Origin of the sequence: Cryobacterium psychrophilum (assembly GCF_004365915.1) — a bacterium.
GTDB classification, from domain to species: domain Bacteria; phylum Actinomycetota; class Actinomycetes; order Actinomycetales; family Microbacteriaceae; genus Cryobacterium; species Cryobacterium psychrophilum.
Genome location: NZ_SODI01000001.1, coordinates 3257344 through 3372686 on the forward strand (window position 1 = coordinate 3257344; position 115343 = coordinate 3372686).

The 115343-nt window shown below is 64.2% G+C and carries 108 protein-coding genes, 5 tRNA genes and 2 pseudogenes (2 of these 115 only partly in view); 74 read left to right on the forward strand and 41 right to left on the reverse strand.

Annotation, left to right across the window (positions count from 1 at the left end; genetic code table 11):
• The 15 genes from proB to EDD25_RS15390 all read left to right on the forward strand — a co-directional run.
• A protein-coding gene (gene proB / locus EDD25_RS15320; RefSeq protein ID WP_422386778.1) for a glutamate 5-kinase crosses the window boundary here: on the forward strand, nt 1–247 show its 3' end. Its footprint begins 599 nt before the window's first position; only the last 247 of its 846 coding nucleotides appear in the window; the start codon falls outside the window, past its left edge; its stop codon occupies nt 245–247.
• A gap of 4 nt (nt 248–251) precedes the next feature.
• Nucleotides 252–1520, forward strand: coding sequence for a glutamate-5-semialdehyde dehydrogenase (locus EDD25_RS15325; RefSeq protein ID WP_134174498.1), 1269 nt, complete (start codon nt 252–254; stop codon nt 1518–1520).
• 60 nt (nt 1521–1580) lie between these two features.
• Nucleotides 1581–1829: a hypothetical protein gene (locus tag EDD25_RS15330; RefSeq protein ID WP_134174500.1), complete on the forward strand. Its 249-nt coding sequence runs from the start codon at nt 1581–1583 to the stop codon at nt 1827–1829.
• 15 nt (nt 1830–1844) lie between these two features.
• Nucleotides 1845–2450, forward strand: coding sequence for a nicotinate-nucleotide adenylyltransferase (nadD, locus tag EDD25_RS15335; protein ID WP_134174502.1), 606 nt, complete (start codon nt 1845–1847; stop codon nt 2448–2450).
• Complete coding sequence (locus tag EDD25_RS17640; protein WP_166671322.1) at nt 2447–3748, forward strand: hypothetical protein; 1302 nt, start codon at nt 2447–2449, stop codon at nt 3746–3748. The genes nadD and EDD25_RS17640 overlap by 4 nt, the downstream gene beginning before the upstream one ends.
• Before the next feature lie 61 nt (nt 3749–3809).
• Nucleotides 3810–4244, forward strand: a complete 435-nt coding sequence (gene rsfS / locus EDD25_RS15345; RefSeq protein WP_134174504.1) for a ribosome silencing factor — start codon at nt 3810–3812, stop codon at nt 4242–4244.
• A gap of 72 nt (nt 4245–4316) precedes the next feature.
• Nucleotides 4317–4393: transfer RNA gene (locus EDD25_RS15350), tRNA-Ala, on the forward strand.
• A gap of 89 nt (nt 4394–4482) precedes the next feature.
• The gene (locus EDD25_RS15355) at nt 4483–4878 is read left to right on the forward strand and encodes a YchJ family protein (RefSeq protein WP_134174506.1); all 396 of its coding nucleotides are present in this window, start codon (nt 4483–4485) and stop codon (nt 4876–4878) included.
• A 50-nt stretch (nt 4879–4928) separates the two neighbouring features.
• On the forward strand, nt 4929–5282 hold the full coding sequence (locus EDD25_RS15360) for a TIGR02611 family protein (protein ID WP_134174508.1): 354 nt from the start codon (nt 4929–4931) through the stop codon (nt 5280–5282).
• A gap of 172 nt (nt 5283–5454) precedes the next feature.
• Nucleotides 5455–7674, forward strand: coding sequence for a glycogen debranching protein GlgX (gene glgX / locus EDD25_RS15365; RefSeq protein ID WP_134174510.1), 2220 nt, complete (start codon nt 5455–5457; stop codon nt 7672–7674).
• Nucleotides 7674–9983: a malto-oligosyltrehalose synthase gene (treY, locus tag EDD25_RS15370; RefSeq protein ID WP_134174512.1), complete on the forward strand. Its 2310-nt coding sequence runs from the start codon at nt 7674–7676 to the stop codon at nt 9981–9983. The genes glgX and treY overlap by 1 nt, the downstream gene beginning before the upstream one ends.
• Nucleotides 9980–11746 carry a malto-oligosyltrehalose trehalohydrolase gene (gene treZ, locus EDD25_RS15375; RefSeq protein ID WP_134174514.1) on the forward strand — a complete coding sequence of 589 codons (1767 nt, stop codon included), beginning with the start codon at nt 9980–9982 and terminating at the stop codon, nt 11744–11746. The genes treY and treZ overlap by 4 nt, the downstream gene beginning before the upstream one ends.
• Nucleotides 11747–11885: 139 nt before the next feature.
• A complete protein-coding gene (locus EDD25_RS15380; protein ID WP_198418864.1) occupies nt 11886–12530 on the forward strand; it encodes a winged helix-turn-helix domain-containing protein in 645 nt (214 codons plus the stop codon).
• On the forward strand, nt 12527–13510 hold the full coding sequence (locus tag EDD25_RS15385; protein ID WP_134174516.1) for a HAMP domain-containing protein: 984 nt from the start codon (nt 12527–12529) through the stop codon (nt 13508–13510). The genes EDD25_RS15380 and EDD25_RS15385 overlap by 4 nt, the downstream gene beginning before the upstream one ends.
• A 2-nt stretch (nt 13511–13512) precedes the next feature.
• Nucleotides 13513–13881 (forward strand): sensor histidine kinase, encoded by a 369-nt coding sequence (locus EDD25_RS15390; RefSeq protein ID WP_166671323.1) that lies wholly within the window; start codon nt 13513–13515, stop codon nt 13879–13881.
• On the opposite strand, the gene EDD25_RS15395 is transcribed toward EDD25_RS15390, so the two are convergent.
• The 5 genes from EDD25_RS15395 to EDD25_RS15415 all read right to left on the reverse strand — a co-directional run bounded on the left by EDD25_RS15395 (nt 13878) and on the right by EDD25_RS15415 (nt 21338).
• Nucleotides 13878–14420, reverse strand: coding sequence for a nitroreductase family deazaflavin-dependent oxidoreductase (locus EDD25_RS15395; RefSeq protein ID WP_134174520.1), 543 nt, complete (start codon nt 14418–14420; stop codon nt 13878–13880). The genes EDD25_RS15390 and EDD25_RS15395 overlap by 4 nt on opposite strands.
• 35 nt (nt 14421–14455) lie before the next feature.
• Nucleotides 14456–15097 carry a LysE family translocator gene (locus EDD25_RS15400; protein ID WP_134174522.1) on the reverse strand — a complete coding sequence of 214 codons (642 nt, stop codon included), beginning with the start codon at nt 15095–15097 and terminating at the stop codon, nt 14456–14458.
• A 102-nt stretch (nt 15098–15199) separates the two neighbouring features.
• Nucleotides 15200–16678, reverse strand: a complete 1479-nt coding sequence (locus tag EDD25_RS15405; protein ID WP_134174524.1) for an HNH endonuclease signature motif containing protein — start codon at nt 16676–16678, stop codon at nt 15200–15202.
• A gap of 65 nt (nt 16679–16743) precedes the next feature.
• On the reverse strand, nt 16744–19611 hold the full coding sequence (locus EDD25_RS15410) for an FAD-binding and (Fe-S)-binding domain-containing protein (protein WP_134174526.1): 2868 nt from the start codon (nt 19609–19611) through the stop codon (nt 16744–16746).
• A complete protein-coding gene (locus EDD25_RS15415; RefSeq protein ID WP_134175588.1) occupies nt 19596–21338 on the reverse strand; it encodes an L-lactate permease in 1743 nt (580 codons plus the stop codon). Before EDD25_RS15415 ends, EDD25_RS15410 begins: the two co-directional genes overlap by 16 nt.
• 173 nt (nt 21339–21511) lie before the next feature.
• On the opposite strand from EDD25_RS15415, the gene EDD25_RS15420 reads away from it, so the two are divergent.
• The 6 genes from EDD25_RS15420 (at nt 21512) to EDD25_RS15445 (ending at nt 27149) form a co-directional block, all read left to right on the forward strand.
• Nucleotides 21512–22225 (forward strand): GntR family transcriptional regulator, encoded by a 714-nt coding sequence (locus tag EDD25_RS15420; RefSeq protein ID WP_134174528.1) that lies wholly within the window; start codon nt 21512–21514, stop codon nt 22223–22225.
• Entirely contained in the window at nt 22212–22700 is a 489-nt protein-coding gene (locus tag EDD25_RS15425) for a hypothetical protein (RefSeq protein WP_134174530.1), read from the forward strand. The genes EDD25_RS15420 and EDD25_RS15425 overlap by 14 nt, the downstream gene beginning before the upstream one ends.
• Nucleotides 22701–22760: 60 nt before the next feature.
• Nucleotides 22761–23408 (forward strand): hypothetical protein, encoded by a 648-nt coding sequence (locus tag EDD25_RS15430; protein WP_134174532.1) that lies wholly within the window; start codon nt 22761–22763, stop codon nt 23406–23408.
• A gap of 16 nt (nt 23409–23424) precedes the next feature.
• The gene (locus EDD25_RS15435) at nt 23425–24195 is read left to right on the forward strand and encodes an enoyl-CoA hydratase/isomerase family protein (RefSeq protein WP_134175590.1); all 771 of its coding nucleotides are present in this window, start codon (nt 23425–23427) and stop codon (nt 24193–24195) included.
• A 345-nt stretch (nt 24196–24540) separates the two neighbouring features.
• Nucleotides 24541–26346, forward strand: coding sequence for a GAF domain-containing sensor histidine kinase (locus tag EDD25_RS15440; protein WP_134174534.1), 1806 nt, complete (start codon nt 24541–24543; stop codon nt 26344–26346).
• Nucleotides 26347–26441: 95 nt separating this feature from the next.
• Entirely contained in the window at nt 26442–27149 is a 708-nt protein-coding gene (locus tag EDD25_RS15445) for a M50 family metallopeptidase (RefSeq protein WP_134174536.1), read from the forward strand.
• Between the two features lie 10 nt (nt 27150–27159).
• On the opposite strand, the gene EDD25_RS15450 is transcribed toward EDD25_RS15445, so the two are convergent.
• The 5 genes from EDD25_RS15450 to EDD25_RS15470 all read right to left on the reverse strand — a co-directional run bounded on the left by EDD25_RS15450 (nt 27160) and on the right by EDD25_RS15470 (nt 32203).
• A complete protein-coding gene (locus tag EDD25_RS15450; protein ID WP_134174538.1) occupies nt 27160–28605 on the reverse strand; it encodes a dihydrolipoamide acetyltransferase family protein in 1446 nt (481 codons plus the stop codon).
• Nucleotides 28605–29615 carry an alpha-ketoacid dehydrogenase subunit beta gene (locus tag EDD25_RS15455; protein WP_134174540.1) on the reverse strand — a complete coding sequence of 337 codons (1011 nt, stop codon included), beginning with the start codon at nt 29613–29615 and terminating at the stop codon, nt 28605–28607. The genes EDD25_RS15450 and EDD25_RS15455 overlap by 1 nt, the downstream gene beginning before the upstream one ends.
• Nucleotides 29612–30766: a pyruvate dehydrogenase (acetyl-transferring) E1 component subunit alpha gene (pdhA, locus tag EDD25_RS15460; RefSeq protein WP_134174542.1), complete on the reverse strand. Its 1155-nt coding sequence runs from the start codon at nt 30764–30766 to the stop codon at nt 29612–29614. Before pdhA ends, EDD25_RS15455 begins: the two co-directional genes overlap by 4 nt.
• A 111-nt stretch (nt 30767–30877) precedes the next feature.
• Nucleotides 30878–31372: an Lrp/AsnC family transcriptional regulator gene (locus tag EDD25_RS15465; RefSeq protein WP_134174544.1), complete on the reverse strand. Its 495-nt coding sequence runs from the start codon at nt 31370–31372 to the stop codon at nt 30878–30880.
• 30 nt (nt 31373–31402) lie between these two features.
• Nucleotides 31403–32203, reverse strand: a complete 801-nt coding sequence (locus EDD25_RS15470) for an oxygenase MpaB family protein (protein WP_134174546.1) — start codon at nt 32201–32203, stop codon at nt 31403–31405.
• Between the two features lie 142 nt (nt 32204–32345).
• Between EDD25_RS15470 and EDD25_RS15475 the strand changes: the two genes are divergently transcribed.
• The 3 genes and pseudogenes from EDD25_RS15475 to EDD25_RS15485 form a co-directional block, all read left to right on the forward strand.
• Entirely contained in the window at nt 32346–32906 is a 561-nt protein-coding gene (locus tag EDD25_RS15475; protein ID WP_166671324.1) for a YceI family protein, read from the forward strand.
• A gap of 313 nt (nt 32907–33219) precedes the next feature.
• Nucleotides 33220–33927, forward strand: a pseudogene (locus EDD25_RS15480) (transporter substrate-binding domain-containing protein).
• A 92-nt stretch (nt 33928–34019) separates the two neighbouring features.
• A pseudogene (locus EDD25_RS15485) lies at nt 34020–34259 on the forward strand (peptide ABC transporter ATP-binding protein); the annotation flags it as partial.
• A 90-nt stretch (nt 34260–34349) separates the two neighbouring features.
• On the opposite strand, the gene EDD25_RS15490 reads toward EDD25_RS15485, so the two are convergent.
• From EDD25_RS15490 to sepH, 5 genes are all read right to left on the reverse strand, one after another.
• Nucleotides 34350–34676 carry a DUF7882 family protein gene (locus EDD25_RS15490; protein ID WP_134174548.1) on the reverse strand — a complete coding sequence of 109 codons (327 nt, stop codon included), beginning with the start codon at nt 34674–34676 and terminating at the stop codon, nt 34350–34352.
• 2 nt (nt 34677–34678) lie between these two features.
• Nucleotides 34679–35035 carry a hypothetical protein gene (locus EDD25_RS15495; RefSeq protein WP_134174550.1) on the reverse strand — a complete coding sequence of 119 codons (357 nt, stop codon included), beginning with the start codon at nt 35033–35035 and terminating at the stop codon, nt 34679–34681.
• 147 nt (nt 35036–35182) lie between these two features.
• On the reverse strand, nt 35183–36220 hold the full coding sequence (locus EDD25_RS15500; protein WP_134174552.1) for an FUSC family protein: 1038 nt from the start codon (nt 36218–36220) through the stop codon (nt 35183–35185).
• Between the two features lie 151 nt (nt 36221–36371).
• Complete coding sequence (locus EDD25_RS15505) at nt 36372–36680, reverse strand: hypothetical protein (RefSeq protein WP_134174553.1); 309 nt, start codon at nt 36678–36680, stop codon at nt 36372–36374.
• Nucleotides 36681–36776: 96 nt separating this feature from the next.
• The gene (sepH, locus tag EDD25_RS15510; protein ID WP_134174555.1) at nt 36777–37958 is read right to left on the reverse strand and encodes a septation protein SepH; all 1182 of its coding nucleotides are present in this window, start codon (nt 37956–37958) and stop codon (nt 36777–36779) included.
• A 196-nt stretch (nt 37959–38154) separates the two neighbouring features.
• Here sepH and EDD25_RS15515 point away from each other — a divergent pair, with 196 nt between their 5' ends.
• The gene (locus EDD25_RS15515) at nt 38155–38448 is read left to right on the forward strand and encodes a DUF4193 domain-containing protein (protein WP_134174557.1); all 294 of its coding nucleotides are present in this window, start codon (nt 38155–38157) and stop codon (nt 38446–38448) included.
• Here EDD25_RS15515 and EDD25_RS15520 read toward each other — a convergent pair.
• Nucleotides 38445–38900: a DUF3093 domain-containing protein gene (locus EDD25_RS15520; RefSeq protein ID WP_134174559.1), complete on the reverse strand. Its 456-nt coding sequence runs from the start codon at nt 38898–38900 to the stop codon at nt 38445–38447. The genes EDD25_RS15515 and EDD25_RS15520 overlap by 4 nt on opposite strands.
• 38 nt (nt 38901–38938) lie before the next feature.
• On the opposite strand from EDD25_RS15520, the gene dut reads away from it, so the two are divergent.
• The 5 genes from dut to dxs all read left to right on the forward strand — a co-directional run bounded on the left by dut (nt 38939) and on the right by dxs (nt 45983).
• Nucleotides 38939–39418: a dUTP diphosphatase gene (dut, locus tag EDD25_RS15525; RefSeq protein WP_134174561.1), complete on the forward strand. Its 480-nt coding sequence runs from the start codon at nt 38939–38941 to the stop codon at nt 39416–39418.
• Complete coding sequence (locus EDD25_RS15530; protein WP_134174563.1) at nt 39415–40059, forward strand: DUF3710 domain-containing protein; 645 nt, start codon at nt 39415–39417, stop codon at nt 40057–40059. Before dut ends, EDD25_RS15530 begins: the two co-directional genes overlap by 4 nt.
• A gap of 16 nt (nt 40060–40075) precedes the next feature.
• On the forward strand, nt 40076–40882 hold the full coding sequence (locus EDD25_RS15535; protein ID WP_134174565.1) for a DUF3159 domain-containing protein: 807 nt from the start codon (nt 40076–40078) through the stop codon (nt 40880–40882).
• 180 nt (nt 40883–41062) lie between these two features.
• The gene (locus tag EDD25_RS15540) at nt 41063–43909 is read left to right on the forward strand and encodes an aconitate hydratase (protein ID WP_134174567.1); all 2847 of its coding nucleotides are present in this window, start codon (nt 41063–41065) and stop codon (nt 43907–43909) included.
• 121 nt (nt 43910–44030) lie between these two features.
• On the forward strand, nt 44031–45983 hold the full coding sequence (gene dxs, locus EDD25_RS15545) for a 1-deoxy-D-xylulose-5-phosphate synthase (RefSeq protein WP_134174569.1): 1953 nt from the start codon (nt 44031–44033) through the stop codon (nt 45981–45983).
• Nucleotides 45984–46068: 85 nt separating this feature from the next.
• On the opposite strand, the gene EDD25_RS15550 is transcribed toward dxs, so the two are convergent.
• The 4 genes from EDD25_RS15550 to EDD25_RS15565 form a co-directional block, all read right to left on the reverse strand.
• Nucleotides 46069–48249, reverse strand: coding sequence for a 3-hydroxyacyl-CoA dehydrogenase NAD-binding domain-containing protein (locus tag EDD25_RS15550; protein WP_134174571.1), 2181 nt, complete (start codon nt 48247–48249; stop codon nt 46069–46071).
• The gene (locus EDD25_RS15555; protein WP_134174573.1) at nt 48246–49451 is read right to left on the reverse strand and encodes a thiolase family protein; all 1206 of its coding nucleotides are present in this window, start codon (nt 49449–49451) and stop codon (nt 48246–48248) included. The genes EDD25_RS15550 and EDD25_RS15555 overlap by 4 nt, the downstream gene beginning before the upstream one ends.
• A 76-nt stretch (nt 49452–49527) precedes the next feature.
• Nucleotides 49528–50727 carry a ribonuclease D gene (locus EDD25_RS15560; protein ID WP_134174575.1) on the reverse strand — a complete coding sequence of 400 codons (1200 nt, stop codon included), beginning with the start codon at nt 50725–50727 and terminating at the stop codon, nt 49528–49530.
• A gap of 75 nt (nt 50728–50802) precedes the next feature.
• Entirely contained in the window at nt 50803–51399 is a 597-nt protein-coding gene (locus EDD25_RS15565; protein ID WP_134174577.1) for a DUF3000 domain-containing protein, read from the reverse strand.
• Between the two features lie 65 nt (nt 51400–51464).
• Between EDD25_RS15565 and EDD25_RS15570 the strand changes: the two genes are divergently transcribed.
• The gene (locus EDD25_RS15570; protein WP_241986389.1) at nt 51465–52676 is read left to right on the forward strand and encodes an alpha/beta hydrolase family protein; all 1212 of its coding nucleotides are present in this window, start codon (nt 51465–51467) and stop codon (nt 52674–52676) included.
• Here EDD25_RS15570 and EDD25_RS15575 read toward each other — a convergent pair.
• Both EDD25_RS15575 and EDD25_RS15580 read right to left on the reverse strand, forming a co-directional pair.
• Nucleotides 52673–53113 carry a SufE family protein gene (locus EDD25_RS15575; protein WP_134174579.1) on the reverse strand — a complete coding sequence of 147 codons (441 nt, stop codon included), beginning with the start codon at nt 53111–53113 and terminating at the stop codon, nt 52673–52675. The genes EDD25_RS15570 and EDD25_RS15575 overlap by 4 nt on opposite strands.
• Nucleotides 53110–54015, reverse strand: coding sequence for a sulfurtransferase (locus tag EDD25_RS15580; RefSeq protein ID WP_134174581.1), 906 nt, complete (start codon nt 54013–54015; stop codon nt 53110–53112). The genes EDD25_RS15575 and EDD25_RS15580 overlap by 4 nt, the downstream gene beginning before the upstream one ends.
• Nucleotides 54016–54177: 162 nt before the next feature.
• Between EDD25_RS15580 and zapE the strand changes: the two genes are divergently transcribed.
• Both zapE and EDD25_RS15590 read left to right on the forward strand, forming a co-directional pair.
• Nucleotides 54178–55254 carry a cell division protein ZapE gene (gene zapE / locus EDD25_RS15585; protein ID WP_134174583.1) on the forward strand — a complete coding sequence of 359 codons (1077 nt, stop codon included), beginning with the start codon at nt 54178–54180 and terminating at the stop codon, nt 55252–55254.
• A 199-nt stretch (nt 55255–55453) separates the two neighbouring features.
• Nucleotides 55454–56677: an ammonium transporter gene (locus tag EDD25_RS15590; protein ID WP_134174585.1), complete on the forward strand. Its 1224-nt coding sequence runs from the start codon at nt 55454–55456 to the stop codon at nt 56675–56677.
• A gap of 176 nt (nt 56678–56853) precedes the next feature.
• Here EDD25_RS15590 and EDD25_RS15595 read toward each other — a convergent pair whose 3' ends face one another.
• The 4 genes from EDD25_RS15595 to EDD25_RS15605 form a co-directional block, all read right to left on the reverse strand.
• Nucleotides 56854–58035: a MarP family serine protease gene (locus EDD25_RS15595; RefSeq protein ID WP_134174587.1), complete on the reverse strand. Its 1182-nt coding sequence runs from the start codon at nt 58033–58035 to the stop codon at nt 56854–56856.
• Nucleotides 58036–58314: 279 nt separating this feature from the next.
• A complete protein-coding gene (locus EDD25_RS17645) occupies nt 58315–58482 on the reverse strand; it encodes a hypothetical protein (protein WP_166671325.1) in 168 nt (55 codons plus the stop codon).
• A 172-nt stretch (nt 58483–58654) separates the two neighbouring features.
• On the reverse strand, nt 58655–59308 hold the full coding sequence (locus tag EDD25_RS15600) for an SDR family oxidoreductase (RefSeq protein WP_134174589.1): 654 nt from the start codon (nt 59306–59308) through the stop codon (nt 58655–58657).
• A gap of 172 nt (nt 59309–59480) precedes the next feature.
• Nucleotides 59481–59553 (reverse strand) — tRNA-Val (locus EDD25_RS15605).
• Between the two features lie 198 nt (nt 59554–59751).
• Here EDD25_RS15605 and EDD25_RS15610 point away from each other — a divergent pair.
• The 9 genes from EDD25_RS15610 to EDD25_RS15655 all read left to right on the forward strand — a co-directional run bounded on the left by EDD25_RS15610 (nt 59752) and on the right by EDD25_RS15655 (nt 65477).
• Nucleotides 59752–59823, forward strand: a tRNA-Gly gene (locus EDD25_RS15610).
• Between the two features lie 59 nt (nt 59824–59882).
• Nucleotides 59883–59956 (forward strand) — tRNA-Cys (locus EDD25_RS15615).
• 26 nt (nt 59957–59982) lie between these two features.
• Nucleotides 59983–60054 (forward strand) — tRNA-Val (locus tag EDD25_RS15620).
• Nucleotides 60055–60347: 293 nt separating this feature from the next.
• Entirely contained in the window at nt 60348–60563 is a 216-nt protein-coding gene (locus EDD25_RS15625) for a helix-turn-helix domain-containing protein (RefSeq protein WP_198418861.1), read from the forward strand.
• A gap of 82 nt (nt 60564–60645) precedes the next feature.
• On the forward strand, nt 60646–61290 hold the full coding sequence (locus tag EDD25_RS15630; protein WP_134174593.1) for a Rep family protein: 645 nt from the start codon (nt 60646–60648) through the stop codon (nt 61288–61290).
• A 65-nt stretch (nt 61291–61355) separates the two neighbouring features.
• Nucleotides 61356–61673 carry a hypothetical protein gene (locus tag EDD25_RS15635; protein WP_134174595.1) on the forward strand — a complete coding sequence of 106 codons (318 nt, stop codon included), beginning with the start codon at nt 61356–61358 and terminating at the stop codon, nt 61671–61673.
• Between the two features lie 247 nt (nt 61674–61920).
• Entirely contained in the window at nt 61921–62301 is a 381-nt protein-coding gene (locus EDD25_RS15640; protein WP_134174597.1) for a hypothetical protein, read from the forward strand.
• Nucleotides 62298–63818, forward strand: a complete 1521-nt coding sequence (locus EDD25_RS15645; RefSeq protein WP_134174599.1) for a relaxase/mobilization nuclease domain-containing protein — start codon at nt 62298–62300, stop codon at nt 63816–63818. Before EDD25_RS15640 ends, EDD25_RS15645 begins: the two co-directional genes overlap by 4 nt.
• A gap of 690 nt (nt 63819–64508) precedes the next feature.
• Nucleotides 64509–65477: a PDDEXK family nuclease gene (locus EDD25_RS15655; RefSeq protein ID WP_134174603.1), complete on the forward strand. Its 969-nt coding sequence runs from the start codon at nt 64509–64511 to the stop codon at nt 65475–65477.
• A 105-nt stretch (nt 65478–65582) separates the two neighbouring features.
• On the opposite strand, the gene EDD25_RS15660 is transcribed toward EDD25_RS15655, so the two are convergent.
• Nucleotides 65583–66104 carry a uracil-DNA glycosylase family protein gene (locus EDD25_RS15660; RefSeq protein ID WP_134174605.1) on the reverse strand — a complete coding sequence of 174 codons (522 nt, stop codon included), beginning with the start codon at nt 66102–66104 and terminating at the stop codon, nt 65583–65585.
• A 402-nt stretch (nt 66105–66506) separates the two neighbouring features.
• Here EDD25_RS15660 and EDD25_RS15665 point away from each other — a divergent pair, with 402 nt between their 5' ends.
• Entirely contained in the window at nt 66507–67136 is a 630-nt protein-coding gene (locus EDD25_RS15665; protein ID WP_134174607.1) for a hypothetical protein, read from the forward strand.
• Between the two features lie 79 nt (nt 67137–67215).
• Here EDD25_RS15665 and EDD25_RS15670 read toward each other — a convergent pair whose 3' ends face one another.
• Nucleotides 67216–67944 (reverse strand): hypothetical protein, encoded by a 729-nt coding sequence (locus EDD25_RS15670; RefSeq protein ID WP_134174609.1) that lies wholly within the window; start codon nt 67942–67944, stop codon nt 67216–67218.
• Entirely contained in the window at nt 67941–68603 is a 663-nt protein-coding gene (locus EDD25_RS15675; protein ID WP_134174611.1) for a helix-turn-helix domain-containing protein, read from the reverse strand. The genes EDD25_RS15670 and EDD25_RS15675 overlap by 4 nt, the downstream gene beginning before the upstream one ends.
• A gap of 493 nt (nt 68604–69096) precedes the next feature.
• On the opposite strand from EDD25_RS15675, the gene EDD25_RS15680 reads away from it, so the two are divergent.
• Nucleotides 69097–70053 carry a hypothetical protein gene (locus EDD25_RS15680; RefSeq protein ID WP_134174613.1) on the forward strand — a complete coding sequence of 319 codons (957 nt, stop codon included), beginning with the start codon at nt 69097–69099 and terminating at the stop codon, nt 70051–70053.
• 525 nt (nt 70054–70578) lie between these two features.
• Here the strand turns inward: EDD25_RS15680 and EDD25_RS15685 are convergent.
• From EDD25_RS15685 to EDD25_RS15695, 3 genes are all read right to left on the reverse strand, one after another.
• Nucleotides 70579–71205 (reverse strand): nucleotidyltransferase family protein, encoded by a 627-nt coding sequence (locus EDD25_RS15685; RefSeq protein ID WP_166671326.1) that lies wholly within the window; start codon nt 71203–71205, stop codon nt 70579–70581.
• A 221-nt stretch (nt 71206–71426) separates the two neighbouring features.
• Complete coding sequence (locus EDD25_RS15690; RefSeq protein WP_134174617.1) at nt 71427–71831, reverse strand: PIN domain-containing protein; 405 nt, start codon at nt 71829–71831, stop codon at nt 71427–71429.
• Nucleotides 71828–72049 (reverse strand): type II toxin-antitoxin system VapB family antitoxin, encoded by a 222-nt coding sequence (locus EDD25_RS15695; RefSeq protein ID WP_134174619.1) that lies wholly within the window; start codon nt 72047–72049, stop codon nt 71828–71830. Before EDD25_RS15695 ends, EDD25_RS15690 begins: the two co-directional genes overlap by 4 nt.
• A 711-nt stretch (nt 72050–72760) precedes the next feature.
• Between EDD25_RS15695 and EDD25_RS15700 the strand changes: the two genes are divergently transcribed.
• The gene (locus EDD25_RS15700) at nt 72761–73075 is read left to right on the forward strand and encodes a hypothetical protein (RefSeq protein ID WP_134174621.1); all 315 of its coding nucleotides are present in this window, start codon (nt 72761–72763) and stop codon (nt 73073–73075) included.
• A gap of 84 nt (nt 73076–73159) precedes the next feature.
• On the opposite strand, the gene EDD25_RS18070 is transcribed toward EDD25_RS15700, so the two are convergent.
• Entirely contained in the window at nt 73160–73327 is a 168-nt protein-coding gene (locus tag EDD25_RS18070) for a hypothetical protein (RefSeq protein ID WP_241986390.1), read from the reverse strand.
• 599 nt (nt 73328–73926) lie between these two features.
• Nucleotides 73927–74229 carry a helix-turn-helix domain-containing protein gene (locus EDD25_RS15710; RefSeq protein WP_166671327.1) on the reverse strand — a complete coding sequence of 101 codons (303 nt, stop codon included), beginning with the start codon at nt 74227–74229 and terminating at the stop codon, nt 73927–73929.
• 361 nt (nt 74230–74590) lie between these two features.
• On the opposite strand from EDD25_RS15710, the gene EDD25_RS15715 reads away from it, so the two are divergent.
• The 3 genes from EDD25_RS15715 to EDD25_RS15725 all read left to right on the forward strand — a co-directional run bounded on the left by EDD25_RS15715 (nt 74591) and on the right by EDD25_RS15725 (nt 80453).
• The gene (locus EDD25_RS15715; protein ID WP_134174625.1) at nt 74591–77287 is read left to right on the forward strand and encodes a DNA methyltransferase; all 2697 of its coding nucleotides are present in this window, start codon (nt 74591–74593) and stop codon (nt 77285–77287) included.
• A 71-nt stretch (nt 77288–77358) separates the two neighbouring features.
• Entirely contained in the window at nt 77359–79254 is a 1896-nt protein-coding gene (locus EDD25_RS15720) for a DEAD/DEAH box helicase (RefSeq protein ID WP_243834560.1), read from the forward strand.
• Nucleotides 79251–80453 (forward strand): GIY-YIG nuclease family protein, encoded by a 1203-nt coding sequence (locus tag EDD25_RS15725; RefSeq protein ID WP_134174629.1) that lies wholly within the window; start codon nt 79251–79253, stop codon nt 80451–80453. The genes EDD25_RS15720 and EDD25_RS15725 overlap by 4 nt, the downstream gene beginning before the upstream one ends.
• Nucleotides 80454–81055: 602 nt before the next feature.
• Here EDD25_RS15725 and EDD25_RS15730 read toward each other — a convergent pair.
• Both EDD25_RS15730 and EDD25_RS15735 read right to left on the reverse strand, forming a co-directional pair.
• Entirely contained in the window at nt 81056–82225 is a 1170-nt protein-coding gene (locus EDD25_RS15730) for a tyrosine-type recombinase/integrase (protein WP_134174631.1), read from the reverse strand.
• A gap of 276 nt (nt 82226–82501) precedes the next feature.
• Complete coding sequence (locus EDD25_RS15735; protein ID WP_134174633.1) at nt 82502–82999, reverse strand: hypothetical protein; 498 nt, start codon at nt 82997–82999, stop codon at nt 82502–82504.
• 11 nt (nt 83000–83010) lie between these two features.
• Between EDD25_RS15735 and EDD25_RS15740 the strand changes: the two genes are divergently transcribed.
• The 14 genes from EDD25_RS15740 (at nt 83011) to EDD25_RS15805 (ending at nt 97436) form a co-directional block, all read left to right on the forward strand.
• Nucleotides 83011–83451, forward strand: coding sequence for a DUF2269 family protein (locus EDD25_RS15740; RefSeq protein WP_134174635.1), 441 nt, complete (start codon nt 83011–83013; stop codon nt 83449–83451).
• A gap of 296 nt (nt 83452–83747) precedes the next feature.
• A complete protein-coding gene (gene thrS, locus EDD25_RS15745) occupies nt 83748–85754 on the forward strand; it encodes a threonine--tRNA ligase (protein WP_134174637.1) in 2007 nt (668 codons plus the stop codon).
• A 19-nt stretch (nt 85755–85773) separates the two neighbouring features.
• Complete coding sequence (locus tag EDD25_RS15750; protein ID WP_422386777.1) at nt 85774–86328, forward strand: HIT family protein; 555 nt, start codon at nt 85774–85776, stop codon at nt 86326–86328.
• A 60-nt stretch (nt 86329–86388) separates the two neighbouring features.
• Nucleotides 86389–87291 carry a pyridoxal 5'-phosphate synthase lyase subunit PdxS gene (pdxS, locus tag EDD25_RS15755; RefSeq protein WP_134174641.1) on the forward strand — a complete coding sequence of 301 codons (903 nt, stop codon included), beginning with the start codon at nt 86389–86391 and terminating at the stop codon, nt 87289–87291.
• An 11-nt stretch (nt 87292–87302) separates the two neighbouring features.
• Complete coding sequence (pdxT, locus tag EDD25_RS15760; protein ID WP_134174643.1) at nt 87303–87908, forward strand: pyridoxal 5'-phosphate synthase glutaminase subunit PdxT; 606 nt, start codon at nt 87303–87305, stop codon at nt 87906–87908.
• Nucleotides 87909–87975: 67 nt separating this feature from the next.
• Complete coding sequence (locus EDD25_RS15765) at nt 87976–88566, forward strand: DUF1697 domain-containing protein (protein WP_134174645.1); 591 nt, start codon at nt 87976–87978, stop codon at nt 88564–88566.
• A gap of 165 nt (nt 88567–88731) precedes the next feature.
• The gene (locus tag EDD25_RS15770; protein ID WP_134174647.1) at nt 88732–89496 is read left to right on the forward strand and encodes a YebC/PmpR family DNA-binding transcriptional regulator; all 765 of its coding nucleotides are present in this window, start codon (nt 88732–88734) and stop codon (nt 89494–89496) included.
• A gap of 5 nt (nt 89497–89501) precedes the next feature.
• Complete coding sequence (gene ruvC / locus EDD25_RS15775) at nt 89502–90116, forward strand: crossover junction endodeoxyribonuclease RuvC (protein WP_134174649.1); 615 nt, start codon at nt 89502–89504, stop codon at nt 90114–90116.
• Nucleotides 90113–90745, forward strand: coding sequence for a Holliday junction branch migration protein RuvA (gene ruvA / locus EDD25_RS15780; RefSeq protein WP_134174651.1), 633 nt, complete (start codon nt 90113–90115; stop codon nt 90743–90745). The genes ruvC and ruvA overlap by 4 nt, the downstream gene beginning before the upstream one ends.
• Entirely contained in the window at nt 90742–91776 is a 1035-nt protein-coding gene (gene ruvB / locus EDD25_RS15785; protein ID WP_134174653.1) for a Holliday junction branch migration DNA helicase RuvB, read from the forward strand. The genes ruvA and ruvB overlap by 4 nt, the downstream gene beginning before the upstream one ends.
• Before the next feature lie 74 nt (nt 91777–91850).
• Nucleotides 91851–92249: a preprotein translocase subunit YajC gene (gene yajC, locus EDD25_RS15790; RefSeq protein ID WP_134174655.1), complete on the forward strand. Its 399-nt coding sequence runs from the start codon at nt 91851–91853 to the stop codon at nt 92247–92249.
• Nucleotides 92250–92311: 62 nt separating this feature from the next.
• The gene (secD, locus tag EDD25_RS15795) at nt 92312–94027 is read left to right on the forward strand and encodes a protein translocase subunit SecD (RefSeq protein WP_134174657.1); all 1716 of its coding nucleotides are present in this window, start codon (nt 92312–92314) and stop codon (nt 94025–94027) included.
• The gene (secF, locus tag EDD25_RS15800) at nt 94027–95049 is read left to right on the forward strand and encodes a protein translocase subunit SecF (protein ID WP_134174659.1); all 1023 of its coding nucleotides are present in this window, start codon (nt 94027–94029) and stop codon (nt 95047–95049) included. Before secD ends, secF begins: the two co-directional genes overlap by 1 nt.
• Nucleotides 95050–95183: 134 nt before the next feature.
• Nucleotides 95184–97436 (forward strand): RelA/SpoT family protein, encoded by a 2253-nt coding sequence (locus EDD25_RS15805; RefSeq protein ID WP_134174661.1) that lies wholly within the window; start codon nt 95184–95186, stop codon nt 97434–97436.
• Here the strand turns inward: EDD25_RS15805 and EDD25_RS15810 are convergent.
• The 3 genes from EDD25_RS15810 to EDD25_RS15820 form a co-directional block, all read right to left on the reverse strand.
• Nucleotides 97433–98014: a hypothetical protein gene (locus EDD25_RS15810; protein ID WP_134174663.1), complete on the reverse strand. Its 582-nt coding sequence runs from the start codon at nt 98012–98014 to the stop codon at nt 97433–97435. The genes EDD25_RS15805 and EDD25_RS15810 overlap by 4 nt on opposite strands.
• Nucleotides 98015–98114: 100 nt before the next feature.
• A complete protein-coding gene (locus EDD25_RS15815; protein WP_134174665.1) occupies nt 98115–99347 on the reverse strand; it encodes a DUF349 domain-containing protein in 1233 nt (410 codons plus the stop codon).
• A 94-nt stretch (nt 99348–99441) separates the two neighbouring features.
• The gene (locus EDD25_RS15820) at nt 99442–100242 is read right to left on the reverse strand and encodes a peptidylprolyl isomerase (protein ID WP_134174667.1); all 801 of its coding nucleotides are present in this window, start codon (nt 100240–100242) and stop codon (nt 99442–99444) included.
• A gap of 86 nt (nt 100243–100328) precedes the next feature.
• On the opposite strand from EDD25_RS15820, the gene EDD25_RS15825 reads away from it, so the two are divergent.
• The 11 genes from EDD25_RS15825 (at nt 100329) to aroB (ending at nt 111703) form a co-directional block, all read left to right on the forward strand.
• On the forward strand, nt 100329–101669 hold the full coding sequence (locus EDD25_RS15825; RefSeq protein WP_134174669.1) for a replication-associated recombination protein A: 1341 nt from the start codon (nt 100329–100331) through the stop codon (nt 101667–101669).
• Nucleotides 101670–101899: 230 nt separating this feature from the next.
• Complete coding sequence (gene rpsD, locus EDD25_RS15830; protein ID WP_134174671.1) at nt 101900–102529, forward strand: 30S ribosomal protein S4; 630 nt, start codon at nt 101900–101902, stop codon at nt 102527–102529.
• A 105-nt stretch (nt 102530–102634) separates the two neighbouring features.
• Entirely contained in the window at nt 102635–103009 is a 375-nt protein-coding gene (locus EDD25_RS15835; protein ID WP_134175596.1) for a DUF948 domain-containing protein, read from the forward strand.
• A gap of 65 nt (nt 103010–103074) precedes the next feature.
• Entirely contained in the window at nt 103075–103284 is a 210-nt protein-coding gene (locus EDD25_RS15840) for a hypothetical protein (protein WP_134174673.1), read from the forward strand.
• Nucleotides 103285–103338: 54 nt separating this feature from the next.
• Entirely contained in the window at nt 103339–105993 is a 2655-nt protein-coding gene (gene alaS / locus EDD25_RS15845; protein WP_134174675.1) for an alanine--tRNA ligase, read from the forward strand.
• Nucleotides 105994–105996: 3 nt separating this feature from the next.
• Nucleotides 105997–106467: a Holliday junction resolvase RuvX gene (ruvX, locus tag EDD25_RS15850; protein ID WP_175183000.1), complete on the forward strand. Its 471-nt coding sequence runs from the start codon at nt 105997–105999 to the stop codon at nt 106465–106467.
• A 2-nt stretch (nt 106468–106469) separates the two neighbouring features.
• A complete protein-coding gene (mltG, locus tag EDD25_RS15855) occupies nt 106470–107948 on the forward strand; it encodes an endolytic transglycosylase MltG (protein WP_241986392.1) in 1479 nt (492 codons plus the stop codon).
• A complete protein-coding gene (locus EDD25_RS15860; protein WP_134174677.1) occupies nt 107945–108823 on the forward strand; it encodes a shikimate dehydrogenase in 879 nt (292 codons plus the stop codon). The genes mltG and EDD25_RS15860 overlap by 4 nt, the downstream gene beginning before the upstream one ends.
• A 5-nt stretch (nt 108824–108828) precedes the next feature.
• Complete coding sequence (gene aroC / locus EDD25_RS15865) at nt 108829–110052, forward strand: chorismate synthase (RefSeq protein WP_134174679.1); 1224 nt, start codon at nt 108829–108831, stop codon at nt 110050–110052.
• Nucleotides 110052–110588, forward strand: a complete 537-nt coding sequence (locus EDD25_RS15870) for a shikimate kinase (protein WP_241986393.1) — start codon at nt 110052–110054, stop codon at nt 110586–110588. The genes aroC and EDD25_RS15870 overlap by 1 nt, the downstream gene beginning before the upstream one ends.
• Nucleotides 110585–111703, forward strand: coding sequence for a 3-dehydroquinate synthase (gene aroB, locus EDD25_RS15875; RefSeq protein WP_134174681.1), 1119 nt, complete (start codon nt 110585–110587; stop codon nt 111701–111703). Before EDD25_RS15870 ends, aroB begins: the two co-directional genes overlap by 4 nt.
• A gap of 17 nt (nt 111704–111720) precedes the next feature.
• Here aroB and EDD25_RS15880 read toward each other — a convergent pair whose 3' ends face one another.
• Together EDD25_RS15880 and exaC are read right to left on the reverse strand one after the other, a co-directional pair.
• A complete protein-coding gene (locus EDD25_RS15880; protein WP_241986394.1) occupies nt 111721–112122 on the reverse strand; it encodes a DUF779 domain-containing protein in 402 nt (133 codons plus the stop codon).
• Nucleotides 112123–112283: 161 nt separating this feature from the next.
• Complete coding sequence (exaC, locus tag EDD25_RS15885) at nt 112284–113807, reverse strand: acetaldehyde dehydrogenase ExaC (protein WP_134174685.1); 1524 nt, start codon at nt 113805–113807, stop codon at nt 112284–112286.
• Nucleotides 113808–113949: 142 nt separating this feature from the next.
• Here exaC and EDD25_RS15890 point away from each other — a divergent pair, with 142 nt between their 5' ends.
• Nucleotides 113950–115343, forward strand: partial view of a DUF222 domain-containing protein gene (locus EDD25_RS15890; protein ID WP_166671328.1) — the 5' portion only. The gene runs 112 nt beyond the window's last position; 1394 of the gene's 1506 nt are visible here — the first part of the coding sequence; the start codon lies at nt 113950–113952; the stop codon falls past the right edge of the window.

Sequence of the window (115343 nt, forward strand, 5' to 3'; positions counted from 1 at the left end):
CGAGCCCATCTCGTTCGTGGCACACGGTGATCTGTTGCCCGGCATGGAATTCGGCTCAACGTCCGTCAACAGCGTGGGTACCGGGGGAGCGAGCACCAAGGTGATGGCGGCTCGCCTTGCGGCGGCGGGCGGAACGGGCGTGCTCGTCACAGCCACGACGCTGGCCGCGGAAGCCCTGCGTGGAGATCGTGTCGGCACGTGGTTCGAACCCCGCGGCACCGCCGGATCGCCGTCTTTGGTAAACTAGGGGAATGTTGCAGCCTGTACTTCCCGATGTCCAGCTCACGCCCACTCTCGAAGACGCCCGTAGGGCGTCCATTGACCTCGCCTCGGCCCCGACCGCGCTGAAGAACGCCGCGCTTGGCGCGATTGCGGATCGGCTCCGGGGGAGCGTCGACACCATCCTCACCGCGAACCGTGCCGACCTGGCCGCCGGCGAGAAGAACGGCCTCACCGTCGGACTGCTTGACCGCCTCGCTCTCGACGAGGCCCGCGTGGCCGCCCTCGCTGACGCCGTTATGCAGATCGCCCTCCTGACCGACCCGGTCGGAGAGGTGGTGCGCGGCAGCACCATGCCCAACGCCATCAAGCTCAGCCAGGTGCGTGTGCCCTTCGGCGTGATCGGCGTCATCTATGAGGCCCGCCCCAATGTGACGGTCGACCTCGCGGCACTCGCGCTGAAGAGCGGCAACGCCGTCGTGCTTCGCGGTGGCTCTGCCGCCGAGAACACCAACCGCGTTCTCGTGGCCCTGGTGCAGGACGCCATCGAATCCGTCGGACTGCCCAGAGCAGCAGTGCAGACCATCGACCCGTTTGGTCGCGCCGGTGCCACCGAGCTCATGAAGGCCCGCGGCCACGTGGACGTGCTCATTCCCCGCGGAAGCGCCAGCCTCATTCGCACCGTCGTCACCGAAGCCAACGTGCCCGTAATCGAGACCGGTTCGGGCGTCGTGCACATCTTCCTCGACGAGAGCGCCAACGAGCAGTGGGCGATCGACATCGTGCACAACTCCAAGGTGCAACGCCCGAGCGTGTGCAACGCCCTGGAGACACTGCTCGTGCACCGTTCAGCGGCCGCTCGAGTGCTTCCCGGCGTGCTCGACAAGCTCACCGAAGCGGGCGTCACCATTCACGCCGACGCTCGCGTGCGAGCCCTCTACCCGACGGCCATCGCGGCCACCGATGAGGACTGGAGCACCGAGTACATGAGCCTCGATGTGTCGGTTGCCATCGTTGATTCCCTCGACGAGGCGATCACGCACATTCGCCAGTACTCCACCGGACACACCGAATCCATCATCACGAACGACCTGGGCAATGCCGAAAGGTTCCTCAACGAGGTGGATTCGGCATCCGTTGTGGTGAACGCGTCGACGCGGTTCACCGATGGCGCCGAATTCGGTTTTGGCGCCGAGGTGGGAATTTCCACGCAGAAACTCCACGCGCGCGGGCCCATGGGCCTCCCCGAGCTCACAAGTACCAAGTGGATCCTGCGCGGATCAGGACAGGTGCGCGCCTAGCCCGCACTAGACTAATCCCGGTGGCGCAAGCCCTACTTTTGTGTGTGAAATGGAGAACCCATGTCGTTTGTGACCGCTGTGCTTACTAATCCCCTTCTGCTGACCGCCGTGGCGGCCGAAGCCGAGGTTGAGCACGCTGCCGTGCCCCTGCCCCTGCCCCTCTGGGCGTACCCGACCGTGGCCTTCGTGCTCCTCCTGGCCCTGGGCATTGTGCTCTGGAGCTTCCGCGACGTGGCCAACCGGCACAGCGCGAAGGCTGCTGCCTTCGCGGCCGCACATGGCGGCGACACCGGGCACAGCGGTCATTAGCCGAATCGGCACCGCGTGAGTAGTCCCGGGACCGAACGTCGTCCGCGTATTGGCGTTATGGGCGGCACCTTCGATCCGATTCATCACGGGCACCTTGTGGCCGCGAGCGAAGTGGCACGGAGTTTCGACCTCGACGAGGTCATCTTTGTGCCCACCGGCGAGCCGTGGCAGAAATCCGGTGTGACCCCAAGCGAGCATCGGTACCTCATGACCGTGATCGCCACGGCGTCGAACCCTCAATTCACGGTGAGTCGGGTCGACATCAACCGTGACGGTCCCACCTACACCATCGACACCCTGCGTGACCTGCATGACGAACGGCCCGACGCCGAGCTGTTCTTCATCACCGGGGCGGACGCCATCAGCCAGATCCTCGGTTGGAAAGACGTGCGGGAATTGTGGGAACTGGCGCACTTCGTGGCTGTGAGTCGTCCGGGACATGAGTTGAGTGTTTCGGGTTTGCCGAACCAGGACGTAAGCTTGTTGGAGGTTCCGGCTCTGGCCATTTCGTCCACTGACTGCCGGGCACGGGTGAATCGGGGCTTCCCGGTCTGGTATCTCGTCCCCGATGGGGTCGTCCAGTACATCTCAAAGCACCATCTGTATCGGAGTGTGGTATGACGTTGGGCAACAGCCAACCGCCACTGACCCGACGGCAAGCCCGCGAAGCGGCCTCGGCCCTTGAGCAGCAGTCCGGTGCCGAACAACCCGGTGCCGAACAACCCGGTGCCGAACAACCCGGTGCCGAACAACCCGACGCCGAACAACCCGACGCCGAACAGTCGCCCACGGATTCAGAAGACCTGCACGTCGAGTCCGCCCAGGCCGAGTCCGCCCAGGCCGAGTCCGCCCAGGTCGATGCGACCACCGCGCCAGAGACAACGACCGGCCGTAAACCGCGCCCCGGCCAGAAACGCCGCGGGAGTGCCGCGAAGTCAGCCCAGGGCGCAACCGCGGTCGCTGACGACACCGTCCCTGACGCGACGACTCCCAACGCCCCCGTGACTCCGGATTCCCCTCGGCCTGCTGCCATTCGGCCGGACGTCGACCCTCCCATGACCTCGTTCGCGCCGCGTTCGAGCGGATCGGGGGCGGGATCCGCTGCACCGAAGCTGTCACCGGACACCACAGGACGCACGCTCACCCGCCGCGAATTGCGGGCGCTCAACGCCGCAGAGGCAGCGGACGCGCTCGAGTTTGAGTCAGAGGCGGCCGAGGACAAAATCGTTCCGGCGGAGCCGGCGTCCAAGCCCACCAAGCCTGCGTCCACCAAGCCTGCGCCCACCAAGCCCGCGGCCGACTCGTCCAGGCAGGTCTCGTCCAACCCGGTCTCGTCCAACCCGGGCGCTGCCGGAGCTGCCGCGCCTGACGCCATCGACGAGAGTCCCGACGCGGATGATGCGGCGGACACGAACGCTCTGCACCCCCCGGTCGGTCACTGGTCCATCGACAAGGGTGACGACGAGGCCCCCGAATCGCAGCGCCCGCAGTCCCTCGATGACCTCATGTCCCTCGGACTCGGTGCTGGTGGAATCCCCACGACGACCAATGCGCTGATCCTGCCGTCGACTCCCAACCATGGCACGACCTCCGGGCCGCTCTCCAATACGGGTGAGATCCTCATCACGGGCTCCTTCGATCTGCCGAGGAGCCTCGGTGAAACCGGCCAGCACCCGAATCACTTCGACTCGGCCGATGTCGACCACATGAACGACCAACTCGACGACGTGGGCCAGGCCGACAACGCTCCGGTCAGTGCCAGCCGGGCCGTCAGTACGCATGCGTCCACGCGAAACGTGATGACACCGCCCAAGAAGAGTGGCGTGACACTGCCCGTAGTTCTCGTTGTCTCGACGACCGCCCTCGCCGTGAGCGTGTCCGCCCTCTTGTTTGTCGGCCACCTCCTCCAAATTTTCTAGCCCACTTCTGTTCACATCGATTTCTGTACATCAAGACGTCTCAAATTCAAGGATTTATTCAATGACCGCAACTGCCCACTCTCGCGAACTCCTCAAGGTGGCCGTCGCCGCTGCCGAGTCGAAGGCCGGTGAAAACCTGATTGCGCTGGACGTTTCCAACCCGCTTCCGCTTGCCGACATCTTCCTGATCGTCACGGGGCGTTCAGAGCGCAACGTGATCGCCATCGCGGGTGAGATCGAAGACCAGCTGATCGAAGCCGGACACAAGCCGCTTCGCCGCGAAGGCCGCGCCGCCGGACGATGGGTGCTCGTTGACTTCGGCGACCTCGTCGTGCACGTCTTCCACGATGAGGAGCGCGAGTACTACGGACTCGAACGCCTGTGGAAGGACTGCCCGGTCATTCCTCTCGAGCTCGTCTCTGCTGCCGCTGCCGTCCCCGCTGCCGAGTCTGCCGAGTCGACCGAGATTTCCGAGTCTGCCGAGGCATCCGAGTAGCCCGGTTTCGCATCTGCTGTTTTATGCAGTAGTCTAAACAAGTTGTTTCGGGGCAATCCGAAACAACAGAACGGGTCCGTGGCGCAGCCTGGTAGCGCACCTGCATGGCATGCAGGGGGTCAGGGGTTCGAATCCCCTCGGATCCACCAAAACAAAGAAAACCCCGACCTGGTCGGGGTTTTCTTTTTTTAATCCCTGTGCGTTTCCGCGTATTTCTTCCGGGATGGATACTCGAGTTGTGACCTCTTCCTTCTTGCCAACCGACCGGTGTCCGTGCTTCAGCGGACAGGGCTATCCGGAGTGCTGCAACCGGTACCACCGTGGCGACGCGCTCGCCCCCACGGCCGAACAACTCATGCGTTCGCGTTACTCGGCCTTCGCTGTAGGTGACGCGGCGTACCTCCTCGCGACCTGGCATCCGCTCACCAGGCCCGCATCCCTCGAACTGGACGCCAGTCTGGTCTGGACACGCCTCGTCATTGATCGCACGAGCGGCGGGGGCCCCTTCGACCGAGAGGGGCTGGTGGAATTCACGGCTCACTATCGCAGCGACGAGGAACGCGGCACGCAGCACGAGACGAGCCGGTTCGAACGGGTCGACCGCGTCTGGTACTACGTCGATGGTGTCGAATAGTTTCGCGCGCTATTAGCCAACTTCCCAGCCGCAGGTCGTACCTTGTGAACATGACAGACACGCTGACCCGCGATATCGAGACGGGAAGCGATCCCAGCCATCCGGTGCGAGTCTTCCTGCGCCGCTGCCGCGCGTGGGTGGAACGCCACCCACGGGTGCGCTGGACCTATCGTTTCGTCGTGGGCCTGCTGGGAACGGTCATCGTAGGTGTCGGAGTGCTGTTGATTCCCCTGCCCGGCCCCGGCTGGCTGATTGTGTTCTTCGGTATTGGAATACTCGGAACGGAGTTCCCCTCCGCGCGTCGGATGGCGGCCTTCCTCAAGCGTGTTCTCTCACGGGTATTGGCGTGGTGGAGGGCTCGCCGTACGGCGAGCGACCAAACCAACAGCCAGGGCGCACAGTAGCCTCGCTCACGCGGCATTAGCGTCCATCTGGGCGACGTGGCCGGGCGACGTGGCCGGGCGACGTGGCCGGGCGACTTCGCCTGGCCGCGGCGATAAGTACGTCAAATCATGAGCTACCGTGATCAAGGGGCACCCGTGTGCCCCGTGTTCGATCTCCATTTCGAGGAGTCTCATGGAAACCTGGCCCGGAACCGCCTATCCGCTCGGTGCAACTTTTGACGGCAGCGGCACAAACTTCGCAGTGTTCAGCGAGGCAGCCACACGCGTTGAACTGTGCCTCTTTGACGACGACGGCGTAGAAACCCGAGTCGAGACGCGCGTTGAGATTCTCGAGTCGTCCGCCTTCATCTGGCACTGCTATCTTCCCCTGGTGCAGCCGGGCCAGCTCTACGGATATCGGGTGTACGGCGACGGAGACTCCACCGCGGGTAATCGCGCCAATCCCAACAAGCTCCTGCTCGACCCCTACGCCAAGGCGACGTACGGCGCCATCGACTGGGACGAGTCGCTGTTCTCGTACCACTTCGGCGAGCCCGATTCGCGTAACGACGCCGATTCGGCGCCGCACATGATGCTCGGTGTGGTCGTGAACCCGTTCTTCGACTGGGCGGGGGACCGTCCGCTGCGCACGCCCTACAGCGAGACGCTCATCTATGAAGCGCACGTGAAGGGCCTCACTCAGTTGCAGGAGGCCGTGCCGGAGTCCCAGCGGGGCACCTACGCGGGCCTTGCGCATCCGTCAGTCATCGACCACCTGCAGAAGCTGGGTGTCACCGCCGTCGAGCTCATGCCGGTGCACCAGTTCGTGAACGACAGCACCCTGATGGAGAAGGGCCTCAACAACTACTGGGGCTACAACACCATCGGCTTCTTCGCCCCGCACAACACGTATTCCTCCACCGGCGATCTCGGGCAGCAGGTGCAGGAGTTCAAGGGCATGGTGCGCAGCCTGCACGCCGCCGGCATCGAGGTCATTCTCGACGTGGTCTACAACCACACCGCAGAGGGAAACCACCTCGGGCCGACGCTCTCGTTCAAGGGCATCGACAATGAGGCCTACTACCGGCTCATGGATGACGACAAGCGTTACTACATGGACTACACCGGCACCGGCAACACGCTCAACGTGCGCCACCCGCACGTGCTGCAGCTCATCATGGACTCGCTGCGCTACTGGGCGATTGAAATGCACGTCGACGGCTTTCGCTTCGACCTCGCCTCGGCTCTGGCGCGTGACCTGTACGACGTCGACAAACTGTCGACCTTCTTCGAACTGGTACAGCAGGATCCGATCGTGTCGCAGGTGAAGCTCATCGCTGAACCGTGGGACGTGGGTCCCGGCGGGTACCAGGTGGGAAATTTCCCGTCGCAGTGGTCGGAGTGGAACGGCAAATATCGCGATACCGTGCGGGACTTCTGGCGCGGCGAGCCGTCGACCCTCGGCGACTTTGGGAGCCGCATCGCCGGCTCGTCCGACCTGTACGAACACTCCGGGCGCCGCCCCGTCGCGTCGGTGAACTTCGTCACCGCCCACGACGGCTTCACACTTTCCGACCTCGTCTCCTATAACGAAAAGCACAACGAGGCCAACGGCGAAGACAACAAAGACGGCGAATCCCACAACCGCTCGTGGAACTCCGGGGAGGAGGGGCCAACGAGCGATCCCGCCATTCGCGCGTTGCGAGCCAGGCAACACCGCAACTACCTCGCCACGCTTCTGCTCTCACAGGGCGTGCCGATGCTGCTGCACGGAGACGAGCTCGGACGCACGCAGAACGGCAACAACAACACCTACGCCCAGGACTCAGAGATCTCCTGGCTGCACTGGGACGATGCCGACCAACCGCTGATCGAATTCACGGCCGCCATCTCGCGCCTGCGCCGAGACCACCCCACGTTTCGGCGCAGTCGCTTCTTCGACAGCAGTTCCGGAAAACGCGCGGAGGGCGAACCCCTGCCCGACATCGTGTGGCTAGCCGCCGACGGCGAGGAGATGGAGTCGGCGGACTGGGACGCGACGGACACGCGTTTCGTCGCCAAATTCCTCAACGGAGACGGGATCCGAGAACGCGACTCTCGCGGGGTCGAAATCACCGACGTGAACTTCATCCTCTGCTTCAACGCCGGTGCCGAAGACGTGGACTTCACCCTCCCCGACGAGGAATACGGGGCCGAGTGGGAGATCGTCGTTGACACGGCGGGTGAGGGCGCCGATCGGCTTCCGCGGTCGGCAGGGGCGATCCAGACGATCGTGTCCCGGTCCATGGTGGTGTTGCGGGCCTACGCTGCGCCTCTCGCTGCTCCCGATCACTCCGTGGCGGCGTCCCTGGCCGGACTCACCGGCACGATCACACTCCCTGGACCGGCCTCGCGCCTACACAGGGCTGTCTGATGCGGGTGCCGGTCTCCACCTATCGCTTGCAGATTCGTGAAGCATTCGACCTGGATGCTGCGGTGGGGGTTCTCGACTATGTCTCCCGCCTCGGCGCAGACTGGTTGTACCTGTCTCCGCTGCTTGCGGCCGAGGCCGGCTCCGATCACGGTTACGACGTGATCGATCATTCTCGAATCGACCCGGTGCGCGGGGGAGCGGCCGGCCTCGACCGGCTCGCCGCCGCGAGCGCAGCAGCCGGTCGCGGCCTGCTCGTGGACATCGTGCCCAACCACATGGGCGTGGCCACCCCGGCCCAGAACCTGTGGTGGTGGGACCTGCTGCGAAACGGCGAGGCTTCACGCTATGCCGAGGCCTTCGACGTGGACTGGGAGATCGGCAACGGCAAGATCCGGATCCCGGTGCTCGGCGATGCGCCCGATGAGCTGGACCAGCTCCGGATTGTCGGGGACGAGCTGCACTACTGGGACAACCGTTTGCCCCTTGCCCCTGGCAGCGCCGAGGACGGCGCATCCGTTGCCACCATCTACGGCCGGCAGCACTACGAACTCATGAACTGGCGGCGGGCCGATTCCGAGCTGAACTATCGGCGCTTCTTCGCGGTGAACACCCTCGCCGGGTTGCGCGTTGAGGTTCCGTGGGTGTTTGACGAGTCGCACGCAGAAGTTGTGCGCTGGGTGCGTGAGGGACTCGTGCAGGGTCTGCGGGTTGACCACCCCGACGGCCTCGCCGACCCGGGCGGATACCTCGACCGGCTGCGAGAGGCGACGGACGACGCGTACGTGCTCGTTGAGAAGATTCTCGAGGGGCCGGAACAGCTTCCGACAAACTGGTCCACCGCCGGAACCTCGGGCTACGACGCCCTGGCCGACTTCGACCGTGTGCTCGTCGACCCCCACGGAGAGGCACCGTTCGACACGCTGGAAGCCCGGCTGCACGGCCACGCGGTCTCGTGGACCGACCTCGTGCTCGCCAACAAGCGGGTGATCGCCGACGGGATGCTGCACTCCGAGGTGCTGCGGCTGACCCGGCTGGCCACCGTTTCGGAGGTCGCCGCCGAGGTGAGCGCTGATGCGATCGCCGAACTGCTCACCTGCTTCCCGGTCTACCGTTCCTACGTGCCCATCGGTGCCGCGTATGTGCGCGCGGCGGCGCAGGTAGCCGCCGACCGGCGCCCTGAACTTCGCAGCGAGTTCGACCGGCTGGTGCCGCTTCTGCTCGACCCCGAGCATCCGTTTGCCGTGCGGTTTCAGCAGACGTCCGGCATGGTGATGGCCAAGGGCGTGGAAGACACGTCGTACTACCGATTCAGCCGCTTGACCTCGCTCAACGAGGTCGGCGCCGACCCGGGGGAGTTCGCCATTACCCGGGATGAATTCCATGCTCGGCAGCAGCTGCGCCAGGCGGCCCTTCCGGCGTCGATGACGACACTGTCCACCCACGACACGAAACGCGGCGAAGATGTTCGCGCGCGCATCAACGTGCTCGCCGAGGTCCCGAGCGAATGGGAACACGCCCTCGGCGAGTTCACGGCCGCTGCGCCCCTCGGCGACGCTCCCTTCGAGAACCTGCTCTGGCAGGCCATCGTCGGAGCCTGGCCGCTGTCGCCCGAGCGCCTCGGCGCGTATGCCGAGAAGGCGGCGCGGGAGGCCGGCACCTCCACGACCTGGACCGCACCCAACGAGGCCTTCGAGACGGCCCTGTCGCGTCTCGTCACGGCGACCAACGAAGACGATGCGCTGCGCACCCTGATTGCGGCGTTCACCCTGCGGGTGCGCGCGCCCGGGTGGAGCAACTCACTCTCCGCGAAGCTGCTGCAGCTCACGGCACCGGGGGTTCCCGACGTGTACCAGGGCAGCGAGCTGTGGGAGACCTCGCTCGTCGACCCGGACAACCGCCGGGTGGTCGACTTTGACCTGCGCCGCGACTACCTCGCGCGCGTCGACAGCGGATGGCTCCCGCCCGTTGACGAGACCGGTGCCGCCAAACTGCTGGTCACGACGAGGGCCCTGCGCCTGCGCCGTGACCGACGGGAGCTGTTCACCCGCTACGCACCCGTCACGTCCCTGGGGGCCGGAGCGCACCACGTGGTCGCCTTCGATCGTGGTGGCGCGGTCACGGTCGCCACGCGGCTTCCCGTGGCCCTGGAGGCCGCGGGCGGCTGGGGTGAGACGACGATCGTGCTCGGCACGCGACCGTACGTGAACGTACTCACCGGAGAACGCGTCGCGGGAGGGGTGCTTCGTGTGGCCGATCTGCTCGCCCACTACCCGGTCGCTCTGCTCGTGGCCGAAGGGACTCACTCATGATGGATGACCGTTTTGCCGTATGGGCTCCGGCCGCTGCGACCGTGCATCTTGTGCTGGGCGACGCTGCTGGCCAGACCGAGCACGAAATGCGGCGCGGCGACGATGCTTGGTGGCGTCCGGCGGTCGGGCTCAGCGCGAGCGCCTCTGCCACTGTCGATTACGGCTTTCGTGTCGACGGGCGCGGTCCCTTCGCGGACCCACGGTCCCGCCGTCAACCAGACGGGGTGCACGGGCTCTCGCAGCTGTTCGACACCGACCAGCACGTGTGGGCGGACGGCGCGTGGACCGGTCGGCAGCTCGCCGGGAGCATGATCTACGAAATGCACGTGGGCACCTTCACCCCGGAGGGAACTCTCGACGCGGCCATCGCCAGGCTGCCGCACCTCACGTCGATCGGCGTTGACTTCGTGGAGGTTCTCCCGGTCAACGCCTTCAACGGAACGCACAACTGGGGCTACGACGGCGTGCTCTGGTATGCCGTGCACGAGGGCTACGGCGGCCCGGCCGCCTACCAGCGTTTCGTCGACGCCTGCCATCTCGTCAATATCGGGGTGATCCAGGACGTCGTGTACAACCACCTCGGCCCGAGCGGAAACTACCTGCCGCAGTACGGTCCGTACCTGAGCGACGCCGCGGGCAACACCTGGGGTGACTCGCTCAACCTCGACGGGCACAATTCCGAGCCCGTGCGCCGATACATCATCGACAACGCGCTCATGTGGCTCGGGGACTACCACGTTGACGGTCTTCGGATCGATGCCGTGCATGCTCTGCGTGACGACCGAGCCATTCACCTGCTCGAGGAACTCGCGGTGGAGGTCGCCGTGTTGAGTGCAGCAGAGGGCCGACCGCTCACCCTGATCGCCGAGTCCGACCTCAACGACCCACGCCTCATCACGCCTCGCGAGGCGAACGGCTATGGCCTCGATGCCCAGTGGAGCGACGACTTCCACCACGCCGTGCACGTGGCACTGACCCGTGAGACCACGGGCTACTACGCTGATTTCGAACCCCTCAGCGCCCTCGCGAAGGTGCTCACCCAAGGGTTCATGCACGACGGCACCTTCTCAAGCTTTCGTGATCGCAACCACGGTCGCCGCATCGACACCGAGCACATGCCCACATCGCGGCTCGTCGTCGCGTCCCAGAATCATGACCAGATCGGCAATCGCGCCATAGGTGACCGCCTCACGGCGCAACTCGATGCCGGTCAGCTTGCCATTGCCGCCGCGCTCACCCTGCTCGGCCCGTACACGCCGATGCTCTTCATGGGCGAAGAATGGGGCGCGAGCACGCCGTGGCAGTTCTTTACGTCCCACCCCGAACCCGAGCTGGGCGAGGCGACAGCGAAGGGCCGGATCGCGGAATTCGCCCGCATGGGCTGGGACCCTGCGGTTGTTCCAGACCCACAGGACCCGGCCACCTTCGAGCGGTCCAAGCTCGACTGGGCCGAGATTGACCAGCCGCAGCATGCGCGCATGCTCACGTTCTATGAGGATCTCGCGGCCCTTCGTCGGTCGAACGCCGACGTGACCGACCCGCGTTTTGCGAGCACCACCGTCGAATATGACGAGACGGATGCCTGGCTTCGACTTCGTCGCGGTCAGACCCAGATCGTGGTCAACTTCGCGTCCCACGCGCAGTCCCTCCCGGCGGCGCCCGGCTCGGTGCTGCTCGCCTTCTCCACCGACGGTCATCCGGTGGTGCGGAGCAACGCCGATTCGATTGTGCTCGCACCCCACGCCGTGGCCGTACTGGGCTGACCTTGCCGGCTGTGTGTGAGGTTTCGCGGTTGAGCCCATGCCGCGGGTGTCGGCCCGGCCTCAACTCGTCAGCCAGGCGCGTGCCCGCCTCAGAATCCAGCTTCGGCCCGGTGGCGTCGATGCCGCCGACCCATAGATCGTGGATACCTGGCCTCGGGGGTTCCAGATCGCGACGGCCGGTGTGTCAGCCGCCGAACGCGACGAGGTGGCGCTGGGAAGCGTCCAGAAGGTGCTCGTAGACCGCGAGAACATCGGGGGCGGTGACTCCGAATGTAGCGGCGGTGAGATCCATGGGAGGGGGAACCTCCCGGTCATCGTTCTCACCGCGCGCAGCACCACGGAAGACCGCATTCAAGGCCTCGAGCTCGGCGCCGACGACTACGTGACCAAACCTTTCAGCCCCGCCGAGGTCGTGCTGCGTGTGCAGGCCGTGCTCCACCGTTACAGCGGACTGCCCGCCGCGACCGGCCCCGTGAACTACGGCAACAAGAGACTCCGCATTGACGAGAACGCACACAAGGCGTGGCTGGACGGCACGCTGCTCGACCTGACCCCCACCGAGTGGGGCCTCCTGGCCGCCGTGGCAGCAGCCCCGGGTCGGGTGTACTCGCGCTACGAACTGGTGAACCGGGTTCGCGGCTACGAGTACGCCGGCTACGAGCGCACGATCGGCTCCCATATCAAGAACCTCAGGCGCAAGCTCGGCGCCGACGGGGCGGATGTGGTGGAGACCGTGCTCGGAGTCGGCTACCGGCTGGGGCTGCGTCAGGATGATGAGCGATGAAATCTATCGGTCCCGGCTTGGGGCCCCTTGGACGACGCCTCCTGCTTGCCTTCGTGCTGGTCGCAATCTCGTCGGTCGTCGTTCTCTCGGGGGCAGCATTGATCGGTGTGGACCGTGGCGTGCAGGTTGCACAGCAGGACGACCGTGAACGGATCGCGGGCGCTGCTGCTGCTGCCGCCGCCGACGCCAATCAAAACGCAGGCGGCTGGGAGCAGGCCGACCTGAGCCCGGCTATCGCGATCAGCGATGCGGCATCAGCCCGTATCACCGTTCTGGACGCCAGCGGCACGACGCTCCAGTCCAGTGGTGACGGCAGGGGAAACCCGAACGGGCAGGGCGCGGGGCCGGCTGCCGGCACGAGCCAGAACGTTGTCACCACGCCCATCGTCGTCGACGGAACGTCGATCGGAACGGTCCGGATGAATTTCGGCGCTACCTCCGGAACCAGGGTGCTCGACATCGCATGGTCCTGGATCGCCGTGGCCGCTGCCGCCGCACTCCTTGTGGCGCTCGCCGCGAGTTGGCTGGTGACACGGCTTCTCGTACGGCCGATCCGCGCGATGACGGATGTGGCACGAGCATTCACGGCCGGTGAACGGCAGACCCGTGTCAGAGGGCGGGGCCCCGGGGAGCTCGGCGAACTGGCCGTCGCCTTCAACGGTATGGCAGATGCGGTGGTCCGGTCCGATCAGGATCGCCGCAATCTGACGGCTGACGTGGCCCATGAACTGCGCACGCCACTGGCAGCGCTGCAGGCCGGGTTGGAGGAGCTACGCGACGCACTGGTGCCACCCACGCCCGAAGGCCTCCCCGCCTGCATGACCAGTCGCTTCGGCTGGGGCGAGTGGTGGCAGACCTGTCCGAACTATCGGCGGCGGAGACCTCGGGGTTGTCCCTGCAACTGGAATCCGTCGACGTGGCGCAGATCTTGCGCGACGAATCGTCACTACGTGAACCTCAGCTCCGGGCGGCGGACGTGAACGTGACCGTTCACACGGGTGGGCCTGCTTACGTGCGGGCGGATGCCGACCGGTTGCACCAGGCCGTGGGAAACCTGCTGGCCAACGCCGCACGGTACTGCCAGCCGGGGGACAGCGTCACACTCACCGTCTCAGTCGATGACGACCAGGCGGTGCTCAGGGTCGCCGATAACGGTCCGGGCATCCCACCCGACGAGCTCCCACACATCTTTGACCGGCTGTGGCGGGGGCGTGCAGCTGAGCAGGTCGCCGGTTCCGGGATTGGCCTGGCCCTGGTTCGTGAAACCGTCAGCAGCCACGGTGGAACCATCGAGGCGACTTCTGTTCCAGGAGAAGGAACCACGATTACGATCCGGTTGCCCAGCGCCTAGGCGTCGAGGTCGAATCGCACCATGGGAAGGTCGCTGCCACTGTCATCCAAGGCAGTGCCGAGGGTAGCGGTGAGCACCGGCTTCAGCGCGGACCAGGCCTTCGGGTGCGCCACTCGATATGCGGTCATCGCAGTTTGTGTTTCGGCCGGGGTGAGCACGTGGGCCGTCGCAGGGGCTGGCCTCCGGCTTGCGATGAACAGACGGACGTGGGGGTTCGCCTGGACGTTGATGAACCACTGGGAATGTGAACCCAACCCGGACGCGACGATGTAACTGCCGGGGGCTGCACGGGAAACGACCTCCAGAACCACGTAACGGGCCAGACCGGATTTGCGGCCCGTGTGTTCGAGCATGAGAAGCCGTCGCCCGAACAGGCCCCCCAACCGTGCCCGATAAACACCGATCGGTGCTCGCATCAACCAGCGCACGCGCAGCAGGCCGGCGACCCATGATGCGATCTTCCCTGACGTCCCTGACGTCCCTGACGTCCCTGACGTCCCTGCCGTCCCTGACGGTGACACGTTCGCATCGTCGATCATCCTTCTGACTGTACTCCGCGCCCGGCTCAGGACTGCTAGCTGCTGGCGCCCGAAGCAATGACACCCACGCCGAGCACGGCCATGATTGCGCTGCTTGCGTGTTCCACGGTGGCGTTGACTTTGGGCCTGCGCAGCCATTTCATCGCTTTGGCCGCGATCACGGCGACGACCGCCAGGTAGGCGAAGGCAATAACGGATTCCACCACGCCCAGGATCAGGGCCGTACCCATGGTGTCCCCGCCATGCGGAATGAACTGCGGCACGATAGCGAGATAGAACAGTCCCACCTTGGGGTTGAGCATCGTGGACAGCGCCCCGGCACTCAGCCCGGCAAGCCGCGTGTAGAAAAGCGGTGAGGCCTCTCCGGTGCTCGCGAGGGCCTGTTTGGTGGATCTGCGGCTCTTCACGAACGAGGAGATACCCAGGTACAACAGGTACAGGCCGCCGGCGATCTTCAGCCACCGAAAGACCTCCGCGGACTGTTCCATGATGGCGGCCAGTCCGAGGCCCACCAACGCCGCCCACACCAAGGACGCTCCGGCCGAGCCCGCGGCGGCCGCGATGCCGGCGCTTGCGCGGTTCAGGGCGACGCGCAGCACCAGGAAGGTGTCCGGTCCAGGCGTCACCGAGAGCAGGAGGCACAGCCCTGCGAAAGCGGCGAGCGAGGCGATGGTCATATACACGAGTATCCCGCATCGCGTACCCGCCACACCAGCAGTTCACCGGCTCGCTCGCGTGAGTGTGCACGCTATCGGCTCGTGTTCTCTGTTCCCCGGTTCTTAGAAGGGGGTGTCGGTGGCGTAGGTGAGGGGTTGGGCCCAGTGGTCGATTCGGGGTTTTTTGACCGGGGGTGGGGTGAGGTCTGGGGGTAGGAGTGGTGGCCGGATTCTGCTGGCGGGGTGGGTGGCGTAGTGTTTGCCGGCGGGGCTGGTCCAGGTGAGGGTTCCCTGGTCGTTTTGGCTCACGTCCCAGCCGGTTTCGTGCTTGAGTTTGTGCGATCGGCCGCAGAGCGCGGCGAGGTTGCTGAAGGTGGTTTCACCGCCGTATTGCCATGCCGTGGTGTGGTCCATGTCGCAGTGCCGGGCGCTTCTGTTGCAGCCGACGAAACGGCAGGTCTCGTCGCGCACCTCCAGGTAGCGACGGAGGGCTTTGGGCACCCGGTAGGTGTCGCGGCCGAAGGAGAGCATCGCGCCGGTCTCGGGGTGGATGAGGATGCGGTGAAACCCGGTGGCAGTGCCGGCGAGTCGGCGTGCGGTCTCGGGGTCGATCGGCCCGAATCCTTCGAGCATGGCGGGTTCGTCGCCTTTGCCCATCAGGGTGAGGATGGGGATGGTGACGTACACGTTGCCGACGACGCCGGCGCCGAGCCCGGTTTCGGTGACGCCCTTCAGCAGCAGGTCGACGGCCACGTCGCAGCGCAGCTGCGGCAGGGTGCGCTCCTCACCGGTGACGCGGAGGCTGCGCGCCATCGCTTCGACCCGGTCGTTGATGGCGCTGGCATCATCGTTGGTCAGGGTCATTTCGAGGTACGCCATGCCGTCACGGGCCGGATGCACCCCGAAACAGCGGTCTTTGACGGCGGTGGTGTGCCGGGCCCGGCTTGTCTCCGGGTGGGAGAGTTCCCGCAGGGTGATGGCCTTCTTCTTCAGTTGCGGCACCGTGAGGGTCTCGGCGTCGGTGAGCACCTCCGTCTCGTAAGTGTCCATCGCTGAGTCGGGCAACGCTAGGGCGTTGTCGATGATGACCTGCGCGTGCCGGTAACTGATGTCCCCGTCCAGCAGCGCCCGGTGTGTGCGCGGCAGGTTGTACTGGAGCAGCTCACTCTCGGTGAGCAGGTTCCGCGCGGATCCCTCGGGAAGCTTCAGCAGTGCGGCGAGCTCGGCGATGAATCCTTCGTGTGCGGCCGTCGCATCGGACCACTGAAACTCGGTGAGGTCGTGCGACCCGTTGGGCCGCCCGGACTGCGCGGTGCTCGTTGTCCACCGGTGCGCGTCCGCGATGACGACCGCGCGGGCGGCGTGAGCCATGTTGATCAGCCGGTCGAACGCGGTAATACTGTCGAGTAGTACGGCCTGGGCGTTGTCGATCACCCGGCGAATGCGCGCAACGTCAGACGGACGAACGTCACCGTTCGTAATGGCCAGCATTGGCTTCACCGGGGTCGTCAGGGGTGTCGGGTCGGGTGCAGTTGCGGGTGTGTCGGGCGGGACGGGGCCCGCGGCATCCTCTTCTGGAGGCACTTCTTCGTTGTTCTCCATAACCCAATTCAAGCAGACACCACCGACATTCCTGATTCCTGCTCAGGTTCGGGAGGACGGCCAGATCAGGAGGGGCGGGTGAGATCGGCGAGAAGCTCGAGTACGTGGCTGTAGGGCTGCTCGGTGGCGCGGGTCATCCCAAGCTCGCACGTGCGGTTGCAGGAGGCATGCGCCGCGGAACCGAACTCCACAACCTCCGCGGCCTGCACCCGCGTGGCCGAGGCGGTCAGCTCGGGATGCAGCATGCCCCGGTCCCCGGCGAAGCCGCAGCATCCCCAGTTCTCCGGCACATCCACGCGCTCGGCGACTCCGTCCGCGAGCGCACGCAGCGAATCGTTGATGCCCAGCCGCGTCGATGAACACGTGGGGTGCAGGGCCAGCGACTCGAGCTTTTCGTACGGGGGCAGATGCGGCAGGATGCTGGTGGCTGCGAACTCCACCGCGTCCATCACGCGCAGGGACGGTTCGCTCTCATCGCTTTCGATGGTGGCCCGCAGGCCCTCGGTGCACGAGGAGGCGTCGCAGATGATCGGCAGGGCGCCATCACGCGTTGCGCGGCGCAGCGCAGCGAGGGTGTTCGCGCGCATGGTGGCCTGGCCGGCGACGAGGCCCTTCGATGCCCAGGGCGTGCCACAGCACAGACCGTCAATCTCCGGTGGTACCGCCAGGGTGACACCGACACGAGCGCAGAGCTGCTCGAAGCTCACCTGTACGCCGGCGGAGTCGGCATCCGCTGGACCGAACATGGTACTCACGCACGCCGGAAAATAGACGGCCTCGACGACTGCCGCGGCGGGTGGGACGGGGCGCTGCCGGGTGGGACCGCCGGCAGGGAGCTCGGGGGAGTACAGCGGAACGGTGTCCGTGCCGAGCAGCGTGCGCGCAAGCCGGTTGGGCCCCAGCACGAGCGGCACGGGAACGCGAGCCACCGCCGAGAGGGCCAGGCCCGCTCCACGGGTGACCGTTCCCCAGTTCTTCGCCGCGGTGTTCCAGACCGCGTCCTGCACGGGCTTCGGCTGCGCCAGGCGCAAGCGTTTCACGAGGCTCCCCGTGTCAATGTTCACCGGGCAGGCCGTCTGGCACATGCCGTCGACGGCGCAGGTCTCGACGGCGCTGTAGGTGTAGTCCTGTTCAAGCTGGGCGGCCAGGTCGGTGTCGCCATCGAGCTTCGCCTGTTCGATGGCCCGCAGTGTGACAATCCGCTGTCGGGGAGTGAGCGTCAGCTCCCGGCTCGGACACACGGGTTCGCAATACCCGCAGGAGACGCAGCGATCCACCTCTTCTGCCACGGGCGGGGTGCTCTTGATATCGCGCAGGTGCACGTCGGGGTCGTCGTTCATGATCACCCCCGGGTTCAGCATGCCCGTCGGGTCGAAGAGCGTCTTGAGGGAGCGCATCACGTCATACAGTTCGTCACCGTATTGGCGGCGCACGTAGGGGGCCATGACACGGCCAGTGCCGTGCTCGGCCTTGAGCGATCCGCCCTCGCCGAGCACCAGGTCCACCATGTCCTCGGTAAACGCCCGGTAGCGTTCGAGCGATTCCGTACCGGTGAACCCGTCGGTGAGCATGAAGTGGATGTTGCCGTCCTTGGCGTGCCCGAAGATCACGCTGTCCTCATACCCGTACTGGTCGAACAGCTCGATCAAGTCGATACAGGTGCGGCCGAGTGCGGGAACGGGAACCACCACATCCTCGAGCAGCGCGGTCGTGCCGGTCGGGCGAGCGCCGGCGACGGCCGCGTACAGGCCCTTGCGCAGATGCCAGAGCTCGGCGCGGGCGGAGGTGTCGGTGCTGAATCGCGCCGGAGAGCTGAGTCCCAGGGTGGGCAACAGGTCGAGCCCGGCGGCGCTGGTCTCCATCAGTCGTTCGGCGCTGTCGGACTGGAATTCCACCAGAAGCGCCGCGTGGTCTTTCAGTGGGAGGTCGCGAATGATGGCGGGAGTGTCCGGCAGCCCCTGGCCCACCCGCAACGAGCGGGCGTCCATGAGCTCGAGCGTGGCGGCACCCGCATCCACGAGAGCCGGCAGAGCCGCATTGGAGGCCTCGAGGTCGGGAAACACCAGCAGGCCCGTTGTCACGTGGGACTGCACGGGAATGGTGCGGAAGACCGCCTCCGCCACAAATCCGAGAGTCCCCTCGCTGCCCACGATGAGGTGAGCGAGCATATCGACGGGGCGCTCGAAGTCGAGGAAGGAATTGACCCCGTAGCCCATGGTGTTCTTCATCGAAAACTGGTGCCGAATCGTGGCAACGGATGCCGGATTTGACCGCACTCGTCGGGCGAGGCGTACCAGTCCCTCGTGGAGCTCCGGTTCGAGGGCGCGGAGGCGCGCGTCGGCATCCGCTTCCCCCGTGTCGATGACCGTACCGCTCGGCAACACCACGGTGAGGGACTCGAGCGTCTGATACGTGTTGTCGACCGTTCCGCAGGCCATGCCGGAGGAATTGTTGGCGACAACACCGCCAATGGTGCACGCCGACTCGCTTGCCGGGTCCGGCCCAAATTTGCGACCATACCGGGACAAGCGGGCATTCAGTGCTCGCACGGTCACGCCGGGCTGCACCCGCACCCGAGCGCCGGAATCGAGAACATCGATGCGCTTGAAGTTGCGGCGCACGTCCACGAGCACTCCGCCGGTCAGTGCCTGGCCGCTCAGGCTCGTGCCGCCGGAGCGGAACGTGAGCGGTACGCCCTGCGCGGCGCTGGCCTGCAACAACCGGCCCACCTCTGCGGCGTCGGCGGCCACCACCACGGCCTGCGGAATGAGCAGAAAATGCGAGGCATCGTGGGCGTTGGCATGCCGGTCAATCGCACGGGTCAGCACCCGGGTCGAGTCCTCAACGGCGCCACGCAGGGCATCGAGAGTGGCCGGGGCGGCGGCGACATCAGGGGCAAGAGCAGTGGAGCGAGAAATTAGGGCACCATCCATCCGAGTACGGGGGTCGACTGCAGCAGGATCAGGACCGTCATGAGCGCGAGAAGTCCGAGGCTCCAACCAATGAGCTTGCGGAACAGCACACTCTCCGACCCGGACATGCCCACGGCCGCGGCGGCCACGGCGAGGTTCTGCAGGGAGAGCATCTTTCCGAGCACACCGGCGGAGGAGTTCGCGGCCGCCATGAGTAGCGGGGAGAGTCCCGTCTGGGTCGCCGCGGTGACCTGCAGCTGCCCGAAGAGCGAGTTCGAGGAGGTGTCAGAGCCGGTGAGGGCGACGCCGATCCAGCCGATGAACGGTGACAGCACCGCGAAGAATCCGCCGGTGGTCGCGAGAGCCACGCCGAGGGTGTTGGTCTGGCCGGAGAGGTTCATCACGAAGGCCAGCGCGAGAACGGCGGTGACGGTCACGATCGTCCAGCGCAACTGCACGAGCGTGTCCCAGTAGATGCGCAGCCCGCGGGGCGCGGAGACCCGATACAGCGCCATCGTCAGCAGGCCGGAGAAGAACAGGAGCGTTCCGGTGGCCTTGAGGTGGTCGAGTTTGAACGTCTGAGCGGGAACGGGATTGCCGGCCGTGTCGCTGACATTGAGACCGGGCCACTGGAATGTCACGCTGCCGACGACGCTCAGCCACGCCTTGACGGCGGGAATCTGGGCCACGGAGAAGATCGCCATGATGATCAGGTACGGGGCAACCGAGAGCAGCACCTGCCGGGCACTCGGGCGGGGCACGCGGGCGACACTCGGCATCGCGCCGGTCGCCGTTCCAACGGATGCCGCGGGCAGGGTGGCCTGGGTGCCCGCCGTTGTTGCGGTGCTCCCGCCCTGGACCGAGTGGGAGTCCACGAGTACGGCGGACTCGTCCGGGGCCAGGCCGATCGTCTCGGCCGGCTGCCAGAAACGCAGCATCACGAGCACGGCGGCGACGGTTGCCACGGCGGCGACGACATCGGTGAGCTCTACGGCGAAGAAATTGGACGTGACGAACTGGGCGAGGCCGAACACGACTCCGGCCACGAGGGCCACGGGCCAGGTCTGCTTGAGCCCGCGCTTGCCATCCACGATGAATACGAGGATGAGCGGCACGAGCACGGCAATGAACGGGGTCTGCCGTCCCGTCATCTGCGCAAGGTCGTGAATCGGAAGACCCGTCACACCATTGAGGGCGATGATCGGTGCCGCCATCGCGCCGAAGGCCACGGGGGCGGTATTCGCCAGCAGGGAGACGATCGCGGACTTGAGGGGTTTCATGCCCGCGGCCATGAGCATGGCCGCGGAGATCGCCACGGGAGCGCCGAATCCAGCGAGTGACTCAAGGAGAGCCCCGAAGGAGAAGGCGATGAGAATCGACAGGATGCGCAGGTCACTGGAGATTGACCGGATGGTGCGGCCGAGTACCTCGAACCAGGGCGTGGCGACCGTGAGTTTGTAGATCCACAGGGCGTTGACGAGGATCCACAGGATGGGTACGAGGCCGTAGAACAGACCGGCCGCCGTGGCGCTGAGGGTTTGGCCGAGCGGCATCTGCCAACCCACGACCGCGAGCACCATCGAGAGCAGCAGGCTGGCGAGGGCGGCCTTGTGTGCCTTCACGCGAAAGACGCCGAGGAGAACGAAGAGGAGGGCGAGGGGGAGGGCGGCGCAGATGGCCGACACCGCAAGGTTGCCGAAGAGGGGATTGGTGATCTGTAGGAACGGATCCGCGCTGGCCGCGAGCACGGGGGCCGCGAGGACAGGAGCAAGGCTGGTCTGAATGATGAGGTCTCCACACTGAGGTTGCGCCACATTCAGGTGACGATTGCTAAATTGTCTAACAAGTGTGCATGTAAGTCAACATCTCATGTGGTCTTGTCTGCCAAGATGGATGCACCCGTTTGTGAAAGGTCGGCACCATGGTCATATCCGTTGCGGCGACATCTATTGTCGATGCGATAGCCACCGATCTGCGCAGCCGCCTGTTCGCCGGTGAAATCACCGGCCAGATGCCGCTCACTGAGACCGACCTCGCCGCGTCCTATGACGTGGCCCGGCCAACGGCCAAGGCCGCCATCGAGCGTCTCGTGGGCGAGGGGTTGCTCGTGCGCGGCGCCCACAAGACCGCTCGCGTCGCTGAGCTCGGCCCCGAAGCGGTGCGCGACATCTATCTGGCTCGCGCCTACCTCGAGAGCGAGGTCCTGCGCCGACTCGCCCACACCCGAACGGTTCCCACGGATGCCGTGATCGCGAACCGTGAAATCGCCGAGTTCACCGACGGGTCGCCGCTGGACCTCGTGGAACCCGACATGCGGTTTCACCTGAGCCTCATCGACGCCATGGGCAACGAGCGCATGAGCAAGATGTACCGTTCCCTGGTGAGCGAGGTGCGACTGTGCATGACGCGGGTGCAGGGCCTCAACCTGCTGGGCCCCGGCCTCATCCACGCCGAGCACCAGAAGATCCTCGAACTCCTCCGCGAGGGGGAGGGTGAAGCCGCGGCGCTTCTGCTCGACGACCACCTCGGCCGGGCGAGAGAACGCCTCGTCGAGGCGCTGGGCGGCGAGGCCGGACCGGAAGCCCGCGTGCCCGACCTGCCCCCGGCCGAGGAGACGCACCTTGACCACGGATGACTTTCTCGCCCCCGGCACGCGAGCATCCCTCACCGCGGTCAACAGCCAACTCGACCGAAGCGACAGTGCACCGCTCACGCGCCTCCGTCTGGTGCGGACCCTGCTGCACGAACTCGAAGCCGACCCGGTCATGCTCACGAGCGTGCGCGAGGCCCTGGACGGCGGGGCCGCCTGGGAGCAGATTGCGGAGGCCGCGGGGCTCAAGGCCGCGGCCGCCCGGTGGCGCTGGTCGGGAACCGACGCGGAGATCGCCGCACGTCTCCTGGCGGGACGCAAGCGATCCGTGCGCCCCAGTAGCGTGCCCACCGACCTCCCGGGGCTCTCGGTCGCGGAGGCTGCCGCGCAGCTTGGCGTGAGTGCGCAGGCCGTGTACCTGCAGATATCTCGGGGCAAGCTGGCGAGCCAGACCGTGCAGCTCGAGGATGGTCGCACCTACAAGCGGGTTATCCTGAACGAGGCCGAACCCCATTCTTGACCGAGCCACTTGGTCGCACCACAATGGGGCGATACCACCACACGGATGACGGAGCCACAGATGACTGATTCGCCCACGGCCAAGCCCACTGGCACAGGCGCCGACCGAGGTTCGTCGTCCCTGGGCAACGCCTCCGGGCTGGATCTTCGCAATGAGGCCGAGACCAGGGTGCTCAACCTCGGCCAACCGGCCACCAGTGCGGGCAGCGCGACGCCCCCGGCCAGCCAGTCCGCAGCGCCGAACTCACCCTCAGCAGCACAGCAGGCGGACCCACCCGCCGACCCGCCACCCGCCGAGTCGTCGTCGCGGCCGCGGGCATCCTTTCCCTCGGTGAAGGGGCCGCAGAATATCGCCCTTGTCGTGCTCGTTGGCATGGTGTCCCTCGCCGTGGCCTTCATCGTGATGATCATCGTGAGTGTCACGTCTGAGAGCATCAATGCACTCGCCGTGATTGCCACGCCGATCGCTTCGATGGTGGCCGCGTATTACGGCATCACGCTGAGCATCCAGCAGGTGAAGAATGAGCGCGACGAGAAGGAGAAGGCGTTGGCGCGAGCGGATGCCGCGGATGTCGCCCGTCGCGAGATCGAAGTCTGGTCCGCGCAGATGGAATCCGGCCTGCGCGTGGCCATGGCCAAGCTCAATGCCGCGCGGGTCAGCACGGACGAGGTCACCAAGGCAGCCGGCACCCCGGATGACTTCTTCTAAGCCGGGGCCTGACGCCATGCTGATAGACGCCGTTCCCACAAACCCCGTGCCAACGACACTGCTCATCGAACGGTCCGCCGACCGGGTGCACGTGCAATTGCATCGTCCGGAGGTGCGCAACGCCATCGACCAGACCATGATCGATGAACTGCACTCCGTGTGCGATGAGCTCGAGCGGGAACCCCGCATTCTCATTCTCTCCGGCAGCAACGGCGTCTTCGCGTCGGGTGCCGACATTGCCGAGTTGCGGGAGCGGCGCAGCACTGACGCGCTCAAGGGAATCAACTCCGGGCTCTTCTCCCGCATCGCGCGTCTGCCGATGCCGGTAATCGCCGCCCTCGACGGCTGGGCGCTGGGCGGGGGAGCAGAGCTCGCCTACGCCGCTGACTTCCGCATCGCCTCCACGACCGTGCGGCTCGGAAATCCGGAGACCGCACTCGGTATCCTGCCCGCGGCCGGCGCACTCTGGCGACTCGCGCAACTCGTGGGCGAGCCCGTGGCGAAGCAGATCATCCTGGCGGGACGCATCCTCACCGCGGGGGAGGCGCTCGCCGTGCACCTCGTGACGGAAATACACGAGTCGGTCGATCTCCTCGCCGCAGCCCACGCCCTGGCCGATCGAATCGGGGCGCAGGATCCGCTCGCCACGCGCCTGGCCAAGGAAGTGTTCCATGCGCCACTTGACGCGCACCCGCGCGTGGACAATGCGGCGCAGGCCATTCTGTTCGAGTCGCCGGAGAAGTTTGCGCGCATGGATGCGTTCCTCGCGCGTAAGAAGCGGTCCTGATCGGTGGCAGATGACCTTTGGCCCTAGTGCGGCTGCCTCGGAGGCGGGACTCTTAAGCCACAACCCCGAGAAAGGTGGTCATATGACCTTCACGTGCCCCTACTGCAGTTCCCAGGCCCGACTGAGCCCCAACCCCGCGTATGAGCAGCGCACCTCGCTTCCGATGTACCTTCTCGTGTGCACCGGCTGTGAGCATACGTCGGTGAGCCGGGTGCCCCTTCTGGTCATACCCCGCTGAGACTGGTCGCCACAGGGCATCCGTGCGAGAGTAAAGGCACGAGATATCAGGCCAGAGTACCGGTGCGTCGGCGCCGGGCGTAGCCAGACGACGATCGGAAACTTTTCATGGTGGATCAGCCGGTCGATACGCGCCCCGAAATCCCCGCTCAGCCCGCAGGCACACGTATAGAAGACCTGCTCCGGGAGTTCGTTGACAGAGCGGACGAACTGCTGCTCACTCAGGAACGTATTCGCGGCCTCGTGGACGCGGTGGTGTCGATAGCCGAGGACCTGAGCCTTGAGGCCGTGCTCAAACGGGTGGTGGAGTCCGCCTGCCGGTTGCTGCGTGCACAGTACGGCGCCCTCGGCGTGATCGGTGATGACCAGCGCCTCACCCATTTCGTCACGGTGGGCTTCGATGACGAGACAACGAGCAAGATCGGCCCGCTTCCGGTGGGTAAGGGCGTGCTCGGTCTCCTCATCCAGGAGCCCCATCCGATCCGGCTGCATGACCTCGGGCAGCATCCCTCTGCCGCAGGGTTTCCACCGCATCACCCACCGATGGTGTCGTTTCTCGGGGTGCCCGTGCGGGTGCGTGACATTGTCTTCGGCAATCTGTACCTCACCGAAAAGGAAGGCGGGGGCGATTTCACTCCCGAAGATCAGGAACTCGCGGTGGCGCTCGCCGCGGCCGCCGGTGTCGCCATTGAGAACGCCCGGTTGTTCGAGGAGGCGCGGCGCCGGGGCGCGTGGCTCGAGGCCTGTGCCGACATGGCCAAGGATCTCCTCCGGTCCTTCGACGATGAGGGCGAGAGCGGACTGGACACGGTCGCGAGGCGCGCCATGGTCGAATCCGACGCGGCCCTTGCCCTGGTGTGCCTGCCGACCGATGAAACCGACAAGGTGTTCTGTGCGGCCGGGGCCGGCCCCCTGGCATCCGCCCTCGTTGGTCGCAGTGTCCTCATGTCTGTTCCGGCCCTGGCACGCGTTCGCGACACGGGGGAGTCGACGGTGTTCCCCGATCTGTCGCAGGTGATCGACCGGGCGGTCGCGGCCGAGACGTGCGGCTGGCCGGAACTCGGTCACACCCTGCTCGTTGCCCTTGGTCCGCCCGGGGTGGGGCAGGGAGTGCTGTTGCTTGCCCGCGCCACGGGGGCCGCTCCGTTCAGCGCCACCGACGTGGAAATGAGTGCGGTTTTCGGCTCCTACGTGGCGCTCGGCCTTGAACTGGCCAATGTGCACCGGATGCGAGAGCAGCAGGCGGTCTTCGGGGACAGGGACCGTATTGCCCGTGACCTGCACGACCTGGTGATCCAGCGTCTGTTCGCCGCCGGGCTCAGCATGCAGAGCCTCCGGCGCTTCACGGACGACCCGGTGGCGCTTGAGCGCATTGCCGCCGTCACCGTGGAGCTCGACAGCACCATCCACGAGCTTCGGGACACCATTTACTCGCTTCGCGGGGTGTCGCAGAACTCGGCCACCATGAGTAGCAAGATTCTTGGGGTGATTTCGGAGGGCACCCAGTCGTTGTCGTTCGCGCCCAACATTCAACTCTCCGGCCCGATCGACGCGGACCTGGGCGAGTCCCTCACCGAAAACCTGCTGGCGGTCATCACGGAGGGGCTCAGCAACGTCACACGTCATGCGGCGGCAACGTCCCTCAAGATTTCCGTCAACGCCGAGCACGGACGGATCCGACTGCTCATCGTTGACAACGGGCAGGGTTTCACCGAATCACGGCGCTCGAGTGGCCTCGAGAACCTGCGGCAGCGCGCCCGCCTGTGCGGTGGACGATTCGAGGTGAAGAGTGTGCCGGGGGAGGGCGCTCGATTGTCCTGGTCTGCACCGGTGCCGACCCTTACGAACCCGGTGCGGCCGGGGCCGTCGCCACGTGGGCTGCAGCGAGGGTTCGGCACCGAAAACCCCGCATAGGGAGCAGGGACGCCAGACTAAGGCCGATATCCCCGTGCGGTTGCGCGCCGAATCGGCGGAATTCGTGGTGAACCTGCTCATTTAGTCTGGGAGGCATGGACGTACTGCGCGGAATCTGGGAAAGCATGATCGAGCCTCACGCTCCGCTGCCCCTTCAAGCGGCGTGGTTGACCATCCTGGCCTCGGCGCTTCTCGTACTGGTCCCGGTGATATGGCACGTCACCCGCCACGGCATCACCATTGTGCACGAGGGCGGGCACGGCGTGGCGGCGACGTTGAGCGGGCGCCGGCTGAGCGGCATCCGCCTGCACAGCGATACCTCGGGTCTCACCGTGAGCCGTGGGCGCCCCCGTGGCCCTGGCATGGTTTTCACGCTCATGGCCGGGTACACGGCCCCGGCGGTGCTGGGGCTTGGCGCGGCGTGGCTCCTCGGCCGCGGGTACGACGTGGGCCTGCTCTGGCTGTTGCTCGTGGCGCTCGTGCTGCTGCTGGTGCAGATTCGCAACTGGTTCGGACTGTGGTCTGTGCTCGTGGCGGGCGCGGTCATCTTCGCCGTGTCCTGGTTCGGATCACCGCTCGTGCAGAGCGTCTTCGCCCTGGCGCTCACGGCCTTCCTGCTTCTGGGCGCGCTGCGCACCGTGATGGAGTTGCAACGGTCCCGGTCGCGGGGTTCAGCCGCCTCCTCCGATGCCGATCAGCTGGCTCGGCTCACGCACGTGCCCGGAATTTTCTGGGTCGGGGTCTTCCTCGCCGTCGACCTGGCGTGTGTCGCCCTGGCCGCCAGGTTCCTCGGCCTGGTGTGACGCCGAGGACCTAGAGTTCCGCGAGGAGCGACACCGGATTCTCGATGCACCGAGCCACGAAGGTGAGGAAGCCGGCAGCGGAGCCGCCGTCGCACACTCGATGGTCGAAGACCATTGACAGTTCCACAACGGTGCGCACGGCCAGTTCGTGGTTGACGACCCAGGGGCGCTCGATCATGCGCCCAATCCCGAGGATCGCCGCTTCCGGGTGGTTGATGATGGCGGCGGACCCGTCGACGCCGAGGGAACCGAAATTGTTGAGGGTGAAGGTTCCGCCGCTCAGCGTGGCCGGTGCGAAGGTGCCATCGGCGGCGTCAGCAACGAGGCCGGCCACGGCATCCCGCAACTGCCGGGTCGTCAGGTTGTGTGCGCCGTGGATCACGGGAACCATGAGTCCGCGCGATGTCTGCGCGGCAATTCCGAGGTTGATGGCGCCGTGGTGCAGGATTTCCTGGCTCGCGGTGTCGACGGACGAGTTCAACTCGGGGAACTGGCGCAGTCCGGCCACCACGAACCGGGCGATGAGAGCGGTGACGCTGAACCGTTCACCCGTTGCGGCGAGCAGCCGATCGCGAGCCACGAAGAGCTCGGTTGCATCGACATCAAGCCAGATGGTGGCTTCGGGGATCTCCCGGCGGGAGGTTGCCAGCCGTTGGGCGACGACCTTGCGCAGCCCAACGATGGGAATGCGCACGCTCTCGCCCGTGCCGGCCGTAGCGGGAGCGGGAGTGGATGCGGCGGGCGCGGGCGCTGCGGCGGCCTCGGCCGGTCGCGGATTCTCGGCCTCGCGCGTGCCGTGGAGGAATGACTCCACATCGGCGCGCACCACGAGGCCGTCTTTCCCGGTGCCGAGAAGCTGACTCGCCTCGAACCCGTTTTCACGGGCCAGACGGCGCACGAGCGGTGAAACCACGGGGGAGCGTCGATCCGCGTCGAGCGCCTGGACGGCGTGCGCTGCCGGTGCTGCCGGTGCTGCGGGTGCCGGTGCGGCAGGTGCCGGGGACGCCTTGCCGAATCGACCCTGCGCTGGCTGGCGAGCCGGCCGCGTGCTCACGGTCGTTCCGTAGCCAATCAGTACGGCACCGGACACATCGGCCGACGCCTCCGGCGCCGCCTCGACGGGCGGTACCGGTGCAGCAGTGGGCATCGTGCCCTGTGTGGTCTCGACCGGCGCCGCCTTGGGCGGCATGGAATCGGTGCCTACAGCATCCGTTTCGGCAGGGTCGGCGACCGTGATGAGAACCTGACCGGCGTGGATGGTCTGCCCTGGTTCGCCGAAGATCTTCTCGACAATGCCGCCGAACGGCGACGGCAGCTCCACGACCGACTTGGCCGACTCCACCTCGACGACGGGCTGGTCAATGGCGATGGTGTCGCCGGGGGCCACGAGCCAGGACACGATTTCGGCCTCGGTGAGGCCCTCGCCGAGGTCGGGGAGCAGAAACTCGTTGGGCATCAGCTCCATTCCCAACGTGAGATCGCGGCGAGGATACGGTCGGGCGTGGGCAGGAAGTACTCCTCGAGCTTGGGTGAGGGGTAGGGGATGTCGAATCCGGTGATGCGCAGAATGGGCGCGGCGAGGTAGAAGAAATTGCGCTCCGTGAGGCGGGCGGCGACCTCGGCCCCGTAGCCGCCGAACTGGGCTGCCTCATGAATGACGGCGACCCGGCTGGTCTTACGCAGCGAGGCGCTCACCGTTTCGTCATCGAAGGGCGAGAGGCTCCGCAGGTCGATGACCTCGATGGACAGCCCCTCCTTCGCCCCGAGTTCGGCCGTCGCGAGGGCCGTTTTCACCGTGGGGCCGTAGGCGAGGAGGGTCACATCAGTGCCCTCACGCAGAACCACGGCGCTGGTCATGGGGGCGGTCTGCACGGGCAGGGTCAGCTCGGCCTTGCTCCAATAGCGACTCTTGGGTTCCATGAAGATAACCGGGTCGTCGCTCGCGATGGCCTCTCGAAGCATCGAGTAGGCGTCAGCCGGATTTGACGGGGAGACCACCGTGAGGCCGGGCGTTGCCGTCCAGTACGCCTCCGAGGAATCCGAGTGGTGCTCGACGCCACCGATATCGCCGGCGTAGGGAATGCGAATGACGATCGGCAGCTGGATCTTGCCCCGGGTACGATTGCGCATTTTGGCCACGTGCGACACGATCTGCTGGAACGCCGGGTAGCTAAAGGCATCGAACTGCATCTCAACGACCGGGCGCATGCCATACATGGCCATGCCGATGGCCGTCCCGACGATGCCGGACTCGGCGAGCGGCGAGTCGCTCACCCGTGTCTCGCCGAACTCGGCGTAGAGGCCGTCGGTCACGCGAAACACGCCGCCGAGCGGGCCGACGTCTTCACCGAACAGCACCACCGTCGGGTCGTCGGTCATGGCATCACGAATGGCGGCGTTGAGGGCGGATGCCATGGTGAGGGTTTCGGGGGCGCGTTGCGCGATCCCTGGAATCGGCTGGCTCATCGTTGGGTGCCCGTCTCTGTGGCCGATTCGGCGGCGGCCTGGTTGGCGTCGTCCTCGGCGAGTTCGGCGGCGAGGGCCGCTCTCTGCTCGGCGATTGCGGGCCGGGGGTTGGCATACACATGTTCAAACAGCTCGAGTGGATCGACAACGGCCTTAACCGTCATGCACTCGCGGGTTGCGGCAGCCATGTCCTCGGCTTCCTGCGTGATCGAGGCTCGTTCGCTGTCCGAGAGGGCCCCCTCGGAGACGAGGTATTTCTCGAGGCGTTCGATGGGGTCACGGCCGCGCCACACGTCGACGTCTGCAGCATTGCGGTACCGGCTCGGGTCATCCGAATTGGTGTGTGCCTCGATGCGATAGGTGAGGCCCTCGATGAGCGTGGGACCCTGGCCCGAGCGGGCACGGTCAACGGCGGCGCTCGTCACCGCGAACATGGCGGCCACGTCGTTGCCGTCAACGAAATATCCCGGCATGCCGTAGCCGATCGCCTTATCGGCGATCGTGCGGCAGGCCATCTGCTTGTCCAGCGGAACGCTGATGGCGAACTGGTTGTTCTGCACGAGAAAGACGACGGGCGCCTGCCACACGGCGGCGAAGTTGAACGCCTCGTGGGCGTCGCCCTCGCTGGTGGCGCCGTCGCCGAGCAGGGTGAGGGTGACGGTGCTGTCTCGCTTGAGCTTCGCGGCGGTCGCGAGGCCCACGGCGTGCAGGGCCTGGGTGGCCAGCGGCGTGGCCTGCGGGGCGATGCGGTGCTCGTTATAGTCGTAGCCACTGTGCCAGTCGCCGCGGAACGACGCGAGGATGTCTTCGGGCTTCACCCCGCGGGTGAGTAGCGCGATGCTGTCACGGTACGTGGGGAACAACCAGTCGCCTGAATCCAGCGAAGCGACGGCAGCGATCTCGCAGGCTTCTTGGCCGAGGGCCGACGGATAGGTGGCGAGGCGTCCCTGGCGGGTGAGGGCCGTCACCTGCACATCGAACCGACGGGCGATCACCATGCGCCGATACAGGCTCAGCAGCGTAGCGGTGTCCGGCAGGGTGAAGCCGCCGGTCTGGCTTTCATCGACCGCGTGCCCGGAATCATCAATCAACCGAAGGGGCGGTGGGGCCAGCACGGTGGGGATGCGCGTGCTCTCGACATTGAGGCTCATGAGGCAATGGTGCGCTCTGGTTTCCGTCCCTGCCACATTGAAACAGCAGTTGTGAACAATTGGCCCAATACGCCTGGATGGCATGCCATTCGGCCCGTCGATACCGGCTCTTTAGCGCCAAACGTCCGGTACAGTTCCGGGCTGCCTGCCCACGATTTCCTCCAGGATGAGGTGGGACCGTGTGGAGACGACACCGGGCATGATGTGGATATCCCGCAGGATGGCCTGGCTCAACAGCTCGTGCGAGGGGGCATTGACCGTGAGGATGATATCGATGTCGCCGCTGACCGCCTGGGCCTTCTCCACATAGGGCAGGGCCGCGAGCCGGGCCGCGATATCGCCCCAGGACACATTGCCGATCTTCACGATGACGAGGGCCGACACGTGCAGGCCGAGGGACTTGGGATCGGTTTGCGCCCCGAAGCCCGTGATGACTCCGCGGCTGACGAGTCGCTGCACCCGGGTGTGGGCCGCCGTGCGGGAGATGTGAACCTGAACGGCGAGGGCGCGCATGGACAGGCGGGCATCGCGGCTGAGCTCGGCCACGATTTGCCGATCGATCCTGTCGAGATCGGAGGGGGTGTCGGATGCCGAATGTTGCGTCATGGAAAACCTCGGAGTTGAGAGAGCGCCAGTCTATCGAGACTCGCGCGGCGCCGCCGGTGTGGACAGCGATGCCCGTAGAAGACGAAGATAGTGGTCTTTCGGCCAGTGACGGATGCGACGCGGTAGCGGTGGGTAGAGCGCCCGGGTCACGCGCATCACGCGATCGAAGCGGCGTTGCCGGGCTTTCGACCAGGGCAGGTCGAACATGTCCCGCACGTGGGGAGGCAGGAGGCCGGCGGTGATCAGGCGGCCCAGCGGAAGGGCCGCTCGCATCCAGAACGGACCGGTGCGCGTGTGAAGCAGCTCGTGCGCGACGGCACGCGTTGCAGCATCCGTCTTGAGGCCGGTCAGGCGCTGGGCCCAATAGGTGCGAAACGCGGCGCGATCCTGCGGCCACAGGGAAACGGGCACCTGCAGAGCCGCACCAAGCTTTCGATAATCGCCGTAGAACGCGTCGGCCTCAGCGTCACCGAGGGGCCCGTAGACGAGCTCGTGCATCGTCAGGGCGGAGTCGTAGAGGGTGGCTGCGACCCAGAGCTGCAACTCGGGGGAGAAGGCGCTGTAGGCGGGCGCGTCCGCTGTTCCGGCCGACTGAACGGGAACGTGGGCGTGGTTGACACGCCTGATCGCCGCGGCCACCTCTTCCGGCGTGCCGAAAGTCACGGCATACACGAAACTCAGGGTGTTGTTCAACCGGTCCTGCGGCCGGCCGGCAAAGTCGCTGTGGTCCGCGACGCCGTGGCCGATGGCGGGGTCGGCCAATTGCAGCAGGATGCTGCGGCCCCCCGCCGCGATGAGCACGGCGTTGCCGGCAATGTCGTTCATCGTCATGGGCAGAGTGTATTGCCCGTGGTCTGTCAGTTTCTGGGAAGACTGCAGAAGAATATTTGCCACATGCGGAATAGACGTGGGTTATATGCGCTTGCATATATGCGAGGGGACACATGGTCCGCCCACAACTTGAGGAGAACGCATGAGCGACACGATGACGACAAACATTCCCGGCTACAAAACGGGCACCTGGACCATCGACAAGACGCACAGTTCCGTGGGCTTCAGCATTCGCCACATCATGATCAGCAAGGTCAAGGGCGCGTTCGAGGACTTCGACGCCACCTTCGTCACCGGTGAGAATCCGCTCGACAGCAGCGTGACCGCCACGGCCCAGGTCGCCTCGATCAACACCACCGACGCCAACCGCGATGGCCACCTTCGCACCGGCGACTTCTTTGACGCCGAAACGTACCCCACGATCGACTTCGCGTCGACCGGTATGCGTGCCATCAAGGACGATTTCCTCGTGGACGGAAACCTCACCATCAAGGGCGTCACGAAGCCCGTCACATTCGACCTTGAATTCGGCGGTTTTGGTGCAGACCCTTACGGCAACTACAAGTTTGGCGCGACGGCCACCACACAGGTCAACCGCGAAGACTTCGGCCTCATCTACAATGCGGCCCTCGAGACCGGCGGCGTGCTGCTCGGCGACAAAATCACCATCACGCTTGAGCTGCAGGCCGCGCTCAACGCGTAACCCGTTCCACCACAAGGGGGGTCCCGCTTGGGCGGGACCCCCCTTGTGCGCCCCGATGTTCTCTCCGCTGTCCTGAACACTCGCCCGATTCACGCAGGGTAGGCTTTTTCGGGTCTGAAAGCCCGAACACACAGCGGTGAGTGCCGCGTCAGAGAACGGGTTTGCAGTCTTGCGCAATAAATTCAGGTCGAGTCCGGGCATTCTTATCGCAGCCCTGGCCCTTCTCGTCGGATCCGTCGGCGCCGCCGCCGCGAGTCCCGCGCCCGCGCCCGCGAGCGTTGCTCCGCACACCGACATCACCGGTGAAACCTTCGTGATCGCAACCGACACGACGTTCGCACCGTTCGAATACCGCAGAGACGGCGAGCTGACCGGAATCGACATGGACCTTATCCGTGCTGTTGCCCAGCGCGAGGGCTTCACCGTTGAAATCCTGTCCGTCGGGTTTGATGCCGCTCTTTAGGCCCTGCAGTCGAACCAGGTCGCCGGTGTGATCGCGGGTATGTCGATCGCCGACGAACGCAAGCAGATCTTTGACTTCTCCGACCCGTACTTCGACTCGGGCGTGCAAATGGCCGTCGCTGAAGGGGACAGCGCCATCGCGGGCTACATGGATCTCCGTGGCGAGACCGTTGTGGCCAAGCGCGGCAGCGAGGGGGAGACGTTCGCCAACTCGATCAAGGATGAGTACGGCTTCACGGTCAAGGCCCTCGCCGATTCGGCGACGATGTACGACGACGTCAAGGCCGGCAACTCGGTTGCCGTATTCGACGACTATCCGGTCCTCGCCTACGGAATCAACCAGAACAACGGCCTCACGTCCGTTACCGAGAAAGAACAGGGCAGTTCCTACGGCTTCGCCGTCATCGGCTTCGCGGAACTCATCTACCAGGGCCAGCAGATCTACGCCGCCAACTTCCGTACCGGTGAAACGCTGCTCATCGTTGTTGCCCTGTACTTCGTGGTCATCACCCTGCTCACAACACTCTCCAACACGCTCGACAAGAGGTTCAACAAATGAGCATCGCCAGCAAGATCAGTGTCCGGGCGCTCCGCAAGTCGTTCGGTTACAACGAAGTACTCAAGGGACTCGACGTCGAGATCGCCGAGGGCGAGGCCACCAGCGCGCTCGACCCCGAGATGGTCGGCGAGGTGCTTCAGGTCATCCGCGACCTGGCTAAGGAGGCCATGACCATGGTGGTCGTCACTCACGAAATGGGCTTTGCCCGGGAGGTGGCCGATCGGGTCATCTTCATGGCTGACGGTGTCATCGTGGAAGAGGGAACCCCCGAGCAACTCTTCGGTAACCCGCAGCAGGTGCGCACCCAGGACTTCCTCTCCAAGGTGCTCTAAACGTCGATCCACCCGGATGATCGGCGTGGTTCTACTGGAACTCTTGGGTGAATCGTGTGCGCGCTGCGGTCATGCCGAGTGGTCAGGCGGCTATCGGGGGCGTGGGGGTGTCTCCGACTGGGCCGGTTCCGGCGTCACCCGCAGCCCGCCCGGTGTGTTTGACAGACGAACGAGTTCCTCGACCCAGGCGTGGTTGAGGCGGGGTTCCTTGCTGCCGAGGAAGTCGAATTGAAGTGGGATCGTCGGATGGATCCAGACGGAACTGTGACCGCTTCCTGCCGCCGCCGTGTACTCCCACGAAAACGTGAAACTTTCCCCGCGGCGCACCTTGGACAGGATGACGACCTTGAGGTGAGCGAGCACCCGGTCGTCGAACTCGACGGAGATTGACGGGGTCCCGTAGATGAATTTACCCATGACTACTGCCCCAGTCCGTTCTCGATTTCGCTGGTGAGGAGGTTGATGTCTTTGGCAGTGCGGCCGGCATCGCCATTGGTTTCGACGGTGCCGATGATGCCGATGATGGGCAGTTCCGGTAGCGGGAAACGTGCCGACTCTTCTTCCTCCATCATCCCGTCAACGTCGTCGACGCCGAACTGACTGTCCGGACTGAGAACGAGCGTGTGCACGGATGTGTCGTCGTTCTCGTCCAGCACGGTGACAGCCACAGTCACACTATTATCGGTATCGGACACAGAAGTGATGTAATCGAGAAGCGCTGTCGTGATGGCGTTGCTCGTGACAATAGACCCGCCGTCATACGTTATGCGTTTCATGCTTCGATGTTAGCTTGATTGCTGCGGCGACGCGCGCGGCTATCGCCCCACTACGGGACCTCGCTGAGCAGGAAACCCTCCGGTCTTGAGGCGCCGTGACGTTCGCCGGGGATTTTCGAGGCGTGGGCTCACGCCGGGAAGCACGGCTCAGTCCGTTTCGCCCACAATCTCCTCACGCACCCGGCGCAGGTCTTCCATGAGCGAGCCGATGAGAATCCAGTGCTCGGGGTGCGGCGTGCCAATGACCAGGGGGGCGGTGAGCATCGGCTCTTCCTCCGGCACCATCTCCACGGCCGGGTCATCCGGGTTCTGCAGGAGAAGTCGAAGGTCGTGGGCGGCACGGCAGAGCTCGCCCGAAAAGGCCTGAACCGTCGGTTCAAGGTGTAGAGAATCGTCGTAGTGATCTCGCAGGGCCCGTGTCATGCCGAGCGACCGTGTCACGAGCGCCTTCAGGCGTTCGTACTGTTCGATGTCGGCCCGAAGACTGTTGCGGTGTTTGGCGCCGCGTGGATTGAATGTCAGGCTTTCCTGTGCCCCGGTGATTGCTCCCTCCGCGGCGGTGAGCATCGGGCGCAGCAGTCGAGCCTTCAAGAGCAGTTCTTCGAGCTGAAAGTTCGTCTGCGGTGCGCGCAGCGACGCTGCCGCTCGGTCGAGCGTGTCGGCGACCTCCCGACCGAGCAGGGCGACGGCATCGTGTGCCGGAGCAAGCAGAACCGGCGGCACGACGGCCACGTTGATGATGAGGGCAATTCCCGCACCGATGATGGTTTCCAGAATCCGGTAGATCGAGTATTCCGGAGTTGATGCGCCGATCGACAGCACGAGCATGGCGCTGATCGGGATCTGATTGGCCGATCCGGGGGAGAGCCGCAGTGCCCAGGCGAGCAGGATGCACAGCACGATCGTCAGCAGAACGATCCAGGTGGACGATCCGAAGATGAGGCCGATGACGAAGGCGATGACCACGCCGCCGATGACACCGAGGCTGCGCTCGATGGCCTTGCCGACCGACTGGTTGACGCTGGGCTGAACGACGAATATCGCGGCTATTGCGGCAAAGATCGGCAACTCGCCGGGCAGCAGTAGCTGGGAAACAACCCACGCCAGGGCGACGGCCACGGAGGTCTTGACCACCTGCAGCGCCGGTAACCGTTGGGGAATTCGAAGACCAGCCGTAATTTGCACCCGTTCAGGTTAACCCGCCCGCCGCTCCGGGCGGTCACCCGCTATCGACTGTCACTGTCGTCGGCACACCGAAACAGCGGGAATACTCGCCCGCGGCCCCGGCAGGCACCGCTTCCGGGCGAGGGGCAGGGCGCCGATGGCCGGGTGAGTGTCAGTCGAAAATGCGCAGCAGCTGCCATTGCGGCGCCGCGTCCCCGGCCGCGCGCACGTCAAAGACGTGTGTCTCCCCATCGTCAGCGGTGGCCTGAAAGCGCCACCCGGCGATGTCCAGCGGGAGATGCCCGATTCCGTAGCTGTGTGGCTCGAAGGGTTTCCACCAGTCGGCCGTTCCCACGAGGGCGGTTGGGGTGTCGGTTACATGAAAGCGCCGGGATCTCCACACCAGGCGCTCGGGGGAACCGGACGCCCCGAGCCAGACCATGACCGATTCAGGAGGAATCGGTACCGGTGCAGGGGACATGAGCCACCACCTCGATTCGCATGTCATCGAATAAGTATTCGATAAACGCAACTATATCCCGGGACGGCTCCCGGAGCTAGTGCGATTCAGCTGCTACTACGCCAGATCATCGTCGGTACGGGCGCCGAAGACGATTTCATCCCAGCTGGGCATCGAGGCGCGTCCGCGCTTTGCGGTGTTGCCCGTGGTGCGGCCCTGTGCGCGAGCCGCCTGGGTGGCCCACACGTTAGGCGTCGCCGCGGGCGTGGGGGTCGAATCCTTTGTGCTCGAGGCAGACTCAGGCTCAGCCTCGGCAGGAGCCTCGTCCTGTGACCGTGACGGCGCGTGGGCGGTGGCATCCGCGCGAGCGTCGGCCGAGGATTCGGTTCGGCGGCGTCCATTTGATGCGGGAGACGCATTGGGCGACTGGTGCTGGCTGGACGCGTCGCCGAAGCTTGCGGCCTCACGTTCTCCACGGCGGCGGCGAAGGGATTCCAGCAGGTCCGCGGTTTCGTTCATGCTCACCGAGGGTTCGGCCGCACGCTTGATGGCGGCTTTGAATACGGCATCTGAGGTGCCGAGCGACCGCGAGTATGGGATGGGGTCGATTGGTGCGGTGTCGTTCAGAATTTCGTCCGCGAGCGATTCCTTGAACGTGAAGGCACCGCTGTCGAAACGCGAGACATCGGAGGTGCTGGTCTCGGAACCCACGGCACGCAAGCGAGGGAGGAGCGAAGCCTTGAGCTCTCCCTGCTGTGACAGGGCGATGGCCTCGTTGCCGGCGGGGGAGAGCGTGTTCTTTTTTGGCTCGAAACCCCAACGGGCATCGTGGTCGATGCCGTCGGCAGTGAAGGAGAGCTTGATGATCCAGCCGTCACCGGGTTCTTTCCAGCTGGCCCAGCGCTCGTTGGATGCGCCGAGGGACGCGAGTCGGTCGCGAATGACGCCACCGAAGTTGGCATCTTCTCCAACCGGGTCAGGGTCGATCGCAGTATGCACGGGCACGCTCAGCGCGCACGACACCATATATTCGCGTTCCGCTACGACGGGGCCTTCGAAGCGCCGAACGTAGTCGAGCGGGGCTCCCGTGACGGCCTCTACATCTTCCGCGGACATTCCGGAGCGAATATGCGCCTGCACCTCACGTGGCGACAGTTTGGGTGCGCTGGGCGCCTCCGTCTGGTTTTGACGAAGTTTGGATTGGAGAACCTCGTCGATGGCGATCCTAAATCGATCGCCATCTTCTGACGCTGCAAACAGCGCACCGTTCTCTACCCCGATGACCTTCAATTCCTGCATGGCGCAAGCCCTCTCGCGAATACCGTTAGCTGCAAGAATCGCATGCCTTGCTCCCTTTTTCCGGGAATACACCGGGCGTGCCGCAAGTTGATGAGAGTGTCGACCGAGAAGGCGGCGGGCGAGTTGCTATTTTCCCCGGAATGTTGCAAACTATGCCCGCCGATTTCGTTTATCGGCGTTACTGAAATGGATGGGCATGGCAACCGACTACGACGCACCGCGGAAGACTGAAGACGACTCAGAGTCGATCGAGGCCCTCAAAGAACGCGTGCCTGACAAGATGTCGGGAAGTGTTGATAACGACGACTCCGACAACCCGGGTGGGTTCGACCTCCCCGGTGCAGATTTGTCCGACCTGGATCTTGATGTTGTCGTTCTGCCTCCGCAGGCCGACGAATTCACCTGCGTAGAGTGCTTCCTCGTGAAGCACCGCTCGCAGGCTGGTCACCAGACCAAGCTGGGCACCGTCTGCCTGGAGTGCAGCTCCTAAGAACCCACGGCCGGCCGTCGTGATTCATTGATTGCGGCGGCCAGCTTCTCTGGGTGGCGGCTCGATACGAGCCAATACGGAGCAGGGTCTGTTTCATCAACGATGGGGATTCTCACCACCGGATCCACCCAGCCCCGAATAAGCATCCACGCGCGAACGTCGAGGCGCGGTCCGCGTTCCTGGCGGGCTTCCGGCCCGCTGAAGGCGGTGACCTCTCCGACCAGGTCGACGGAAATCGTGGCGGGTCCAGCGGTGATGAGTCCGTTCTCGACCCTGACCACGGGCGACGCGATCACGAGAAGCGTGACACAGCCGCCGTACAGGACCGCGGCCGTGATGAAACCGGCCTCCATGTTGATCGGGGCAAGCACGAGGATGCTGGCCGGGATCACCAGGGCGGTGACGATGAAGGACCACGCTGAGGCCCAGAGCTTTTCACGGTATTGAGGCATGTCTCTATTCGATCAGAGATCTGGACTACCCTCGACACGTGACACAAAGCGTCGAAGTACTGATTACCGCCTCCGTCCTCCCGAAATATGCCCATCCAGGCGATGCCGGTGCAGATCTATACTCTGCAGAAGCCCTCACACTGGAACCGGGTTCCCGTGCGCTCGTGTCCACGGGAGTGAGCATTGCGCTGCCTGACGGGTTTGCGGCCTTCGTGGTTCCGCGCAGCGGACTCGCGGTCAAGCACGGCATCACCATTGTGAATTCCCCGGGGACCGTGGATGCCGGCTACCGCGGTGAAATTAAGGTAGCCCTGCTCAACACCGATGCGAGTGAACCCTTTTCCATCGCTGTCGGCGATCGGGTCGCGCAGTTGATTGTCATGCCGGTCGCACACGCCACGTTTATTCCCGTTGACCGGCTGCCAGGCAGCCAGCGCGGCGAGGGCGGTTTCGGTTCCACCGGCGTCTCCACTCGGGAACCCGCGCTCGATACACACCAGACAGGAGAATCTCGATGAGTGACATCGCCCCCTCGGACAAGTTTCCGGATATCCAGGTCAAGTCCGCTCCCGATGATCGCGAGGTCGAGGGCCCGTTCGACGAGGCTGAGGCCAACCCGGTTCGTCCATACGTCGACCTCGGCGGAATCAAGATTCTTCCCCGCGAAGGATTGCACCTGCGTCTTGAGATTGAGGAAGGCAGCAAGCGAGTCGTTGCCATTGGGCTGGACTTCGCCGGGTCGACGCTGCAGGTTCAACCCTTTGCCGCCCCGCGGTCGAGCGGCCTCTGGCACGAGATCCGCGACCAGATTGCCGACCAGATCGGCAAGCAGGGCGGAACGACCACTCCCCGCGAAGGACCTTTCGGTCCGGAGCTTGTTGCGGAGATTCCCGTTGCGGCCGGACAGGATGCAGCCGGTCAAAGTACGGCGGGGGGTACCCGACTTGCTCGTTTCATTGGCGTGGACGGTCCGCGCTGGTTCTTGCGCGGTGTGATCGCCGGCGAGGGCGCCATCGACCCGGAGGCCGCGGCCCAGGTTGAAGACCTGTTCCGCAGTATCGTGGTCGTTCGTGGATCCACTCCCATGCCGCCCCGCGACCTGATTCCCCTGCGTATGCCGTCGACGTCATCCGGCGCCGCGACTCCCACAGACGTCTAAAAATAGAGACAGACCCATGACGGACCGACCAGACTCCGCTGACCGTCCGGACTCCGAACCGCACCAGGCCGTGCCCGACGAGACGGATGCCGCCCAGCCCACGGCATCGGGGGTCGTCGCCGATGGCATGGCAGCCGCTGCCCGTCGGGCCGGTTTCGGCTCGGCCGTCGACGGGGAACCCATCAACGGCAAGGCGCTCATGGTCGCGATGGGCGGCGTCCGCGGTCTGTTTGAGGCGGTGCTGCCGGGCCTCGTGTTTCTGGTGACGTACACGCTCACCATTGACCCGGGCCAGGAGCCCGCGAGCGACACGATTCGCACGCTGATCCCCGCGCTGGTCGCGCCGCTCCTTCTGGGGCTGCTCTTTGTGGCCCTGCGGGCCATCACCAGGCAGACGACGACACCGGCCGTTGGCGGGCTCGTCGGCACGGGCCTGAGCGTGGCACTCGCGTTGTTCTCTGGCAAGGCCTCCGACTTCTTCCTGGTGGGCCTCTATACCAATGCCGGATACGGAGCGGCACTGCTCATTTCGGTTCTGGTTGGCTGGCCGTTGGTCGGGCTGGCCGTGGGGTTTCTCATGGGCGACGGGGTCAACTGGCGTTCGGATCCGTCCAAGCGTCGGGTCCTGACGATTCTCACCCTGGCCTGGACCGGGCTTTTCCTGGCGCGACTTGCCGTGCAGCTGCCGCTCTATCTCGCCGATAACGTGGAATTGCTCGCGACCACGAAACTGCTCATGGGGCTTCCCCTGTACGCGCCGCTGCTGGTCGTGTCGTGGCTCATGGTTCGCTCGGTCTACCGCAAGCCCGCCCCCGCGGCGTGACGCGCGAACCCTGCTATGGTTATCTTGACGTCAAGATAGTTTCTTGACGGAACGGAACGGAACGGGTCGGCTCCGGCAGTCGCTGGTTAGGCTTGCCTTGCTGGCACGATGGTGTGTCTGGCCACAAGGATTGAGGATTGCCGTCGGTACCCCGTCGGCTCCCACGAAGGAGAGGGCATCGTGTCTGCGGTTAACAGTTTTGGAGCAAAGGACACCCTACGTGTTGGTTCGACGGACTATGAAGTCTTTCGGGTCGACAAGGTCGCTGGCTACGAGAAGCTGCCATACAGTCTGAAGGTGCTGCTGGAGAATCTCCTCCGCACCGAAGACGGCGCCAACATCACGGCAGAGCACATTCGTGCCCTCGGCGAATGGGTGCCAACGAGCGACCCCAACACGGAGATCCAGTTCACCCCTGGCCGCGTGATCATGCAGGACTTCACCGGTGTTCCCTGCATCGTCGACCTCGCCACCATGCGCGAAGCCGTTGCTGAACTCGGCGGCGACCCGAACAAGATCAACCCGCTCGCACCCGCCGAGCTCGTCATCGACCACTCCGTCATTGCCGACCTCTTCGGCAGCGATGACGCCCTTGAGCGCAACGTCGAGATCGAGTACCAGCGCAACGGCGAGCGCTACCAGTTCCTTCGCTGGGGCCAGACGGCATTCGACGACTTCAAGGTTGTTCCCCCGGGAACCGGAATCGTGCACCAGGTCAACATTGAGTACCTGGCGCGCGTCACCATGACCCGCACCGTCAACGGCGTGCTCCAGGCATACCCCGACACCTGCGTCGGCACCGACTCGCACACCACCATGGTCAACGGTCTCGGCGTACTCGGCTGGGGCGTCGGCGGAATCGAAGCCGAGGCGGCCATGCTCGGCCAGCCCGTCTCCATGCTCATCCCCAAGGTCGTCGGCTTCAAGCTCAAGGGCTCGATCCCGAGTGGCGTCACGGCGACGGACGTCGTGCTGACCATCACGCAGATGCTCCGCAAGCACGGCGTTGTCGGCAAGTTCGTCGAGTTCTACGGAGAGGGCGTCGCCCAGGTTCCGCTCGCCAACCGCGCCACCATCGGCAATATGAGCCCCGAGTTCGGTTCGACCGCTGCCATGTTCCCGATCGACGATGTCACCCTCGGCTACCTGCGCCTCACCGGACGCAGCGACGAGCAGGTCGCGCTGGTCGAGGCCTACGCGAAGCTGCAGGGCCTGTGGCACGACGCCGACAAGGAACCGACATTCAGCGAATACCTGGAGATCGACCTCGGAACCGTTGTCCCCTCGATTGCCGGACCGAAACGCCCGCAGGACCGCGTTGAGCTCAGCGCGGCGAAGGCCCAGTTTGAACTCGACCTGCAGAACTACGCCGAGCAGGACATGACCCGGGTTGACGAGGCTGTCGACGGAACATTCCCCGCATCGGACCCCATCGGCTTCACCGCCGAGGACGAGCAGTTCTCGCAGCAGCCCTCGCAGCAGGTATCGCACACCCACGTGAGCCACGCTCCCGAGAGTGTGTCCCGGCCGATCCCGATCACCACGAAGGACGGCGCCAGCTACACGCTCGATCACGGAGCCGTCGCCGTCGCCGCCATCACCTCGTGCACCAACACCTCAAACCCGAGCGTCATGCTGGCGGCGGGCCTCCTCGCCCGCAACGCGGTCGCCAAGGGCCTCAAATCCAAGCCGTGGGTCAAGACCACGCTGGCGCCGGGCTCCAAGGTCGTCACCGATTACTACGCCAAGGCCGGCCTCACGGACGACCTCGAAGCTCTCGGCTTCTACACGGTCGGCTACGGCTGCACCGTGTGTATCGGTAACACCGGCCCCCTGATCGAAGAGGTGTCCACGGCAATCAACGACAACGACCTCGCTGTCACCGCCGTGCTCTCCGGAAACCGCAACTTCGAAGGCCGGATCAGCCCGGACGTCAAGATGAACTACCTCGCGAGCCCGCCGCTCGTCATCGCCTACGCCCTGGCCGGGTCGATGAACTTCGACTTCGACACGGATTCCCTGGGCACCGGCAGCGACGGCCAGGAGGTGTTCCTCAAAGACATCTGGCCCGAGACCGCCGAGGTGCAGGCCACGATCGACAGCTCAATCGACACGGCCATGTTCACCAAGGAATACGGCGAGGTCTTCGCCGGCGACGATCGTTGGCGCGCACTGCCGACGCCCGAGAGCGAGGTGTTCGAATGGGACCCCGAGTCGACGTACGTGCGGAAGCCACCGTACTTCGACGGCATGACGATGGAGACCAGCCCGGTAACCGACATCGTCGACGCCCGTGTGCTCGCCAAGCTCGGTGACTCCGTCACGACCGACCACATCAGCCCGGCCGGCAACATCAAGGCCGACAGCCCGGCCGGAGCGTACCTCGTGGAGCACGGCATAGCCAGGGGAGACTTCAACTCCTACGGCTCGCGTCGCGGCAACCACGAGATCATGATCCGTGGCACGTTCGCGAACATTCGTCTGCGCAACCTGCTGCTCGACAACGTGGAGGGTGGCTACACCCGGGACTTCACGCAGGTCGATGGCCCGCAGTCGTTCATCTACGACGCCAGCCAGAACTACCAGGCAGCCGGAACACCGCTCGTCATCTTCGGGGGCAAGGAGTACGGTTCCGGATCCTCCCGCGACTGGGCGGCCAAGGGCACAAGCCTTCTGGGCGTGAAGGCCGTCATCACCGAGAGCTTCGAGCGCATCCACCGCTCGAACCTGATCGGCATGGGCGTTGTTCCGCTGCAGTTCCCCGCCGGCGAGAGCTGGACGTCGCTGGGCCTCGACGGAACCGAGGTCGTATCGATCGCGGGACTTGAGGAGCTCAACAACGGCACCACGCCCAAGACGGTGCACGTCACCGCCATGCCGAGCGATAACTCGCCGGCCGGCAAGGCCGTCGTTGAGTTCGATGCCGTCGTGCGCATCGACACGCCGGGTGAGGCGGACTACTACCGCAACGGTGGAATTCTGCAGTACGTGCTGCGTTCCCTCGTGGCAGAGCACGTAGCTTCCTAACACCTGAGCAGTACCCCTTCAGGCGGCGCGTAGACTCGATTTATTCGGGCCTGCGCGCCGCCTGAAGTATGCGCCCCCCTGCACTTCGTGAGAACATGCACGACAACGAAAGGTGATGTGGATGACTCTGCTGGAGACGATTTCCGGTCCTAGGGACCTCGACGGACTCTCACGAGCTGAACTCGTGCAGCTGGCCACGGAGGTTCGCGGCTTCCTCGTACGGGAGATCTCGAAGACGGGAGGGCACCTCGGCCCGAACCTCGGTGTGGTTGAACTCACGATCGCCATTCACCGGGTCTTCAATTCCCCGACGGACGCCATCGTGTTCGACACTGGTCACCAGTCCTACGTTCACAAGCTCCTGACGGGCCGGCAGGACTTCAGCTTGCTGCGCCAGACGCACGGTCTTGCCGGGTATCCCCAACGTTCCGAATCGGAGCATGACATCGTTGAGAGTTCCCACGCGTCAAGCTCCCTGTCCTGGGCGGACGGAATCTCCCGCGCCTTCCAGATGACCGGTCAGACAAATCGGCACGTGATCGCTGTCGTGGGTGATGGCGCGCTGACCGGGGGAATGACCTGGGAAGCGCTCAACAACATCAGCGACGACAACACCCGCAAACTCATTATCGTGGTCAACGACAATGGCCGCTCCTATGCACCCACCATCGGCGGCATGGCCCGCTTCCTCAACACGGTGCGAACACGGGCCAGCTACCGGGACGCGTACCTCACGAGTCGCCAGGTCTTCGACAAGCTCGGCGCTCCCGGCCGGGCCCTGTATCGCGGCGTGCGCGGCGGGCTGCACGGCTTCCTCAGCCGGGTCACTAACAACGAGGCGCTGTACTCCAACCTGGACATCAAGTACATCGGCCCGGTCGACGGCCACGACGTCGAAGCCATGCGGGAGGCGCTGACCCAGGCCAAGAATTACGGCGCTCCCGTCATCGTGCACGCGATCACGCAGAAGGGCAGGGGGTACAGCCCCGCCCTACTCGACGAAGCCGACCAGTTCCACGCCGTGGGCCAGATCGATCCGGAGACCGGTGAATCCCTCGCCGGGGCCGGTGGTGCGGCGTCGTGGACCTCCGTCTTCGCCGACGAAATGCTCGACCTCGCCACCCAGGATTCCCTGCTCGTGGGCATCACCGCCGCGATGCTGCGCCCCACCGGACTGCACAAGATGGCGGAGCGGTTTCCCGACCGCGTGCACGACGTCGGAATTGCGGAGCAGCACGCGGTCACATCCGCTGCCGGGTTGGCGTTCGGCGGCCTGCATCCCGTCGTTGCCCTCTACGCGACCTTCATCAACCGTGCGTTCGATCAGGTGCTCATGGACGTGGCCCTGCACCGCGCGGGCGTCACCTTCGTACTGGACCGGGCAGGAGTGACCGGGCCGGACGGCCCGAGTCACCATGGCATGTGGGACCTCGCCATTCTGCAGGTCGTTCCGAATATTCGCCTCGCCGCGCCCCGAGACTCGATTCGGCTCCGGGAGGAGCTTCGTGAGGCCGTTCGCGTTGACGACGGACCGACGGTGTTGCGGTACCCGAAGGGGAGCGTTGGCGTCGAGTTCGAAGCGATCAGACGCCTCGCTGACGGTGTTGACATCCTGCAGGAATCGACCGAGCAAGACGTGCTGATCGTGACTGTGGGTCCGATGGCAGGCACGGGCCTCGACGTTGCTGATCGCCTGGCAGCGCAGGGAATCGGAGCAACCGTCGTCGACCCCCGCTGGGTCGTGCCGGTTCCGCGCAGCATCATCGACCTGGCCGCCGGTCACCGCCTCGTCGTAACGATCGAAGACGGCATTCGCGTCGGTGGAATCGGTACGCGGATCCGGCAGGACCTGCGCGCCGCCGGTGTCGACACGGCGGTGACGGAACTGGGGCTCCCCGACGAGTTCCTCGATCACGGGACCCGGGCGGAGATCCTTGCGGCGACGGGCCTCACGCCGCAGCACATCGCGCGCGACGTGGTGGCCATGGTCCTGGGGAGCAAGCTGCCCCACGCGCGTGCCCTCGCCGAGGACCGAACGGAAACCGGGCCGATCTCGGTGACCCGCAGCGAGTAACGCACGCGGCTGCATACACAGAAGAAGGGTTCCTCGCAGGCGAGGAACCCTTCTTCTTCGTTAAGACACGCCGGGGCGTTGCCGCTTACCCGGCAACACTCTCGGCGGTGACGGATGACCCGACGCCACGAATCGAGGGCGTGTGGAACGTGCCGCCGAAGACCCGCTCGCTCGCGCCCACCCGGTCGAGGTACGGGGTGACCCCGCCCATCTGGAACGGGTAACCGGCGCCGAGGATCATGCACAGGTCGATGTCCTCTGCCGCGTGGACGACATCGCCGTCCAGCATCCGCTTGATCTCGTCGGCGAGGCCATCCTCGAACCGGCGCTGGAGTTCCGTTGCCGTCATGGGGGTGGTTCCGCCGGCGACGATCTTCAGGGCGGCCTTGTCGTAGCCCTTGATCTTGCCCTTCGCGTCACGCTCAAGGAGCGTGCCGTGTTCGGCGAGCCTGTGCAGGTTCGTGCTCTCGAAGAACCGGTCGGGGAACGCGGCGTGATGGGTGTCCAGAACGTGCGCGCCCACCTTGAGGCCGACGAGTTCGAGAAGCTCGAACGGTGTCATCGGAAGACCGAACGGTGCAATCGCCTCGGAGACGACATCGAAGGGTGTGCCGGTGTCGACGGCGTGCATGGCCTCGCCAAGCACCTTGGCGAGGATCCGGTTCACCACGAATCCGGGAGTGTCCGTCGTGATCACGGCGTTCTTACGCAGCTTTCCGGCGACGACCATGGCCGTGGAGAGCGTGGCCTCGTTCGTCTGCGGCGTGTTGACGACCTCGATGAGCGGCATCACGGCCACCGGATTGAAGAAGTGAAAACCCACGAGCCGTTCCGGGTGCTGCAGCTTGGCGCCGATCTGCTCGACGGAGAGCGACGAGGTGTTCGTGGCGAGGATGGCGTCGGGCGAGATGTGCTTCTCAATCTCGGCGAAGACATCCTGTTTCACACCGAGCTCCTCGAAGACGGCCTCGATCACCCAGTCGGCGTCGGCGAAGTCCGTCTTATCGGTGGTGCCGGTGACGAGGTGACGCAGCCGGTTCGCCTCGTCCGAGGAGATGCGGCCCTTGGTTTCGAGCTCGGCGATCTCGTTGTGGATGTAGGCGACGCCCTTGTCGACACGGGCCTGGTCGAGGTCGGTGATGACCACGGGAACGCGCAGGCGGCGAACGAAGAGCAGGGCGAACTGGCTGGCCATGAGACCGGCGCCGATGACGCCCACCTTGGTGATCGGGCGGGCGAGCGCCTTGTCCGGGGCGCCGGCGGGTCGTTTTGCCCGCTTCTGCACGAGGTTGAAGGCGTAGATGCTGGCCTGGAGCTGGTCGCCGGAGATCAGTTCGGCGAGGGCATCGTCTTCACGTTCGAAGCCCTCGGCACGGGTTCCGGACTTCGCCGCGCGCAGCAGCTCGAGCGCCACGTACGGGGAACGAGCGACCGTCCCGATACGGCCCTCAAGCATCTTGCGGGCAATGCCAATGGCGACGTCCCATTTGACGAGACGCTCAATCTTTCCCGGCTCGTTCGGACGTGACACCGTGACGGTACCCGCGATGACACCGTCGGCCCACTCAATGGACTGCTCAAGAAAGCGAGCGGACGGGAACATGACATCGGCGATACCGAGCTTGAGGGCATCCGCTCCCTTCAGGGTCCGGTTGTTCTTGAGAGGGTTCTCAATAATCACCTTGAGCGCGTTCTCGATGCCGATGAGGTTGGGGAGCAGATAGGAGCCACCCCAACCCGGGATCAGCCCGAGGAATACCTCCGGCAGCGCGATGGCCGGGACCGTGGCGTCGACGGAACGGTACTGCGCGTTGAGGCCGATCTCAAGCCCGCCGCCGAGCGCGAGGCCGTTGATGAACACGAAGGAGGGAACGCCGAGCGTGGCCTGCTTGCCGAAGGCGTGGTGGCCCAGCTGGGTGAGCAGCTTGCCCACCTCGAGGGACGGGATCTCGGCGACTTTGCTCAGGTCGGCACCGGCCGCGAGGATGAACGGCTTGCCGGTGACCGCCACGCCGTGAATCTCACCGCGGTCGGCCCGCGCCTTGAGAGCGTCCATGGTGGCCGCGAATTCGAGCAGCGACGCCGCGCCCAGCGTATTCGGGCGGGTGTGGTCGCGTCCGTTGTCGAGGGTAACGAGGGCGAGAACGCGCCCGTGGCTGATCTTCACGTCCCTGACGAGGGAATGCGTGACGACCTCGTCGGCCGAAAGCTCCAGCAGCGGGGAGAAATCGAGGGAGTCGTAGTGGAGGGGGGCTGTATCGGTCATCGTTTCGCTGCCTTCTTGTTGAAGTGCGGGTTTTCCCAAATGACGGTGCCGCCCTGGCCGAGGCCGACGCACATGGCGGTGAGTCCGTAGCGCACCTCGGGGTGCGACTCGAACTGGTGGGCGAGCTGGTTCATCAGGCGTACGCCGGAGCTGGCCAGCGGATGCCCGATGGCGATCGCGCCGCCGTACTCGTTCACGCGGGAGTCCTCGTCGTCAATACCGAAGTGATCGAGGAAGGAGATGACCTGCACGGCGAAGGCTTCATTGAGCTCGAACAGGCCGATTTCGGTGATGCTCAGGCCGGCCTTGCGCAGCGCCTTCTCGGTGGACGGCACGGGGCCCAGGCCCATTACTTCGGGTTCAACGCCGGCGAAACCGAAGCTCACCATTCTCATCTTGACGCTCAGGCCGAGCTCCTTGGCCGTTGCCCCGCTTGCGAGCAGGCACGCGGATGCTCCGTCGTTGAGTCCGGACGCGTTCCCGGCCGTGACGCGGCCGTGTGCCCGGAAGGGCGTACGCAGCGCGGAGAGGCCCTCCAGGGTGGTTTCCGGGCGGGGCCCTTCGTCCATTGTGGCCAGGCCCCAGCCGGATTCGCTGCGGGTGGCGACTGGAATCAGATCGGGCTGGATCTTCCCGGCGGCGTAGGCAGCGGCGACCTTCTGCTGGCTGCGCAGGGCGAAGCGGTCCGAGCGTTCCTTCGTGTACGAGGGGAACCGATCGTGCAGGTTCTCTGCGGTGAGGCCCATGTTGAGGGCGTCCTCGCTGACGAGCCGCTCAGAGAGGAAACGCGGGTTCGGATCAACGCCGGAACCCATCGGGTGCCGGCCCATGTGTTCCACACCGCCGGCGATCGCGAGGTCATAGGCGCCGAAACCGATGGAGCCGCCCATCGTGGTGACAGCGGTCATCGCGCCGGCACACATCCGGTCGATGGCGAAGCCGGGCACCGATGTGGGCAGGCCGGCGAGGAGCGCCGCCGTGCGCCCGAGGGTGAGTCCCTGGTCGCCGGTCTGCGTTGTTGCGGCGATGGCCACTTCATCGATCCGCTCACCCGGAACTCCGGGGTTGCGTTCCATGAGTCCAATGATGGCTTTCACCACCAGATCATCGGCGCGGGTGTTCCAATACATGCCTTTTTCGCCGGCGCGTCCGAACGGGGTTCGAACCCCGTCCACAAAGACAACTTCTGCTTTCTCGGCCACAATGCCTCCATCACTCGATCAGGTCTTCACCGATCCTAGGGGTGCAGTATTTACGGGAGGAATCGTTTGACTGTTCCTACGACTCGGATTCCTCAGAGTCGACCGCCGCCTGTGGGGTTTCTACAAACGCAGCGGCAATTAATTGTGCGGTCGCGTCAATTTGCCACGGTCGCGCGCCCAAAGTGGAGAGTGCGTCACTCAGAGATGCCGCATCAGCGGGAACCGGAGGGGCCCAGCAGACGCGGCGCAGGTACTCCGGGGTGAGCAGGTTCTCAAGAGGAATGGACCACTCTGCGGTCAATACCGTGAGCGCGGCGCGAGCGGCACGAAGGCGGGTATCGGCCTCCGGATTGCGCTCTGCCCACGCCCGGGGCGGGGGCAGAGTGTCGGTGTGGGGTTTCGCCTGCGGCATATCGGTGCTCGTCTGGGCGGCTTTAAGGGCGGCCCACCAACGGTCGAGCTCATTGCGGCTCGCCCGCCCGGTGAATTCACGCAGCGCCGCGAGGGCCTGCCTGGTGGTGGGGAGTACCCGGGCCGCGGCAATGATCGAGGCGTCGGGGACCAGGCGGCCGGGCGATACGTCGCTCTCGCGGGCGAGGTCGTCCCTGGCGATCCACAACTCGCGGGCCGCCGTGAGGTTGCGCTGGCCGCGCAGGGAGTGGATGCCCGACAAACGGCGCCAGGGGTCGACCCGGGCGGCCAGGGCGGGCTTTTCGAGCACGGCGAGAAATTCCTGGGCGGCGAGGTCTGTCTTACCGGACTCGACGAGCAGGTCGACCATGTTGTCGCGCAGGTCGGGGAGCAGCTCCACGTCGAGCGCCGCGTACACGAGCCAGGACTCGGGGAGAGGCCTGGTCGACCAATTGGCGGCGGAATGTTCCTTGGCCAGGTGGATGCCGAGCAGTTCCTCCACGACGGTGCCGAGGCCAACGCGGGGGAGGCCCAGGAGCCTGGCCGCGAGTTCGGTATCGAAGATGCGGCCCGGGTTGAGCCCCACCTCGCGCAGGCAGGCGAGGTCCTGGCTGGCCGCGTGCAGAATCCACTCCTCGTGGGCAAGCGCGTCGTTCAGCTCCTTGAAGTCACCGATCAGGGGGGGATCGAACAGGAAGGTACCGGCGCCTCGCCGGAAGATCTGAATCAGGTATGCGCGCTGCGAGTAGGTGAAGCCGGATGCCCGCTCCGCGTCGACGCCGACCGGACCGTTGCCGGCGGCCAATTCAGCAGTCGCGGCCAGGTAGGCCTCTCGAGTGTCGATAACGGTGTGTGTCGAGTTCATACCCTGCTTTTCGGTGTGCTGTTGTCGTGCTGGCCTGTGCGACCGCTACATTCATTCTCTCGCTCGAGCGATCGATCAGCCACCACCACGAGCAGCCCGGCGGGCTGACAGCATGCTCACGCTTTCACCCAGAGGCGGAAGCCCGGCGATCATACAGAGCAGTTCGCCCCACCCCTCCACGTGAGCGGTCAGGTTGTGGTCGAGGGGAGTCCACGACGCCCGCAGCTCTATTTGGGCGCCATCGCCCTGTTGTGCAAGCTCACCAAAGCCGGACGAGATGATCTTGGTGGCTGTTCCAGAGGCCGCGGTGTACCGCGCCCCCCTGGCGGTGAGGGCGTCGATGAGCCAGGTCCACGTAACTTCGGCCAGGAAGGGGTCGAGGCCTATCTCGACTTCGAGCGGCGCCTGGGCGAAACACACGACGCGGAAGCGTCCGCCCCAACCCTCCGGTTCGTCGGGGTCGTACAGCAGAATGAAGCGACCGGTGCCCCGGTCGGAGTCGCTGCCGGGACGCACGGGATTCACGTCGGCCGAGAGGGCGATCGCATAGGGGGCGAGACTGCCGGGAGCAGGAATCTCGCTCATGATCAGGTCGGCTCGACTCGTGGCACGTCGAATAGCATCAACGGCAGCTGCGAACTCCAATGGGAGCGATTCCTCAGTTTCGGACACTTCTGCAGACTAGAGTTTTTTCTGGGTGTTGTCTGCGAGGCACGCCGGGCGAGCAGGAGGTACGCGTGAGCGGCAAACCAGGGTACGGAGCAGGAGTGCGGCGTGCGGCGGGCGTCTCGGGGATCGTCGTCGCGGGGCTGGGGATGGCCGTGGCGGCCGCGACGGGCGTTCTGGCCGCAGTCATGGCACGCACCATCGTCACTCCGCCCACGGAGCGACCCGATGACACCCCGGTGATCGCTGTCGACGACGTGGCCGGCACCATCACCCTGCAGCCGACCGCCGATTCGATGCTCCCCGGGGAATACAGCTTCTTCTTCAGCGCCGGAACCGGCCACGCGAGGCTCGGTGAGATTCTGGCAACGGACGTAAAGGGCGTCACCCGACGCGTCCTCTCCGTCGACTACGGCGACCTCGCCGCCGCCGAGCAGGGCCGGTTGAGCGGATGGTTCTACCTCGGCCCCGAGGACCTCGGCCTACCGTTCGAAACCGTCTCTGTTCCGCTGGACGTGGGGGCAGGAGCGCCGGCGTGGTTGATTCCGGCCGAGGTGCCGAGCGACCGCTGGGTGATCCAGGTGCACGGTCGGGCCGTGACGAGGCCGGAGGGACTGCGCGCCGTGCCGGTCTTTCGGCAGGCGGGGTACACCTCGCTCCTGATCTCCTACCGAAACGACGGGGAGGCCCCGTTCAGCGGGGACGGTCGCTACGCCCTGGGAGACACGGAATGGCGCGACGTTGACGCGGCCATCGAGTTTGCGGCGAGCCGTGGTGCGCGCAGTATCGTGCTTATGGGGTGGTCCATGGGTGGCGCGATCGTGCTGCAGACGGCGACACGCACACGGCACCTGGACCTGCTCGCGGGAGTCGTGCTCGAATCCCCGGTGATCGACTGGGCCGACGTTGTTGCCTTTCAGGGCGTTGCGCTCAGGCTGCCGACCTTCATCGCCAGCGTGGCCATGCAGGTCATGGGACGCCGTTGGGGTGGGCTGGTTACCGGCCAGGCCGTTCCGATCGACTTTCGTCGGCTCGACTTCGTGGCGAGGGCCGACGAGCTGGAACTGCCCATGTTGCTCCTGCACAGCAACGATGACGGCTTCGTGCCCGTGACCGGGTCGCGCTCGCTTGCCACGATTCGCAATGACATTGTCACGTTCGTGCCGTTTGGTGTGGCCCGCCACACCAAGCTGTGGAACTACGACCGGCCCCGGTTCAACAGCACGATCTCCACCTGGCTGGTCGAACTGCCGCTGCGGAGTCCGACCAGCACAGAGGACTAGAGTCCGGTGCGCTCCCGCACCTGACGCTTCGACCGGGCCAGCAGGGCCGACATGCCGCGAATGCGCAGCGGAGACACCGCTTGGGTCAGACCAATCGACTGCGGGTAGTCGTCGGGAACCGCGAGCACCTGTTCGGGGGTGAGCCCGTCGAGGCCCTGCACCAGAATCGAGGCGAACCCGCGGGTGGTCGGCGACTCTCTCGGCGCCGTCGCGTAGAGGTGGAACGTGTTCTCGGCATCCACTTCGACGAAAATAAAGACGGGGGATTGGCACTCGACCACGCGTTCAAAGAGGTCGGGATGGTCGCGGTACCGCTCGGGGAGTTCCGGCAGCTCGTTCGAGAATTCGAGCAGCAGCTGCAGGCGGTCGGGCTGCTCCAGTGCCAGGAAGTCCTCGCGGATGTCGGCCAGCTGCGCCGGAAGCGCCGCTTCGGTCATCGACGTGCCGGCGGGGTCTCGCCGGGCTCGGTGCCGAGGACGATGGGCACGCCGACGGCATTTCCCCATTCGGTCCATGAGCCGTCGTAGTTGCGTACGCCCTCAAAGCCGAGCAGGTGCGTGAGCACGAACCAGGTGTGGCTCGACCGCTCCCCGATGCGGCAGTACGCAATCACGTTGTCCCCCTCGGTCAGCCCGGCCTCGCCCTTGTAGATGGCGTCGAGTTCCGCCCGCGCCTTGAATGTGGAGTCTGCCGCGGCTGCTCGCGCCCACGGTACGGATGCCGCGGAGGGGATGTGGCCGCCGCGCAGGGCGCCCTCCTCGGGGTAGGCCGGCATGTGCGTGCGTTCGCCGCTGTACTCCTCGGGGGAACGCACATCGATCAACGGGTTGCCGAAGTGTGCGAGCACGTCGTCGCGGAAGGCGCGGATGGGGGCGTCGTTACGTTCAACGACCGGGTAGGCGGCCGGAGCGACCTGGGGCCGTTCCGTGGTGACCTCGCGACCCTCTGCGACCCAGTTGTCTCGGCCGCCGTCGAGCAGACGAACGTCGGCGTGGCCGAACAGGGTGAACACCCAGAGTGCATACGCGGCCCACCAGTTGCTCTTGTCGCCGTAGATGACGACGGTGGCGTCGCGGGAGATGCCCTTGTCGCCCAGCATCGTCGCGAACGCGGTTGCGTCGATGAAGTCACGGGTGACCGGGTCGTTCAGTTCGGTGTGCCAGTCAATTTTCACTGAACCGCGGATGTGACCGGTTTCATAGAGCAGCACGTCCTCGTCGGATTCGACGACGACGAGACCGTCGGTGCCGAGGTGCGCCTGCAACCATTCGGCGGAGACGAGACGTTCGGGGTGGGCGTATTCGGCGAATTTCGGTGCGGGATCGAGCGCGATGGACATGAAACCTCCAGAAGGGGGACGGTTCTGACGCTTCCTCAGCGCTGAGCGCGGATTAGGCTTGTCATCAGCCCCCCGATAAATCTACGCGGTATGGGCGCCGTTCACATTCCCACGGCTTTCGTTGCACGAGATGACGACCACGCAGAAGACGAGTAATCCGCAATGACGCCACAGAACCAGTTCCAACCCCAGCTGCACACGCACACCGAGGTGCCGAGATTGGGCGAGCGCTCTCCGGATATCACCGGTGCGGAAATTGTTGCAGAGCTCGTTCCGCCGCCACAGTTCGAGCACGCCTCGTTCGAGTCGTACCGACCCGACCACGACTACCCCTCGCAGGTTGGGGCGGTGGAGCGCCTGCACTCGTTCAGCGCCGCAGCGAGCGGGCAGCGCCCCGGCGGGTTCTTCTCCCGTGGACGCAAGGTCAAGCCGGAATTGCCTGGCATCTACCTGGACGGTGGTTTCGGCGTGGGCAAGACCCATCTCCTCGCCGCTCTCTGGCACGAAGCGCAGAGTCCCAAGTACTTCGGCACGTTCATTGAATACACGGCCCTCGTGGGCGCACTCGGTTATCAGGAGACGATCAAGGAGCTCCGCAGCGCGAAGCTCATCTGCATCGACGAGTTCGAGCTTGATGACCCGGGGGACACCATGGTGATGACCCGGCTGCTCGGCGAACTTGTCGCCACCGGCACGCGCGTCGCCGCAACGTCCAATACGCCGCCGAATTCCCTCGGTGAGGGTCGATTCGCGGCCCAGGACTTTCTGAGGGAGATCCAGGCAATGTCCGCGAACTTCGAGACGGTGCGCATCGACGGTCTCGACTATCGCCGGCGCAACGCCTCCGGGCAGGCCACCTCGATCGATCAGGAAGACCTCGAGCACATGGTCACCGCGATGCAACAGCGCGGCTCCCGGTTCACCGAAGACAGTTTCGGGGCGCTCATTCGGCACCTCGGTACCGTGCACCCGTCCAAGTACGTCAAGATCATCCGCGACGTCGACGTCATCGCGCTCACCGACGCCTATCTGCTGACCGACCAAACGGATGCCCTGCGGCTCGTGGCCTTCATCGACCGCGTGTACGACGCGGAGATTCCGATCATCGCGAGCGGGCTGCCGCTCAACGAGGTTTTTGACGTTGAAATGATGGCGGGCGGCTATCGCAAGAAGTACCAGCGTTCCCAGTCGCGCATGGTCGCCCTGACCACCGGGGAGCTTCCGCCGCACGCGGAATAGGCCCGCGGCATCCTCATAGACCGGGGAATGGCCCGAAACACGGTCTTAACATGTCGGCCAACCGCGTAACACTCGCGAAACACATCGGAACGTTGGTGGAAACGTCGCAGCCGGATACTGAAAAAGTACCCGATGCGGCACACCGAGCGTTGAGTCCTCGAGGTACACCCTGAAAATCGAGAAGGTGTGAGGACAATCTATGGACACGGGAAGTATTTCATGGGGGATCATGGCCACGGCCCTGGTTCTATTTATGACACCGGGCGTCGCCTTCTTCTACGGCGGACTCGTCAAGGCGCAGAGCGTCGTCAGCATGATGATGATGAGCTTCGGCGCACTGGGCCTGATCAGCGTTCTCTGGATCCTCTACGGGTTCAACATGAGCGCGGTCGACGGGCCGACGCAGTTCGCAGGCAACCCGTTCGCTGACTTCGGGCTGGGCGGCCTCGCCACCGGAGAGACGGCCAACACAGACCTGCTCGGCGCAACGTTCGGCGCCACCTTCGCCATCATCACGGTCGCGCTGATCTCCGGTGCCGTCGCCGACCGCGCGAAGTTCGGTTCCTGGATGATCTTTGCTGGCGTCTGGTCAACACTCGTCTACTTCCCGGTCGCAGCCTGGGTCTGGGGTGGCGGCTGGATCATGCAACTCGGCGAGACCCTGAACCTCCCCGGCGTCATCGACTACGCCGGTGGTACAGCCGTGCACATCAATGCCGGTGCCGCAGCCCTCGCCCTCGCCCTGGTGCTCGGCAAGCGCGTCGGGTTCCAGAAGGGCATCACCAAGCCCCACAACGTTCCGCTCGTTCTCATCGGTGCGGCGGTGCTGTGGTTTGGCTGGTTCGGTTTCAACGCGGGCGCCGAATGGCTCAACGGTCTCGAAAACGTGGGCATCATCGTCGTCAACACCCTCGGAGCCACCGCCGCAGCCATTCTCGGCTGGATGCTCGTGGAGAAGTTCAAGGACGGCAAGGCCACGTCGGTCGGCGCCGCATCGGGCGCCGTCGCCGGCCTCGTCGCCATCACACCGGCCTGCGCCAACCTCGAGCCGGGCTGGGCGTTGCTCCTCGGTCTCGTCGCCGGCACCGTCTGCGCCATGGCGATTGAGATGAAGTTCAAGCTCGGTTTCGATGACTCCCTCGACGTTGTCGGAATCCACCTCGTTGGTGGAATCATCGGTACCCTCTACCTCGGCTTCTTCGCCATCGACACCGGCCTGTTCACCGGCGGCGGAGACCTCGGTCAGCTCGCGGTACAGGCCATCGCGGCCTTCGGCGTGCTCATCTACTCCTTCATCGTTGCCTACCTGCTGGGTCTCGCGATTGAGAAGACCATCGGCTTCCGCGTCAAGAACGAAGACGAACTCGCCGGCATCGACACCTTCGTGCACGGCGAAGAGGGCTACGCGCTCGACCGCGTCTAGCGTCGATTCACCTTCCACGACAGGCCTGGGGCACAATCCGCAACGGATGCCCCGGGCCTGTCGTCGTCCCCGAAAGCATGAATCCGGGAGGGGGCAGAAGCCGGATGACTGGTTCGCGTACCTGGGACAGTCGTCCGGGTCGCGGACTGGTGAGGGGTGCCGGCGGGTCAGCCGTGTCAGCCGCGGATGCAGGTACCGGAGGAGACACCGGCGCCCAGCCCGGAGGCCTGCGCCACAACGGGTGCGATCTCCTCGAGTGAGAGCGCATACCCGACGTTGTCGGTCTCGGCAGACTTCGCGAAGATCACGCCGGCCACGAGGCCGGACTCACTGAGCAGCGGGCCGCCGGACTCACCCTGTTGCACGTCCGAAGCGAGGGTGTAGACCTCGCGGTTGCTCGGGTCCTGCCCGTAAATGTCGGCAACGCTCAGCGTGCCGAGGGACAGCACGCGGGCGGGATCGGAGACGAAGGGGCCGCCGAAGGGATACCCGTCAGCCACGGCGCCGCTGCCGGCCGGCAGATCCTCACCGAGCTCAAGCGCGGGAGCCGAGAGACCGTCAACGGCGATGATGGCGAGGTCGTCCACGGAGTCGAAGTACACGACCTTGCCGGGGAGCGCACCACCAGACGGGGATTCGATGACCGGCTCCGTCACGCCGGCGACGACGTGTGCGTTGGTGAGCACCCGATTGGGAGCCACCACGAATCCGGTTCCGGACTGGCTCTGGCCGCAGGCGTAGGCGGTGCCGGTGATCAGCATCACGGACTGCGCGGCGACGGCGAGCGCCGGGTTGCTTGTGTCAGCATCCGCAGGCTCGGGGGTCGGACCGGAGAACGCTTCGACGATGCGGGGGAGCCCCTCCTGAACGGCGAGCGAGCGCAGCTGCGCCAGCAGGCTCTTCACCGGATCGGGCGTCAGATCGTCGATGCCGCCGATGACGGTCGATGAGGCTATAGCGGGGGACAGGTAGGGAACCCCGAGCGCGCCAACGCTGAAGGCGACCATCGACGCGATGAGAGCGGAGGCGACCCCACTGAAGACGCCGCCGAGCAGGCGGTCGATGATGCCGAGTGGGGTGCGGTGGGCGACGCGTCCGATGGCGTTGCCGACGGACGTTCCCACGGAGAACCCGATCGCGACAAGAACGATCGCTGCGCCGATCGCGGCCGGGGTGCGCCACTCCGGTGCCGGGATCCACGTTCCCACGAGCGGTACGACAAAGAACGCGGCCAGTCCACCGGCAGCGGCGCCGATGATGCCGCTGAGGCTGCGCACGAGTCCGCTGCGAAAGCCGTTCACGAGGGCACCGAGCAGCAGCACTATGAGCAAGAGGTCAAGAACCGTGGAACCGGTCATGCATGCTCCCTTCGGGTGTCGGCGAATCGTCGAGGTTTTCCCACCCGAACGGTTTGTTTAGCTATTGATGGTGACACAGGCCTCCTGCGGGAACGCTGGACAAAGCGCGTGTTCTGGCCGGGGGACGCGAGTGTTGCAGCATCGTGACCCTGTGCGCGGACTCGATGCTCGCTGAGTGCGCGGTGAGGGTCTGCGACGTGCGTGTGGGGTCTGGCGCGTGTCAGCGGATCTTCGTCAGGGCGGTGAACGACATCGTGGCGCCGGTCCGTTCTGACAGGTCTAATAGAGCAGGTCGTGGCCGCCGGGCAGGTCTCCGAACGTGTTGCGCGAGCTGTTGAGCATGGCAACGATCCCGTCCACGCGGTACAGGCCCGAATGCACGCCGGTGAGGGTGATGAGCGTTCCGTCGGCCCCACTCTCTCCAGCGCAACTATTCAGCGTGCTCACCGCCGAGGCCGGCGGTCGCGGCGGCGAGTGGCTGGCCGATCTCGTTGCCGGGAATGTTTTTCTCCAACGGTGACGGCACGAATTGGAGCTATCCCGGGCCAACATCCTGGGGGTCTGCAGGAAAGCGCGGTCGATGGGGACCGGGTGGCGGCGACAACCGGTCCCCGGGGAGCTAGTCGGCCGTGGTGATCGCGGTGTCGATGGGCGTGGCGCCGTCGGTGAACTCGATGAACCGACCGACCGTGGCGGGCTCGTTCAGCACAGCAGCGGCGACGAGGGCAACATTCTCCCTCGATGTCGATTCCGTGGACGGGCCGGTGCCGACGGTGACCAGGCCGGTGGCGGCGTCGAGGTTCAGTGCGCTCGGGCCGAGGATGGTCCAGGCGAGGTCGGTGCCACGCAGGTAATCGTCCGCGGCGGCCTTGGCCTCGTAGTAGGCGAACATCCCATCGTCGGGGCTCGCTCCATGGTCGGCACGCGAGCCCTTATAGGAGACCATGACGTATCGGCGCACGCCGGCCTGGTGGGCGGCGTCCATCGACCGGATGGCCGCGTCGCGATCGACCGCGTAGGTGCGTTCGGTGCCGCCGCCACCGGCGCCGGCGGACCAGACGAGGGAGTCGAAGCCGGCGAGCAGGGTGGCGAGTTCTTCGGCCGACAGGGTTTCGACATCCGCCACCAGGGGAGTGGCGCCCGTGGCGCTGATATCTGCCTCCTGGTCGGGGTTGCGAATGAATGAGGTGACGTCATCGCCCGAGTTGCTGAGGTTCCGAGCCAGGTGTAGGGCAATTTTTCCGTGCCCGCCGATGATCGCGATGCGTGTCATGTTCGTCTCCCTTAGTTGAGTGTGTGCTGCTCATAGTTGAGTGTGTGCTGCTCACGCTATGCGCGGTACCTGAACGCCGCGTTCAGGTGTAATCAACGTGACGGAGCCGACTGAGGCACCTGATCCGGGGAGAGACACAAAAAAGGCCCCGATTTCTCGGGGCCTTGCTTTGTGGGCGATGCGGGACTTGAACCCACGACCTCTTCCGTGTGAAGGAAGCGCGCTACCAGCTGCGCCAATCGCCCAAACAGCAATACACTCTTGTCAAACTCAACACGAACGACTGCGACTTTTGATACTAGCCCAGACCAGAGGTCCCGCGCACATCGAGGCGTTCGACGACGCCAGATTCGTCGTGCGCAACACGCCGGTGGCGTGTCAGTTTGAATTCCGCATGAACTATCCGCTACAGTCATGACGTAAGCAAAAACGCTTACAGCAGTGCGGATGTGGCGCAGTGGTAGCGCATCACCTTGCCAAGGTGAGGGTCGCGAGTTCGAATCTCGTCATCCGCTCGAGTGACATGGAATCGGCCGAAAGGCCGGTTCCACTTCATTTGGAGTGAACCCAACACGGTGGATTGGCCGAGAGGCGAGGCAGCGGCCTGCAAAGCCGTATACACGGGTTCGAATCCCGTATCCACCTCCATTCCTGGTTGTAGTACCCCAGGACATGGGCGATTGGCGCAGCGGTAGCGCGCTTCCCTGACACGGAAGAGGTCACTGGTTCGATCCCAGTATCGCCCACAAGATAAAACCCCCGGGAAACCGGGGGTTTTTTGTGTTTATCGGGACTCTACAGAAGCTCCGTGGTACCAGCGTGGTACGCGCCACCAAGTGGTCGGGTCCTGTTGCGCCATACGCGGTCAACCAGCTAGAGTCGCAATCTCATAGACATTGCCCTTAAAACATCAACACGGGGCGGGCCAAAGGCGGCCAAACTTGAGGACGCGTGCCAATCGGGCACACGGCGGAGCTCGAGCCTGAGATGGCTCACCGGTGGTCCCTTGCTAAAAGCAATCGCTTAGCAAGGATGACCTGTGCCTAAAACACCCCCGATGACTGACCCGCTCGCAAACGACATGCTGCGCGCCTACTCTTTGCCCGATGTGGCCGAACGCCTTGACGTGAGCCTTAAGACCGTCCGACGCATGATCGACGCAGGCGAATTGAAGATCTTTCGCCCCCATCGCAACGGCCGCACTGTCCGCGTCAGCGAGCGGTCTCTCCGCGATCTCTTCGCCCACGCCGCCTAATAGCCCGGCCTCTCTCGCGCCCCGGCAAAAAAGAACGCCCGACGTGTCGCGCGTTCGTGATCCCTTAAGGAACCAAATTCACATGGTCAAGGTAGCAAAATCAGTACCAAAAGGTCCCCGTCGCCCCCGTCGCTTCTCTGTGGTGTCGAACTTCATCCGCCGAATCGACATCGAGACGGCCTTCGACCGCCCCAACGTCGTACGCTATGCCGGCTGCGTACACGACAAGGACTTTGAGACGGCGACTCATGGGCACGCATTCGCCGAGTTCAAGGACGGACGCACGGTCGACCAGGTCAAGGACTTCTTCGACAAGCCCGTCATCGTCACACCTCTCGTCGGTAAGAGCGGTGACACGACCTCGTTTGCCCGGGCCGTGCGATATCTCACGCATGAACATCAGAGCCAGCAGGCCCTCGGCAAATACCATTACCCAGACACGGATGTGTTCGTCTCCGAAGGCTTCGACTGGCGCACCGAAGTGAACGCGCTGACGGCGCGGGAAAACAACACCGCTAGGCCCAACGTGCGCCAGATCCGGCTCGACGTAATGCATGGCCGAATGACCGCGCGGGATGTGCGCGAGCGCCACCCGGATGTGTACTTGGACCGCGGCCCCGAGCTCCGTCGTCTCGAAGAAGACTTCCACGAATACTGCCGCGCGAGGCTGCAAGAGCAACACCTCCTCGAAGCGGCGGCCGGCCTTCCCATTACTGTCCTCTCCTGAGCCCCCATATACCGAGCCCTCTGGAAGGGCTGATCAAAATTTACATCGACGAAACAGAGGACTCAATGAGCACCATCGAAGAAGAGATTGCAGCGGTCAAGCATGCTGCGCAGAAGAAGCTCAGCCGCCTGCGCGAGCGTGAACGGAAAGTGCAGCTAGCACTCGACCTGCGAGTCGTCGCATTACTGCGGGAGAAGAACCCGAACGCTTACGAGACGGTGCGCGTCGAGGCCCGGGCGCAGCTCAATGCCGAGGCGGCCAGGCGAGCTGAGCGTGCTCGCCGGCTGCCGCGTTCGCCTACTGATGCTCAGCAGGCTGAGTTGATCGGTAGCGACGATGCCCGTGTTCGCATCACCGAGCACGGCGTCGTGGGCGCGCAGTGATGGGCGGTCAGCGCATCGCGCGCGGCGAGTGCTCGGGTGCGTCAGCACCCGAGCACGATGCCGTGCCTCGGGTTTGGGGATCGAAGGGGAAGGGCGCAGCCCTGCCCCTCGCAAGCGGCATCCTGTCGGACGAGCGCAGCGATGTCCGACAGGATGCCTGCTTGCCTTCTCTGGAAACAACCACTTTCAGTCCTGCGTCATTGGGGGTGTCACCATGAGCGGTGGAGCTGCGAGGCAACGAGCGCCGGTGTCACGTCACCAGCGTATCGACACGCGGTTTAGCGACGCTGAACTCGCGTTGGTCGAGCGAGTAGCTGGACGCCGGGGGATCGCCCCCTCGGCGTTCGTGCGAGGCGCGGCCTGCGCCGCGGCGAGCACGATGGAGGGGCGTGCCCCCGACGACCAAAAGGCGTCAGCGACGGCGAAGCCGTCGCTGACGCCCGAGCAGGTCGCTGTCATCGACGCGACGCGCATCGAAGTAAAACGGGCAGGCGTCAACTTGAACCAACTGATGCGTGCTTCGCACCAGGGCGTCCTCGACCTCGGGGCACTCGCCCCGGTGGTCGAGGCGCTGGCTGAGCAGGTCGGGCGGGCCATCGAAGTGTTTGGAGGGAAGGGGCAGCCATGAGCGTTACAGATGTAAAGCCTGACTACGACCTCGGCACGAGTGCTGACTACCTCGTCTTCGGTGTCGGCGCGAAGAAAAGGAAGCACACCGCCGCAGGCTCAAACCGCATCGTGCCAGGCTTCTATTGCGACGCTCCGTGCGTCGAGGCGTTCGTGGCATTGGGTGACGAGCTCGCCAAACAGAACAGCCGAAAGGTGAAAGCGCAAAGCTACGTGCTGTCGTTCTCGCCCGAGGAGTTCGATGTGGATAGCCCCGCTGATCTTCAACGAGTCGGCGACGCGGGATTCTTGCTCGCGAAGAAGATGCATCCGAACTCCGCGTGTCTCGTCGTCGTACACGCCGATGGCAAGGGTCGTGCAGCGCACGCGCACATCAAGGTACTGAACCACGACACTGCGACCGGCATGGCCCTACGTGATTTCCGCGTGCACTGGCGGGTGAAGAAGGCCAACGATGAGCTGATGCGAGACCTTGGCATGCAGGTAGTTGAAGCGAAACCAAAGCAACCCACGGACGCCTGGGTCACCAGGCGAAACGAACTGCCCCAGTACGAGCAGCAGCTCGGCGATGTGTGTGCTGAAGCAAAGTTCGAGGCGCTGGCCGCGACATTGGCCGCCCCCTCGCCCAGCATGGCAAGGTTTACAGCGCGGTTCACAGCGGCATGTCAGGCTCGAGGCGTCGAGCTGGTCACCGATGAGTACAAGGTCAAGAGCGGCAATCGTGGGGGCAAGCAAGAGGGCGCTACCGTGGTGGGCTTCACCTTCAAGATGCGGGACGACACGACGCCGAAGCGCCGTATCCGCAGGCGCAAAGCCTCGGCACTGTCGTCCGAGTTCACACACGACGCGATCACCGCCGCATTCGACGCGAAGCAAATGCAGCCGCAGGAAGGCGTGCCCGCCCAAGTTCCTGTGCGCCGGCAGCCCAAGCGCCCCCGCATGGCGCAGCAGAAAACCGCAGCCACGATTTCCGGTGGCATGGCTCCGGCTCCGGCTCCGGCTCAGGCTGAGTCGGAAGCGCGGCAGTCCGCTGCTGCAGTGAAGCCGGCAAACTCGTGGAAGGAGCAGATGCAGGCAGCGCTTGAAGAAGCCAACGCGCAGGGTAACGCCGAGAGCAACCGGATGATCACGGAGTACCTCCGGGAGAAGGAGGCGGTGGCGGCTACCAAGTGCGAGCAGCATGCTCAGCAGGCAGAAGCAGCTCTCCAGTCAGAACCCGCGCACCGGCCGCAGAGAAACCCGCCGTTGGAGGGTCTCCGGAAGCTCGACGAGGAGACCCTAGAAGCCGCAGCGAGCGCCCATGAGCCAGAGCAAACTCCTGAGGAGGCGGCGGAGCCGGAGACGATCAACGAGGCCGAAACCATCTTCGAGCGGGGCCACAGTCCTTCTCCGTGGACGGACAGTGAGAACCCGTATCTGACTAAGAATCGGAAGAGAATGCAGCGCATCCGTGCGGAACTTGCCGACGCGGACGATGAGACTTTTGAGAGCGCCGACACCAGGACACCAGGCGATTAGGTGGCCAAGAAGCACATAATTCTCTAAGATCGAACACCCGCGAGGGATAACTGAGGCGTGGTTACTGGGTCTCTTCGCAATCTTGTCGCTCGAGAACGTCACAGCATTCCTAGGCTGGGACGAGGAATCTGTTCGCGCTGCCGTCGCAGAGGGGCACCCGCACGCGGTCGAAATCTCAGGCTGGCTCCGTTTCCCGACATGGCAGTTCAGTGTTGGATCGCGCACGAAACCAATTCCGGGCCTCACCGAGATCATCCACGTCGTCCAAGTCATCACCCCGAGATGGACGTGGCACAGCGTCGCCGGATTCATGACGACACCCCAGTCAGACCTCGTGGCTAAGGGACGAAAAACCCCGGGCGCATGGCTGCGTGACGGAGGCGACGTCAACGACGTGATCGAGACAGTCGAGGCAGACGATTGGCGATGAGCACCTAACGCCGGCATCCCAAGGCGCGCGCATTTATCCCGACAGTTGTTCGTATATGAGTCGACTACTGTGCAAGCGCCTATTTTCCTAGACTCGGTAGCCGCGGGAATTCCTCCCGCGAACTATCATCGGTGTCTTCTAGAGCACGCATGAGGAAACAGTGAATGAATCAAATTGGCGGAGCTAGGAGCTGAAATGTGCAGAGGAAATGGATTAATGAATGACACGGTAAGAGCCATCGCAGATTCGGAGGGCCGGTCGTGAGCCCCCGGACCAGCTTGCTCGCGTTCCAGGCTGAAAAGGACCTCGAGAACTACCTGCTGGTCCATCTATCGCTGCTCCTGTCGGATCTGGGACAGGGCCTCTTGATTATCGGAAAACAGGTAGCGACGGCTTTCGATCGTCGTATCGATCTTCTCGCGATCGATGCGACAGGGGCCATCCACGTCATCGAACTGAAGCTGGGCGGGACTACCCCTCAGATCGTCAGCCAAATCACCGACTACCTTTACTGGATCCGGAAACTCAGTAGGGACGATATCATTCGCGTCGTCGCTCAAAATCGGCTGGGCATAAACTTAAAGGTTGCTTTCCAGGAGCGCTTTGGTCACCCGCTACCAGCGGCAGTCAACGAGGCGCAGGTTCTCACGATCGTCGCGGCGTCCATCGACCTCAAAACTCAACGCAGTATCCTGGCAATCCGGAATCCTGGACTTTCGACCACAATGTTCCGCTACGTCGTCCAGTCCGGCGCCGTCAGCCTCATCCCGTGCTGTCTTGATGGTCAGGACGTGGAGGCCTCTCAGGCCGAGACGATACCCCAGGCTCTCCGAAAACATTCGACGGCGCCGGTGTCGCTTGGGCCACCGACCTACAGGGTGCTCATTCACGACAGCGTCCGAGAGTTCTGGCTGACCCACGCTCATCTTTTCGCCTCGCCCATCGTGACCTTTGAATTCGTCTTCAAGGAGTATGAGAAATGGGTCCGCGCGCAAGTGACCGAAGGCAGGCAGCCAACCTCCGACCAGATGGGGCTATTTGGTCGGGAGCTGTTTGCGCTCACCGGGGAGTCCGGAGAGTGGACCCGAGTTTATTTTCCTCCTGGGATCGATGTGAACACCCTCGCGACCTTGACAAACCTGCCGTTAACTCGGACAGTCATCGGGGGAGTCAATTACCGTGCTGTGGCATACCGGAGAAATCCGGACTACCAAGCATCTGCAGCTTAACGAGGATTACGTTATCGCTCGACTCGTTTGCTCGACTCGTTTGCGCGGCTTGTGTGACCAGAGAGTGCGTGACCAGATCGTCTCGGAAGCGCGCAAGACACGCTGCTACTTCAAACTAAGCGTTGCCATTACCTCTGCTGCCAGCTCTCCCTTCAGATAGGGGCGGGGAAGGTTAAATACGCGCGCACCCCATGACGTCATTTCACTCTGGTAGCCAGGCTGTGCTTTCTTTCCTGATAGCGCATGGACGGGCGGGGCATAGATTGCGAGAGCAGCCATCTTCGCTTCGAACTGCGCCCTGCCGTGCTCAACCTCGCTTTTGGGCAGGTCAGCTGCGCTTGGGGTCGGCCGTCGGACAAGGTCCGCAAATCCGACGCCTGCCTCAGGAGCAGTTCGCTCTAAATGTCGATCGCCATCACTGAGCGTCATCAGGCCGACTTTGACCAGCATCATGATGCGACCGCGCGCGCCTTGGCCCTGATAGTAGTGACCTGCCGTGACGCTCGTCAGCGAGGGATTGATCCCCACTATCACTGCCCGCGGCCGAGGAGGCCAGACTTCGGCCAGCGTGAGCACCTCAGCGCCCATCCATTCGACGCGCTCCTGATACCCAATGAGGTCGGTCATACCGTTGGCCTTCCGCTTTGTCGCTTGCTGCGCCGAGCGACCGACAAGTTCTGCCCGTCGTCGTGACTACTTGGCGATACGCCTCATTGTAGGGATAAGTGCGATTATCGGGGGTAAAAAACCACCCCCTTGAAGTGACATGTGGCTGAGCAGAAAAAGGGGTATCCACGCGTGGAATCGCTGTACTGACTCGATGGAGCAGGTGCTGTCAGGGCGACGTCACTGTTTTGCCACCGCTCTGCGTCTGGCGGTGGAAGTCCAGACCGAAAATCGAACTGTAAGCTGGCGTCAGACTTGGGGAGTCGCCATAGATTATGGGCACTCGGGGCGGTGTCCGGTACGCGATTGGATTCAATCTCGAGCCGAGGTTCGCGACCCTCGTCCCGATCGAAAGGAATCTCCGTGCGCACTCCCGCGTCCGCTCTGTTCACTGCTGCCATTTGCTCTGCGCTTCTTCTCACCGGTTGCGCCGGCCCCGTCGAAGGCAAGATCGAGCCGAAGGCCAGTGCTGAGCCTTCCGCCGCGGACACAGCCGCGGCCACGGACGAAGCAGAAGCGCCCACCGCCAAACTCGGTACCCGCACCAACCCGTTCCCGACGGGCACCGCAGGTAAGCACGCCTCCGATTCGGTGTGGACATTTAGCGCCGGCGAGACGGATACTGACGCCTGGCCTGAAATCTTGGCCGTCAATGAGTACAACGAGGCGCCGGCAGAGGGAAACGGCTACATCACCGTCCCTGTGACGGTGCAGGTGGATGACGTCGCAGCCGTAGTAGATGGCGCTGACCCGTCATACTCCTTCGACGTCTCGTACGTCACCGCGTCAGGCAACACGTACGACGGCACCACGTGCTTGGGGGTATTGCCCGATCCCGGTGAGTTGTACAACGTCGGAGTGATGTACGGCGGGGCTCAGGCTGGATTCATTGGTTGTGCCCAGGTTCCCACCGCAGACATTCCCGGCGGAGCCTGGGTCGTCTCCTCGCTTGTGGCCGGCTCGACCGCGTTCTTTGCGGGACCCGCTTCCTGAGGTCAACGCGACGCGCGTGTCGCGCGTGGTTCAGGACGTTCGCGCCCTCGGAATGCGCAGGTGATCGAGCATCGCGGTCCTACGCGCTCAGCGCGACGAGCAGCCGCTCGATTCCCAGGTCCGCCCCGTCGATGGTGGTGATGATGGTCCCATCCATGCGGATAGCTCCGATCGCGTTCTTGAGCAACTCGCGGTCCCGCTTGCTCGTTTGCCCGGCAAGTTGATCGCCACGGGTGATGAGGGTGGTGAGAACAGCGAAGTCGATGAGGTGCCGCTTGACACCCTGGTCAAGTGGGACGGTGTACGCGGCCGCTTTGAGGACGAGCGCTCCGAGCAGGTTCGGCCGCCAGATCAGCGCCTCGCGCCCGTCATGGTTGACGGTGACCAGCTCTGCCCTGTCGATGGCTTGGTTGGATCCTCGGGCTTCCAGGGTGGTACCACCGGTGACACCAGTTCGTGCTGCGGCCCTCTCACCGACGTGCTCTGGAATGAGAAGGTCGAGGGTGGCATCGCCACGTATCCAGCGGTGCTGATGCCCTTCAGGACTTTGGCCGGCGGACTCGAAGCCGATGTCGACGAGGGCCTTGGTGACATCATGGAGAATGGACGGCTGTGCGCGCACATCCAAGACGGCGTCCGCGTCGTCGGTCGGTCGGTTCGGCGTGACTCCGCGTTCGATGCACCAGAGGTGCACCATTTGACCGCCGACCAGGCACCAGTTGTTCGGCACCTTCTCGGCCAGGTCGAAGAGGGCGTGCCAGGCCTGCGAAGACTTGTTACCGAGTACCAGCATCTGGATGACTGTCACCGATTGCTCAGCATCTCTTTGACCCGCTGGCTCTCTCGCGGACCAGCATGGTCAGCAAGGTCAGCGAGGACCAGACCCAGCGGCGCTCGCCCGTCGGCGTCCGCTTGGACGCGAGCTAGATGGAGCCACACATTCGCGTTCTTTGCACTTTTCGCGTTCTTTACTTCCACCAGCAAGTACTCGCGAATCAACTCTTTGGCGACTTCGGGGTCAACGTACGCTTCGACCTCATGCTCGCTGCTGAGGCCCGCGCGGTCGTCGCTGATTCCCGAGAGGACGACACGAGCATCTGTGCGAAGGTCAGCGAGGTCATCCGGGTTCGCGTGCAAGGCACGCACCGGAGCGCGTTCCCGTAGCCAGCCGGAAAGCAGGAGATCTGGCGTGGCTGTGCGCGTGAGAGCAATGCACTTGAATTCAAGTCGCCAGCGCGCTGTCGCGTCTATGTTCTCGGGCTCGATCCCCGACAACAGAGCGATGAGCGACCATGAGTTGGTCATGCTCAGCGGGCGAGACAGCGGAGCCTGGCGACGGAGCTCTGCTTCGTCGATGACCCAGCTCGAGCCGATCTTGTCGGCGTGGATTTTTCCCGTGCGAATGAGCTGGTGCACGCGCCCGACAGAGATGCCCTGGCGGGCGGCATACTCTTTGACACTCAACATGTCACAAGGGTACAACCGCTAGTACCCTTGTGACAAGTGGGCCGCGGAATGGCGGACACAGCACAGTGGGCTTGACGCAGAAGATGCGCAACATACGGCAGACAGCCGTTGAAACGCTCCGATCTGGAGTATTGCTAGGGCATGGGCAGTGACGGGCCAGGGCCGAGAACTCATCAGTTGCGCAGTGCGTATCGCGCGCGTTGCTGTCGCAAGGGGGCGTAGCAACACCTTTTTGGAGAGGTGTAGTTGGGGTCGTCTCAGCTCCGCCCCAATCGCCGAGCGGACCGGAGGTAGGGTGCTCTTCCGGGGTTGGATGTGCGGGTTTAGTGCAGCTTGGAGCGCTTGACTGCGGCGCCCTGCGAACGTTAAGAAACCGTGCGGTTGGTTTTCCTGCTAACCTCAGCCCGGGAATCGCTGGCAAGGTTCGCTCCGGGACTCCCGGGATGCGAACGGGGGTCGACGGCCCTTTCATTTACGAAAGGTAAAAGATTTCATGATGTTCACTAAGAAGCGACTAGGGGCCGGTGTCGGTCTGGGTCTGAGCTTGGCTATATCAGTCGGTGTTGGTAGTTGGGGAGCCGTTCCGGCGTTCGCTACTACGACCGATGAAACGCTGAACTCGGTATCTGCCGCGACACCAGAGACAATCGCCAACGCGGCAGTAGTGCCAACGGCTGTGGCGAGCGAGAACGCGATTCATTCCACCGTAGGGAGGGTGGACGTGACCATCCCCGTTGACCCGGCCGCCGGGATCACACTCGACGCTGACGGGCGATCCGTCTCTATTGGGTTGCCTTTTACGCCGGACGCAAGCTCAGCGAAAGTTGAGCAGGAAGGTGTCGTGTCGTATGACAACAACAATGGTTCGACCACCGTCCCGGTTGTTCAGACAGATGGCAGCGTGCAAATCAACACTGTCATCGACAATGCCGCCGCACCAACAAGGTACGAGTACCCGATCACGCTACCCGCGTTTGCGAACCTTACGGCTGTCCCTGACGGCTCCGTCAACATAACGGATGCTGCCGGTGCTGCGTTCGCCAGTATCGCCGCGCCGTGGGCCAAAGGCGCTAACGGGTCCAAAGTGGCCACACGTTACGAGATCAGCGGCACTTCGCTCATACAGATCGTGGAGCACAACGTTCGCGGCACGGTTTACCCGGTCGTAGCTGACCCAACAGTGAGCTATCTCTGGTGGGGCGTAGCCTACAAACTCAGTAATTCTGAGACAAGAGATCTCGCAGCCAATTTCGGTCCCGCCTATTTCATAAACGCAGTTTGTGGTTTCACTGGTCCTGCTGCGCCAATTTGTGCTCTAGCGGTGAACATCCGACTGTGGACGTGGCAGAAGCCAGTAAACGATGCTGCTAGGCAAGGGCGGTGCGCTCAACTCAACTATCCCTACGGATCAGGGCCCGCACTATGGAACGTGACAAACGAACGCTGCTAGCCATGGGCGTTACGCTCAACTTGCTTATCTCTACGGACCGGAGCCCGAATTATGAAACACGACAAACGATCTCTGCTGGTACAGCTTCTGATTGCAGTGGCTGGCAGTGTCATAACGTTATTCTTCCTCCTACTTGGAGGAACGGAAGGCCCGCTTGTTTGGGTCATTCCACTGACCATCTTCGTGTCGTGGTCAGTGATTGGAATCATTAGATCCCGACGCTCACCATCTTCGCCATCAAGTCGCCGTAATTCTCCTTAACAGAGGGCAAAACGGTACAGCTCGCCTCCCACGTACGGGAGGCGAGCTGTACCGTTTTGCTCTCATCGATGTGGTACCAGCAGGTATGCGAGATGGCGCGGTAGTGCAGCCTGCATCACCGCGCCAGGATGGGATCGCGCCTAGACTTGGTGTCGGTCTATCCACTCCGCGAAGTAGCGTGGCCAGTCTTCGTACTCCATGGCCTCTACAAGTTGTTCGATGAATGCGCGGAGCTGAGGAGGCGCTTGCCGGCTTGGCGTGCCACTACGGGTGCTGGACTGTCGTCGAGAGTGCCGTCGGGCTTAGCGTCGGGAGTTCACCGATCAGGACCTCGCTGTCGTTGAGCCACAGATCGACAAGCGCATCACCGCGTCCGGCGGATTCCGCGAGGCCACCCACGGTGATCTGGATCACCTGTGCCGGGTTGCCAGTCCAGAGCTCCACGCGTCGCCCCAACTCGTCGACGAAGTCCTCGCGGAGACTCGCGGGTATCTCGTCCGGGTACACGACCAGCAGGTCGACGTCGGAGTCGGCTGTGGCTTCACCTCGTTCGACCGACCCATACAGCACGACAGCGGTTCCGTTCGGGGCGCTCTCGTTGGCAAGATCGCGGATGCGCTGACGGAACTCAGTCAAAGCGTTAAGCGCCGACTCCACGGTCGACCAGAGCAGGTGCTCCCGATTCACACGGTAGAGCGTCTCCGCCTGCCGGGATGCTGCCAGCACGAGCCCGACCCGAGTCAAACGCTCCAAGGCTCCCCGCACGCCTCTGATGCTCACCGTTCCGCCGAGGAGACGTTCGATCTGGCGACCGTTTACCGACGCCGACCCGCGCGCGAGGGCAGTCAGGACTGCGCCCTCGGTTCGACCGAAGACAGTGACAAGCGGCATCCCGAGATTCATTGAGTCCTCCAAGTAGGCTGTGAACCTGATACCTACAGGTTACACGTGATACCTAAATGGCTCAAGTGTTCAGGTAACTCTCGGATAGAGGTCATGACATCGCGACCAGGTACTGAGCTTCTGTAGCTTGTCCCACTCGGCTGGCGGCGCGGGTGCTGGAACGGTGGTCGATGAGAACAGTAGCTAGCTAGCTCGCCCGAGGGCAGCTCTTACTCCGCGACATATTCCTGGCGAACAGATCCGTCTGTGGCGAGTTCGATGTGCCTGAAATCGCGGTCGGAGTTCAAGACCACAGCATCGTTGGCAACGGCGTATGCAGCGATATGACAGTCAAAGGCTCCCGCGGCGCGCATCAGCCCGCTCTCCCACATGGCCTGCTGAATATCGAGCGCGTCTTTCTCAGTCGGGTGCTCCCACGCCGCCAGCAGCGTCTCCATGTCTTCTCGCAGCTCGGCGTACTCATCGCGCGATCGCGCGGAATGGCAGTACTCCAGGACCTGCGGCGGGCAGGTGATGATCAGATGATTCGGCGTAATCTCTCTGAGTCGCTGCGCAATGGCGGTGCTGCGACCGGCCTTCTGCCAGATGCTGTTGTCGACCAGGTACGTCGTCACAGCTCGTCGCTGACGGCCAGCGGCGTGATGGTGGGAGCATCAATCTGGTCCGGCTCGAAGCGACGGCCGATGATGCGCTCGACGGCAGAGGGCTGCCGGCGCACGGCGATCAGGGTCCGGAGCGCAAGATCAACCGTCTCGCGATTGGAGGAGGTTCCGGCCAGCAGTTTGGCCTGCTTGAGCTCGGCCTGGTTTATGTCGATTGACGTGATGGCCATGGCGCCTCCTTCTTGCTTTATATAAGTAAGTATATAAGAACAGCGCGAAGCCGTCCAGCGGGTGAGGGCGGGGATGTCGCTGATATCCGGCGGCGGCGGATAATAGACAGACGCTCTGGGACCTGGCACACAGCACACGAGACGCGGCTGAATCAACGCCGGCCCGCGTGGAAGCAGCGAGCAGCCTGGCAGCGATCGAGCAGCTTCGTGGCGAGATCCCGGCTGATCACCTGGTGCTGTTCGTCCGCCGAGCTCGTCAGTAGGAAGCAGGTCAGTCAATGACTACCGAGAAGCTGAATCAGGTTGAGCCGGACCAAGGGAACGAGTTCGTGCCCCGACCGTTCAGCCTCACACCGGACGAGCTCGGTGATCTCGCCGTGACCGTGGCGAAGATACCTACTTCAGTGCTGGCATGGGTGCGATACCCAGCGATCGCCGTCCGCGTGCAGGGACTCGCTGTGGCCTGGACATCTCGTGCCGTCTACATCGTGTGGGAGGACCGAGGCACTCATCGAGCGTGGGTATGGGCGTCCGCTGTCGAGCGCGCGGCTGCTGGTGGCCCTCCGGCTGGTCCTAGTAGTAATAGTAATATTCCTACTACTACTACTCCCGCTGGTCTTGCTCCTGCCTCGGTCGCTGCGGCGGGTCTTACCGCTGGCCCAACATCAGCCTCAGACACCCGAGACGACCGCTCTCGGCACAGCGCCGCTGGTGCACCTCGTCAACGCACAGCTCGCTCTTTTCGGTGCAGAGTTTGTGAGCGCGATGGCCAAGCCAGCTGGTCCGTTTGGCGCGGTCGCGTTCGGCTCGATTGATGGCCACCGCGTGCGCCTGGACTTCCACGTCGAACCGGCGACGGGCATGTGCATTGTGCTGATGGCGAGGACTGCGCTGACGACGAGCACTGTGCTGATGGCAAACACAGAGGCGGAAGACTTGGCCGAGCGAAGCAGCGCTTCGACGTTTGAAGAAGCCATCGAGGCGTACCCGTGGGCCGCGGCACTTGAGACACTGGAGCTGGATTAGCCGCACTGCGCTGTGTGGGCCGATCGGTCGGTGATGATCATCGCCGCGGCGATCCTGGTGGAAGAGCGCGCAGTTGTTCCAGCCTCACCCGCTGAACGCATCGTCGATCAGGGCCTGCACAGCGCGTCCGACCTCGTCAAAACGGCCGTCTCGGATCGCATTGACAGGCGTGTCGTTGCTCAACAACGGGTTAGCCCCGATGAACCATAAACGCGCAACCTGCTCACCCTCGACAGCGGCGATTTGTGCCACTGCTCATAGGCAAAGGCCAGCCGCTTCATTGCTGCTGGGCGCGGCTGGGGTCCGCCCTCTTTGGCCCACGTGCGTGGGGCCGAGGTGTCCTTGGTGCCAGCAAGCGCCGCCACCAGCGTCCCGCCCAGGGCCGCGTTCAGGCGTCTGGTGATCTCCCGGATACTCAGTGCTATTGTGCTGGCTGCTGCTGTCTCATCAGGTTCTTCCAAGGGGTCTTCCATTTCACGAAGCTCGGCGAAGGCTTCCACTCGACCAGCACGGCAAGCCTCCGCGACGCCACCACCAAAACGTTGGCATGAAACGCGGGACGGTTCAAGGTCCTTCCCAACCACAGGAAGTCATGCGTGGTCTCCGGACCCTCTCGCAGCGGTTGATAAAGTTATCACCGCCCACGCCGGCTGATAACTTTATCAACCGTTCTGGTCGGGGTCGGCGTGACGGTCGGCGTGAGTGTCGGTGCGTCAATCTGGTCAGGCTCGAGGCTACGGCTGGTGAGGCCCTCGACGACGGGGGCCCGTCCGGCGTTGCCTGTGGCCACCTGGCTGGTGGCCGTAATCTCGGCGTCGTCAGGGGGTCGCCTGCTCGCTGGCTGCGCGAACCTACCTCTGTTCGTTGGACAGGCCGATGTGGTCGTCCATCAGCGCCCGCCCGGCGATCGAGTTCCACGGGTCGGTGCTGGCGATAACCGTGTTGACCATGCCCGGCGACCTGAGCACAGCAAGCAACGAGTCCAAGCGTGGAGCGCCAGTACCGGCCTCGATACCCCGAAGAGTATCCCGGGTGACATGTGCACGCTCGGCGAGCCGCGTGGCGCTGAGTCCCTGGAGCTTGCGCCAACGGGTGATGTTCGCGCCGAGCTCGCGGAGCATTCTTGTTCGGGCTGGCGAACGTCTGGTGACCATGGTTGCTCTCGTGAAGTGACAGCTATATCTGTCAATTATGCTGCGTATCGCACTTATGTGTGTCATAGCGGGAACTCTGTAGGAATCGATCAAAGACCAGCTTGTGAATGTCTATTAATTTGTATTAATTCTATTAATGACTTCCTCCGAGCCCCCGGAACCGGTTGAAAGTGTCCCAGCGGACGACGATCGGCGGCAGTCTCGCACCGGCCCCTACTGCGTGTGATTCATGGTCGACTCGATTGTCGCGTCGCGCGCTGAGGCAGCAAGTGCAGTGGCGCTCACGCATGGTCAATAAGCTGGAGACAACCGACATCGGTGGCAGTTGCAGTATTGGGAAAGTGAAAGAAAGAGTGGATCAGTGAGGCTCAACCTCAAGGCGGTCGAAGAACGCGTCGCGCCCATGGGCAATCGGGAGTTCTACGACCGTGAGTTCATTTTCGAGTTGCTCCTCGGCTACGGCCGTTCGCAGAGCAACATCACACGGCTCCGAAATGGCTCCCTAAACGTCGCCGAGAACAAGACGCACGACGTGGTTCAGAAGAACGTCGTCTACTTCCGTGAAACCACAGGTGACCCGCTCGCTGTCATCGACAGCCTTCGCACCTCAGCGACCGTGGTCCGGCACAACACCCGGTTCGTGATCGTCACCGACTACAACGAGCTGCTCGCCGTCGACACCAAGACGGGTGAGAACCTGATGATCCCGATCCGGGACATCGGCAAGCACTTCACTTTCTTTCTCCCCTGGGCCGGTATGGAAAAGGCCCAGTACGTCGCCGAGGCTCACGCCGACGTCAAGGCTGCCGAGCGGATGGGCAAACTCTTTGACGAGCTGCTCGCAGCCAACCCCGACCTGATTGAGGCACCGAACGGCCGCCACGCCCTCAACGTGTTCTTCACCAGGCTGCTGTTCTGCTTCTTCGCCGAAGACACAGGGATCTTCACCGAGAGCCAGTTCACCAACGCGGTCGGTTCCCACACCCAGGCCGATGGCTCAGACGTCGCGGAGTTCCTGACCGCTGTCTTCACCGCGCTCGACACGCCGCAGTCGGCTGACAAGCCCGCTCACCTTGCAGGGTTTCCATACGTCAACGGACGACTCTTCACCATGGCCCCGGAGCACGTGGTCCCCGCGTTTACGAAGAAGGCCCGCGACCAGCTCATCGAGTCCGGCAAACTGATCTGGCGTGAGATCAACCCCGATATCTTCGGGTCGATGTTCCAAGCCATCGTTACCCCCGGCAAGCGCTCTGACCTAGGTCAGCATTACACCTCGGTGCCAAACATCCTCAAGACGATTGAGCCCCTTTTCCTCAACCGACTTCGGGACGAGTTCGACTCTGCGTTTGGCAATGCGAAGAAGCTCAGCGCGCTGCTCGAACGGATCAGCGCGATCAAGGTCTTCGACCCTGCATGTGGATCGGGGAACTTCCTTGTGATCGCTTACAAGGAGCTTCGCCGTTTGGAGCACGCGATCCTGGAGCGCTTGTTCGAGATCGACTCGAAGCATCAGGTCCTGTACGCCGAGTCAAGAATCAATATCGAGAACTCCTACGGGATCGAGATCGACGACTTCGCCGTTGAGGTGGCGATCCTCTCACTCTGGATCGCCAAGCACCAAATGAATACCGAGTTCAAGGAGAAATTTAATGTTTCCATCCCACTCATACCTCTGAATGAGACCGGCCAGATCAAGACGGGCAACGCCACTCGCGTCGACTGGAATCAGATCTGCCCCAACAAAGGGACGGAGGAGATCTATCTCATCGGAAATCCTCCGTACTACGGATCAACAAGGCAGTCGACTCCCCAGAAAGCGGACTTCGGGTTCGTATTCGGAACACGTCCGTACTCCAAGAACCTCAATTACATCGCCCTCTGGTTTGTCAAAGGCGCTGAATACATCGCGCGCAGTCAAGCTGAGCTCGCATTCGTAACTACAAGGACTGTGTCACAGGGAGAACACGTTGCGCTCATGTTTCCTCAAATATTCAATCTGGATCTGGAGATCGGCTTTGCCTATACCGGGTTCCAATGGGACAACAACGCAAAGGGAAATGCCGATGTCACCGTCGCCGTGATCGGCTTGCGAAGAGCGGGAGAGCGCCAGAAATTCCTCTTCACGGATGATCTTCAGATCGCGGCGTCAAATATCAATGGCTATCTCGCGGACGGCAAGAACATCTACGTTCATTCGCGCTCGAAGCCGCTTTCGGCGCTGCCCCCCATGGAAAAGGGTTCACAACCAACCGACGGCGGCAACTTGGTTCTTGAGCCTCACGACCGGGATGCAATCCTCGATGAGGATCCGCAGGCCGCTCATTTCCTCAAGACCTTTCTTGGCTCTCTGGAGTTTATCAACGGGTTAGACCGGTACTGCGTGTGGGTGGCCCCAGGCGAAGAGGAGTTAGCCCTAAGTATCGTGCCACTGCAGCATCGTTTCGAAAAAACGTCGGAAATGCGCAGGGCAAGCCCGAAGTCCGCCACCCAGAAGATCTCATCAATGCCGTTCCGCTTTGGTGAGGTCCGCTACAAGCCTACGGAATCGATTATTGTCCCCGCTGCGTCTTCGGGGCTTCGCGACTACATTCCTGTCGGGTATCTGGGGCCGGACACTGTGATTTCTAATGCCGCGTTCGCTGCATACGATGCTGCGCCCTGGGTATTTGCGATCATCACCTCTAAAGCACACATGACATGGGTGCGGGCCGTCGCTGGAAGAATGCGAATCAACTACCGTTACTCCAACACAATCGTCTACAACAACTTCCCGATTCCTCCGTTGGGCGACGCGATGAAGGAGCGGCTTACCGTTGCCGCACTGCGAGTACTCGACGTGCGCGAGTATCACTGTGAGAAGACCCTCGCCGAGTTGTACGACCCGAACCTCATGCCCGCAGATCTGCGTGCCGCGCACGCTGAGATCGACGCACTGGTTGACTCGCTCTACTCCAGGCGCGGGTACGAGACAGACGAGCAGCGACTGTCGGACCTCTTCGCCATGTATGAAAAGATGACCGCGGACGAAGCAGCCAATGGGGGCAAGACGAAATGAACCAACCACTCAACGTCGTTGACGTGACGTACGCCCGAACGGGCGCATCTGTGCACACCGACGCAATGGGAATGCGCGAGATGCAGCAGCGCGTCTTCGCCAAGCGCGATGCTCAGCATCTCCTGATCAAAGCGCCTCCGGCGTCGGGTAAGTCTCGTGCGCTCATGTTCGTTGCGCTCGACAAGCTCTACAATCAGGGCCGCAAGAAGGTCATCGTTGCAGTCCCCGAACGCTCGATCGGTGCGTCGTTCGCCGCGACGAACCTGACCGATCGCGGGTTCTTCGCCGACTGGGAGATCAAGCCTGAGCACAACCTCTGCACACCCGGTTCGTCGGCGGGCAAAGTAGCAGCGTTTATCAAGTTTCTTGAGGGCCCCGACGCGGCGTTGGTCTGCACGCACGCCACCTTGAGGTTCGCGTTTGAGAGACTCGCTCCTGACGTATTCAACGGCACCGTGCTTGCGATCGACGAGTTTCACCACGTATCCGCCGACATCGAGGCCAACCGGCTGGGAGCCTTGCTCCGTGACGTCATGAACGGCTCCGACGTGCACATCGTTGCAATGACCGGCTCCTACTTCCGCGGTGATTCGGTGCCCGTGCTGACTGCGGACGACGAGGCGCAGTTTACGCCGGTCACGTTTAACTACTACGACCAACTCAACGGCTACGAGCACCTCAAGTCCTTGGGTATCGGTCACCATTTCTACCAAGGGCGTTACACCGATGCCATTGGCGAAGTCCTAGATCTCGACAAGAAGACCATCCTGCACATCCCTAACGTGAACTCGGGGGAGTCGACCAAGGACAAGATCGAGGAGGTCGGGTTCATCATCGATTCGATGGGTGACTACATCGAGACTGAAGAAACTGGCATTATTCGCATCCGCCGCAAGGACACCGGTCAGATTCTGCGGGTCGCGGACCTGGTCAACGACGCGGACCAGCGGAAGCGAGCGGAGACGCAGCACTATCTCTCCACCGTCGCTTCGAAGGACCGGGACGGAGTCGACATCATCATCGCGCTCGGCATGGCAAAGGAAGGTTTTGACTGGCCATTCGCCGAGCACGCCCTGACCGTCGGCTATCGGGCCTCTTTGACCGAGGTAATCCAGATCATCGGCCGGGTCACCAGGGACAGCCCAGGCAAGCAACACGCTCAGTTCACAAACCTCATCGCCCAACCCGACGCGGCCACCGACGAGGTTAAGTACTCGGTCAACAACATACTCAAAGCGATTACAGCGTCGCTCCTGATGGAACAGGTCCTGGCCCCAAACTTTACGTTCAAGACCAAGACCGGCAACGACGACGCCCCCAAACCTGGCGAGTTGCGGATCAAGGGTTTCAAAGAGCCTTCGACCGACCGGGTGAAGCAAATCGTGAAGACCGACCTCAACGACCTCAAGGCCACCATCCTCCAGGACGACACCTTCGCAAAGGCTGCTGCGGGAAGCCTCGACCCCGAGGTGACCAATAAGGTACTGATTCCGAAAATAATCCGCGAACGGTATCCCGATCTCGACGAAGCGCAGGTCGAGGAAGTGCGTCAGCAGGTCGTTGTGGACTCCGTTATCAAGAACGGCGAAATGCGCGAGGTCGGCGACAAGCGGTTCATCAGGATGGCGGACAAGTTCGTCAACATCGACGAGATCGACATCAACCTCATTGACTCCGTCAACCCGTTCCAGCGGGCCTTCGAGGTCATGAGCAAGTCGGTGACGCCGAGTGTGCTGCGCATCATCTCCGATGCCATCACTGCTACGCGGGTCGAGATCAGCGAAGAAGAAGCCCGGGTTCTGTGGCCGAAGATCCAGGTTTGGGCGAAGGTCAACGGCCGTAAGCCCGACGTCCGGAGTGATAACCCGATGGAGAAACGCTATGCCGAAGCAATCCTGTTCCTCCAGAGGCTGAAGCAGCGGCATCAGGCTGCGAAACGAGCGATATTGGTGGGTAACGAGGCATGACCACAACCGAGACCGAAAACCGCAAGAGTCATCCACCTGCTCCAGGGGCGGACTTACAGTGGCTCATCGATTCCGACGTCGACGGGCTTCTGGACATGGCGGAGAAGCCCAAGAAGGTCACGTCCAGTGACCGCCTGGAGCGGGCGTTCCTGGAGGTCGTGGAGTTCCGTCGCACCCACGACCGGGTGCCCAGCTCGACAACCCGGGAGATCGCCGAACGCAAGCTCGGCGCTCGGCTGGATGGCATTCTTGCTGACGAAGCGAAGACCACCGCGCTGAAGCACCTAGACGAGTTCGGGCTCTTGGAGATCGCCCAGACACCCGCTTCGATCGACGATCTACTCGGCAGCGACGATCTTGATCTTCTCGGCGATGACTCGGGTTTGTTGGATGTTTCGGACCTACCGCAGCGTAAGGCGCCGGAAGCACCGGACTCGATCGCGAAGCGGACGAAGGCCGAAGGTTTCGAGGCATTCGAGCCGTTGTTCAAGGCTAAGCACGAGGAATTAGCAGACGGCACGTACCGGTTGATCCCGTTCCCCGGTGTGCGCAGCATCGAAGGGGGCAACTTCTTCGTGCTTAACGGCGTGATGCTCTTCGTCGCCGAGGTCGGGGAGACAACCTTCACGGTCGTGGGCGGCAAGCAGGAGCAAAAGCAGCGTCTACGCGTGATCTTCGAGAACGGCACCGAGTCCTCGATGTACCGCCAGTCGCTTTCGATTCGGCTCCACGAGGCCGACGGACAGGCTTTGGCACGTGCGGGTCACGACCTCACTGAAGTGGGTGATGCCGACAAGGAGAGCGGCCACATCTACGTGCTTCGCTCGCGCAGCGACAACCCCCAGATCGCTGCGATGCAAGACCTCTACAAGATCGGGTTCTCTCGGAACAGTGTCGAGAAACGGATCGCGAACGCGGCCAACGCGCCGACCTATCTCATGGCGCCGGTCGACATCGTCGCGGACTACCGGACCTACAACCTCAAGCCCTCCGCCCTGGAGCATCTCTTACACCGCGCGTTCGCTGAGGTCCGCCTTGACGTCACCCAGATTGACACGAAGGGTCGCAAATACGACCCATCGGAGTGGTTCGTCGTACCGCTGAAGGTGATCAACCAAGCGATCAACATGATCATGTCCGGCGAGATCGTTGACTACGTGTACAGCGCAACGTCGCAACAGCTCGTGCAGCGTGACTGATGGGCGTCGAGATGGGCTGTGGCGCGCAGACGGGGATAAGCTCACTCGCATCACGGCCACGGTCATCGGCCTCGAGGCGCAGCTGGAGTCTTACATGAGTCAGACCCGCCGATGCTGATGGGCGACAGTAGAAAAGCCTATGGGCCCGGAGAGCAGCGTTATCATGCGGGGCTGCCCATGGCTGTGGGCCGTGTTCTTGGACAGTGTGTACCTGGTCATGTACCTGCATGTACCTGCAGGTGCAGGTACATCGTTTCCGTTGATTCTTCAGGGTTCTTGGGGGTATTTGACGCAGTTTTCGGTGTACCTGGTGGGGTGAGTAAACTCTTGAATCTCGGCTCTCAAAGGGCGCATAACAGTGTGTATGAATGTGTACATTACCCTCACTGCCTCGGTAAATGATTGACCTGTGCGCGGGCGCAGGAGGCTAAATCTTGATTTGAAGCGGCAAGAGAATGTGCACGGCCACGACTCAAGAATCTGTGTAATACCGCCTGATTCGGGGGTTGTGGCCGTACACATTCTTAGGTCCTTCAGAATGTGTGGAATGTGTACGCGACGGACAGAGGGGGACTGGCAGCGACTTCAGGCTTGTTCGTCGTCTAAGCGGTCGTGCGACGGCTCATGCGCGCTGCAAGTTCGTCGTCGCGGTTGCCGCTGTGCTGGTAACGCATCGCAGCCTTCTCGGAAGCATGGCCGAGGCGGGCCATCGTCTCCTTCACGGTCGCGCCGGCTTGGGCGTAACGAGTGCCGGCGTAGTGTCTAAGGCCATGGAACGGCAGGTCTTCCCGCCCGGCTGCAATGACGGCCTTGTGCCAGTGTCGCCAGAAGGTGCTCTGACCGAGGTGACGAACGCCGTCAGCGGATGGAAAGAGCAAAGCATCGCCGATCTTGTCCCGCATGTGCTCGGCGATGATCTCGGCATCTTCGCCGAAGATCGCGAGAGTGCGCACGCCTGCCAGACTCTTGGTGCCGCCCACGGTCCTGCCGGCGCTCGTTTTCACGACGGCCTCGGCGATGGTCAGCCGGACAGCCGAGACGGCGCCGCCCTCGCTGCGCTCGATCTTCACGTTCTTTGCGCGCAACTCGGTCGCCTCGCCGAAGCGGAGACCTCCGATAGCGGCGACGATGACGAGGGCACGGTACTCGGGTTTGATGCTCGTCAGGATGACCTCCAGCTCTTCGTCTGTCGGGGGTATTACCTTCTTACCGGTGTTCGTGCTCTGCCCGCCTTTGACCTGGCAAGGATTCACGTCGACGATGCCGTCTTGTACGGCGGTCGCCATGATCGAGTTCAACAGGCCGTACGCACGACTCGTTTGCGTCGCCTTGCCGGTCGCGAGTTGGCCAGCGCGCCACTGGCGCACTGTGGCCGGAGTGATGGCGCTGGCGGTGAGGGGGAGGAGGTCGGCGAGGGGCCCACCCTTGCTATTGGACCCCTTCGCTCCAGGCGACCGCAGCATCCGTTCGTACTCTTCGCGGGTGCGCGTGCGCAGCCGCTCGCCTTTGCTGTTCGTGCGGGTCGTGACCCACTTGCCGGCGTACTCGCCAAGCGTGACCGACCGCTCGGCCTGCTTCACGGCGGCTACGTCGGGATGTACCCACTTGCCGGATGCGATCTCGACTTTGCGCTCGGCAAGCCAGTGGCGAGCCGCCCCCCGCGTCCTAAAGGTTGCAGGGGCCGAGTATCGCTTCCTGTCCGGTGCGGTGTATCTGGCGCGGAGGTTTCCACTTGGCAGGGTGTCGATGATTCCGAAGGACTCGCGAGCCATTGGGTCTCCTTGTTGTGGTACCTGCGTGGTACTCGTTGAGGGGTTTCATGGTATTTCTTGACCGCTCCTGACCCTACTCGAGATCCCATGATCCCAGTCAAGAAGGTGCTTTGCGGTATCCTCTGCATGTTCTACCAGTCTACACGATACTGGTTCGATCCCAGTATCGCCCACAGTAAAAACAGTAAGAACCCCCGGTAAATCGGGGGTTTTTTTGTGCCTCAAAACGCGACAGCGGTGAGCTTGTCACGGGCGCCCTTCCGTGCGGAGATCTTGTCAGGCCCGACCAGGGTTGACATCGTTATTTCCTGCCCCGCCGTTGCCGACGCCGTTGCCGCCCTTTCCGTCGCCGGCGTTTGCCGCATCGGGCGTGATGGCGAGGGAAGTGGTCTCCTCCGTGGACGTCGGCACGTCGGCCGCCTCCGCGTCAGAGTCGTCAATGCCGGTGATCGTCGTCTTGTTGGTGGTGCAGGTGAGACCGTACGTCCCGGCCCCAGATTCGAGCTTGTTTCCCTTGATGCCCCAGTTGCAGCGGTACACGGCGGTCGTCGAGGCGCCCAGGGTGGTCTTTGAACCATCGCATGTGGCCTGCCACATGGCCTCGGTCTTCTGGAGGTGGTAACCCGGGCAAATGGTCGAGGTTGGCCCCGTTGCGGGGTTCAGCGCGCCGCAGATTGGGACGCGCAGGGCCGGCGTTCCCGAGTACCCGCCAACGAAGTACGCCGGTGCCGAGAGGATAACGAGCCCCGGTAGCGCGGGGTTTTTCTGTGCCATAGCCTGTGGGAATGGAAACTCTCTTCTCTATCCTTCATGTTGTCGCCGGCGTTTTCATTGTTGGCCCCATGGCTATCTTGCCGATGACGGGCATGCGTGCCATTCGAGCACGAGAAGCCGGACAGGTTCAGACTCTCGCCAAGTCCGTCTCCGTCTTCACCCTCTTGTCGCTCGTCGTCGTTCTATTCGGTTTTGCCCTGCTGGGCACGAGCGACCACAACAGCTTCTCCACCACCTGGGTCTGGCTCTCCACAGTCTTCTATGCGGTCGCCCTCGGCCTCAACCTGTTTCTCGTCGTACCGGCGTTGCGTTCCGCGGCGGAGAATGTCACCACCGCAGCGGGCAGCGCAGCCACGGGCAAGGTCGCAGGCTATGCCCGAATCGCTGCGGGTTCCGGCATCGTCTCACTTCTGCTCGTCGCCGTTGTCGTGCTCATGGTCTGGCGCCCATAGGCCTCTCCCTGGTCGACGGGACGGGGCGCCGTTCGGGCCCTGCGCGGGGCGCGCCGCGGCGGCCACGGACGTGTGCCCGGCCGTTTCACCGGGCCGCGCTCCGTGAGTGAGACCACGCATGTCGTGTGACTCATGTGCGATATCCATACTGTTTTGTTGCCACGTCCAGGCTGGCCTCCGCTTCGGCGGGGCCAGCCTTTGGCGTGTGGTTCCCTCGGAGCCCCGCCGGACTGGACCTGCGCCCTCGTGCGCGCCACTAAAGTTAAAGGGTCCGCAATAAACAGGGAGTTACACACGTGGTTGACGGCTTCGCGCTATTCACCGACCGATCCGTTGTCGCCATGCGCGTCAATGGCGAGCTGAAAGATCTGGCCGCCACGGTCGAGACGACGGACGTCGTCGAACCGGTGACTATCGGCTCGGCCGATGGTCTCAGCATCCTGCGCCACTCGGCAGCACACGTACTGGCCCAGGCCGTCCAGACGGTCAACCCGGCGGCACGCCTGGGCATTGGCCCGCCCGTCACCGATGGGTTCTACTACGACTTCGACGTCGAAGTGCCGTTCACCCCCGACGACATGAAGTCGCTCCAGAAGGCCATGGACCGCATCATTCGGCAGGGTCAGCGTTTCGTGCGCCGAGTTGTAACGGATGCCGACGCTCGCGCCGAACTCGCCGCCGAGCCCTACAAACTTGAGCTCATCGGACTGAAGGGTGGAACCGCGGCCACGGAGACGGAGTCCGGCGATGCCGGCGAGTCCGTGGAGGTCGGCGGCGCTGAACTCACGATCTACGACAACGTTGACCCGAAGACCGGCGAGACGGTGTGGAAAGACCTCTGCAGGGGACCCCACCTGCCCAACACTCGCATGATCGGCAACGGGTATTCACTGACCCGCCTCGCCGCCGCCTACTGGCGCGGCTCCGAGAAGAACCCGCAGCTGCAGCGCATCTACGGAACCGCCTGGCCCACCAAAGACGAGCTGCGCGCCCACCAGGCGCGCCTCGAAGAGGCCGCCAAGCGTGATCATCGCAAGCTCGGCGCCGAACTCGATCTCTTCAGTTTTCCTGAAGAGATCGGCTCCGGTCTCGCTGTCTTCCATCCCAAGGGCGGCGTCATTCGCCAGGAGATGGAAAGCTACTCGCGCAAGCGTCACACCGAGGCCGGTTACGACTTCGTCTATTCACCGCACATCACCAAGTCGACCCTCTTCGAAACGTCGGGCCACCTCGACTGGTACCGCGAGGGCATGTTTCCGCCGATGCACCTCGATGCGGAACGCGACGAGACCGGCCACGTGACCCGGCAGGGTGTGGACTACTACCTCAAGCCGATGAACTGCCCGTTCCACAACCTCATCTTCAAATCGAGTGGCCGCAGCTACCGCGAATTGCCCATGCGCCTCTTCGAGTTCGGGTCGGTCTACCGCTACGAGAAATCCGGCGTGCTCAACGGGCTGACCCGCGTGCGCGGCATGACGCAGGACGACGCCCACATCTACACCACTCGCGACGGAATGAAGGAGGAGCTCACCAGCACGCTCAACTTTGTGCTGCAGCTCCTCGCCGACTACGGACTCAGCGACTACTACCTCGAGCTCTCCACCAGAGATCCCAAGAAGTTCGTCGGCAGTGACGACGCCTGGGAGGAAGCCACCCAGACCCTGCGTGAGGTCGCAGAGGCATCCGGTCTCGACCTCGTCGCCGACCCCGGAGGCGCCGCGTTCTACGGCCCCAAGATCTCCGTGCAGGCGAAGGATGCCATCGGTCGCACGTGGCAGATGTCCACGATCCAGCTCGACTTCAACCTGCCAGAGCGCTTCGACCTCGAGTACACGGCCAGTGACGGAACCCGCCAGCGTCCCGTCATGATTCACCGTGCCCTGTTCGGTTCCATTGAGCGTTTCTTCGCGGTTCTCACCGAGCACTACGCCGGGGCGTTCCCGGTGTGGCTGTCTCCGGTTCAGGTCGTCGGGATTCCCGTGTCTGAGCAGTACGGCGAATTCCTCGACGGCGTCATCGCTTCGCTCAAGCAGGCGGGCGTTCGTGCCGAGGTCGATCACTCCGACGACCGCATGCAGAAGAAGATTCGCACGCACACCAAGGCCAAGGTGCCGTTCCAGCTCATCGTCGGCGAGGAAGACCAGGCCAACAACGCGGTCAGCTTCCGGTTCCGTGACGGCACCCAGCTCAACGGGGTGCCGGTCGCCGACGCGATTCGTCGCATCCTCGACGCCATCGAGACCCGTGCCCAGGTGTTGACCGCACCCGAGTCGCTCGCGGCCGACGCCGGACAGGCGTGACATGACGGTTGACGACGGCATGGATCTCGATAACCCTCTGCTGGAAAACTCCGCCGATTTTGCGGCCGTCCCTGATGCCTTCCAGCGTCTGTGGACACCGCACCGCATGGTGTACATTCAGGACGGGCAGCAGCCACACCCCGATGACTGCCCGTTCTGCCTGGCGCCCGCCATGGACGACGAGAAAGCGCTCATTGTGGCCAGGGGCACGTACGCCTATGTGCTGTTGAACCTCTTCCCGTACAACAGCGGCCACCTGCTCGTGTGCCCGTATCGTCATGTCGCGACCTATGACGAGGCCTCACCCGAGGAAGTCGCCGAGATCGGCAGCCTCACCCAGACGGCCATGCGTGTGCTCACGCAGGTTTCGAACTGCGACGGCTTCAACATCGGCATGAACCAGGGCCGCATCGCGGGTGCGGGAATTGCCGAGCACCTGCACCAGCACATCGTGCCCAGGTGGGCCCTCGACTCCAACTTCTTTCCCATTATCGCCGGCACCAAGGCCATTCCGAAGCTCCTCGGCGAGACGCGCCGTGAGATAGCGGATGCCTGGCCGAACGACGAAGGCTAGTTCCCTGCCCCGGTTCGGGGCGTGAAATTTCTGACCCAGTGCAAGGAATAGGATCATCAAATGACTGAAAACACTTCCTCAGAGCAGTTCGGTTCCAGCCGCGTCAAGCGTGGCCTCGCCGAAATGCTCAAGGGCGGCGTCATCATGGACGTCGTCACCGCTGCCCAGGCTCGTCTTGCCGAAGACGCCGGCGCTGTAGCCGTAATGGCCCTCGAGCGCGTTCCCGCTGACATCCGCTCGCAGGGTGGCGTTGCCCGCATGAGCGACCCCGACCTGATCGACAGCATCATCGCCGAGGTCAACATTCCGGTGATGGCCAAGACACGCATTGGCCACTTCGTCGAGGCGCAGATTCTTGAGGCGCTGGACGTCGACTACATCGACGAGTCCGAGGTGCTGAGCCCCGCTGACTACAAGAACCACATCGACAAGTGGAACTTCACGACTCCCTTTGTCTGTGGCGCGACCAACCTCGGTGAGGCGCTTCGTCGCATCACCGAAGGTGCGGCCATGATTCGCTCCAAGGGTGAAGCCGGCACCGGCGACGTCTCTGAGGCGACCAAGCACATTCGCACCATCAGGGGGGAAATTGCGCGACTGGCGTCAATGGGCAAGGACGAGCTCTATGTAGCTGCCAAAGAGCTGCAGGCACCGTACGAGCTCGTCGCCGAGATCGCCGCAACCGGAAAGCTCCCCGTGGTGTTGTTCACCGCGGGAGGCGTCGCCACGCCCGCCGACGCGGCAATGATGATGCAGCTCGGCGCGGACGGAGTGTTCGTCGGCTCCGGTATTTTCAAGTCGGGTAACCCTGAGCAGCGTGCGGCCGCCATCGTGAAGGCCGTCGCCTTCTACGATGACGCCAAGGTCCTCGCTCAGGTCTCTCGCGGACTCGGCGAGGCCATGGTCGGCATCAACGTGACCGACCTCGCGGCACCGCACCGCCTGTCAGAGCGCGGCTGGTAACCACAGCCTTCATGACAGTTGCAACACCGGTCGGCGTGCTCGCGCTGCAAGGAGACTTTCGCGAGCACGCCGACGTTCTTCGTACCCTCGGCGCCACGGTTGAGCTGGTTCGGCGTCCGGAGGAACTCGCGCGCGTCGGTGGCCTGGTGATCCCGGGCGGCGAGTCAAGCGTGATGGACAAACTCGCTCGCATGTTTGATCTCTTCGATCCGCTGCAGTCAGCCGTGCGTGCCGGCATGCCCGTATACGGAACCTGTGCGGGCCTGATCATGCTCGCTGACACAGTGCTCGATGGCATGAAGGGGCAGCAGAGCATCGGCGGCCTCGACATCGAGGTGCGCCGCAACGCCTTCGGCTCGCAGAACGAATCCTTCGAAACCGACCTTCAGGTGGCGAGTCTCGGAGACGCGCCGGTGCACGCCGCCTTCATTCGCGCGCCCGTGGTCGAGCGCGTCGGGCCGTTGGCTACGTCCCTCGCCACGCTCTCCGACGGTCGCTGCGTGGCCGTGGAGCAGGGCAACCTGCTCGGCACGTCATTCCACCCGGAGATGACGGGCGAGTACCGCTTTCACGAGTACTTCCTGCAGAAGGTTGCCTCCGCAGCATTTCGTCGATAGGGCCTCGGGTCGATAGTGTCTATCAACGATCACTTTCGGTTACACCCTGGTGGGAAATGAGTCAACGATGACCAAGTATGTGGCCCTGTTGCGGGGCATCAATGTGAATGATGGCATCACGATTGCCATGAGCGACCTGGGCGACCTGTTTCGGGAACTCGGCTTCTCCGATGTGCACACCGTGCTCGCGAGCGGAAACGTACTGTTCCGAACGGGCACCGGCCCCGTGGACTCCGACGAAGAAATTGACCCCAAGGTCGCGGCGGCCGATGTTGCCGAGCGGAAGGCGGTCGTCGAGACCGCGCTTCGCGAACGCTTCGGATACGAGGCCGGCATCGTGCTCGTCGAGGTGGAGCGCCTCGACCGCATTATTCGGGCTTACCCCTTCGATGGGGAGCGCGACGGCTGGCAGCCCTACGTCATGTTCGCCTCCGACCGGTCGGCACTGACCGAACTGGCCGGACACGCCAGGGAGCTCGACGGCAACGAAGAGCGAATCGAACTCGGTCACGGCGTGCTGTATTGGGAAGTGCGCAAGTCCGTGGGCGCCAAGAGTCACTTCAGTAAGAAGAGCGGCAAGCCGAAGTACCGCGAGATGACGACGACCCGCAACCTCCACACGCTCAACAACCTCATCCACGCCGACAGCCCGGCCTGAGGCCACACGCCCAGCTTCCACGTGCTTCCGGCGGCCCCGGGCTAGAATAGAGGGCGCACCGCGGTGCCACAGTCACAGTCATTCAGTCACATCGTCATTCAGTAACACAGTCACTGACTCACGCAGTACTGGCGAACTACGAGCGAGCAACTCAACGGGAGATTCATGTCCGGGCATTCCAAATGGGCCACAACGAAGCACCAAAAAGCCGTCACCGACTCTCGCCGGGCCAAGGCCTTCGCGAAGCTCATCAAGAACATCGAGGTCGCGGCCCGCATGGGCGGGGCAGACCTGTCCGGTAACCCCACCCTGGTCGACGCCATCCAGAAGGCGAAGAAGACCTCCGTTCCCAACGACAATATCGATCGCGCCGTCAAACGCGGTGCCGGGCTGTCGGGCGAGCAGGTCGACTACACGACCATCATGTACGAGGGCTATGCCGCCCACGGTGTGGCCATCATGATCGAGTGCCTGACCGACAACAAGAACCGTGCGGCGGCCGAGGTGCGCACGACCATGGCACGCAACGGCGGCCAGATGGCGGACCCGGGCAGTGTTGCCTACAACTTCCACCGCAAGGGCGTCGTGGTCGTCAAGCACAGCCCCGCCATCACCGAAGACGACATCATGCTCGCCGTGCTCGACGCGGGTGCCGAAGAGGTCATTGATGAGGGCGAAACCTTTGAGGTGCTCTCGGAGGCACACGATCTCGTGGCGACACGAAGCGCCCTGCAGGCCGCGGGAATCGACTACGAATCGGCTGATATTGCCTTCGTGCCGTCCCTCAAGGTCGAGGTGGATGTCGAGACCGCACGCAAGGTGTTCCGTTTGATCGACGCGATGGAAGATCTCGACGACGTTCAGAACATCTACAGCAACTATGACATCTCACCCGAGGTTCACGCCCAGCTCCAAGTCGACTCCGAGTAACGCCGGTGGCGGTCCGGGTGCTTGGAATCGACCCGGGCCTGACCCGGTGCGGTGTGGGCGTCGTTGACGTTGCCGGCAACCGTTCGGCGCGCCTCGTTGACGTCACGGTGCTGCGCAGCGGGCTCGATGTTCCCCTGGAACAGCGCCTGCTTGTGCTTGCCGAGGGTCTCGAAGAGATGCTCGACCGCCACAAGCCGCAATTCGTGGCCATCGAGCGCGTGTTTGCGCAGAACAATGTGCGCACCGTGATGGGAACGGCCCACCTCAGTGGGGTCGCCCTGCTCCTGGCCGCGCGGCGGGGACTGCCCGTCACCCTGCACACGCCGAGCGAGGTCAAGGCAGCCATTACCGGGTACGGTTCCGCGGACAAGAAGCAGGTCGGAACGATGGTCGCTCGCATCCTCGGCCTCACGGAGGTCCCGAAACCGGCCGACGCGGCGGATGCCCTCGCGCTCGCTATCTGCCATGCGTGGCGAACGGGAATTGCCGGGGGGACGCTCCCGACGAGCGGTGCAGCGCCCGAAGGCGGCCCCGCAGAGCAGACTCCCGCGCAGAAAGCGTGGCGCGCCGCCGAGCGCGGCGCGTCGGTGTCGGCGGTGCCCCGTAGTCTTAAGCGGTGATCTCTTCCGTACATGGCCTCGTCCTCTCCGCCGTTGGTTCCACGGTCGTGATAGAAATCGGGGGAGTGGGCCTCGGCGTGCAGGTCACACCGGCCACCGCCCTGTCCCTGCGTATCAACGACGAGGCCCGCCTGCTCACGACGCTCATAGTTCGAGAGGATTCCCTCACGCTCTACGGGTTTCCGAGCAACGACGAGCTTGCGGTGTTCGAGCTGCTTGTGGGTGTCACGGGGGTTGGTCCGAAATCGGCCCTCGGGGTGCTCGCGGTGCTCAGCCCCAACGAGATCGCCCAGGCGGTTGCCGACGATGCCGACGCCGTGTTCCGTAAGGTCAGCGGTATCGGGCCCAAAACCGCCAAACTCATCGTGCTGAGCCTGGCCGGCAAGCTAGCCATCACGGCCCAGACGCCGGCATCGACCAGACCAACCGGCAGCGCCACGGTGGCGTCGAGTGTGCAGGCGGCCCTCATCGGACTCGGCTGGTCAGAGCGTGTCGCTGCAGAGGCGGTCGATGAGACGCTGAAAACCCTGGACGCGGCCCCGGATGCGGTTCCACCAACGGTGGCCATGGTGCTTCGCCTGGCCCTCGGACGGCTCGGCCCCGCACAGAACCCGGGGCACCGGTCATGACGACCGATCCGGGAGTCGAGGTCACCAACCCCACGCTCGCGAGCGAAACCGAGCTCGCGTTTGAGGGTGCCCTTCGACCGACGAGCCTGGGCGAATTCGTGGGCCAGCAGAAGGTTCGTGGCCAGCTCCAGCTCATGCTCACGGCCGCCACCATGCAGAATCGCACCCCCGACCATATTCTGCTCGCTGGCCCTCCGGGCCTGGGTAAAACCACGCTTGCGATGATCATCGCCTACGAGGGAAACCGGCCGCTTCGCATGTCGAGTGGTCCGGCGATCCAGCACGCCGGCGACCTCGCCGCCGTGCTGTCATCACTGGTGCCCGGCGAGGTGCTGTTTATCGACGAGATTCACCGCATGGCCCGTTCGGCCGAAGAAATGCTGTACCTTGCGATGGAAGACTTCCGGATCGACATCATGGTGGGTAAGGGTGCGGGCGCCACGTCGGTTCCGCTTGAGCTTGCCCCCTTCACGCTCGTTGGGGCAACGACGCGCTCTGGACTGCTCCCGAACCCGCTCCGCGATCGCTTCGGGTTCACCGCGAACCTCGAGTTTTATGCCGAGAGCGAACTTGAGCAGGTACTCGGCCGGGCGGCGCAGCTGATCAACCTTCCGATCGGACAGCGCGCCCTGGCCGAGATTGCCGGCCGTTGCCGCGGCACACCCCGCATCGCCAATCGGCTGCTCCGCCGCGTGCGGGACTACGCGCTCGTGCATGGCCACGACGCCGACCTCACCGCCGTACACGCGGCGCTGGAGCTCTACGACGTAGATGAAATCGGTCTCGACCGCCTCGACCGCGAGGTGATGAAGATCATTCTGACCCGATTCGGTGGGGGACCGGTTGGCCTCAATACCCTGTCGGTTTCGGTCGGCGAGGAGTCGGAAACCATCGAGGCGGTCGTGGAGCCCTTCCTCGTGAGGATAGGCTTCCTCACGCGCACCCCGCGAGGGCGGGTGGCGACTGGCGCAGCGTGGCGACATTTCGGTCTGAATGATCCTCAGGTCGCCCTCACCCTGGATGACCTATAATTCAAGTTGGCTCGTTATGAGTCCCCACACAAACTTCGGCCCCGTCGGCCGCTATCGGAAGGTCTCACAATTTTATGGATCCGTTGACACTCGTCATGCTTGGCGTTCTGGCAATGCTCGTCTTCTTCATGTTCCGCAACGGTCGCAAGCGCAAGCGCGACCAGGAAGCACTGCAGGCCACCATGGTCGCCGGTGCTGACGTTATGACCAACTTCGGAATGTACGGCACCATCGTGTCGATCGACGAAGAAGAGAACAAGGTGGCGCTGCTCATCGCCCCCGGCACCATCGTGAACATCCACCGCCAGACCATCGCTCGCGTGGTTGAGCCGGTCGTGGACAAGGCCGACGAGGAATCCGATGACGACGTTCTCGCGGAGAGTCCCGTTATCGAGTCCCTCGGCGAACCCGAGTTCGGGCAGCGCGTCGACAGCGACGACAATGACAACCAGCCCAAAAAGGGCGACGCGTAACAAACCCCTCACCGTGCCCACGCCTACTGGCGTGGGCACGAGCATAGAAAGCTGAGTTCAAGGTGGCTAAGTCGTCCCCGGCCAAGAAGGCCTGGCGTTCCCTGACATGGCTTGGCGTGATCATCGTCGGCCTCATCGCCTTCAACGCCGTTGGCGCCGTCAACGGGAACGGATCGTGGTCGCCCAAGCTCGCGCTCGATCTCGAGGGCGGCACACAGATCATCCTCGAGCCCAAGATTGAAGCCGGGGAAACCGTCTCCCAGGAGCAGTTGAACCAGGCCGTTTCGATCATCCGCCAGCGCATTGACTCTGCCGGTGTCTCCGAGTCGGAGATCAACACCCAGGGTGGCACGAACATTGTGGTCTCGATCCCCGGAACACCCGACGACGCCACGATCAACCGCATCGAGTCCTCGGCGAAGCTCGAGTTCCGGCCCGTACTCGTTGCCGGAGCGCCGACCTCGGCTGCCGTCGGCGCCGACGGTACCGCCACTCCCGCGCCCGAAGCCACCATCGACCCCAACCTGTCGACCACGCCGTCCGTGGAACCCACCGACGGGAGTGACCTCAACTACGTCACCCCGGCGCTGCAGGCCCAGTACGAGGCCTTCGACTGTGCCAACGTCGACACGAGCAATGTCGCCCCGGCCGATCAGCCCCTGATCACGTGCGAGAGCGATGGCTCCGCCAAGTACATCCTCGGCCCGGTCGAGGTCGACGGTGCGAACATCTCCGACTCCACCAACGGCCAGGAAGCCGGCCAGAGTGGAACGCCCACCGGCCAGTGGGTCGTCAACATTGAATTCAACGGCAAGGGAGCAGACGAGTTCCTCGCCGTCTCGAGCCGTCTCATCGCCCTGCAGAGCCCGCAGAACCAGTTCGCCGCCGTGCTGGATGGGAAGGTCATCACCGCCCCTCGCGTTCTGGGGGTGACGGACACGCCTCAGATCACCGGCAACTTCGACCAGGATTCCTCAAAGGCCCTGGCCGACCAACTCAAGTTCGGCGCGCTGCCCATCAGCTTCACTGTGCAGAGCCAGGACACGATCAGCGCAACCCTCGGCTCGACGCAGCTCGTCAACGGGCTGATCGCCGGCCTGATCGGTCTCATTCTCGTCGTGATGTATTCCCTTGCGCAATACCGCCTGCTGGGTCTCGTGACGGTGGCCTCGCTCGGGGTCGCCGCCATTATCACCTACCTCCTCATTACGATCCTGTCGTGGCGGGAAGGCTACCGCCTCTCCCTCGCCGGTGTGGCCGGACTGATTGTGGCCATTGGAATCACGGCCGACTCCTTCATCGTCTACTTCGAGCGTGTCCGCGATGAACTCCGCGACGGACGTGGTCTCGAATCCGCCGTGGAAGCCGGCTGGAAACGAGCCATTCGCACGATCATCGCCTCCGACGTCGTCAACTTCCTCGCGGCGGCGGTGCTCTTTATCCTCGCCGTGGGCAACGTACGTGGCTTCGCCCTCACCCTCGGGCTGACCACCGTGGTTGACCTCATCGTCGTTGGCCTGTTCACGCACCCCATGCTGCAACTCATCGCCCAGACTCGTTTCTTCAACGAAGGACACAAGCTGAGCGGACTCGATCCGAGAGCACTCGGCGCCGTCTACCGAGGTCGCGCACGTTTCGTGCCGTCGGTAGCTGTCCCCGGCACCAAATCTGCATCGTCAAGCCGTGAAGCGGCGAAGCGACAGACCATCGCCGAGCGTAAGGCCGCAGAGCTCGTTGGCGCCTCGCAGGATTCGTCGACCGACGGGAAGGATTCCTAATGGCCAGCTTCGCCAAGTTTGGAAATGACCTCTACACGGGCGAACGCTCGCTCAACATTGTGGGCCGACGCAAGCTCTGGTACATGATCGCCGCCGCCATGATCCTGATAGCAGTCGTGGGTCCCTTCGCCCGCGGTGGGTTCGAGTTCGGCATTGAGTTCACCGGAGGCAGCGAGTTCGTCGTCTCCGACGTGGCCACCCAGGATCAGACGAACGCAACCGATGCCGTGGCAAGCGTCGTTCCCGCCGCGGTCTCGAAGGTCTCGACCGTGGGCACCACGGAGATCCGGGTGCAGACCGACCAGCTCACGAGCGAGGACAACCGCGCCGTTCGCGCCGCCCTCGCCACGGCATTCGACGTTCCGGCAACCGACGTGACGGCCTCGTTCATCGGACCGTCGTGGGGCAAGGACATCACCGGTCAGGCACTTCGCGCCCTCGTCGTCTTCCTCGTTCTGGCCGGCACGGTCATGGCCATCTACTTCCGCACCTGGAAGATGTCCATCGCCGCCATGGTTGCGCTCCTGCACGACCTCGTGATCACCGCTGGCATCTACGGCATCACCGGGTTCGAAATCACCCCGGCAGCCGTCATCGGCTTCCTGACGATTCTCGGATACTCGCTCTATGACACGGTCGTGGTATTCGACAAGATCCGCGAAAACACCAGTGAAGATGGTCCGGGCTCACTACGCACGTTCGCCGACTCGGTCAACCTCGCCGTCAACCAGACGCTCGTTCGGTCGATCAACACCTCGGTGGTTGCCGCTCTCCCGGTTGCATCAATTCTCTTCATCGGCGCCTTTGTGCTCGGTGCCGGCACCCTGCGGGACATCTCCCTCGCACTGCTCATCGGTATCCTCGTTGGAACGTATTCAACGATCTTCATTGCCGCGCCGCTCTACGCCCAGCTGCGCACCCGTGAAGCTGCGACCCGCAAGCGGGACAAGAAGGCTCTCGCGGCGAAGGTCAACGCGGCGTCGGCTTCCGCTGCCCCGGTGTCCCACGAAGTGAGCGCCTGAGCCTGAACGTCGGCTTGAGAATCGGGGTCGTTCGCGGCCCCGTTTCTCAGAACGACGTCGTTCGGTCATAATTGGTTTACACCGTTGCGGTCCGACGGTCGAAGAGCCCTCCGGCCCAGGATTGAGGTGAAGCGATGACGGACACCAGCACACCGTCCCCGGCTTCTTTACGGCGTCTGGTTCCACGCATATTTTCGCGTGCCCAGCCGGCCGGTGCCGTCGACACCCTCATCAAGACGGTGCGACTTCATCACCCGAAGGTTGACTTGTCGATCATCGAGCGCGCGTACACGGCGGCCGAGCGAGCCCACGATGGGCAGATGCGGCGTAGTGGCGAGCCGTACATCACGCATCCGGTGGCCGTCGCCCAAATTCTCGCCGACCTGGGCATTGGAACCAAAACCATTGCGGCCGCCCTGCTGCACGACACCGTCGAAGACACGTCGTACACCCTCGACCAGTTGCGAGCCGACTTCGGTGACGAGATCACCATGCTTGTTGATGGGGTCACCAAGCTCGACAAGGTGAAGTATGGGGACTCGACCCAGGCCGAGACCGTGCGCAAGATGATCGTCGCCATGTCGAAAGACATCCGCGTACTCATCATCAAACTCGCCGACAGGCTGCACAACGCGCGTACCTGGGGATTCGTCCCCGCTGCATCCGCGGTGCGCAAGGCCACGGAGACGCTCGAGATCTACGCGCCCCTCGCGCACCGGCTGGGAATCCAGACGATCAAGTGGGAACTCGAAGACCTGTCCTTCGCCGTGCTGTACCCCAAGTTGTACGCCGAAATCGAAAGCCTCGTTCGCCAGCGCACGCCCCAGCGTGAAGAGTTCGTGCAGAACGTCATCGACACGATCAACGACGACCTCAAAGCCGCTCGCATCCGTGGCAAGGTTGCCGGTCGACCCAAGCAGTACTACTCGATCTACCAGAAGATGGTCGTTCGCGGTCGCGACTTCGACGAAATATACGACCTCGTCGGAATCCGCGTGCTCGTCAACTCCGTGCGCGACTGCTACGCCGTGCTCGGGTCGATCCACGCGCGTTGGACGCCGCTGCCCGGTCGTTTCAAGGACTATATCGCCACGCCCAAATTCAACCTGTACCAGTCCCTGCACACGACCGTGATGGGGCCGAGCGGTCGCCCGGTCGAGATTCAGATTCGCACGCAGGAAATGCACCAGCGAGCCGAATTCGGTGTCGCCGCGCATTGGAAGTACAAGGAACAGGTCACCGGCAAGAGCCCCGGCGTGGGCCCGAAGAGCGACACCGACATGGCGTGGCTCGCCCACATTTCGGATTGGCAGGCCGAGACGGTCGACCCCGGCGAATTCCTCGACTCGCTGCGCTACGAAATCGGTGCCAAGGAGGTCTACGTCTTCACCCCCAAGGGCCGCGTGATCGGTCTTCCGGCCGGTGCGACGCCCGTAGACTTCGCCTACGCGGTGCACACCGAGGTAGGCCACCGCACCATGGGATCCAAGGTCAACGGCCGGCTCGTTCCCCTCGAGAGCTCTCTCCATACCGGCGATGTCGTTGAGGTGTTCACCTCCAAGAATCCCGACTCCGGCCCGAGCAAGGACTGGCTGGGCTTCGTCAAGAGTCCCCGCGCGCGCAACAAGATTCGTCAGTGGTTCACGAAGGAACGTCGGGACGAGGCTATCGAGCAGGGCCGCGACTCGATAGCGCGAGCCATGCGCAAGCAGAACCTGCCCCTGCAGAAGCTCATGAGCCAGGACTCCTTCGCCGAGGTGGCCGCGCTCATGAAGTACGAGGACGTTTCCGCCCTCTACGCCGCCGTCGGCGAGGGCCACGTGTCGACGCAGTCCGTGCTTGAGAAGGTCGTCTCCTCGATTCAGACGGTCGAAGAGAGTGACGTCAGTGACTTTCCCGTGGCGCCGAGCGGCCGCACCCAGACGCCACGTACCAGCGACTCCGGTGTACTCGTTCGGGGTGCGCCGGACATCCTGGTCAAACTCGCCCGGTGCTGCACGCCCGTTCCGGGCGACAAGATCGTGGGATTCGTCACCAGGGGGGCCGGTGTTTCGGTGCACCAGGCGTCGTGCCACAACGTGCAGTCGCTGCTGAAAGAACCCGAGCGCATGATCGATGTCGAGTGGGCACCCACGTCGAAGAGCCTGTTCCTCGTGCACATTCAGATTGAGGCGCTCGACCGATCCGGTCTGTTGTCGGACGTGACGCGGGTGCTTTCCGAGCACCACGTGAATATTCTCTCCGCAACCGTGAACACGTCGAGCGACCGCCTCGCGATTAGTCGGTTCGTGTTCGAGATGGGGGACACGACACACCTCGACCGGGTGCTCAACGCCGTACGGCGCATTGACACCGTCTACGACGTCTATCGCGTCAGCGACGGCTAAGGAACCGGCTCCGAGAAGCGAGCCGCGACCAGGTCGAGCTGCGCGAGCGCCCGCGCCCGGTGCGGACCGGATCGTTGTGTGCAGGCCCGTCGAGCCTCCACGACGTCGTGGAATCCGCCGTAGCGCAGCAGGGCCCAGAGCACGGTCGTCAGGGCGCCGCGCCCGAGCGCCGGGTTCGCGTGGGCCAGGTCAACCACGGTGCGCAGGGGCGTGGTGACGCGCAGTCCCCCGAGCGCGCGGATGTCGACGTCGGAACACACCACCTCCCGTAGATGAACGTGGGTCGACGGCAAGACGTGCGCGCGGGCATGCACATCGACACAGAGCTCGTGCTCGCGGGGCTCAGCCAGGAAACCGTAGACCCAGGCCGCACTCGCGCGTTCGATGATGCCCCGTGCGGGCACGAGCGGGGCCAACGATGCCGCGCGCAGGGAAGGACCGTCGATCTGGTCGATGGGGCACCAGCACGCACCGAGGGGATAGACCTCGCCGTCGAGGCTGGCGCACATCAGTTCGGCGAGCGGAAGTTCGCCGGGAAGGTGGCCCGGTGCCAGGGCCGCGGCAAGTCGATGCGTCATATGCACAGAATGCCGCTTCTGCACCATTCAGGTCGCGTGGCGACTGAACCTGTGGAGAAACGGCATTCCGACCGCCTGTGGAGGGCGGGTGAGCCTGAAGCTACGGGGCGATTGCCTTGAGCCATGCCTTGCGTGCCTCAAGAGCCTCGGTGGCCTCGGCGATGGCGGCAGCGTTCTTGCTCGCCTGAGCCTTCTCCAGCTCGACCTCGAGCTTCGCGATGGCGTCGTTCAGCTGTCCGGCAAGACCCTCGGTGCGGGCCTTGGTCTCCGGGTTGTTGCGCTTCCAGTGGTCCTCATCGAGCTTGCGCACGACGGCCTCCACCTTGCGCAGACGATCTTCAATCGGCTTGACCTGGTCGCGGGGGACCTTGCCGATCGCATCCCACTTGCGCTGGATGGTGCTCAGCGTGTCGCGGGACTTGATGCGGTCGGTGACGGTCAGCAGGGTCTCGGCCTCGGTCAGGAGTTCGAGTTTCAGCACGAGGTTGGCGTCGTATTCCTCGTTGGAGATCGCCTCGACCTCGGACTTCGCGGAGTAGAGCACGTCGCCAGCTGCCTTGAACTTGGCCCACATGGCGTCGTCCTGCTTCTTGCCGCTGCGACCGGCCTTCTTCCACTCCTCCAGCAGGTTGCGGTACGCAAAGACGCCGTCCGCGCCCTTGTCCGCGAGCGCTTCGGCCTGCTCGATCAGGCCCTGTTTGCGGGTGCGAACATCCTTGTGTGCGCTGTCAAGCTCCGCGAAGAACGCCTTGCGGTTCTGTTCGATGGTGGTGCGAGCGGCACGGAAGCGCTTCCACAGGTCGTTTGCCTCGCCCTTGGGGATGCGCGGAGCGTCGTGCTGGTGCGCCTGCCACTTGGCGAACAGGGCGTCGAGGGCGGCGCTGGTCTGCTTCCACTGTGTCTTGGCGGGGTCCTCAGCGGCGAGTCGTTCTGCCGCGTTCACGATGGCGGTGCGTTCGGCGACGGCGGCGGCGGCGGCGGCCTTCGTCTCAACGCTCTGCTGCTCGGTGAGCTCGGTCACGGTTCCGCCGAGGGCGGCGAGACGCTCGGCGAGGGCGGCGAGGTTGCCGACGGCGTTGGCGTTTGCGACCGCTGTCGTCAGGTTCGTAACGGACTTGGCGACGTCCGCGGCGGGGGCGCCGCCCTTGGCGCGCTGCTCCAGCAACGTCACCTGGCCGTTGAGTTCCACGTATTTGCGCTCAAAATACGCAAGCGCTTCTTCGGGAGTAGCGTCGGGGTACTGGCCGACGGCGCGCTCGCCCGAGGCTTCACGTACGTAAACCGTGCCGGTTTCGTCTACGCGACCCCATGGTTGCTGATCTGTCGTCGTCAAGAGGCTCACCTTGCTGCTTTCGTTGTGGGTCCCGGAGGGGACGAATACATACTGCTCTTAGCCTATTGCAAGCCCGAGCCCGGATCGCGTGATCCTACTGAACCGTTATGCCGGTAATTGTTGTGGGAATCGTGGGGGAGCCATCCGCGGAGTCGTCGATAGTGCCCGCATCCGTGATTTGTGACTTCAGCTCGTCCAGCCCGCTCGTGACCTGTCCGATCACCGAGTAGCCGCCGGCCGTGTCGGCGCCAATGGTCGTGTCCTCGTAGACGATGAAGAACTGACTGCCCTGGCTGAAGGCGCTGTCGCCTTGACGAGCCATGGCCAGCGTGCCGGCCGGGTAGATATTGTCGGCCGGGGCATTCTCCACCGGGCCGTAGCGGTAGTCGGGTCCGCCGCTGCCGTCGCCGTTCGGGTCGCCGCACTGCAGCACGAAGAAACCGTCTTTCGTCAGCCGGTGGCAGGACGTGTCCACGTAGAAACCGGTCTGCGCGAGCGAAATCGTCGACGACACCGCCTGCGGGGCGGCCGCGCCGTCGAGCTCGATGCCGAGGTCCACGTCGTTGAGCGTCAGCGTCCCTGACCAGGTGCGCCCCTCGGCGATCGTGCTCGAGGGAACGTCTCCGCTGTTCTGAACCGTGGCAGGGCCGGGCGTGGTGGACGACTCGGCCGCGGCCGAGTCGGTGGGTTCCGGCGAGCCCGGACCGCCGTTGAAGTAGAACACCTGGGCAACCACGAGCAGGGTCACGACCACCACGAGGCCCGCGCCGGCGAGAATATTGTCGCGCACTCGGCGCTTCTGCTGATGTTCGTGTACGTCGCGCCGCGCCTGGAACGCGCGTGTGCGCGCCCTGGCTGCGCGCGCTTCGCGTTCTTGCTTGTAATTCTGTGCCACTTTCGATCCTCCAGAAAGCTGGGAACGTCGGTCCTACGGCTCCACGCGAGCCTCGTAGAACTCTACGCACAAACTACGCTGGAGGAATGTCGGATGCTCAACCGGGTCTGCGCACTGGCGCTACCCCCCTCGCGGTACGAATGCGCCCGAAAACCCTCGACGAGGTAGCCGGTCAGCGTCATCTGCTCACTCCGGGTTCACCGCTCGTGAGCCTTGCGAGCGACAAGACGGGTGAGCAGGGCTCGGTGTCCGTGATTCTCTGGGGACCTCCCGGCACGGGCAAGACCACGCTGGCACAGACCATTGCGCACAGCTCCGGCCGCCGGTTCGTGGAACTCTCCGCGGTGACCGCCGGGGTGCGCGACGTGCGCCAGGTCATGGAGGAGGCTCGCACCAGTCGCGATCTCTACGGACTCTCGACCGTGCTCTTCCTCGACGAGATCCACCGGTTCTCCAAGGCCCAGCAGGATGCGTTGCTTCCCGGAGTGGAGAATGGCGTCATCATCCTCGTGGCGGCCACCACGGAGAACCCGTCGTTCTCCATCATCTCCCCGCTCCTCTCTCGATCCCTTCTCCTGACCCTCGAAACCCTCGGTGACGACGATCTCGGCATTGTGGTCGATCGTGCCGTGAGCGACCCCCGTGGACTTGCCGGTCGCTTCGAACTGGAGCCGGAGGCACGCGATGCCATCATTAGGCTCGCGTCGGGTGACGCTCGGCGGGCCCTCACTGCGCTGGAAGCGGCATCCGTTTCGGCGGCGAGCACCGTCGTGGCCGGCGACGAGTCCAGGCCGGTCATCACGACCGAGATTGTGTCCGTTGCGGTCGATCGGGCCCTGCTGCGTTACGACCGCAACGGCGATGAGCACTACGACGTGATCAGCGCCTTCATCAAGTCGGTGCGGGGGAGCGACGTCGATGCGGCACTGCACTATCTCGCGCGCATGATCGAGGCGGGCGAGGACCCCCGCTACATCGCCAGGCGCATCATCATCCTCGCCTCCGAAGACATCGGTATGGCCGACCCGCAGGCCCTCGTGATCGCTGTCGCCGCCGCCGACGCGGTGCAGCTGATCGGAATGCCGGAGGGGCGGATCCCCCTCGCCCAGGCCGTCGTTCACCTGGCGACCGCTCCCAAGTCCAACGCCGCCTATATGGCCCTCGACACGGCGATAGCCGATATTCGCTCCGGAAAGATGGGCAGGGTGCCCAAGGGAATGCGGGATGCGCACTACCCGGGAGCGAAGCGCCTCGGCCATGGCAAGGGGTATCTCTACCCGCACGATGATGCCCTCGGCGTCGTGACCCAGCAGTATCCGCCCACGGAGCTCAAGTCGGTGCGCTACTACGAGCCCACCGAGCACGGAAACGAGCGGGAAATTTCGGCCAGGCTCGCCAAGCTCCGTCGAATTGTGCGCGGCCAATAGGTCCACCCGTGGCCAACGGGCTCTGCGGTGGGTGCTGGTGTCGGCGCTGTGATAGCCTGAACACCGCCTACAACTGGTTTTGGCATGCGGCTGCCTCCGATTCCAGTTTGGATGGGTTTGCCCTGTAGCCGGGCCCCCGTGGCAACCACCCCTCTGATCTCCCATGACGCCAGCGACTTTTGTGCGCGGCGCCCTGGTATTCCCTTGTTGAGTCCGATTGAAAGGAAACCGTGTCTACAAAGTCACGTACCCGCAGTAAGACCCGCCTGTCGCGCGCGCTGGGCATTGCCCTCACGCCGAAGGCAGCCCGCTTCCTCGAGAAGCGCCCCTACGCACCGGGTGAGCACGGCCGCACCAAGCGCAAGACCGACTCGGACTATGCCGTCCGCCTGCGCGAGAAGCAGCGTTTACGCGCCCAGTACGGCATCCGCGAAGCCCAGCTCAAGATTGCCTTCGAGCAGGCTCGTCGTCGTCAGGGACTGACCGGTGAGAACCTGGTTGAGATCCTCGAGACCCGTCTCGACGCTCTTCTCGTGCGCTCCGCCATCGCCCGCACCACGGCTCAGGCTCGCCAGATGATCGTTCACCGTCACATTCTTGTTGATGGAGAGCTCGTTGACCGTCCCTCCTTCCGCGTGAAGCCGGGCCAGCTCATGCACGTCAAGGCTCGCAGCGAGGGCATGGAGCCGTTCCAGGTCGCCGCCGCCGGCGGACACGTGGACCTGCTCCCGAAGCTTCCCCCGTACCTCGAGGTTGAAGTTGACAAGCTGCAGGCGCGCCTCGTGCGCGCCCCGAAGCGTATCGAGATCCCCGTGACGTGTGAAGTTCAGCTCGTCGTTGAGTACTACGCGGCTCGCTAGCTTCAACTGAAGTACGCTGAAGGGCGGATCACCTCCGGGTGATCCGCCCTTCTGTGTTTCCCCCGAAAGAAGAATCGCTTCGCGATGGAATTGGTTGGTGTGCTGGTGTCAGGTGGAGATATTGCCGGGCTCATCGGTGCCGGCGTGTTCGCGATCCTCGTCGCCGTCATCGCGCTCCCGCTCATCAAACTGGGGCGGGTCTTCGACGAGACCACACGCGCCATCCATGAACTCAGCGCGAGCGTCACGCCACTGCTCGCCGAGACCACCGAGACCATCTCCCAGACCAACACGCAACTGGCGCGGGTCGACACGATCACCAGCAATGTAGCGGATGCCACCGGCAATGTCTCGGCCCTCGTCGCACTGTTCGCGGCGACGGTTGGTGGCCCGCTCGTCAAGCTGGCCGGGTTTTCGGCCGGAGTGCGAGCCGCCTTTCGGGCAGGCAGGCCGACCGCGTCTCGGCGAGAGCGAACATAGACCGGTACTCTTAACGCAGCACCGTTTGAGATAGGTGCCGCCTATCAAAACTCAAGGGAGCATCTGTGAAAAACTTCATCTGGCTGGTTGTAGGTGTCGCCGCCGGTTTCGTCGTCGCCCACGAGGTGAACAAGTCGCAGCAGGGCAAGCAGTTCTTCACCGATCTTGACGCCAAGGCGCGCGAGTTCGGGGAGGCCATCTCCGACGGATACCGCCAGCGCGAGGCCGAGCTTCACGCGGCACTCGGCGACGCCGACGAGGCAGCGGCCACGTAGCTCCTCGCTCGCCAGACCTTTCGTTACTCACGCACCACCAAGGCTACGGACACAATGCAGACTGCCGACATTCGCGGGCGCTGGCTCGACTTCTTCGCCGATCGCGGACACACCGTTGTGCCCTCAGCCTCCCTGGTGAGCGATGACCCCACCCTCCTCTTCACCGTTGCCGGCATGGTGCCGTTCGTTCCGTACCTCACCGGACTCGTGCCCGCGCCGTACAAGCGGGCCACCAGCGTGCAGAAGTGCATCCGCACCAACGACATCGAAGAGGTCGGTAAGACGCCGCGCCACGGCACGTTCTTCCAGATGAATGGAAACTTCTCCTTCGGTGACTACTTCAAGGAAGAGGCCATCGGCTTCGCCTGGGAGCTGTTGACCACCCAGGAAAACCAGGGCGGCTACGGCTTTCGGGAGTCCGACCTGTGGGTGACGATCTACCTCGATGACGATGAGGCATTCCGTTACTGGCGGGCAATCGGAGTGCCGGAAAACCGGATCCAGCGCCTCGGCATGGAATCCAACTACTGGTCAACCGGTCAGCCCGGCCCCGCCGGCCCCTGCTCCGAGATTTTCTTCGACCGTGGCCCGGCGTACGGCGCCGACGGAGGCCCGGCCACCGACGACGACCGGTACGTGGAGATCTGGAACCTCGTCTTCATGCAGTACCTCCGCGGGGAGAGCACCGGCAAGAGTAATTTCGAGATTCTCGGCGACCTCCCCAAGAAGAACATCGACACCGGCATGGGGCTTGAGCGCGTCGCTTTCCTCAAGCAGGGCGTCGAGAACATGTACGAGATCGACCAGGTTCGCCCGGTTCTCGATCGTGCCGCCGCGCTGTCCGGCCGCCGCTACGGCGCCGACCACGACGACGACGTGCGGATGCGCATCGTCGCCGATCACGTGCGCTCCTCCCTCATGCTCATGAGCGACGGCGTCATGCCGTCCAACGAGGGCCGCGGCTACATTCTGCGGCGCCTGCTGCGTCGCAGCGTGCGCGCCATGCGCCTGCTCGGCGTCGATTCGGCGAGCCTTCCCGAGCTACTGCCCGCCTCGCGGGACGCCATGATGTCCTCCTACCCGGAGGTCTTCACTGACTTCAGCCGCATCAGCCAGGCCGCGTACTCCGAGGAGGAGACGTTCCTGCGCACGCTGGCAAGTGGCAGCGCCGTGCTTGACCTCGCCGTGACGAAGACCAAGATCGCGAACAAGACGGAACTGGCCGGACCGACAGCCTTCCTCCTGCACGACACCTACGGCTTTCCGATCGAGATCACGCTCGAGATCGCGGAGGAAGCCGGTCTCACCGTCAACCGTGACGCCTTCGACACGCTCATGACCAAGCAGCGCACCATGGCCAAGGCCGATGCGAAGTCCAAAAAGACGCACCTGGCCGACCTCGGGGTGTACAGCGCCTTCCGCGCCGCGGGCGAGACCGTGTTCACCGGCTACAACGAGATGCAGCACGAGTCCAGCGTGCTCGGCCTCATCGTCGAAGGCGTGTCCGTGACGAGCGCCGTGGCGGGCGAGACCGCTGAGGTCATCCTCTCCGAGACGGCTCTGTGGGCGGAGTCCGGCGGACAGGACGCTGACGCCGGCCTTATCGTTGGGGCCGGGTATGAGCTTGAGGTGCTTGATGTGCAGAAGCCCGTCAAGGGATTGATCAGCCACACGGTCAAGGTTCGCTCCGGCGAAGTGGGTGTCGGCGATCAGGCGACGAGTATCGTCGACCCGGAATGGCGTCGCGGCGCCCGGCAGGCACACTCCGGCACGCACGTGCTGCATGCGGCCCTGCGTCAGGTCCTCGGCCCGAATGCGCACCAGTCCGGTTCCTACAACAAGGCGGGCTTCTTCCGCCTCGACTTCTCCTGGAACCAGCCCCTGTCCCTGGCGACCCGCAGCGAGATCGAGGAGATCTCCAACAACGCCATCCGCGACAACCTGCCCGTCACCACGCGCGAATTGCCCCTCGCGGAGGCGAAGGCACTCGGCGCAATGGCTCTGTTCGGTGAGAAGTACGGCGATCGGGTGCGTGTCGTCGACATCGGCGGACCCTGGTCGCGTGAGCTGTGTGCCGGTACCCACGTCTCCAGCAGCGCCGAAATCGGCATGATCAACCTCACCAGTGAGGCCTCCGTCGGCTCGACGAACCGTCGTGTGGAGGCGCTTGTCGGCCTGGAAGCCTTCCGCGACCTCGCCACGGAACGGGCGCTCGTCTCCCAGCTCACCGCGAGCCTGAAGACGCCGCGGGAAAACCTGCCGGAGCGCATCACCGAACTCGTACAGAACCTCAAGACCGCCGAGAAGAAGATTGCGGCTTTCGAATCGCGCGCCCTCACCGAACGTGTCCCCGCGTTGGTTGCCGCTCAGACGCGGGCAGGAACGGTCACCCTCGTCGCGAAGGACCTTGGTGTTCTCAATTCCTCGGACGATGTGCGCATGCTCGTGACCGCAACCCGGGAGCGACTTGGCGCGGACCCGGCTGTTGTCGCACTCGCGGCCACGGTCGGTGACAAGCCGGTCGTCATCGTGGCCACCAACCAGGCTGCCCGCGATGCCGGGCACAAGGCAGGCGCGTTGGCGAAGCAGGTGGCCGGGATCCTCGGCGGCGGCGGTGGCGGCAAGGACGACCTCGCACAGGGTGGCGGAGTGAACACGGAGGCCATCCCTGTGGCCCTCACCGCGGTGCTCACCGCCGTCTCGCGCTAAGTCATGCGGTCGGGTGTGCGAGTCGGAGTAGACGTCGGCAAGGTGCGAATAGGGGTATCTCGCAGCGACAACCACGGAATGCTGGCCATGCCGGTCGAGACGGTGAGTCGCGACGCGGGCGGCCGCAGCGACATTGCGCGCCTCCTTGCGATCGTCAGCGAGTACGACGCCGTGGAAGTCGTTGTTGGACTCCCGCTCGCACTCTCCGGCAGTAGGACCGCGTCCACGGAGGATGCCCAGGTCTTTGCCGAGGCGCTGGCACGCGCCCTGACCGTACCGGTTCGTCTCGTCGACGAACGCCTGTCCACGGTGTCGGCCCAATCGGCACTGCGTGCATCCGGGCGCTCGGCCAAGACCCAGCGTCCGGTCATCGATCAGGTGGCCGCGACAATAATCTTGCAGCATGCGCTCGACAGCGAGCGTTCATCGGGCACGCCAGCCGGCTCGCCCCTTGATCTGAGCGGAAGGCCCTAGTCGTGCCGAGCACTCCCGGCGACCAGCCGATGCCGTCCCGTCGTTCGCTGCGCCTCGCCCAACAGGCACGTGAAGAGGCCGAACAGCTGGCCCAGGGAACATCGGGGGCGGCCGGGTCAGCTCCAGAGCCCGCCGACGCGGCGGGGAACCCGCCACTCATCGAGCCGGGTTCGGAGCCTGAGGCGGCAGCAGCCTCTGCCCAGCCCCAGCCCCAGCCCCAGCCCCAGCCCCAGCCCCAGCCACCGGCACCGGCACCGGCACCGAACCGTGACGAGGTTCTGCCGCCACGCCAGTCAGATGAGGGTCAGGCCGTGATTCCGTTTGAGGAACCCGCTGGAGACCGCGCGAATCGGCGCGCTGCCGGCCGAGCCAGGCGGCGGGCCGAGATCGCCGCCGGCCCACCGCGGGAAAAAAAGAGTCGCAAGGGTGCGTGGGGGTGCCTCATCGCCCTCGTGGTCATCGTCGCAATGCTCGCCGCGGGTGCGTTCGCGCTCAGGGCCCCCATCGCGCAAGTGATCTCAGCCATCCAGGGACCTGCGGACTTCACCGAGCAGGAGGCCGCGACCGGCACGGACACCACGGTCATGATCCACTCGGGGGATTCCGGCTCGGACATTGCGCAGACGCTCGTGGCCGAGGGGGTCGTCAAGGGTTATCAGGCCTTCTATGAGCTGCTTCTGGCCGAGCGGCCGGAGCCTGTCTTTCAGCCGGGCGCGTACGAGCTCAAGACCAAAATGACTGCCGCATCCGCTCTCGAGAATCTTCTTGATCCCGCGAGCAAACTCGACCGGACGGTCGTCGTTCCCGAGGGAACGGCCGCAGGAGTGGTGCTCGAGTCGATCGCTGAGGGCACCGAGATTCCCCTCGCCGACCTGCAGGCTGCCGCGGCAAACGTGGCATCCTTCGGGCTGCCGGCCGAGGCGACCACGCTGGAAGGATTCCTGTTTCCCGCCACCTACACCTTCTCGCCCAAGGCCTCGGCGCAGGACGCCATCAAGACCCTCGTTGACCGCCAGTTCGCGGCTCTCGACGGTGCGGGCGTCGCCCCGGAGAAGCGCTGGTCGACAATCGTGCTCGCCTCGCTCATCCAGCGGGAGGCCGGTCTTCGTGACGACTACTACAAGGTGTCGCGCGTCTTTCTCAACCGGCTCAACCCAGAGAGGTGGGAGAGCGGGCTGCTACAGTCCGATGCGACCGTGGCCTACGGCACGGGCAACACGCATCTCGTGACCACAACGGATGCCGAGCGTAACGACGCCGGCAACCTCTTCAACACCTACGTGCACCCCGGGTTGCCCGTCGGACCCATCTCCAACCCCGGCGACCTCGCGATCGATGCGGCGCTGCACCCCGCGGATGGTCCCTGGCTGTTCTTCGTGACGTGGAACCTCGACACGGGAGAGACAACCTTCTCCTCCACCGTGCAGGAACACGATGCGGCCGTCGTGAAGTGGCAGGACTGGATGAGGGAGAACCGTTGACCACGGTCGGCACACCCCGCTTTGCGGTTCTGGGCTCGCCCATTCTGCACTCGCGATCACCCGCACTGCACCGCGCCGCGTATCAGGTCCTCGGCCTGAAGTGGCGCTACGAGGCCCATGAGGTGCGCTCGGGCGAACTCGCGTCGTTCATCGATGTGCTGGGGCCCGAGTGGCGGGGGCTGTCACTCACGATGCCGCTCAAGCACGAGGTTCTCCCGCTCATCGACGACCTCGACCGCATGGCCGAGCTGACCGGCGCCGTCAACACCGTACTCATCACACCCCCAAGCCACGAGGGCGGCGCCCGTACGCTCAGCGGCTACAACACCGACGTTGCTGGCCTTGTGCGTGCCCTTACCGAGAACGGTGTCGAGCGGCCGCCCCATGTGACGCTGCTGGGCGCCGGTGCGACGGCGACGTCGGCACTCGTGGCCGCCGCGGTACTCGGGGCCGAAGGCGTCGACGTGATCGTTCGCGATCCGGCCAAAGCGATGCCCCTCCGGGAGCTCGGCAGGACGCTGGGGCTCACCGTGACGGTGTCGGCCCTCGCTGACCTGGCCGATGCGCGGCCCACGAGTGACCTGGTCATCAGCACACTTCCGGGGGGGAGCACCCTGTCGGGAGAATTCCCGCCGGCCCTGCGCCGAAGCGTTCCCCTCTTTGACGTGGCGTATTCTCCGTGGCCGAGTGCGCTGGCCACGTCGTGGCAGGCGAGTGGTGGGACGGTGTTGTCCGGGCTCGGCATGCTTTTGCACCAGGCCCTGATTCAAGACCGTATCTTTGTTGCCGGCGATCCCCTCATTCCGCTTGAGGGGGAGACAGAGGTGCTCGCAGCCATGCGCGGCGTCTTGAGCCGCGACCCTGTGGAAGGATAGTAAGCATGCTACGTTGGCTCACCGCCGGAGAATCCCACGGCCCCGAACTCATCGCCATTGTCGAGGGTTTGCCCGCTGGAGTCCCGGTTACTCTAGATGCGATCCGCCTCGATCTTGGGCGCCGTAAACTCGGCTACGGTCGCGGGGCTCGAATGAAATTCGAGCAGGATGAGCTGACGGTATCCGGGGGAGTGCGCCACGGGCTCACCCTGGGTGGCCCGGTCGCCCTGCGGATCGCCAATTCCGAATGGCCCAAATGGGTCGATGTGATGAGCGCCGACCCGATCGACACCGAATCCGACTCGGCGCCCTCGAAGACCCGCGGTCGCGGTGCGCCCCTGACCCGGCCGCGGCCCGGCCACGCCGACCTCGTCGGCATGCAGAAATACGACTTCGACGAGGCCCGCCCCGTTCTGGAGCGCGCGAGCGCACGGGAGACGGCCGCACGTGTTGCCCTCGGCGCCGTCGCCCGATCCTTCCTCGCCGAACTCGGCATCACCCTGGTCAGCCACACGCTGTCCATCGGTCCGGTTCGGGTCCCCGAGAACGCCGCGCTTCCGCGCGCGAGCGACGTCGACACCCTCGATGCCGACCTGCTGCGCTGCTTCGACCCCGAGACATCCGCTCTCATGGTGGCCGAGGTCGACGCCGCGCACCGAGACGGTGACACCCTCGGCGGTGTCGTCGAGGTTCTCGCCTACAACCTTCCCCCCGGGCTCGGTTCCTTCGTGCACTGGGACCGTCGCCTGGACTCGCAGCTGGCGGCGGCGCTCATGGGCATCCAGGCGATCAAGGGGGTCGAGGTCGGCGACGGCTTCCTGAGTACGACCCGGCGAGGCTCGGAGGCGCATGACGAACTCGTCATGTCCGACGGCGCTATCCAACGCGCCAGCGACAAGGCCGGCGGTACCGAGGGCGGCATGAGCACGGGCACGGTGCTGCGCGTTCGCGCGGGAATGAAGCCGATCGCCACCATCCCGCGGGCCCTGCGCACCGTGGATGTCGCCACGAGCGAGGCCGCACCGGCACACCACCAGCGCTCGGATGTGTGTGCCGTGCCCGCCGCCGGCGTCGTGGCCGAAGCCATGGTTGCGCTCGTACTCGCCAACTCCATGCTGGAGAAGTTCGGCGGAGACTCGATCGGGGAGACCCGACGCAACCTCGAGTCGTACCTCGCGCACATTCCCTCGAACCTGCAGACCGGCGCGTCGAGCGACGCTTCGCTGTAGTGGCCACGAACCCGACCGACAGCAGCACGGCTGAGCTGCGTACGTTCCCCCTCGTGTTCATTGGGCCGATGGCGGCCGGCAAGAGCAAGATCGGCCGCCGCGTGGCGCGTGGACTCGGCGTGCCATTCATCGACACGGACAAGGTGATCGCGGCGCGGTACGGCCCGATCAGCGAGATCTTCGCCCGTGAGGGTGAAGACTACTTTCGGGTGATCGAGCGCACGGTCGTCGCCGAGGCGCTGCTCGCGCCGAGCGTCGTCTCCCTCGGCGGCGGGGCCGTGCTCGACGCTGACACACAAACCGACCTGGCCGACCACACGGTGATCTACCTCAGCGTGAACGCCAAGGCCGTTGCGAAACGCCTCGGCGGCACGAAGCGACCGCTGCTCGCCGGCGGGATCACCGATTGGCAACGGATATTTGACCAGCGACGCCCGCTCTACGAGCGGCTCGCAAGCATCCACTTCGACACGTCACGTCGTCCCATCGGCGGCATCGCCGATGAGATCGTGGCCTGGGTTAGAAAGAGACAATGACTGAAACAGCACCCTCCGCACCGGCACCCCTCGCCTCAGTGCCCGGAACGACCGTCATCACCGTGAACGGCGACGACAGCTACCCCGTGTACGTGGGCAACGGCCTCATCGACTCCGTCGGAAAGCAGCTCGGCACCGAGGTTCGCAAGGTGCTCATCGTGCACACCGCCACGCTCGGCGCCCGCGCCGTGGCCCTGCGGGAAAGCCTCCTCGACAGCTACGAGGTGATGATTGCCGAGGTGCCCGACGCTGAACCCGCCAAGCGCGTGGAGGTGGCGGCGTTCTGTTGGCAGGTGATGGGCCAGGCCGACTTCAGCCGAACGGATGCCGTGATCGGTCTCGGCGGCGGCGCGGTCACCGACCTCGCCGGCTTCGTGGCGGCCACGTGGCTGCGCGGCATCACGGTGATTCAGATTCCCACGAGCGTGCTCAGCATGGTGGACGCGGCGGTCGGCGGCAAGAACGGCATCAACACCGCCGAGGGCAAGAACCTGGTCGGAACATTCTGGGCGCCCGCCGCCGTGATCTGCGACCTCGACCTGCTCGAGCAGCTGCCGCGCAACGAGATCCTCGCGGGCTTCGCCGAAATCGTGAAGGCCGGATTCATCCAGGTTCCGGAGATCCTCGACATCATCGAGGCCGACGTGAACCGTGCGACCGATCCGACCACACCGGAATTCCGTCGCCTGATCGAGTTGTCCATCGAAATGAAGGCGCGCATTGTCGGTCAGGATTTCAAGGAGTCCGGCCTGCGCGAGATCCTCAACTACGGTCACACCCTCGGTCATGCCGTCGAGCACGCCGAGCGCTACGGCTGGCGTCACGGTGCAGCCGTGGGCGTTGGCATGATGTTCGCTGCCGAGCTGGCGTGCCTGAGCGGTCGTCTCTCGGTGGAGGCCGTCGACCGGCACCGACGCATCCTGGAGTCCCTCACCCTGCCGACCACGTACCCGGTGGGACGCTGGAACACTCTGATCGCCACGATGCAGCGTGACAAGAAGACCCGCAGCGGCATGTTGCGCTTCGTCGTGCTCGACGACATCGGCAAGCCGACGATCCTCGAAGGCCCCGACGCGTCTCTCTTATTCTCGGCCTACCAGGCAATCGGCTCCTAACCCGGGTGCGGGCCCGCTCAGGCGAAGGGGACCGCGGTCTCCATCAGTCGGGAGCGGATGAGGAACCGCACGCCGCGCGGGGCCTCGGCCGAGAAGCCGCTTCCCCGGCCGGGAACCACATCGATCGTGAGAAAGGTGTGGCTCCAGTAGGCGAACTGCTCGGCTGACATCCAGAAGTCGATGCTCTGGGCGGGGTGGGCGGCCGGGGCGATGTCGAGCCGACCGAGCAGAACGTCCTGATCTGAGGTGATGAATTCACCGGCCATGAAACACATCGGTGCGCTGCCATCGCAGCATCCGCCCGACTGGTGAAACATGAGCGGGCCGTGCTCGGCCCACAGGCTTTGCAGCAGGTCGACGGCCACCGGGGCGAGTTCCACCCGGGGAACGGTCTCCCCGGGAATTGTGACAGAGGCCATCACGGACTCTGTGGCGAGTTCTGGCATTGCAGGCCCTTCCGACGAAGAAAATGGGGCTGTCAACGACACGTCGTCGTTGACAGCCCCCACACTAGCCGCGGCTGCTTGGAAAGCGCCCCGACCGTTCAAACTGGGTGTTCCGGTTGCAATGCGCTGCCGGTTTAGAAGAAGCCGAGCTTGTCTTCCGAGTAGGACACGAGCAAGTTCTTGGTCTGCTGGTAGTGATCGAGGGCGAGCTTGTTGTTCTCGCGTCCGATACCGGAGCTCTTGTAGCCTCCGAACGCGGCACCGGCGGGGTACGCGTGGTAGTTGTTGACCCAGACTCGTCCGGCCTGGATGTCGCGTCCGGCGCGGTACGCGACGTTTCCGTTGCGAGACCACACGCCGGCACCGAGGCCGTAGATGGTGTCATTGGCAATTGAAATGGCGTCGTCGTAGTCGGTGAAGCTCGTCACGGCGAGCACCGGGCCGAATATCTCCTCCTGGAAGATACGCATCTTGTTGTTGCCCTCGAAGACCGTCGGCTGCACATAGAAGCCGCCGCTGAGGTCCCCGCCGAGGTCGGCGCGTTCTCCGCCGAGGGCCAGCGTGGCGCCCTCCTTCTTGCCGATGTCGATGTACGACAAAATCTTCTCAAGCTGGTCGTTGCTGGCCTGTGCGCCGACCTGGGTGTCGGTGTCGAGGGGGTTGCCCTGGATCGCGAGGCTCGTGCGCTTGACGGCGTCGCCCAGGAAGCTGTCGTAGATGGACTTCTGAATCAGCGCGCGGCTCGGGGCCGTGCACACCTCGCCCTGGTTGAAGGCGAAGAGCGCGAAGCCCTCCTGAGCCTTGTCGTAGAAGGCATCGTTCTCCTGGGCCACATCGCTGAAGAAGATATTGGGGCTCTTGCCGCCGAGCTCGACGGTGGAGGGGATGATGTTGGCGCTGGCGTACTGCAGGATGAGGCGGCCGGTGGTGGTCTCTCCCGTGAACGCGATCTTACGAATGCGGTTGGAGGAGGCGAGCGGCTTTCCGGCTTCGAGGCCGAATCCGTTCACGATGTTGACGACTCCCGGGGGGAGAATGTCGCCGAGAAGCTCGATCAGAACGAGGATCGACGCGGGGGTCTGCTCGGCGGGCTTGAGCACAACGGTGTTGCCGGCGGCCAGCGCGGGAGCAAGCTTCCAGACGGCCATGAGAATGGGGAAGTTCCACGGGATGATCTGGCCCACGACGCCCAGCGGCTCGTGGAACTGGTAGGCGACGGTGTCATTGTCAAGCTGGGCGTGGTCACCGTCCTGGGCACGGATCGCGGCCGCGAAGTAGCGGAAGTGGTCGGCGGCGAGGGGAATGTCCGCGTTGAGGGTCTCGCGGATGGCCTTGCCGTTGTCCCAGGTCTCGGCGACAGAGAGCAGCTCGTTGTTGGCGTCGATCTTGTCGGCGATGCGGTTCAAGACGGCGGCACGCTCGGTGGCGCTCGTCTTGCCCCAGGCCGGAGCGGCCTTGTGCGCGGCATCCAGTGCCAGTTCGATGTCTTCCGCGGTGCCACGGGCGACCTCGGTGAACGGGCGACCGGTGACGGGGGTGATGTCTTCGAAGTATTCGCCCTTGACGGGCGCAACCCACTCGCCACCAATCCAATTTTCGTAGCGGGGCTTGAAGTTCACCTTTGCGCCCGGAGTTCCGGGGGCTGCGTATACGGTCATGACACTCCTATTCGACGACGATGTCGGGAAGGCCGCTCGTCGCGGCCTTGGTTGGGAGTCTAGGAACACCAACGTTGCGAAAGGTTGCGGTCCTCCGGAACAGCCCTCTGTCAGTGTCGGTGGGTGCTGTCACACTTGTTTCATGACAACCACCATTGACGGTGTTTTCGTTGATCTGACCGGGTCTCTGGCCCGGTCGGGTATATCCGCGGCGTCGTTCGCGGAGTTGTCCGACGACGAGTCGGAGAACACCCACCGGGCCATTGCCCAGCTCGCTCGCGAGGTCGCCAAGTACGTCGCACTGTCGGCGGCGAACGTCGCCTCCCGCTCCGACTGGGCGCTCGGCCGGGAAGGCCTCGCGCGCAAGAAGGGCTACGCCAGCGCAGAGGACTACGTCCAGGCCCTGGGTGGTGGTGGCGGCAGCACCAAAGCGGATACCCGCCGCCTGATCGAGGCCGGCACGATGGCCGCCGAAGCCGAAGCCGAAACCGCCCGGGCCAGGCAGGAGCAGGCCGACCGGCTGGCCCTGGCTCATCCGGAAGCGCCGCCGGTAGCCGTGCACACGCCGTGGTTCGCGCCGCTCGGCTCCGCCGTCACCGACGGAACCCTCAGCACCGACGCCGCCACGGCCATCCGCCGGGGCCTCGGTGAACCGGCGATCGGGGTGACCGATGAGATGCTCGCCGACGCGGTCGTCGCCCTGATCGCCGAGTGCCGCAGCGTGAACGCCGACCAGGCGGCGAAGGTGGCGCGGCAGTGCCGAGACTCCATTGATGCCGCTGGCATCGCCTCCCGCGCCGACGCCATGCGCGCCCGGCAATACCTGCGGGTCTGGGACAAGCCCGACGGGATGCTGCACGGCAGCTTCGAACTGGATCCGGAGAACGGTTCGTATTTCAAGGACTTTCTGCTGCAGATCACCGGCCCCCGCCAGGGCGGACCAAGGTTTGTGGAGAAGGGTGAGAAGGAGCGGGCGCAGCGCATCATCGCCGACCCGCGGTCAACGGACCAGATCGTCGCCGAGGCTCTGATCGAGGTGATCAAGGTCGCCGCGGCCGCCGACCCCGGCACACTGTTCGGCCGCATCCGTCCCTCGGTCAAACTCGTCATCACCGAGGCGCCAGCACCGGCCCCCGGGCCGGACACCCCGGGCCCACTACTTCTGCGGAACGGGTTCATCGAAGGAACCCCGGACGCGGTCCCGGCAACCACGATCGACCGGGTGGTGCGCAACACGGGATTCACCCCGGTGTTGTTCAGCCGAGACGGCACGGTGCTGGATGTGGGACGCGAACAGCGTCTCTTCACCCAGGCGCAACGCGCAGCACTCGCGCTCCGCGACGGCGGCTGCATGTGGCCGGACTGCCACCGACCACCCTCCTATTCCGAAGCCCATCACCTGCACGGATGGGACGCCGAAGGCGGACTCACCAACGTCGAAGACGGCATCCTGCTCTGCGCCCGCGATCACCTCCGCCTGCACAACGATCTATGGGAGATCAGACGCACGGGCACCGAGTACTGGCTGATCCCACC

Excerpts from the sequence above, each read along its gene's own strand:
- EDD25_RS15750 (WP_422386777.1), top strand. The coding sequence starts at position 85,774 with ATGGATCTCGATAACCCTCTGCTGGAAAACTCCGCCGATTTTGCGGCC.
- EDD25_RS15325 (WP_134174498.1), top strand. The coding sequence starts at position 252 with ATGTTGCAGCCTGTACTTCCCGATGTCCAGCTCACGCCCACTCTCGAA.
- EDD25_RS15435 (WP_134175590.1), top strand. The coding sequence starts at position 23,425 with ATGCTGATAGACGCCGTTCCCACAAACCCCGTGCCAACGACACTGCTC.
- EDD25_RS15470 (WP_134174546.1), bottom strand. The coding sequence starts at position 32,203 with ATGACGATGAACGACATTGCCGGCAACGCCGTGCTCATCGCGGCGGGG.
- EDD25_RS15580 (WP_134174581.1), bottom strand. The coding sequence starts at position 54,015 with ATGTCCATCGCGCTCGATCCCGCACCGAAATTCGCCGAATACGCCCAC.
- secF (WP_134174659.1), top strand. The coding sequence starts at position 94,027 with ATGGCCAGCTTCGCCAAGTTTGGAAATGACCTCTACACGGGCGAACGC.
- EDD25_RS15330 (WP_134174500.1), top strand. The coding sequence starts at position 1,581 with ATGTCGTTTGTGACCGCTGTGCTTACTAATCCCCTTCTGCTGACCGCC.
- treZ (WP_134174514.1), top strand. The coding sequence starts at position 9,980 with ATGATGGATGACCGTTTTGCCGTATGGGCTCCGGCCGCTGCGACCGTG.
- EDD25_RS15590 (WP_134174585.1), top strand. The coding sequence starts at position 55,454 with ATGGACACGGGAAGTATTTCATGGGGGATCATGGCCACGGCCCTGGTT.
- EDD25_RS15710 (WP_166671327.1), bottom strand. The coding sequence starts at position 74,229 with ATGGTCACCAGACGTTCGCCAGCCCGAACAAGAATGCTCCGCGAGCTC.
- EDD25_RS15400 (WP_134174522.1), bottom strand. The coding sequence starts at position 15,097 with ATGACCATCGCCTCGCTCGCCGCTTTCGCAGGGCTGTGCCTCCTGCTC.
- EDD25_RS15735 (WP_134174633.1), bottom strand. The coding sequence starts at position 82,999 with ATGGCACAGAAAAACCCCGCGCTACCGGGGCTCGTTATCCTCTCGGCA.
- EDD25_RS15880 (WP_241986394.1), bottom strand. The coding sequence starts at position 112,122 with ATGGCCTCTGTCACAATTCCCGGGGAGACCGTTCCCCGGGTGGAACTC.
- EDD25_RS15695 (WP_134174619.1), bottom strand. The coding sequence starts at position 72,049 with ATGGCCATCACGTCAATCGACATAAACCAGGCCGAGCTCAAGCAGGCC.
- EDD25_RS15645 (WP_134174599.1), top strand. The coding sequence starts at position 62,298 with ATGAGCGTTACAGATGTAAAGCCTGACTACGACCTCGGCACGAGTGCT.
- EDD25_RS15445 (WP_134174536.1), top strand. The coding sequence starts at position 26,442 with ATGGACGTACTGCGCGGAATCTGGGAAAGCATGATCGAGCCTCACGCT.
- sepH (WP_134174555.1), bottom strand. The coding sequence starts at position 37,958 with ATGCAGGAATTGAAGGTCATCGGGGTAGAGAACGGTGCGCTGTTTGCA.
- EDD25_RS15495 (WP_134174550.1), bottom strand. The coding sequence starts at position 35,035 with ATGAAACGCATAACGTATGACGGCGGGTCTATTGTCACGAGCAACGCC.
- pdxT (WP_134174643.1), top strand. The coding sequence starts at position 87,303 with ATGACAGTTGCAACACCGGTCGGCGTGCTCGCGCTGCAAGGAGACTTT.
- pdhA (WP_134174542.1), bottom strand. The coding sequence starts at position 30,766 with ATGAGCCTCAATGTCGAGAGCACGCGCATCCCCACCGTGCTGGCCCCA.
- ruvX (WP_175183000.1), top strand. The coding sequence starts at position 105,997 with ATGCGGTCGGGTGTGCGAGTCGGAGTAGACGTCGGCAAGGTGCGAATA.
- EDD25_RS15770 (WP_134174647.1), top strand. The coding sequence starts at position 88,732 with ATGTCCGGGCATTCCAAATGGGCCACAACGAAGCACCAAAAAGCCGTC.
- EDD25_RS15475 (WP_166671324.1), top strand. The coding sequence starts at position 32,346 with ATGAGCGACACGATGACGACAAACATTCCCGGCTACAAAACGGGCACC.
- EDD25_RS15550 (WP_134174571.1), bottom strand. The coding sequence starts at position 48,249 with ATGACCGATACAGCCCCCCTCCACTACGACTCCCTCGATTTCTCCCCG.
- EDD25_RS15505 (WP_134174553.1), bottom strand. The coding sequence starts at position 36,680 with ATGTCCCCTGCACCGGTACCGATTCCTCCTGAATCGGTCATGGTCTGG.
- EDD25_RS15530 (WP_134174563.1), top strand. The coding sequence starts at position 39,415 with ATGAGTGACATCGCCCCCTCGGACAAGTTTCCGGATATCCAGGTCAAG.
- alaS (WP_134174675.1), top strand. The coding sequence starts at position 103,339 with ATGCAGACTGCCGACATTCGCGGGCGCTGGCTCGACTTCTTCGCCGAT.
- EDD25_RS15560 (WP_134174575.1), bottom strand. The coding sequence starts at position 50,727 with ATGAACTCGACACACACCGTTATCGACACTCGAGAGGCCTACCTGGCC.
- EDD25_RS15825 (WP_134174669.1), top strand. The coding sequence starts at position 100,329 with ATGTCGGATGCTCAACCGGGTCTGCGCACTGGCGCTACCCCCCTCGCG.
- EDD25_RS15680 (WP_134174613.1), top strand. The coding sequence starts at position 69,097 with ATGATGTTCACTAAGAAGCGACTAGGGGCCGGTGTCGGTCTGGGTCTG.
- yajC (WP_134174655.1), top strand. The coding sequence starts at position 91,851 with ATGGATCCGTTGACACTCGTCATGCTTGGCGTTCTGGCAATGCTCGTC.
- EDD25_RS15810 (WP_134174663.1), bottom strand. The coding sequence starts at position 98,014 with ATGACGCATCGACTTGCCGCGGCCCTGGCACCGGGCCACCTTCCCGGC.
- aroC (WP_134174679.1), top strand. The coding sequence starts at position 108,829 with ATGCTACGTTGGCTCACCGCCGGAGAATCCCACGGCCCCGAACTCATC.
- EDD25_RS15595 (WP_134174587.1), bottom strand. The coding sequence starts at position 58,035 with ATGACCGGTTCCACGGTTCTTGACCTCTTGCTCATAGTGCTGCTGCTC.
- aroB (WP_134174681.1), top strand. The coding sequence starts at position 110,585 with ATGACTGAAACAGCACCCTCCGCACCGGCACCCCTCGCCTCAGTGCCC.
- EDD25_RS15720 (WP_243834560.1), top strand. The coding sequence starts at position 77,359 with ATGCGCGAGATGCAGCAGCGCGTCTTCGCCAAGCGCGATGCTCAGCAT.
- EDD25_RS15765 (WP_134174645.1), top strand. The coding sequence starts at position 87,976 with ATGACCAAGTATGTGGCCCTGTTGCGGGGCATCAATGTGAATGATGGC.
- exaC (WP_134174685.1), bottom strand. The coding sequence starts at position 113,807 with ATGACCGTATACGCAGCCCCCGGAACTCCGGGCGCAAAGGTGAACTTC.
- EDD25_RS15575 (WP_134174579.1), bottom strand. The coding sequence starts at position 53,113 with ATGACCGAAGCGGCGCTTCCGGCGCAGCTGGCCGACATCCGCGAGGAC.
- EDD25_RS15685 (WP_166671326.1), bottom strand. The coding sequence starts at position 71,205 with ATGCCGCTTGTCACTGTCTTCGGTCGAACCGAGGGCGCAGTCCTGACT.
- EDD25_RS17640 (WP_166671322.1), top strand. The coding sequence starts at position 2,447 with ATGACGTTGGGCAACAGCCAACCGCCACTGACCCGACGGCAAGCCCGC.
- EDD25_RS15465 (WP_134174544.1), bottom strand. The coding sequence starts at position 31,372 with ATGACGCAACATTCGGCATCCGACACCCCCTCCGATCTCGACAGGATC.
- EDD25_RS15410 (WP_134174526.1), bottom strand. The coding sequence starts at position 19,611 with ATGGATGGTGCCCTAATTTCTCGCTCCACTGCTCTTGCCCCTGATGTC.
- glgX (WP_134174510.1), top strand. The coding sequence starts at position 5,455 with ATGGAAACCTGGCCCGGAACCGCCTATCCGCTCGGTGCAACTTTTGAC.
- EDD25_RS15455 (WP_134174540.1), bottom strand. The coding sequence starts at position 29,615 with ATGAGCCAGCCGATTCCAGGGATCGCGCAACGCGCCCCCGAAACCCTC.
- EDD25_RS15535 (WP_134174565.1), top strand. The coding sequence starts at position 40,076 with ATGACGGACCGACCAGACTCCGCTGACCGTCCGGACTCCGAACCGCAC.
- dxs (WP_134174569.1), top strand. The coding sequence starts at position 44,031 with ATGACTCTGCTGGAGACGATTTCCGGTCCTAGGGACCTCGACGGACTC.
- EDD25_RS15450 (WP_134174538.1), bottom strand. The coding sequence starts at position 28,605 with ATGCCCAACGAGTTTCTGCTCCCCGACCTCGGCGAGGGCCTCACCGAG.
- EDD25_RS15430 (WP_134174532.1), top strand. The coding sequence starts at position 22,761 with ATGACTGATTCGCCCACGGCCAAGCCCACTGGCACAGGCGCCGACCGA.
- EDD25_RS15630 (WP_134174593.1), top strand. The coding sequence starts at position 60,646 with ATGGTCAAGGTAGCAAAATCAGTACCAAAAGGTCCCCGTCGCCCCCGT.
- treY (WP_134174512.1), top strand. The coding sequence starts at position 7,674 with ATGCGGGTGCCGGTCTCCACCTATCGCTTGCAGATTCGTGAAGCATTC.
- EDD25_RS15600 (WP_134174589.1), bottom strand. The coding sequence starts at position 59,308 with ATGACACGCATCGCGATCATCGGCGGGCACGGAAAAATTGCCCTACAC.
- EDD25_RS15440 (WP_134174534.1), top strand. The coding sequence starts at position 24,541 with ATGGTGGATCAGCCGGTCGATACGCGCCCCGAAATCCCCGCTCAGCCC.
- EDD25_RS15725 (WP_134174629.1), top strand. The coding sequence starts at position 79,251 with ATGACCACAACCGAGACCGAAAACCGCAAGAGTCATCCACCTGCTCCA.
- EDD25_RS15405 (WP_134174524.1), bottom strand. The coding sequence starts at position 16,678 with ATGGAGAACAACGAAGAAGTGCCTCCAGAAGAGGATGCCGCGGGCCCC.
- EDD25_RS15805 (WP_134174661.1), top strand. The coding sequence starts at position 95,184 with ATGACGGACACCAGCACACCGTCCCCGGCTTCTTTACGGCGTCTGGTT.
- EDD25_RS15730 (WP_134174631.1), bottom strand. The coding sequence starts at position 82,225 with ATGGCTCGCGAGTCCTTCGGAATCATCGACACCCTGCCAAGTGGAAAC.
- ruvB (WP_134174653.1), top strand. The coding sequence starts at position 90,742 with ATGACGACCGATCCGGGAGTCGAGGTCACCAACCCCACGCTCGCGAGC.
- EDD25_RS15360 (WP_134174508.1), top strand. The coding sequence starts at position 4,929 with ATGACAGACACGCTGACCCGCGATATCGAGACGGGAAGCGATCCCAGC.
- EDD25_RS15675 (WP_134174611.1), bottom strand. The coding sequence starts at position 68,603 with ATGTTGAGTGTCAAAGAGTATGCCGCCCGCCAGGGCATCTCTGTCGGG.
- EDD25_RS15740 (WP_134174635.1), top strand. The coding sequence starts at position 83,011 with ATGGAAACTCTCTTCTCTATCCTTCATGTTGTCGCCGGCGTTTTCATT.
- zapE (WP_134174583.1), top strand. The coding sequence starts at position 54,178 with ATGACGCCACAGAACCAGTTCCAACCCCAGCTGCACACGCACACCGAG.
- EDD25_RS15395 (WP_134174520.1), bottom strand. The coding sequence starts at position 14,420 with ATGATCGACGATGCGAACGTGTCACCGTCAGGGACGGCAGGGACGTCA.
- EDD25_RS15635 (WP_134174595.1), top strand. The coding sequence starts at position 61,356 with ATGAGCACCATCGAAGAAGAGATTGCAGCGGTCAAGCATGCTGCGCAG.
- pdxS (WP_134174641.1), top strand. The coding sequence starts at position 86,389 with ATGACTGAAAACACTTCCTCAGAGCAGTTCGGTTCCAGCCGCGTCAAG.
- EDD25_RS15520 (WP_134174559.1), bottom strand. The coding sequence starts at position 38,900 with ATGCCTCAATACCGTGAAAAGCTCTGGGCCTCAGCGTGGTCCTTCATC.
- EDD25_RS15420 (WP_134174528.1), top strand. The coding sequence starts at position 21,512 with ATGGTCATATCCGTTGCGGCGACATCTATTGTCGATGCGATAGCCACC.
- EDD25_RS15660 (WP_134174605.1), bottom strand. The coding sequence starts at position 66,104 with ATGACCGACCTCATTGGGTATCAGGAGCGCGTCGAATGGATGGGCGCT.
- EDD25_RS15490 (WP_134174548.1), bottom strand. The coding sequence starts at position 34,676 with ATGGGTAAATTCATCTACGGGACCCCGTCAATCTCCGTCGAGTTCGAC.
- rsfS (WP_134174504.1), top strand. The coding sequence starts at position 3,810 with ATGACCGCAACTGCCCACTCTCGCGAACTCCTCAAGGTGGCCGTCGCC.
- EDD25_RS15385 (WP_134174516.1), top strand. The coding sequence starts at position 12,527 with ATGAAATCTATCGGTCCCGGCTTGGGGCCCCTTGGACGACGCCTCCTG.
- EDD25_RS15515 (WP_134174557.1), top strand. The coding sequence starts at position 38,155 with ATGGCAACCGACTACGACGCACCGCGGAAGACTGAAGACGACTCAGAG.